Genomic DNA, 115,343 nt, shown 5'->3' on the forward strand with positions numbered 1-115,343 from the left:
TCCGGCGCGCTGGACCTGATCGTGATCGACTCGGTGGCGGCCCTGGTGCCGCGCGCGGAGATCGAGGGCGAGATGGGCGACTCCCACGTGGGTCTGCAGGCGCGGCTGATGAGCCAGGCGCTGCGCAAGATCACCGGTGCGCTCAGCCAGTCCAAGACCACCACCATCTTCATCAACCAGCTCCGCGAGAAGATCGGCGTGATGTTCGGGTCGCCGGAGACGACCACCGGTGGCCGGGCGCTGAAGTTCTACGCCTCGGTGCGGCTGGACATCCGCCGGATCGAGACGCTCAAGGACGGTACGGAGGCGGTGGGCAACCGCACCCGGGTGAAGGTGGTCAAGAACAAGGTGGCCCCGCCGTTCAAGCAGGCGGAGTTCGACATCCTCTACGGCATCGGGATCAGCCGGGAGGGCGGGCTGATCGACATGGGGGTGGAGCACGGCTTCATCCGCAAGTCGGGCGCCTGGTACACCTATGAGGGCGACCAGCTGGGGCAGGGCAAGGAGAACGCCCGCAACTTCCTGCGCGACAACCCCGATCTGGCCAACGAGATCGAGAAGAAGATCAAGGAGAAGCTCGGCATCGGCCCGAAGACCGAGGCCCCCGAGGGCGAGCCGGGCGCGGACGCGGCCGGAGCCGAGGCCGCCCCGGCCGCGGCGGCGAAGACGGTGCCCGCACCGGCGACGCGCGCCAAGGCGGTCAAGAGCACCGCAGCGGCCAAGAGCTGAGCCGTGGCGGGACGTCAGGGGGAGCCACCGGCGGATCCGGAGGAGCGGGCGCGGGCGATCTGCCTGCGCCTGCTCACCGGAACGCCGCGCACCCGCGGGCAACTCGCCGAGGCACTGCGCAAGCGGGAGATTCCCGAGGACGTCGCCGAGTCGGTGCTCTCCCGGCTGGAGGACGTCGGGCTGATCGACGACGCGGCGTTCGCCGACGCCTGGGTGGAGTCCCGCCACCACGGCCGGGGCCTCGCCCGACGGGCCCTCGCCCGGGAACTGCGGCACAAGGGCGTGGACTCCGAACTGATCGACCACGCGGTGGAGCAGCTGGATCCGGAGCGGGAGGAGCGGACCGCCCGAGCCCTGGTGGAGCGCAAACTGCGTGCCACCAAGGGGCTGGAGCGCGACAGGCGGCTGCGTCGGCTCGCCGGGATGCTGGCGCGCAAGGGCTACCCCGAGGGGCTCGCCCTCCGGGTGGTGAGGGAGGCACTGGAAGCGGAGGGGGAGGACGTGGAGGAGTACCCGCTGTACGGCGCGGACTGAGCCGTGCGGCACCGACCGGCAAGATCACGGACCCGCTGCGTCCGCCTCCTTGGCCAGGGCCCCGCGTACCGCCTCGACGCAGGCGCGCAGTTCGCCGGTCCGGGCACCGGGCAGAGCGGTCACCAGATGCCCGTCCGGGCGGATCACCAGGGCGGTATGGGCCACCGCGCCCGGATAGCTCTCGGCCACCAGCAGCTCCGCGGGCACCGGCAGCCGTTCCACCACGGCGGCCAGCTCCGGCATCAGCCCGGCCGACAGCCAGTGGCGGCTGTCCCACACATGGGTGCCTGGCGCGACCAGCAGCACCAGCAGCTCACTGCCCAGCCGCTCCCACAGACGCCCTCGCGTTCCGTCCAGGGCCGTCACCGGTACGTCCCGCACAGGTGATCCCGGCTCGGCCCCGACCGTGAGCGCTCCGGGGACGGTGTCCTGTCCCGGCGCCAGCGGCGAACGTCCGTAGCACGGTGACGCGCCCAGCGGCCCCCGGCCCAGATGCCCGTCCGTCAGCAGTTCCAGATGTCCTCGTGAGGCGCCGGACAGCAGGGTGCGCAGTCCTCCGCCCCCGCGCACCAGTGGCAGAGCCTGGTCCAGGGCGCGCAGCCGGGCCCCCACCGCGCCGCGCCGTTCGGCCTCGTAGCTGTCGAGCAGTCCCCCGGGTGCCCGGCCGTGGAGGCACAGCGCCAGCTTCCAGGCCAGATTGACCGCGTCCCGCAGTCCCTCGTCGACCGGCTGGGTGCCCAGCGCCCCCAGCAGGTGCGCCGCGTCCCCGGCCAGGAAGGCCCGGTCCGAGCGCCAGTGCCGCGCCAGCCGCTGATGGGCGATGTGCACGCCGGTGTCCAGCAGTTCGTACGGAGGGGCCTCCTCGCACCATGCGGCCAGGGTGTCGCGTATCCGTGCCAGCAGCGCGTCCGGAGTGACCAGATCGCCGCGCGGCGGCAGCAGCCAGTCCAGCCGCCACACGCCGTTCGGCAGCGGGCGTGCCACCACCTCGCTCTCGCCGCCGGGCACGTCGCGGTGCAGCAGCGCCTCACCGTCCCAGGGCAGTTCCACGCGCAGGGCCGCCACCGCGTGCCGCTCGACGGAGGTGCGCCCGGGAAAGCGGATCCCCAGGAGCTTGCGCACCGTGGAACGGGCGCCGTCGCAGCCCACCAGATAACTGCCCCGCCACCAGGCGCCGGCGGAGCCGGGAGCGCCGCGGGTGTGCGCCGAGACCCCCCGCTCGTCCTGCCGCAGCTCGTCCAGGCGGGCCCCGGTGACGATCTCGGCCAGCGGCTCCCGCTCCAGCGCGGCCCGCATGCCCCGCTCCAGCGCGTACTGCTGTATGTGCAACGGCGAGGTCAGGGCGTCCAGTTCGACCCGCCGCACCGGCTGCCGCCGCCGCTCGGTGCGCCACGCCGCCCACCGGGCGCCGCCCAGGGTCGCCGCGTACGCCGCCGTGTCCGGCCGCAGGACGCAGGTGCGCGCCGTGCGCTGCTCCACCTCGCCGTCACCGCCGTCCAGCACCACCGACGGCACACCGTGACGAGCCAGAGCCAGTGCCAGCGCCAGTCCGACAGGTCCCGCGCCGACGACGATCACCGGGTCCACGACGGGCGGCCCTCGCAGTTCTCACGGTCCGGGGAGGGAAGAGGGGGTGGAGCCGATGGAGCCCGGTGCACGATCACACATCGTATGCAACCTACTGCCTGTGCCCCCGTCAAGCGACGGGGGCACAGGCAGCGGGCGCGCAACGGGCGCGGAAGGCGGGCGCGGCGCGCGGCTACTTCCGCGCGTGGGGCTCGACATGGGGTTCGTCGAAGTCCATCTCCGTGTCGGCTCCGTGCAGTACGGCGCCGGCGGAACGCTTGCCGCGCCGCAGCCGCCCCTCCAGCCAGCTCGCGAAGCTGGTGAGCAGGAAGTTCAGCGCGATGAAGATCAGCGCGACCACGGTGAGGGCCGCGATGACGTTGGCGCCGTAGTTGGCGGTGATCACCCGGACCTGGTTGAGCAGTTCGGCGTAGCCGAGCACCGCACCACCCAGGGCGGTGTCCTTGACGATCACCACGAGCTGACTGACCAGCGCCGGCAGCATCGCCGTGACCGCCTGCGGCAGCAGCACGTAGAGCATGATCTGGCTCTTGCGCATGCCGATGGCCTTGGCCGCGTCCGTCTGGCCCGAGGGCAGCGACAGGACGCCCGCCCGCACGATCTCCGCGATGACCGAGGCGTTGTAGAGCACCAGGCCGGTCACCACGGCGTACAGCGGGCGCACCTCGGAGTCGATGTCGGTGAACTGCGCGTACGCCTGGTTGGCGAAGATCATCATCAGCAGCACCGGAATGGCGCGGAAGAACTCCACCACCGTGCCGACCGGCAGGCTGACCCATCGGTGCTCCGACAGCCGGCCGATACCGAGCAGGGCGCCCAGGGGAAGGGCGATGACGATGGCCAGTGCCGCGGCCTTGAGGGTGTTGAGCAGCCCGGGGATCAGATACGTCGTCCACATCCGGGAGTCGTTGACGAACGGGCTCCACTTCTCCGCGGCGAGCTGGTTCTTGTCGGCCATCGCGTCCAGGGCCCACCACAGGAGGAGCCCGAGGAGGACGAGGAAGACCGCCGAGTAGACCAGGTTGCGGGCCTTGGCACGCGGCCCCGGCGCGTCGTAGAGAACGGACAGGTCACTCATCGCTTCACCGCCACGCGCTTGCTCACCCAGCCCAGCAGCATGCCGGTCGGGAGGGTCAGGACAACGAAACCGAAGGCGACCACCGCGAAGACCAGGAAGATGGCGTCGCTCTCGTTCTCCACCATCTCCTTCATCAGCAGCGCGGCCTCCGACACGCCGATGGCCGCCGCCACCGTGGTGTTCTTGGTCAGGGCGATCAGCACGTTCGCCAGCGGTGCCACGACCGACCGGAACGCCTGCGGGAGGACGATGAGGGTCAGTACCTGGAAGAAGCCGAGCCCCAGCGCGCGCGCCGCCTCCGACTGACCGACGGGCACCGTGTTGATGCCCGAGCGCAGCGCCTCGCACACGAAGGTGGCGTGGTAGGCGATCAGGCCGAGCACCGCCAGCCGGAAGCCGATCCCCTTGGAGTCGCCGCCGGCCAGTGTGATCCCCAGTGTCTGGTACAGGACCAGGGACGTGGCCACGATGATCACCGTCAGCGGGGTGTTCCGCACGGCGTTGACGTAGACGGTGCCGAAGGCCCGCATCAGCGGCGTCGGGCCCACCCGCATGCCGGCCAGGACCGTCCCCCAGATCAGGGAGCCGATCGCCGAGTAGAAGGTGAGCTGCACCGTCACCCAGAAGGCTCCGAGCACGTCGTACTGCCCGGAATCAAGAAAGTCGAACACGTTCTCCCGCGCTCTCGCCTCGTCGGATGGCGTCTCGTCGGACGTCGTCGGAAGGCGCGGCGCGCCGCCCGTTCGGGGGCGGCGCGCCGTCCTGCCGTCGTCAGCTCTTCTCGGTGATCTCCGGGGCGGGCTCGTAGTCGTAGCCGGCCGGACCGAAGTGCTTGTCGGCGGCCTTCACCCAGGAGCCGTCCTCGACCATCTTGGTGAGGGCGTCGTTGATCTGCTTCTGCAGCTCGGTGTCGCCCTTCTTCAGGCCGATGCCGTAGGACTCGTCGCTGAGGCTGAGGCCGGCGAGCTTGAACTTGCCCTGGTGCTCCTTCTGCGCCGCGTAGCCGGCCAGGATGGAGTCGTCGGTGGTCAGGGCGTCGACGGCCTCGTTCTCCAGGCCGGACAGGCACTCCGAGTAGCCGCCGTACTCCTGCAGGTCGGCCTTCGGCGCGAACTTGTTCTTGACGTTCTGCGCGGAGGTGGAGCCGGTGACCGAGCAGAGCTTCAGCTCCTTGGTGTTCAGCTCGTCCTGGTTCCAGGTGGAGTCGTCGCCGGCACGGACCAGGAAGTCCTGGTGGGCGATGAAGTACGGGCCGGCGAAGCTGACCCGCTCCTTGCGCTCGTCGGTGATCGAGTAGGTGCCGACGATGAACTTCACATCACCGTTGGAGATCATGTTCTCCCGCTCGCCGCTGGGAGCCTCCTTCCAGGTGATGTCCTTCTCGTCGTAGCCCAGCTCCTTGGCGACGTACCTGGCCACGTCCACGTCGAAGCCGGTGTACTCGCCGTCCTGCGTCTTCAGGCCCAGGCCCGGCTGGTCGAACTTGATGCCGATGGTGATCTTGTCGCCGTCGGAGCCGCTGTCACCGCCGCCACCGCACGCGGTGGCGGTCAGGGCGAGGACGACAGCGGTGGCGGCCGCGAGGCCGGACTTGCGGAGGGTCATGGTGAACATCCCTGGAGTCGTATCGTGCAAAGGTCCGCTGAGCCGTTGCCGGATCAGTGGTGGAGGATCTTCGACAGGAAGTCCTTGGCGCGGTCGCTGCGCGGATTGCTGAAGAACTGGTCGGGAGTGGCCTCCTCGACGATCCGCCCGTCGGCCATGAAGACCACCCGGTTCGCGGCGGAGCGGGCGAAGCCCATCTCATGGGTGACGACGATCATCGTCATGCCGCCCTGCGCGAGCTGCTGCATGACCTCCAGGACCTCGTTGATCATCTCGGGGTCGAGTGCGGAGGTCGGCTCGTCGAAGAGCATCACCTTCGGGTCCATCGCCAGCGCGCGGGCGATGGCCACGCGCTGCTGCTGGCCACCGGAGAGCTGGGCGGGGTACTTGTCGGCCTGGTTGGCCACGCCCACCCGGTCGAGCAGGGAGCGGGCCTTCTCCTCCGCCGCCCTCTTCTCGGCGCGGCGGACCTTGAGCTGGCCCAGCATGACGTTCTCCAGCACCGTCTTGTGCGCGAAGAGGTTGAACGACTGGAAGACCATGCCGACGTCGGCGCGGAGCCGGGCCAGTTCCCTGCCCTCGGCGGGCAGGGGCTTGCCGTCGATCAGGATCGTCCCGGAGTCGATCGTCTCCAGGCGGTTGATGGTGCGGCACAGCGTGGACTTCCCGGACCCCGAGGGCCCGATGACGACGACGACTTCGCCCCGCGCAATGGTCAGGTCGATGTCCTGAAGGACGTGCAGGGCACCGAAGTGCTTGTTGACATTGTCCAGGACGACCAGGTTCTCCGCCGTCGGTGCGGCGTCCTTGGTCACCGATACGTTGCTCATCGGCGTCATTCGCTCCGTCCTCGTCGGTTGAGGGGACCTTAGTGACCGCCGTTGAGCAGCGTCATCCCATCTGAGCTGAACTTGAGCATAACGATTCAGCCGCAAAGGGATTTATCGCCTGAAAGGTTCACCGGTCGGCGTATCGGCTGCTTAACGTAGGGGTTCGTGCGGGCTGCGGCCCGCCGGGTCTTGACGCGCCGGGCCGGATCGGGGTGGATGACTGCCACGCCCGGGAGGGGCCGGGGAGACACGCGGGGGAGCACCGGGGGAGAAGAGGGGCCATGAGACTGCTGCTCGTCGAGGACGACGACCGCGTGGCCGCGGCGCTGTCCGCCGTGCTCGCCCGGCACGGCTTCGACGTGGTGCACGCCCGCGGAGGCGAGGAGGCACTGCGGCGCCTGCTCCCGGACGGCGCCGCGCCGCCCTTCGACGTGGTGCTGCTCGATCTCGGCCTGCCCGACATCGACGGCTTCGAGGTGTGCGGACGCATCCGCCGGCTGACCAGCACCCCGGTGATCATGGTCACGGCGCGGGCCGATGTGCGCTCCCGTGTCCACGGCCTCAACCTCGGCGCCGACGACTACGTGGTCAAGCCGTACGACACCGCCGAACTCCTCGCCCGGATCCACGCCGTCAGCCGCCGTACCGCCCCCACCGCCCCCACCGCCGCCACCGCTCCGGCCGGCGCACCGGGCGACCCGGGCGCCGACCGCGCCGCGGGCGGGGAGACCGCGAGCGCCCGGGGCGCGGGGGTCGGGGAACTGTGCCTGGGGGCGCTGACCATCGAGACCGACACCCGCCGGGTCACGGTGCACGGCGAGGCGGTTCCCCTCACCCGCAAGGAGTTCGACCTGCTCGCGCTGCTCGCCCAGCGCCCCGGCGTCGTCTTCCGCCGCGAGCAGATCATCAGCGAGGTGTGGCGCACCAACTGGGAGGGCACCGGCCGCACCCTGGAGGTGCACATCGCCTCGCTCCGCTCCAAGCTGGCCCTGCCCGCCCTGATCGAGACGGTGCGCGGAGTCGGCTACCGGCTCGTCGCCCCCACCGGCTGAGGCCGGGGCCGGGACCAAAGAGGACCGCCCGCCGTGCGCACACGCCTCCTCGCCCTCCTCATCGCCCTGATGGCCGGCGTCCTGCTCGCCCTCGGCTTCCCGCTCGCCGCGAGCATGGCCGCCGCCGAGCAGCAGCACGTCGTCATCGACCGCATCGACGACACCGCGCGCTTCGCGTCCCTGGCCCAGTACGTCACCACCCGCCCCCCGGCCCGCAGCCCCACCACCGCCGAGGCCCGCCAGCAGGACGAGCGGCTGGCGACGCTGCGCGACGAACTCGGCCGGTACCACGACCTGTACGGCATCAGGGCCGGCGTCTTCTACCGCGACGGCAGCACGATGGCCGCGGCCCCGGCGACCTGGCGGCCCCCGCGCCGGGGGGAGGGCGCCGCGGCCTTCGCCGAGGCCCTGGCCGGGCGCCGCAGCCACGATCCGCCCCAGGTGTGGCCCTGGCAGGACGGCCGGATCGCGGTCGCCTCACCGGTCGTCCGCGACGGCGACGTCGTCGCCGTCGTCCTCACCGACTCCCCCACCGGGCCGATGCGTTCGCGCGTCCTGCACGACTGGCTGCCGCTGGCCGCCGGGGAGGCGGCGGCCATGCTCGTCGCCGTCGCCGTCGCCGTCCGGCTGACCGGCTGGGTCCTCAAACCGGTGCGTGTACTGGACAAGGCCAGCCACGACATCGCCACCGGGCGGCTGACCTCCCGGGTGGCCGCACTGAGCGGGCCGCCGGAACTCCAGCGCCTGGCCCGGTCCTTCAACGAGATGGCCGACCACGTCGAGACCGTCCTGGAGCAGCAGCGCGCCTTCGTCGCCGACGCCTCCCACCAACTGCGCAACCCGCTGGCCGCCCTGCTGCTCCGCATCGACCTGCTGGCCCTGGAACTGCCCGAGGACAACGAGGAGATCGCCTCGGTACGGGCCGAGGGCAAGCGGCTGGCCCGGGTGCTCGACGACCTCCTCGACCTCGCGCTGGCCGAGCACACGCCCGCCGACCTGCGACTGACCGACATCGCTGCGCTCGCCGCCGAACGCGTCGCCGCCTGGCGTCCGGTCGCCGACCGCGAGGGGGTGGAGCTGCGCGCGGCCGGGCAGGGCGCGGTGACAGGCTGGGCGGACCCGGTCGCGCTCTCCAGCGCGCTGGACGCGGTCGTGGACAACGCGGTGAAGTTCACCCCCGCCGGGGAGTCGGTCACCGTCACCGTCACCGCCGGCGGCGGGCGGGTGGCCGTCGAGGTCGCCGACCACGGGCCCGGCCTCACCGAGGACGAGCTGAACCGGATCGGGGACCGCTTCTGGCGCAGCGGCCGCCACCAGAACGTCTCCGGCTCCGGCCTGGGCCTGTCCATCTCCCGCGCGCTGCTCGCCGCGGGCGGGGCGGAGATCTCCTTCGCCCACAACGAACCGCACGGCCTGCGCGTGGTGATCGGCCTGCCGCGGAACGCGCCGGACGCGGGGTGATGCACCAGGACTCCGAGCGGGCCGCAGCCGTGGCGCCCCGGGCGTCCCGTGTCCGTCCCGGGCCCGTCCGGGACGGGCTCCCCGGGCGGGCCCGGGTCAGGACTTCACGGAGCGGTAGTAGCGTTCGGCGCCCCGGTGCAGCGGGAGCGGATGGGTGTAGATGGCCGTGCGCAGGTCGACCCTCTGCGCGGCGTGGACCTCGCGGCCGATGCGGTCCCGGCTGTTGATCACCGAGCGGGTGATCCCCTCGGTCAGCGCGGCGTCCGTGCCGTCCATGGTGACCAGCAGGTTCGCCACCGCGATCGTCTCCACGGCCTTGCCGTCCTGGGCGGCCGGATAGGCGTCGGAGGGCATCAGGGCCGCCCGGTAGGAGCGGGTCTGCGGCTCCTGCGCGTGCAGAACCGGTACCAGGTCGCCCAGCGGGACGAGGCGGATCTCGATGGCCTCCGCGAGCTCCTCGATCGCGCCGGTCGGCAGCCCGCCCGACCAGAAGAAGGCGTCCAGCTCCCCGCGGACCAGCAGTTCCGGCATCCGGTCGATGCCCTGGAGCACCGGCTGGACGTCCTTGTCGGGGTCCAGGCCGGCGGCCTTCAGCAGCCGGCCCGCGATCAGGTTGACCCCCGAGCGCCGCTGTCCGAGCCCGACCCGCAGCCCTTCCAGGTCCTCGGCGGCGCGCACCGGCGAGTCGGCCGGCACGACGAGCTGGATGTAGTCGTCGTACAGCCGCGCGCAGGCCCGCAGCCGGTCGGCGTCCTTTCCGCCGGAGTTGACGTAGGCGGCGACCGCGTCGGCCGCGGCGATGGTGAAGGAGGCCTCGCCGGAGACCAGCCGCTCGATGTTCTGCACCGAGCCCTGGCTGGGCACGAGGGTCACGTCCACCTCGGGCAGATCGCGGGCCAGCTGCTCCTTCAGCAACTCCCCGTAGCGTTCGTAGACCCCGCCCCGGGCGCCGGTGGTGAAGACGACCTGGCCGCCGGGCGCCGGGCCGCCGCCGGGCAGCAGCCACCACAGCAGCAGCGCGAGCACGGCAGCCGCGGCCGCGGCTGCCGCCAGCGGCCGCCGTGCCCACGGGCGCCGTACGTGCGGAGAGACCATGTCCTCGATCCTGCCAGGACCGGTGTGCGGAAGGGAGGGGCGGGGCGGGCCCGGGAGCACGTACCCTGTCGACTGAGATGAGTGCGAAGACTTACCAGGTGCGCACCTACGGGTGCCAGATGAACGTCCACGACTCCGAGCGCCTGTCGGGCCTGCTGGAGGACGCGGGCTATGTCCGGGCTCCCGGGGACGCCGACGACGCCGACGTGGTCGTCTTCAACACCTGCGCGGTGCGGGAGAACGCCGACAACAAGCTGTACGGCAACCTCGGGCACCTCGCCCCGAAGAAGGCGTCCCGGCCGGGCATGCAGATCGCGGTCGGCGGCTGTCTGGCGCAGAAGGACCGCGACACCATCGTGCGGCGCGCGCCCTGGGTCGACGTGGTCTTCGGCACCCACAACATCGGCAGTCTGCCGGTACTGCTGGAGCGCGCCCGCGTCCGGCAGGAGGCGCAGGTCGAGATCGCCGAGTCGCTGGAGGCGTTCCCCTCCACGCTGCCGACCCGGCGCGAGAGCGCGTACGCCGCCTGGGTCTCCATCTCGGTCGGCTGCAACAACACCTGCACGTTCTGCATCGTCCCCGCGCTGCGCGGCAAGGAGAAGGACCGCCGGCCCGGCGACATCCTGGCCGAGGTCGAGGCGCTGGTCGCCGAGGGCGTCACCGAGATCACCCTGCTGGGGCAGAACGTCAACGCCTACGGGTCCGACATCGGCGACCGCGAGGCGTTCTCCAAGCTGCTGCGCGCCTGCGGGAAGGTCGAGGGGCTGGAGCGGGTCCGCTTCACCTCCCCGCACCCGCGCGACTTCACCGACGACGTCATCGCCGCCATGGCCGAGACGGAGAACGTGATGCCGCAGCTGCACATGCCGCTGCAGTCCGGCTCCGACCGGGTGCTGAAGGCGATGCGCCGCTCCTACCGGCAGGAACGCTTCCTGGGCATCATCGAGAAGGTCCGGTCCGCGATCCCAGACGCCGCGATCTCCACCGACATCATCGTGGGCTTCCCCGGCGAGACCGAGGAGGACTTCGAGCAGACCCTCCACGTCGTCCGCGAGGCCCGCTTCGCGCAGGCGTTCACCTTCCAGTACTCCAAGCGCCCCGGCACCCCGGCCGCCGAGATGGACGGGCAGGTGCCCAAGGAGGCCGTGCAGGCGCGGTACGAGCGCCTGGTGGCCCTCCAGGAGGAGATCTCCTGGGCCGAGAACAAGAAGCAGGTCGGGCGGACGCTGGAGGTCATGGTCGCCGAGGGCGAGGGCCGCAAGGACGGCGCCACGCGGCGGCTGTCCGGCCGTGCCCCCGACAACCGCCTGGTCCACTTCACCCGCCCCGACGAGGACGTGCCGCGCCCGGGGGACATGGCCACCGTCGAGGTCACCTATGCCGCCCCGCACCACCTGCTGGCCGAGGGCGCGGTGCTGGGGGTCCGGCGCACCCGCGCGGGGGACGCCTGGGAGCGGCGCAACGCCGCGCCCGAGGCGAAGCCCCAGGGCGTGATGCTCGGGCTGCCGACCGTAGGGGTCCCCGAGCCGCTGCCCGCCGCGCCGGGCGGCTGCACCGCCCGCTGACGCGTCCGCCTTCCGGCGCGCTCCCGGGCGCGGGCCCGGCGTACGCGCGCCGACCGTGAGCCAGGTGTGAGCCAGGTGTGCGCCGGGTGTGCGCTGGTCAGGCGTGTGGGAGCCCTCTGTGCGCCCGACCGCGGGGAGGCCTCGGGGCGGTAGGCTGCGCGCCATGCTTGTCGCCGCAGCCGTATGCCCCTGCCCGCCGCTGCTGGTGCCCGAGGTGGCGGGGGGCGCCGCGCACGAGATGGACGACGCCCGGGCCGCCTGCTACGACGCGGTCGCCGTCCTGGCCGCCGCGCGTCCCGACCGGCTCGTCGTCGTCGGCGCCGCGGAGCCGGCGGGCCGGGGCAGGTATCCGCAGGGCGCCACCGGCTCCTTCCGCCCCTTCGGCGTCGATCTGGAGGTCCGGCTGGGCGAGGGCCCGCCCGCCGGGCATCCGCTGCCGCCGTCCCTGGCCGTCGGAGCCTGGCTGCTGGAGCGCACGCGCTGGAGCGCGGCGCCCGTGGAGGGGCTCGGCGTGGGGGAGCCGCTGCCGAGGGAGCGCTGTGCGCGGACCGGGCGTGAACTGGCCGCCTCGGCGGAGCGCGTCGCGCTGCTGGCGATGGGCGACGGCAGCGCCTGCCGGACGATCAAGGCGCCGGGGTACTTCGACGAGCGCGCCCCCGCCTTCGACGCGGACGCGGCCCGCGCCCTGGGCGCCGCCGACCCCGCCGGGCTGCTGGCCCTCGACGAGGAACTGGCCTACGAGCTGAAGGCGTCCGGCCGGGCCTGCTGGCAGGTGCTGGCCGGCGCGGCCGAGGGCGCGGGGCTTCAGGGGCGGCTGCTGTACGACCAGGCGCCCTACGGTGTCGGCTATCTGGTGGCGAGCTGGTCGTAGGCCGCACCCCGCCTCCGTCCGGGCCCGGCCCGCGGCGGGGCGGTGGCCGCTCAGGCGGCGGGGCCGGCGGTGTCTCCCTTCTCGCCCCTCTCACGGGTCATCCGCTCCCGCGCCTCCCGGATCTTCGCGTCGCGGGTACCGGTGCTGCGCCGGTGCCTGCCTCCGGTCCCGCCACCGGATGTCTCCCCGCCCTTCCCGCCGTGCCGGCCGACCATGCCCTTGACCTTGTCCATGATGCCCATGACGGTCGCTCCGTTCTCTCGCGATCTCCGGCGGCCCCCGCCCCGAGACGGAAGTCCGTGACCCGCTCCGGCTCCGCGGACGGGGCGGAAGGGGGGCGTTCTTCCGGACCGCCTCCGAATCGCGAGGAATGACGTGAATGATGCGAATGCCCCCATATACACCACAAACCTTACCCGCGCGGTCGCGATTCCGCGCCCCCGCGGAGCGGCGCACCGGGACGGGCGGCGGCCGCGGGCGAGGGGGCCGCACGGCCCGTTCGGAGCCCTCCCCGCGTGTTTGCGAGACTTGGGCCGTGAGCAGCTCACCCCCCACCCCCCGTGTCATCGCCGTGGTCGGCCCCACCGCGGCCGGAAAGTCCGACCTGGGCGTCGCCCTCGCCAGGCACCTCGGCGGCGAGGTGATCAACGCCGACTCCATGCAGCTCTACCGGGGCATGGACATCGGCACCGCCAAGCTGACGCGGGAGGAGCGCCAGGGCGTCCCGCACCACCTCCTGGACGTCTGGGACGTCACGGTCACCGCCAGCGTCGCCGAGTACCAGCGCCTGGCCCGTGCCGAGATCGACCGCCTGCTCGCCCGGGGGCGCACCCCCGTGCTCGTGGGCGGATCCGGGCTCTACGTGCGCGGCGCCGTCGACGCACTGGAGTTCCCCGGCACCGACCCGGCCGTGCGGGCCCGGCTGGAGGAAGAGCTGGCCGAGTCCGGTTCCGGGGCGCTGCACGCCCGGCTCGCCGCCGTCGATCCCGAGGCGGCCCGCGCGATCCTACCCGGCAACGGCCGCCGGATCGTCCGCGCCCTGGAGGTCATCGAGATCACCGGCCGCCCCTTCACCGCCAATCTCCCCGGCCCCGAGTCCGTCTACGACACCCTCCAGATCGGGGTCGACGTCGGGCGCCCCGAACTCGACGAGCGGATCGCCCGCCGGGTCGACCGGATGTGGGAGGCCGGGCTGGTCGAGGAGGTGCGCGAGCTGGAGCGCGCCGGACTGCGGGAGGGCCGTACGGCCTCGCGGGCCCTGGGCTACCAGCAGATCCTGGCCGCCCTGGCCGGCGAGTGCACCGAGGACGAGGCGCGCGCCGAGACCGTACGCGCCACCAAGCGCTTCGCGCGCCGCCAGGACTCCTGGTTCCGCCGCGACCCGCGCGTCCACTGGCTCAGCGGCGCGGCGGACGACCGCGGCGAACTCCCCGACCGGGCTCTGGCCCTCCTCGAACGAGCGGTCACAGCCTGATCACGTGATGGCATCGGGACGCCCAGCGGGCGCTGGACGGCCGTCCTGGCGTGCCATCATCGAGCATCGGCGAGCATCGACCGTCGATTGAGCCGCAGAGCCGGGAGTTGGGAGGGCACGTGGCGATGGAGGCCGGCCCTCGCAACAGCGACGAACCGGTCGTCGAGCAGCTCCGCGCCGACGGCGCGGCCGTCGACGGCCCGGGGGGCCTGGACGGCGTGGGCCCACCGGAGGACGGGGACGGCCTCGAGGCGCTGGGGGAGGCGTCCGCCGAGGGGGACGAGTCCTACGGCGAGCTCCGCCCGCCCCGGAAGCTGCGGCTGTGGCAGCTCGCCCCGATCGTGGGCCTGGGCGCGGCCGGCTCGCTGATGTTCGCCTTCCCGCTCGCCTTCGGGCTCGGCGAGGGCGGGGCGGTGGTCGCCATGCTCGGGCTTCTCCTCAGCTGCTGCGCCGCCGGCTGGGGCATGATGGCCGCCCGCCGCGTCGGCCTCACCTGGCCGGGGCTGCCGCCGCGCGGCTCCGACGAGCGCCCCGACTGGCGTCTGGTCGCCCTGTACGCGCTGGTCACCGCCACCCTCGTGGCGCTGGCCGTCTGGCGCGTCGCCCGGCTCCGCTAGTACGGCGCCCGTCCGGCTCCACCGGCCCGACGGCCCGTCCGGCGGCCGGGCCCGCCCCCGTACGATGGGCACCGTGAACAGCGCAGCAGGGACCGCAGGCACGCCCGTGCCGTTCCTCAAGGGGCACGGCACCGAGAACGACTTCGTGATCATCCCCGACCCGGACGGGGTGCTGGACCTGCCCGCCGGGACCGTGGCCCGGCTGTGCGACCGGCGCGCCGGGATCGGCGGGGACGGCCTGCTGCGGGTGGTGCGCTCCGCCGCCCACCCCGAGGCGCGCTCGATGGCCGGCGAGGCCGAGTGGTTCATGGACTACCGCAACGCCGACGGCAGCGTCGCGGAGATGTGCGGCAACGGCGTACGGGTCTTCGCGCGCTACCTCCAGCGCGCCGGGCTGGCCGGGGCCGACGGCCTCGCCGTCGCCACCCGGGCCGGTGTGCGCCGGGTGCGCCTCGCCGGGGACGGCGGCGTCACCGTCCACATGGGTGCCGCCAAGCTGCCCGGCGGCACGGAGACGGACGTCACCGTCACGGTGGGGGAGCGCAGCTGGCCCGCGCTCAACGTCGACATGGGCAACCCGCACGCCGTCGCCTTCGTCGACGACCTCGCCCACGCCGGCGACCTGTACACCGCCCCGGCCGTGGCTCCGGCCGCTGCCTACCCCGAGGGCGTCAACGTCGAGTTCGCCGTCGGCCGGGGGCCGCGCCACGTGGCCCTGCGGGTGTACGAGCGCGGTTCCGGCGAGACCCGCTCCTGCGGTACGGGCGCCTGCGCGGTCATGGTCGCCGCCGCCCGCCGCGACGGCGCGGACCCGGCCGCGGACGGCACTCCGGTCACCTACACCGTCGACGTCCCCGGCGGGCGGTTGGTGATCACCGAACACCCGGACGGCGGTGTCGAGATGACCGGCCCCGCCGTGATCGTGGCCGAGGGCACGATCGACCCCGGCCTGCTCACGCTCCCCGAGGGCTGACCGTTCGAACGGGTGATCCCGGCCACTGAGGGCGGGAGGCGGCACGCGGCGTGTGGGAGGCTCGGTAGGATCAAGCCCCCCGGCGCAGTGGGAGGTGCCATGAGCGCAGTACGGAGCCTTCGCAAGCTCGGTCGTGCGGCCCTCCTGGGCCCGTCGCCCCGCCACGCCCTCCCCGACGCCATCGAGCACGTGGCCAAGGCGCACCGCGCCCACCACCCCGGCGCCGACCTCGACATCCTGCGCCGCGCCTACGTCCTGGCGGAGTACTCGCACCGGGGGCAGACGCGCAAGAGCGGCGAGCCCTACATCACCCACCCGCTGGCCGTCACCCTGATCCTGGCCGAACTCGGCGCCGAGACCACGACCCTGACGGCCTCCCTGCTCCACGACACCGTCGAGGACACCGATGTGACGCTGGAACAGGTGCGGGCGGAGTTCGGCGAGGAGGTGGGCTACCTCGTCGACGGCGTCACCAAACTGGAGAAGGTCGACTACGGCGCCGCCGCCGAACCGGAGACCTTCCGCAAGATGCTGGTGGCCACCGGCAACGACGTGCGGGTGATGTCCATCAAGCTCGCCGACCGGCTGCACAACATGCGCACCCTGGGCGTGATGCGGCCCGAGAAGCAGGCGCGCATCGCCCGCGTCACCCGCGACGTGCTGATCCCGCTGGCCGAGCGGCTGGGCGTACAGGCGCTCAAGACCGAGCTGGAGGACCTGGTCTTCGCCGTCCTCCACCCCGAGGAGTACGCCCGCACCCGGGAGCTGATCCGCGACCACAACGCCGGCGCCGACCCGCTGGCCGAGATCGCCGAATCGGTGCGGGCCGTACTGCGCGAGGCGGACATCGCGGCCGAGGTCCTCATCCGGCCGCGGCACTTCCTCTCCGTCCACCGGGCCCGCGCCAAACGCGGCGAGCTGGGGCCCTGCGACTTCGGGCGGCTGCTGATCCTGGTCGCCGAGAACGCGGACTGCTACGCGGTCCTGGGGGAACTGCACACCTGCTTCACGCCGATGATGTCGGAGTTCAAGGACTTCATCGCCGTGCCGAAGTTCAACCTGTACCAGTCGCTGCACACCGCCGTCGCCGACACCGCAGGGCGGGTGGCCGAGGTCCTGGTCCGCACCCGCCGGATGCACCGGGTCGCCGAGGCCGGGGTGATCGCCCTGGGCGACCCGCACCGGACCTCCGGCGCCCCCCACGCCGACCCCGTCGGCGAGGCGGCCGCCGCGGACGACGGACGCGCCGACCCCACCCGCCCCGGCTGGCTGGAGCGGCTGCTGGAGTGGCAGAGCCACGCACCCGACCCGGACACCTTCTGGGCCGAGCTGCGCGACGACCTCGCCCAGGACCGCGAGATCACCGTCTTCTGCACCGACCCGGGCGGCCCCGGCCGGACCGCCGCCCTCCACCTGCCCGCGGGCGCCACCTGCGTGGACGCCGCCTACGCCCGCTACGGCGCGGCCGGGCACGCCCTGGTCGGCGCCCGGGTGGACGGAAGGCTCGCGGCACTGGGCACCGTGCTGCGCGATGGCGACTCGCTGCAGCTGCTGATGGCTCCCGAGGGCACGTCCGGCCCCTCCCCCCAGTGGCTGGAACACGCCCGCACCCCCACCGCGCGGATCGCCATCCGCACCTGGCTCGACGCCTGCGCGGAGGACGGCGGGCCGGCGGAGGGCGAGCGGACGGAAGGCACGGGCGGGGAGGCCCGCACGGCACCGCCGGCCGCGACCCGGGCGTCCCTTCACCCTCCTGCCGCTGCCGCTGCCGCTTCTGCCGCCGAACCCGACGCCCCCGGCCGGGCCGTGCAGCCCCGCGACAGGTCCGCGGCCGTGGTCGGGCTGCCCGGAGCCCTGGTGCGGCTGGCCCGCTGCTGCACGCCCGTGCCGCCCGACGCCGTGGTCGGCTTCGCGGTACGCGGCGGTGCGGTGACCGTCCACCGGAAGGGCTGCCCCACCGTGGCCCGGATGACCGCCGCCGGCCGCGAGACCGTGACCGTGCGGTGGCAGGACTCCGGCGCCGGCTGCCGCGTGACACTGCACGCCGAGTCGCTGAGCCGCCCGCACCTCCTCGCCGATCTGACCGAGGCCATCGCGGCGGAAGGGGCCGCCGTGGTCTCCGCCGAGGTCGAGCCGCCCAGGGAGCACCGGGTGCGGCACACCTACACCCTGTGGCTGGAGGACGCCGGCGAGCTGCCCCGGCTGATGCGGGCCATGCGGGAGGTGCCCGGCGTCTACGACGTCGTCCGGGCCACCCGGACCCAGCCCTGAGGGGCCCGTTCCGGGAGCCGTCCCGAGGGGTCCGTTCCGGGGAGCCCGGTCCGCCCGGAAGGACGGACCGCCGCGCAAACCAGGTGACGGCCGGGCCGCACCGTGCCACCATCGTCGTGTCCGGGGCGGCCCGCGTCGGCGTCCGTGCCCGTGTCAGCGGGAATGTTCCGGGCGCCGCGCACGTTGACCCGGATACCTTCACTCCATCGACGTAAGGACTCACTTGACCTTCTCTTCCTCCCTTCCGCAGAACGGCCAGCGCCTCGCCGAGACGTACCGCCGAGCCGACGCCCTGATGGAGGAGGACGTCGCTTGGAGTCACGAGATCGACGGCGAGCGCGACGGCGACCAGTACGACCGCTCCGAGCGCGCCGCCCTGCGGCGCGTCGCGGGCCTCTCAACCGAGCTCCAGGACGTCACCGAGGTCGAGTACCGGCAGCTGCGGCTGGAGCGCGTGGTGCTCGTGGGCGTGTGGACCTCCGGGACGGTGCAGGACGCCGAGAACTCCCTCGCGGAGCTCGCCGCCCTCGCCGAGACCGCCGGCGCGCTCGTCCTCGACGGTGTGATCCAGCGCCGCGACAAGCCGGACCCGGCCACCTACATCGGCTCCGGCAAGGCGCAGGAACTGCGCGACATCGTGGTCGAGACGGCGGCCGACACCGTCGTGTGCGACGGTGAGCTCAGCCCCGGCCAGCTCATCCACCTCGAGGACGTCGTCAAGGTCAAGGTGGTGGACCGCACCGCCCTGATCCTCGACATCTTCGCCCAGCACGCCAAGTCCCGGGAGGGCAAGGCGCAGGTCTCGCTCGCGCAGATGCAGTACATGCTGCCCAGGCTGCGGGGCTGGGGCCAGTCGCTGTCCCGGCAGATGGGCGGCGGCGGCTCCGGGTCCTCGGGCGGTGGCATGGCCACCCGCGGTCCCGGTGAGACCAAGATCGAGACGGACCGGCGGCGGATCCGCGAGAAGATGGCGAAGATGCGCCGGGAGATCGCGGAGATGAAGACCGGCCGCGACGTCAAGCGGCAGGAGCGGCGCCGCAACAAGGTGCCGTCGGTCGCCATCGCCGGATACACCAACGCGGGCAAGTCCTCGCTGCTCAACCGCCTCACGGGCGCGGGCGTGCTGGTGGAGAACGCGCTGTTCGCCACCCTCGACCCGACCGTGCGCCGAGCCGAGACCCCCAGCGGGCGCGCGTACACCCTGGCCGACACCGTCGGCTTCGTACGCCATCTGCCGCACCACCTCGTCGAGGCGTTCCGCTCCACGATGGAGGAGGTCGGCGACGCCGATCTGATCCTGCACGTGGTCGACGGCTCGCACCCGGCACCGGAGGAGCAGCTCGCCGCCGTGCGCGAGGTGATCCGGGACGTCGGCGCGACGGACGTGCCCGAGATCGTGGTGGTCAACAAGGCGGACGCGGCCGACCCGCTCACCCTGGCACGGCTGCTGCGCGCCGAGAAGCACGCCATCGCCGTCTCCGCCCGCACCGGGCAGGGCATCGACGAGCTGCTGGAGCTGATCGACCGGGAGCTGCCGCGCCCGGCCGTGGAGCTGACGGTGCTGGTGCCCTACACCCGCGGCGACCTGGTCTCCCGGGTCCACGCCGACGGTGAGGTCGTCTCCGAGGAGCACACCGAGGGCGGCACGCTGCTCGAGGCCCGTGTCCACGAGGAACTGGCCGCCGAACTCAGGGCGTACGTCACCGCGGGCACGGGAGCCTGAGCCTCCGCGCCGCACGCGGGTCCCGACACCGCCGAGCGGGCCCGTCCCCTTCCCAGGGGGCGGGCCCGCGGCCGTGCGGGGTCGGCCGGCGGGGGCCTTGCGGAAGCCGGGCGGGCATACTGAATTCATGATCAAAGTGCTGGTCGCCGAGGACATGCACGTGGTGCGGGCGGGACTGGCGGAGATCCTGGACGGACAACTGGGCATCGAGGTCGCCGGGCAGGCAGCCGACGGCCCGTCCGCGCTGGAGACGGCGCTGCGGCACGGGCCCGACGTCGCGGTCCTCGACATCGACCTGCCCGGCCTGGACGGCATCGCGGTGGCCGGACGGCTGCGCGAACGGCTTCCGGCGTGCCGCTGCCTGATGCTCACCGCACTGGACCGCCCCGGACTGTTACGCAGGGCCCTGGACGCGGGAGCGGCGGGCTACCTGCTGAAGACCGCCACGCCGGGCGAGCTCGCCTCGGCCGTGCGCACCGTCGCGGCCGGAGGCCGGGCCGTCGATCCCCGCCTGGCCGAGCGGAGTTCGGAGCTGGGCGAGAATCCGCTGACCGCACGCGAGGCCGAGGTGCTGCGGTTGTCCGCGAGCGGGGCGGGGGCCCGGGAGATCGCCGCGGAGCTATTCCTCGGGGTGGGGACGGTGCGCAACCGCATATCCTCCGCAGTGGGCAAACTCCATGCCCGCACCCTCGTCGACGCCGTCAGGATCGCCGAGCGCAACGGCTGGATCTAGCGGCAGCACGGCCGACAACCGGAACGAGCCGTCACCGGCGGTGAAGGTCAGGGCGCCACCGAGCGCTGCCGCCCGGGCCGCCAGGCCGGCCAGCCCCGCGCCGGCAACCGGGCGGCGGCGCGGAGCGCCGTCGTTGGCGACGCTGAGTGTCACCCGTCCGCCGTGCTCGGCCAGGACGATCTCGCAGTCCGTGGCCCGGCTGTGCCGCAGGAGGTTGCCGGTGGCCTCCCGCAGCACCGCGCCCAGGCAGTTGCCCACCGCGGGCGACAGCCGGCTGTCGGGCGGAGCGGTGACACGGGTGGTGATGCCGGCCTGGGTGAGCAGCCGCCGGGCGTGGACGAGTTCGGTCCGCAGCGACACCGACAGCCGTCCGTGCGCCACCGCCCGCACCTCGGCATGCGTACGGCGGGCCAGCGCAGCGGCCTCGGCCAGCGCGCGCCGGGCGGGATCCTCCGAAGCGGACGCGTCCTGGCCGGACGCCCCGGCACGGTGGAGCGCGGACTCGCACCGCACCGCGATCGACACCAGCGAGGACCCCAGCAGATCGTGCAGGTCCTGAGCGATCCGGTCGCGTTCTCGCTGCTCGGCCAGCCGGGCGGCCTGGGCCTGCACGGCCTGCAACCGGGAGGCGAGCAGGGCCAGGTGTGCCACACCGTAGACACTGCTGGCCGTGATCACGGTGGACACCAGTACGTTCAGGGAGCTGCGCTGGGTGTCGACCAGCGTCCCGGCCAGCAGCGGTCCGCTGGCGACGACACCGGCCGCGATCACCACGGAGGAGGGCGGGGGAACGGTCAGCAGGACCGCTCCGGCCAGGAAACCCAGCAGGCTGAGCCAGGGGCTGGGGAAGAGCAGGATCGGCAGATAGGTCAGAAGGGCCTGCGCGCCGAGCAGCCACCACCGCCAGCGGTAGGGGAGCCGGTAGGGGGGAGGCGCGTACTGGCCGAGCAGCACGGCGGGCAGGACGATCAGCAGCAGGAGACCGGTGACCACCGTGCGGCGGCTCAGCGGCTGGCTGAGCACGTCCAGCGCGACCAGGGTGAGCGACCCGGCGATCACCAGGGCGACCGTCCCGAAGGCGATCCACGAGCTCTGCGGCGCCCGGATGCGGCTCCGCTTTCCGGTGGTCATCCAACCCTCCTTGCGGCGGCGGGAGTTGAGGAGTACCCGGCACCTGTGAAGCCTGTGGGAAGTTGTACGCGGAATCGGTGAAGATCTCACTTCTTTTGCGGCCGGGCCGGTGGTCGGATCAGCGGCGACCTGTGCTGTCGAGAAGAAGGACACACCCGGTGAGAGACCACACACCCCCGCCCGAGGAGTGGGAGGGGTCCGTACTGGCGCTGCAGCGCCGCAGACGCCTGCTGCCCCGTATAGCCCTGGCCGCCGCGGCCCTGCTCACCGCCGAGACGGCGCTCGTCGTCGCCACCTCGGGGCAGGCCGTCGCGCTCCCGGCGAAGAAGACCCAGGCCCCGGCCCGGCCGGAGAGCGGGAAGGGACCGCGGAGCGCCGCGGACATCCCGTCGGCGAAGGTGGCGGCGCGGTTGTCGGGCCGGCGGGTCGAGGCGCTGTCCGAGCGGACGGAGACCTCGACGACGTGGGTGAACAAGGACGGCAGCCTGACCACCGAGCTGTCGGCCGGCCCGGTCCGCTTCCAGCGCGACGGCGAGTGGGTCGACGTGGACGTCGACCTGGTGCGGCGGTCGGACGGCTCGGTCGAGGCCGCCGCCCACCCGGCGGGGCTGAGCCTGGCGGGCAAGGGCGGCACGCTGCCCAAGTCCCTGGCGGCGGCGGAGAAGGCCCCGGCCCGCGACCTGGTGACGCTGGGGGAGGGCGAGGAGCAGATCACCCTGCAGTGGAAGGGCGGCCTGCCCGCCCCGACCCTGGAGGGCACCCGCGCCACCTACGCCGGTGCGCTGCCGGACGCCGACCTGGTCGTGGAGGCCACCCGGACCGGGTTCGAGCAGTTCGTCGAGATCGACAAGCGGCCGGCCGCGGCGGACTACTCCTACACGCTGCCGCTGAAGACCGACGGGCTGAAGGTCAAGCAGCAGAAGGACGGCAGCCTGCTGTTCACCGACGCCGCCTCGGGCAGGAAGAAGCGGGCGGTGATGCCCGCACCGGTGATGTGGGACGCCGCCGTGGACGAGGTCTCCGGCGAGCACACCAACCGGGCGAAGGTCGACTGGAAGGTCGTTGAGACCGGCGACGGCGTCGACCTGGTCATCACCCCCGACGCCGACTTCCTCGCCGATCCTGACACCAAGTACCCGGTGACGGTGGACCCCTCCACCTCGGCGCTGTCCAACGTCTTCGACACCCTGGTCAAGCGCGGTGAGACCACCGACTGGTCCACCAACACCGAGCTGCACCTGGGCAACCCGGGCACCACCAACCCGGACGGCACCACCCGGCTGTCGCGGTCGTTCATCACCTGGAACACCGCGCCGATCTCCGACGCGCTGGTCACCGGCGCGAAGCTGTCGCTGTGGAACGTCCACTCCGGCAACTCCGACTGCAAGCCGTACGAGTGGACGATCTGGGAGACCGGCGCCCCCTCCACCGCCACCCGGTGGGACAACCAGCCCTCCTGGATCGCCCAGCGCCACTCCTCCACCGAGACCAAGGGCCGCGCGGCCTGCGGCGGGGCGGGCTGGATCAACGCCGACGTCACCACACTGGTGCAGACGTGGGCGTCGGCGAAGACCTCCCGCGGCCACATGGGCCTGCGCGCCGCCACCGACGCGACGACCCACTGGAAGCAGGTCAGCTCCGCCAACGCCGCCGCCAACCCGCCGAAGCTGGTGGTGAACTACAACTACCGGCCGCGCACCGGCACCAAGCAGGAGGCCGGCCCGCCGTACTTCTCCTACAGCGGCGCCTACGTGGTCAACACCACCACGCCCACCCTGCGGGACACCTTCGTCGACGCCGACGGGGACAAGGTCAACGGCACCTTCCAGATCTACGACAACGCCACCAACACCCAGGTCGGCGACGTGATCGTCTCCAAGTACGTGCCCAGCGGCCAGGTCGCCTCCGTCACCGTCCCCGCCGGGGTACTGGCCAACGGCAAGACGTACAGGTTCCGCACCAGCCCGTACGACGGGGCGCACTACAACACCGGCTGGTCGGCGTGGAAGACCTTCACCGTCGACACCACGGCCCCCTCCGCCCCCACCAAAATCACTTCCACAGACTACCCGTCGGGTTCCTGGGTCAAGGGCGCCGGGCAGGCCGGCACCTTCACCGTCACCCCGCCCGCCGGCAGCGACCACAACTGGCTGGAGTGGACACTGGACGGCGTGACCTGGACCAAGGTCGCCACCGGCGGCGCCGGCGCGAACAAGGCCCTCTCCGTCACCCCGCCCAAGGACGGCACCCACACCCTCCAGGTGCGGGCGGTGGACAAGGCCGACAACAAGTCCGACGCGATCGAGTACACCTTCCACGCCGGGCCCGGCGGCTTCCTCCAGCCGGCCGACGGCGAGCGCACCGCGCGCCGCCTGCCGCTGGCCGCCGAGGCCGACGGCAGCAAGTACAACGCCGTGTCCTTCTCCTGGCGTCGCTCCGAGGCGGATGACTGGACGCGCATCCCGGCCGGGGACGTCACCTCGGGCGGCACGGCGCTGACCGCCTGGCCGGTGCCGCTGACGGGCGGCAGGAACGCGCGGCTGGTGTGGAACGCCACCGACACCGTCGACCCCGACGGGTCGGTGCAGATCAAGGCCGACTTCACTGGCCCGGGCAGCGCCTCCGGGGCCACCGAGCCGCTGATCGTCGTCGTCGACCGCAACGCCACCGGCGCCGCCACCAGCGAGGTCGGCCCCGGTTCGGTCAACCTCCTCACCGGCGACTACACCCTCTCCGCCACCGACGCCTCCCACTTCGACATGTCGGTGACCCGTACCGCCTCCTCCCGCACCCCTGACAAGGGCGCGGCGCAGGAGGGTCAGGCACCGATCTTCGGCAAGGAGTGGGTGACCGGCACGGCCGCGGAGCTGACGGAGTCCGACTACACCCACCTGCGCAAGGTCTCCGACACCGCCGTGGACGTGGTGCTGGAGGAGGGCGACGCGATCCACTTCACCGCCAACGCCGCGAAGACCGGCTGGATTTCGGAGCCCGGGGCGGAGGACCTGACCCTCAAGGGCAGCGTGACGGGCACGTTCACCCTCACCGACACCGAGGGCACGGTCACCACCTTCACCAAACCCGACGCGGCGGCGACCGCCTGGCAGGTCTCCTCCACCCTGCTGGACGGCCTGACCAACTCCACCACCACCGTCGTCTCCGAGACGGTGACCGTCGACGGCAAGAAGCTCGCCCGCCCCAAGCGGATCATCGCCCCGACCTCGGCCGCCACGGCCGCGGCCTGCACCGCGGACCCGGCCACCAAGGGCTGCCGGGTGCTGGAGTTCGTCTACGCCACCGCCACCACCGCCACCGCCGACGCCTTCGGCGACTACAGCGGCCAGGCGAAGGAGCTGCGGCTGTGGTCCACCGCCCCCGGTGCGGCGAACGCCACCGCCAAGGCGGTGCAGACCTACGCCTACGACGCCTCCGGCCGGTTGCGCCAGGCATGGAACCCGCTGATCACCCCGGCGCTGAAGACCGAGTACGCCTACGACGCCGCAGGGCGGGTCACCCAGCTCACCCCGCCCGGCGAGCTGCCGTGGACCTTCGCCTACGGCAAGGCCGGCAGCGCCTCCACCGCCGGTGAGGGCATGCTGCTGAAGGCCACCCGGCCGGGTCTGAAGCAGGGCACCGTCGGCACGGTCGAGGGAGAGGCGGCCACCAGCGTCGTCTACGACGTGCCCCTGACCGGCAGCACCGTCGCCCCGCACAACATGGGTGCGAATGACGTCAGGACCTGGGGCCAGCTGGACGCCCCCACCGACGCCACCGCGGTCTTCCCCGCCGACGCCGTCCCCGCCTCCCACACGGGCAGCGCGCTGGCTCCGGCAGCCTACCGGCGGGCCCAGGTGCACTACCTGGGCGTCTCCGGACGCGAGGTCAACTCCGCCGCACCCGGCGGGCACATCTCCACCACCGAGTACGACCGCTTCGGCAACACCGTCCGCGAGCTGTCGGCCGCCAACCGGGCCGTCGCCCTGGGACTGACGGCCGGGGACCGGTCCGTCCAGGCCGATCTGGGCATCGCCCAGCTCACCCCGGCCGAGCGCGCCGACCTGCTGGCGACGAAGTCGGTCTACAACGACACCGGCACCCGGGAACTGGAGGAGTTCGGGCCGCTGCGGCGCGTGGACCTGACCGCCGACCTGAAGTCGGGCACCACCACCCTGGCCCCGGCCGACACCTCGGTCACCGCCCGGAGCTGGACGGTCAACGAGTACGACGCCGGACGCCCGACCGACGGCACCGCCAAGGTCAAGGACCAGGTCACCAAGGTCACCACGGGCGCGCAGGTGCGCGAGCACCCCACCGTCCACGGCGAGACCCGGGTGACGCAGACCGTCTACGACTGGGCCAAGGGCCTGCCGGCCAAGACGATCCAGGACCCGGGTGGTCTGGCCATCACCACGGAGAAGACCTACGACACACAGGGCCGTGAAACGAAGGTCATCGCACCGGGTGCTACCGGCGCCGACGCCGCCACCCGCGTGACAACCTACTGGTCGGCCACCGGCACCGGCGCCTGCGCCGGGCGCCCGGAGTGGGCCGACCTCGTCTGCTCGACCTCGCCCGGCGGCGAGATCACCGGCGGCGGGACCAACCCCGCCCAACTGCCGACCACCACCACCGAGTACGACTGGTGGGGCAACGAGGCCAAGGTCACCGAGACCGCGAACGGTGTCACCCGCACCACCACCACGTCCCACGACGACGCGGGCCGTCCCACCACGGTGAAGACCACCGGCGGGGTCGGGCAGGCGGTGCCGGAGGCCACCACCGAGTACGACCCGGCCACCGGCCAGGAGACCAAGACCGTCTCGCCGACCGGCGGCACGATCACCAAGGTGTACGACCGGCTCGGCCGCCTCATCTCCTACACCGACGCCGACGGCGGGAAGACCATCACCGAGTACGACCTGCTCGACCGCCCGGTGAAGGCCACCGACACCGTCCCGTCCACCGTCACCTACACCTACGACCACACCACCGAGCCCCGCGGCCTGGTGACGAAGACCACCGACTCCGTCGCCGGTGCCTTCTCGGCCACCTACGACGCCGACGGCTCGGTCGTCACCGAGAAACTGCCCGGCGGCTACACCCTCACCGTCACCGAGGACACCACCGGTTCGGCCACCGAGCGCACTTACACCCGCGACAGCGACGGCACCCTGGTCTACTCCGACACCGTGACCGAGTCCGTCCACGGGCAGAACACCAGCCACGCGGGCTGGTCCGGCCAGACCTACCGCTACGACGCGGCAGGCCGCCTCACCATCGTCGAGGACACCGCCGACACGGTCTGCACCCGCCGCGCCTACACCTTCGACGCCCGGACCAACCGCAAGACCCTGACCACCGCGGTCGGCGCGCCCGGCGCCGACTGCCCCACCACCGCAGGCACCACCAAGTCCCATACCTATGACAGCGCCGACCGGATCGTCGACTCCGGCTATGCCTACGACGCGTTCGGCCGCACCACCGCCGCCCCCGGCCAGGGCACCATCGGCTACTACGCCAACGACCTGGTCCACCGGCAGACCGCCGGCGGCAAGCGCCAGACCTGGACCCTGGACGCCGCGCTGCGTTTCCGTTCCTGGACGGTGGAGACGGACAGCGGCAGCACCTGGACGCAGACCGCGTCCAAGCGCAACCACTACGACGGCGACGGCGACAACCCCCGCTGGATCGTGGAGGACGCCGCCACCGGGGCACTGACCCGCAACGTCGACTCCGCCTCCGGCGACCTGGCCGCCACCACCGGCAAGACCGGCGACACCGTCCTGCACCTGTCCGACATCCACGGCGACGTGGCCCTCCAGCTCCCACTGGACACCACCAAGGCCCCCGTCGCCCTGGACAGCGACGAGTACGGCAATCCCCGCCCGGGTCAGCCGGCCACCCGCTACAGCTGGCTCGGTGCCAAGCAGCGCTCCACCGAGACCCTCACCGGCCTCACCCTCATGGGCGTCCGCCTCTACAACCCGGCCACGGGCCGTTTCCTGTCCACCGACCCCGTTCAGGGAGGCAGCGCCAACGCCTACGAATACGCCTACGCGGATCCGCGCAACAAGTACGACCTCGACGGCAGATGGGTTCCGCTGGTCATCGGCGCGGCTCGTCTCGGCATGGCGTGCTTCAGGTACTGCGGCAAGATCTACCGGGGGGCCAAACTTGCCTATCGCGGGTGGCGGGTACGGCGAAAGATCCACAAGTACACTTACACGCGAACCGCATGGGGCCACAGGTGGAGCAGGCCGTACATGCATTCGCACCACCACCTCCGCAATATCACGAGGGGGCGGCCGGTGCGTGATCCGAGAGGCGCGCGCCACGCCATCGCCTGGCGGGCCAAGGGATCGTTCAACGGCCGCCGTGGACACTACGAACTGGTGGTCAACTACAGAACGCGGAAAATCCTGCACCACCAGTTCAGGGGACGGTAGGCTGTGATATTTCACTTCGATCGGGAGCGAACTCCTACGGCCGGGAAGCTTCTCTACCTCGAGGACGAGCAGTCCTTCTTCTTCGAGGAGAACGGCGCCTCCGCGGGACTTGCGGAGAAACAGAACCGGGCGGACATCACGGTGGGGCCGGTGGATCTGAGCATTTCCCTGGCCACCGGCGCCCTACTGTTCGCCACGGGATACGCTCCGCGCCGGTCCTGGAAGTCCGGCAAGGTGACCCCGCCCCCGTACCGAGCTGGGTCCGTCCGAGTTTCCGGGGTGGATTCCATACCCGGCATGGCCGTCCTCGTCGACGACATGCGCCATGATGTCGTCCTGGACGGGAGAACCGGCTGGGTGCTGGTGGCCGGGGCCGCACCCACCAGCGAGGCCCTCCTGTTCGCGGAGGGAACGGTGCTCGGGATCGATGACGCCGGCCACTTCAGCGGTCTGTGGATGAAACCTGAGTTCACCGGTTGATCAGCAGCAGTCATATAGGGCGGCTTCCTCTCCTGCCGGGAGGGAGCCGCCCTTCTGTAGAGCGGAGCACCCCGGCCCACCGGCAGGCCGCCGACGGCAAGCGGCAGCACCCGGACGCAGACCGCCTCCAAGCGCAACCACTACGACGGCGACGACTCCCGCTGGATCGTGGAGGACACCGCCACCGGAGTCCTGACCCGCAACGTCGACTCCGCCGTTTTCTTTCTTGATATCTGGCTGTTTGTTCTGGCTCCGGTCGGTGCCGGTGTCGTTGGTCTTGTGCTGTTCCCGACTTTTCGCCGCAGGCGGGCGGTGAGAAAGGGGAGGCGACCTGAGGGCGGCGGTTCGGCGTAGCCGGTGACGGCTGGTTCCAGGATCCGGATGGTGAGTCTTTCGTCCATCGGGTTGCAAGGGCAAGCGGTCGGGCAACCGGCACAGGTGCCGCAGCGGCCGTCCTGGACGGTTGACCGGGCAGGGGTGCCGGGGCTTCCGGCATTCCTGTTGCACCGCTCGTTGTGGGGGAGGAAGCATGAGCAGACTTCAGAAGGTCGACGGTCCGGCCGGGATCGGGCGGAACCCGGCGGCTCCGGGGAGGCTGGGATTCCGGGTGGCGGTGGTGTTCCGGAACGTGTGGTTCCTGGCCGCGGTGACCGCGGGGACGGCGGTCGCGAGGGGGGGGGGAGGGCCTCCTGTCGTTCGCGGCGGATCTTCCGGCCACGGTCCTGCTGGGTTACGTCCTTGTGGTCCTCTTCTTTCCGCCCGGCGTGAACCACCCGGACACGGCCGGACGGTGGCGTGAGAGGTTTCCGCGTGCCTCGGCCGCCGAGCGGTTCGCCTGGTTCCTGTCCTGGCTGGCCGCCGGGGTCGTGGTGGTGTTCGCAGTGGGGATCGTCTGCGGCCTGGTCTTCTTCGGGGGAGGCCTGGCCGGCCTTCTGGACGGGGCCGTCTCCCTTCTGCTCGATCCGGTCTCCGCCGTGCCAGCGGCGGTTCTGGCGGCCTGGTGCGCGCTGTCCCCGGTGGTGTGGCCGGTCAGGGGGCGTTATCTGCGGTGCTGGAGTCTGCGCCGCGGGCCACGGGAGGCGGCGGCCGGCCGACCGTGATCCGGATCACGGTCGGCCGGGTGTGCGGCCGTGTGATGGGCGGGGCAGCCCCTTCGGCACGGACATGCATGAAGGCGGCGGGGACGGGAACGGCTCGCGCGCGGGCGGCTGACCGCACGAACCGGTACGCCTCTCAGCAGGACTGCTCGATGTAGAGCAGTCTCCTTCCGTCGTCGGACTGTCCGCGAAAAGCCGCGTAGCCGGGGTGGTCCTCGCGGCCGAGGCGGTCTTCGACCTCGGCCCACGCCGCTTCCCTGTCCTGCGCCGCCGTCCCGACGCGGCGCAGGACATCGCCCGCGCCGTCACCGATGATCACCACGTCGGCCCGGCGCATGAGCCGCCTGGCCATCCGGGCGTCGAGCGGGTGCTTGGTCAGCACCCATGCGTCGCCGTCGCCGTCGACGAGAAGTCCTGCGGTCGCCGGAGACGGGACGAACTCGCCACCGGTCTCCTCCGCCGGCCCCAGCGACTGCAGCATCCGCGCGAAGCCTCCGCCGCGGCGAGATGATTTCTTCGGCATGCGGACAAGTCTCCCGCCCCCGGCCCCGGAGCACCACATCCACAAACCCGTCGGCATCATGTGCGGTATCCCGACACCCTCTGGTCCTGCGTCACTGCCGTGCGCGGTGTCACGGCCGTCGTGGCTACGCGTGGGATGTGAGAGCGGATGAGGCCGTCGCCGCGTTTGGCGTCTGGACAGCCGAGCAAAAACGCCTCTGACTATCAAGAGCGGGGATGCCGAAGTCCTTGTTCTCGCCGAAGTCGGGAGAGATGCATGAGTTTGGGGGAGTGGGGGCTCACCCTTCTGGGGGTGTTCTCCGCTGTGGCCGCCTATTCGAGGGTGGAGCAGCCTTGGAAGTTCAAGTGGATCCTGTCGGCGGGTGTTTTCGGTGTCCTGTTGACGGGGATCGCCTTCGGCGGGTCCGGGGCCGGGGTGTACGTTCCGTTCATCTCCTTGATCGTGGCCGGGGGGATCGTGGACGGCCTGTGGGTCTCCGGGGTGTGGCGTCCGGGCAGCCGGTCGGCGGCGCGGAGCCGGGGTCGCCGCTGAAGCCTGCGGCCCGGTCGCCCCTGCGGCCTCCGGATGGAACGACAGTGAGCGCAGCAGGTTCTTCGGAGACAAGCACCGTGGCCGCCAGGGCATCCTGAGCCGCAGGAACCGGGGTGTGGAACGGAGCGCCGTAGGCTTCGAGAAGACGCTCGGTGTCGAAGCCGCCCGCACCGTGTTCGGAGCGGAGTCGGGCGGAGGCAGGCACCGGGATCCACACGCGGGGAGGTTCCGTGACGGACGCGGGGAGAGGTGCGAGGCCTCCCGTGGTGGCGCGGGCGGAGGCGGCCCTGCGCGCCCTCGGGACGCCGGTCGCCGCTTTCGCCCGGCGCGATGTCGAGGGGGGCAGTTGGTTCGCCGACTGGAGCGGTGACATCTCCGGCTCCGACGTGTACATCGGGCTGATGGGAGGATCGCCGGCCGCGTCGTCGGTGCGCCTGCTTCTCGACGACTGGGTGTTCGACGATGTGGCCGGCGGGGACGTCGGGGAACTGCTCCTGGGCATTTTCTCCGGCCAGGCGACCATCACGAGACAGCGTTCCTTCCCGTTCTCCTCCATCGTGGTTCTGGAACATGCCGTCGGGGGCGTCCGCTACTCCGCCACGAGACGCCTCGGTTCGGACGAGGAACCACAGCCCTGGGAGCGGCCTTTGATCGCCGAGTGAGAGAGGAAGCGGGTGGATGGGTGCTGCGGTTTCCGGCCAGGGGGCTGCACCTGTATACGTGCAAGCTGTCTGCCCCCTTCGAGGGACACGGACGGCGACGCGCGGCCCCGGCAGATCACCGCCACGGCCGAGCACCCCTTCCACGCTTGGGGACAGGGAGGGTCAACGAGTCCGAACCGCACACCGGGGAACGTCCGGTGACCCCGGACGGGCCTATGCCCACCGTCACAGGCACCAGCCGTACTCGGGCGGTCCACATCGTCCGGTCCTCTGCCAGGGGAGCAGGTGGCGAGGTCGCGCATAGTGTGGCCTCGCCACCCTTACCGGGGGGGGAGGGAACGTGGGGGACATGACCGCCAGGGCGCGCGTGGCAGACCTCGTCGTCGCGTACGCGGTCCTGGTCGACGCGACCAACGCGTGCGACGCCCTGGACGAGGTGGTCGTGGCCGCCGACACCTGGGCCTCGGCCGCGGACCTCATCCGGGCCTGCGGCTATCTCAAGGTCCCAAGGCGGGCCACGAGCGGCGGGATCGCGGCAGAGGCGGTCGAAGCGGCCCTCGCGGCCCCCGGAACGGTCTTCCGGAAACGCTTCATGTCGGACACACCGTGGGCACCCGCCGCGAGGTGAGAGAAGGGCCCGCCTCCGCGGGGCGGTGCGACGGAAGAAGCACGCGTCCCCGCGTCCGGACGTCACATCGGCTGGAACGGCTGGAGACCACGAGCGTTCAGAGCCCTCCCGAAGACATCGTCACCGCACCGCACCGCCCGGCTTCCGTCGGCCGACCGTGATCCGGGTCACGCTCCACCGGGCGGCCGGGGGCGCGGCCGTACGATGGGCGGGACGGCGCGCATCCCGTCCCGGGAGCGCGACCCTACCCACCTTCGAGGAGTCGGCACCGTGCTGCGCACCATGTTCAAGTCGAAGATCCACCGTGCCACGGTCACCGAGGCGGATCTCCACTACGTGGGGTCCGTCACGATCGACGCGGACCTGATGGAGGCCGCCGACCTGCTGCCCGGAGAGCTGGTCCACATCGTCGACATCACCAACGGCGCCCGCCTGGAGACCTACGTCATCGAGGGGCGGCGTGGCTCCGGGGTGATCGGGATCAACGGCGCGGCCGCGCATCTGGTCCACCCCGGGGACCTGGTGATCCTCATCAGCTACGCGCAGATGGACGACGCCGAGGCCCGCTCCCACCGGCCCGCGGTGGTGCACGTCGACGCGGACAACCGCATCGTGGAGCTGGGCAGCGACCCGTCCGAGCCGGTGCCCGGCAGCGACACGGTGCGCAGCCCGATGGCCATGGTCTGAGCCACCCGGCGCTCCGCTCCCGCACCCGCGTACAGGACAGAGCGAGGGCCCCGCCGCTCCCCGGAGGGAGCAGTGGGGCCCTCGACACGTCACGCTTGGCGCCCTCAGTTCTTGCCGGCGAACTTCTCACTGACGCCCTCCAGGACGCCCTCGGCCTCCTCGCCCAGCCGTGGACCGGCCAGCCAGGTGTGGTCGATCGTGCCGATGGAGGTGACCGACACCAGCGTCTGCTCACCGGAGGCCCCCTCGGCGAACCAGCCGCCGCCCGAGGAGCCGCCGGTCATGGTGCAGCCGATGCGGTACATCGTGGACTCCGACTCGCTCAGGGTCAGCCGGCCCGGACGGTCGGTGCAGGTGTGCATGGTGAGTCCGTCGAAGGGCGGGGCGGCGGGGTAGCCGTAGGCCCGCACCGAGGAGAGCGAGGCCACCGACGGCTTGCCGAAGTCGACCGGCACGGCGGTGCCGACGGTCTCCTCCAGCGACTTGCCGCCCTTGTCCTCGGCCTCCACCCGCAGCACGGCGAAGTCCTGCGAGGCGCCCAGACCGCCCGTCTCGGCGCCGTTGGAGATCCAGTGCTCGGTCGTCTGCGCCCAGGTCGCCCAGAACACGCCGTGCGGCGCGACCTCGGCCGGGGACGCCTGCTCCAACCGGGACGCCTTCAGCGCCGAGTCGTTGTACGCGGGCACGAAGACGACGTTGCGGAACCAGCCGCCGGCGGAGCCCGCGTGCACGCAGTGCCCGGCGGTGGCCACCAGGTCGGACTTCCCCGGGTTGCGGGGGTCCTCGACGACGGTGCCGGAGCAGACCATGGGGCCCTTGGGGGTGTCCATGAACACCTTGCCCACCGCCGGGGAGTTCTCGCGGTACGGCGCCGTGACCGGCCGGGCCTTCCTCGGCGCGGGATCGGGGTCGGTGACGCCCTCGTCCCCCTCACCGCCCGCGCTCCCGTCGCCGGCGTCGGGGTCGACCCTGCGGTCGTTCTCCTCGGCGTCCTTCATCCGGTCCGGGTCCCACAGGCCCTCGATGATCGGGTTGACGAAGTCCCTGGCCTCACGCAGCCAGTCGTCCTCGTCCCAGTTCCGCCACTCCCCGTTCTTCCACTTCTCGGGATCGAAGTCCTTCAGGGCGGCGGGCAGTTCCTTCGGCAGGCGGAGACCGTCGATGCCGGGTCCGCCCTCCCCGTCCGGCGCGGTGGCGCTGGGACCGGCCTGCGCACCGGACCCGTCCTCGGCGGGGCCGCACGCGGTGGCCGTGACGGCCAGGGCCGCGGCTATCGCCGCTGCGGCCAGCGCGGACCGCCTCCTGCTCGTAGCTGACATGGACTGACAATCCCCCTGAGACGGAACGCTCGCTGCACATACCGGTCTGCCATGGGCCCCGCCGAACGAGGCGGGCCCCACTATGCCGGTGCTGCGGGGGACGGCGCGCGGCGGGTCCGCGGTTCCGACTCGCCCCCGGAGGAAACGATCTCGCCCCGGACCGTGATCCGGCGGGGGCGGCGTCGTTGGTACGGGCGGAGATGCGGCGCCGCTCGTAACGGCGACGCCGTGCCACGGGAACCGGACGACCACGCACCGGTGCGGTGCCCTCACCCCCAGGGAGACTTCCGTGAACGCATGTCCCGCTCCGGACGGGAGGACGACGCAGGAGGCGGCGGCCCCGGCGGGAGGACGGCCCGTCGTGGTCGCGGAACCCGCCGTGGTCGCGGATCCCGCGGACCCCGTCGTACCCCGGCAGTCGAGCCGTGCCGTGCCACAGGCGCACACCGGAGAGCGGAAGGCGGACGACCCGCTGGAGCACCCCGACCCGGTCGCGGCCGCCGACGCCGCGGCCGCCGAGAACCTGCTGCGCTGCTGGGTGAGGGAGAACGACCTGCCCCGGCCCGGCGGCTCCGGCGGATCAGGCGGCCCCGGTGGCGGGAGCGTCCTCCGCGTCGCCCTGGCCTCCTGCGGCCTGGTACTGCGGGTACCGGTCCGCCACTGGTCCGCCACCGGCTGGCACCGCTTCGGCCCGCCGGCCCTGGAGGGCGCCGCGCCCGGCACCGCCCCCGTCGACGCGGTGACGCTGGCCGCCCTGCTGGCGCGGGAGGCCGCGCACCGCGGCCCCGCGGTGCCGGGGCCCGTCGCGGGGGAGGGCGCGGAACTGGTCGGCCGGGTCGCCGACTCCGTACGCCGTACCGCCGTCTTCCTCGCCGACCGCCGTGCCCGCCCCGAAGCGCCGTCCGCCGCCGACCCGTTCCTGGACGGCGAGCAGTCCCTGGTCCTCGGGCACCCGCTGCACCCGGTGCCCAAGAGCCGTGAAGGGCTCACCGACGCGGAGGCGCGCGCCTGGTCCCCCGAGCTGCGCGGATCCTTCCCCCTGCACTGGATGGCCGTCGACCGCTCCGTCCTGGCCTCCGACTCGGCCTGGACCGACCGCGGCCGGACCGTGCCCGCCGAACGGATCGCCGCCGAGCTGGCCGGGCCCGGGCTGCGCCTGCCCGAGGGGACGGTCCCCCTTCCGCTGCACCCCTGGCAGGCCCGCGAGGTGCGGCACCGACCCGCCGTCGCGGCGCTGCTGGAGGCAGGTCTGCTGCACGACCTCGGCCCGCACGGCGACCCCTGGCACCCGACCTCCTCCGTGCGCACCGTCCACCGGCCCGGCGTACCGGCGATGCTCAAGCTCTCGCTGGGTCTGCGGATCACCAACTCCCGCCGGGAGAACCTCCGCAAGGAGCTGCACCGGGGAGTGGAGGTGCACCGGCTGCTGCGCACCGGCCTGGGCGCGCGCTGGCGGGCCGCCTTCCCCGGCCGCCCGGGCTTCGACATCGTGCGCGACCCCGCCTGGCTCGCCGTCGACGACGGCGACGGCGACGGGGAGCCGGTGGCAGGGCTGGACACCGTCATCCGGCACAACCCCTTCGGGCCCGGCGACGACGCCGTGTGCCTGGCCGGGCTGACCTCCCCCCGGCCCTGGCCCGGCGATCCCCGCGGCGCGCTCCGCTCCCGGCTGGCCGACGCCGTCACCCGGCTCGCGGCCCGTACGGGGCGGCCGGTGGCCACCGTCGCAGCCGAGTGGTTCCTGCGCTACCTCCACACCGTCGTGCGCCCCGTGCTGTGGCTGGACGCCGAGGCGGGCGTCGCCCTGGAGGCGCACCAGCAGAACACCGTGGTCCTGCTCGACGGCGACGGCTGGCCGGTGGGCGGCCGCTACCGCGACAACCAGGGGTACTACTTCCGCGAGTCCCACCGCGAGGCGCTCCGGCGGCGCCTGCCGGGCATCGGGGCCGACAGCGACACCTTCGTCGCCGACGAGGTCGTCGACGAGCGCTTCGCCTACTACCTGGGCGTCAACAACGTGCTGGGCCTGATCGGGGCGTTCGGCTCCCAGGGCCTGGCCGACGAGAGGCTGCTGCTCGCCGCGCTGCGCCGCTTCCTCACCGACGCCGACCGCCCCGCCGACGGCTCCGGCGAGGGTGCCGGCCGTTCACCGCTGCCCGCCCTGCTGCTGCACTCCCCGGTCCTGCGGTGCAAGGCCAACCTCCTCACCCGGCTGCACGGACTGGACGAGCTGGTCGGACCGGTGGACACCCAGTCCGTCTACGTCACCGTCACCAACCCCCTGGTGAAGCCCTGAACCGCACAGGAGGCACCGCCATGACCACCGGTGTTCCACCGGCCTGCCCCGCACCCGCCGCACCCGCCGCACCCGCCGCACCCGCCGTGTCCGCCGTATCCGCTGCCGCGCGCGTCGCGGCAGCGGACACGGCGGTCCCGGTGACCCCGTACGCCCCGTCGGCCGCCGGCACCGACGACACCCTCGACCTGCGGCTGCCCACCGGTCCGGCGAGTGGCCCGTCCACCGGCCCGTACCGTGCGCCGTACGGGCCGGTGCCGGAGCCCGCGGCGCGGCCGGACCTGCTGGACACCGTCGCCGACTGGGGGCCGGTCACCACGGCCGCCGGAGTCTTCCGGCTCGTCCCCGTCCGCATCGAACGCGATCTGCGGCTGGTCACCGCCTGGATGAACGACCCCGCGGTGGCGGCCTTCTGGCACCTGGCCGGCCCCGCCGAGACCACCGCCGCGCATCTGCGGGCCCAGGTGGACGGCGACGGGCGCAGCGTGCCGTGCCTGGGAGTCCTCTCGGGCGTCCCCATGAGCTACTGGGAGGTCTACCGCGCCGATCTCGACCCGCTCGCCCGGTACCACCCGGTGCGCCCGCACGACACCGGGCTGCACCTGCTGATCGGCGCGGCGGCGGACCGGGGGCGCGGTGTCGGCACGGTGCTGCTGCGGGCGGTCTCCGACCTCGTCCTGGACCGGCGGCCGGCGTGCGGCCGCGTCATCGCCGAACCCGACATCCGCAACGTCCCGTCCGTCGCGGCCTTCCTGCGGGCGGGCTTCCGGCTGGCGGCCGAGGCCGAACTCCCGGGCAAACGGGCCGCCGTGGTGGTCCGCGACCGGGCGCTGCGCCATGCCCTGTGACTGCCCCGGGTGAGCTGTGGGCCGTACCGGCCACGGCTGTCGGCGGCGCCGCGTAAGGTGGCGGTCCTATGACCAAGCCCGCCCTCACCGACCTCCTCCACGCCGCGGTCACCGCCGTCGGAGGCACCGAGCGACCCGGCCAGGTCGCCATGGCCGAAGCCGTGGCCGAGGCCATCGACAGCAACGTCCACCTGCTGGTCCAGGCGGGCACCGGGACCGGCAAGTCGCTGGGCTACCTGGTGCCCGCCCTGGCGCACGGCGAGCGCACGGTCATCGCGACCGCGACGCTCGCCCTGCAGCGGCAGCTGGTCGAACGCGACCTGCCGCGCACGGTGGAGGCACTCCATCCGCTGCTGCGCCGCCGACCCGAGTACGCCATGCTCAAGGGACGCTCCAACTACCTGTGCCTGCACCGCCTCCACGAGGGGGTGCCGCAGGACGACGAGGACGGCCTCTTCGACCCCTTCGAGGCCGCGGCCCCCACCAGCCGGCTGGGCAAGGACCTGCTGAGGCTGCGGGACTGGGCGGACGAGACCGAGACCGGCGACCGCGACGACCTCACCCCGGGCGTCTCCGACCGTGCCTGGTCCCAGGTGTCGGTCTCCTCGCGGGAGTGCCTGGGCGCCACCCGCTGCGCCTACGGGGCGGAGTGCTTCGCGGAGGCGGCGCGCGAGCGGGCCAAGCTCGCCGAGGTGATCGTCACCAACCACGCGCTGCTGGCCATCGACGCCATCGAGGGTGCGCCGGTGCTCCCCGGCCACGAGGTCCTGATCGTCGACGAGGCGCACGAACTGGTCTCCCGGGTCACCGGGGTGGCCACCGGCGAACTGACGCCCGGCGGGGTCAACCGGGCGGTGCGCCGTGCGGCCAAGCTGGTCGACGAGAAGGAAGCCGACCGGCTCCAGACGGCCGCGGAGGGCTTCGAGCGGCTGATGGAGCTGGCGCTGCCGGGCCGGCTTGAGGAGATCCCCGAGGACCTCGGATACGCCCTGACGGCGCTGCGCGACGCGGCCCGCGCGGTCATCACCGCGCTGGGCAACACCCGCGACCGGTCCGTCCAGGACGAGGATGCCGTCCGCCGCCAGGCCCTGGCGTCGGTGGAGAACGTCCACGCGGTCGCCGAGCGCATCGTGCAGGGTTCGGAGTACGACGTCGTCTGGTACGAGCGCCACGACCGCTACGGGGCCTCGCTGCGGGTCGCCCCGCTGGCGGTCTCCGGGCTGCTGCGGGAGAAGCTGTTCGAGGACCGGTCGGTGGTCCTGGCCTCCGCCACGCTCAAGCTCGGCGGAGACTTCGACGGGGTGGGCGCCTCCCTGGGGCTGAGCCCGGAGGGACGGGTCACCGAGGCCGGTGGCGCGGCCGAGCGCTCCGGTGGTGCCGCGGAGACCCGGGGCGCGGGCCCCGCCGCAGGCGAGGACGGGGACGGCGAGGACGGGGACGGCCCAGCGGAGGCGGACGCCGGGGTTCCGCAGTGGCGGGGGCTGGACGTCGGCTCGCCCTTCGACTACCGCAGGCAGGGCATCCTCTACGTCGCCCAGCACCTGTCACCGCCCGGCCGGGAGGGCAGCCGCGGCGACATGCTGGACGAGCTGACCGAGCTGGTCCAGGCGGCCGGGGGACGCACGCTCGGGCTGTTCTCCTCGATGCGGGCCGCCCAGGCGGCCGCGGAGGAACTGCGCGGACGGCTGGACGTACCCGTACTGCTGCAGGGCGAGGAGACCCTGGGCGAGCTGATCCGCCGCTTCGCCGCGGACGCCGAGACCTGCCTGTTCGGGACGCTGTCGCTGTGGCAGGGGGTGGACGTGCCGGGCCCGAACTGCCAGCTGGTGGTGATGGACCGCATCCCGTTCCCGCGCCCCGACGATCCGCTGATGAGCGCCCGGCAGAAGGCGGTGGAGGAGGCGGGCGGCAACGGCTTCATGGCGGTGGCCGCCACTCACGCCGCGCTGCTGATGGCGCAGGGGGCGGGCCGTCTGGTGCGGGCGACGGGGGACCGGGGCGTGGTGGCGGTGCTGGATCCGCGGCTGGCCCGGGCCCGGTACGGGAGCTTCCTGCGGGCCTCGATGCCGGACTTCTGGTACACCACCGACCGCAACCAGGTGCGTCGTTCACTGGCGGCCATCGACGCCGCGGCCAGGGAGGGCGCGTAGGAGCGCGTAGGGCAGAGCAGCCGGGCAGGGCAGGCGGGGGTGGGTGGGCAAGATCCCGGCGGGGGCCCGGAGCCTTGAGCTCCCGCCGGGGTGCGGCCGGGCCCCGGGACCGGCGCAGTGGTCCCGGGGCGGTCTGTTCCGGCCTCCGTGAGGCCGTCTCGTGAGGCCGACGTGCGGTCGGCGCGTCAGACGCGCCGCAGCACCGCGACGACCTTGCCGAGGATGGTGGCCTCGTCGCCGGGGATCGGCTGGTAGGCGGAGTTGTGGGGGATCAGCCACACATGCCCGTCCTCGCGCTTGAAGCGCTTGACGGTCGCCTCGCCGTCCAGCATGGCGGCGACGATGTCGCCGTTCTCCGCGACCGGCTGGCGGCGCACCGTGACCCAGTCGCCGTCGCAGATCGCCGCGTCGACCATGGAGTCACCCACGACCTTGAGCACGAACAGCTCGCCGTCGCCGACGAGCTGGCGGGGCAGGGGGAAGACGTCCTCCACCGACTCCTCGGCCAGGATCGGGCCTCCGGCGGCGATCCGGCCGACCAGGGGGACGTAGGAGGCGGCGGGCTTGCCGGTGGTGTCGGTGGTCTGGCTGGTGGGCGCGTCCGAGGCGCGCACCTCGTAGGCGCGGGGCCGGTGCGGGTCGCGCCGCAGGAAGCCCTTGCGTTCCAGTGCCATCAGCTGGTGGGCCACGGAGGAGGTGGAGGACAGGCCGACGGCCTGGCCGATCTCCCGCATCGACGGCGGGTAGCCGCGGCGCTGCACCGAGTCGCGGATCACCTCGATCACCCGGCGCTGCCGGTCCGTCAGCCCGGAGCTGTCGGCGCGGATCCCCGGTGGGCGGCCGGGCAGCGAGCGGGTGGGCTTGGGGGCCCCCGCGCCGTTCGCGTCGCCGGATGCGCCGGGAACGGCGTTTGCTTCCTGCACATGATCGGCCCGGCCCCGGGAACTGTCCCGTGGGGTGATGGTGGCGCTCTCTGCGGTGGTGGTCACGTCGGCCCCTCTCAAGCGGTTCTCCCTGGTTGGACAACGGTAGGTGCTTTCGAAAGGTTGCGCCAAACACACGTTCGAGTGAAATTTCGCAGATTAGCTGACGTGATCGATGAGGGCGGTGTATGAGCCGCAGATCGCCTCCGATCACTACGGTAGCCTCTCGTACGTTTGCCGTTCCGGCGTTTCCGACACGCAAGGCGTGTTCGTCGAGCAGCCACCAGATGTAGTGGTTAGATGTTCGGCAGCCACCCAGAAGTTGTGGTCCCCGGTCCTGAAGGACGGCGGGCATCACCTATGCTGGTGGCCGCTTCGGGGCCCGCCCACCGGGTACTCGAACGCGTGTCCAATGCTGTTCTGCTGCGCCGCTCATGCTGCGCCACCGAGGGTGAAGGAGGGTGGGAAGCGATGCACTGCCCCTTCTGCCGGCACCCCGACAGCCGCGTCGTCGACAGCCGCACCACCGACGACGGCACCGCGATCCGCCGACGCCGTCAGTGTCCGCACTGCTCCCGCCGCTTCACGACGGTGGAGAACGCGTCGTTGATGGTCATCAAGCGGAGCGGGGTCACCGAGCCCTTCAGCCGGGACAAGGTGATCGCCGGGGTGCGCAAGGCGTGCCAGGGACGTCCGGTCACCGAGGACGCGCTCGCCAAGCTGGGCCAGCGGGTCGAGGAGGCGGTACGCGCCACCGGGAGCGCCGAGCTGTCCACGCACGACGTCGGGCTGGCCATACTCGGCCCGCTGCGCGAGCTGGACCTCGTGGCGTACCTGCGCTTCGCCTCCGTCTACCGGGCGTTCGACTCGCTGGAGGACTTCGAGGCCGCGATCGCCGAGCTGCGCGGGGAGCGGACGCCGGCGGACGGCGGCTCGGGTGGAGGCGACGGCGCCCCGGGCGGAACCACGGCCGCGGGAGCCGGAGACCGCGGCGGAGCCGGGGAGACCGGAGACGGAAGTGACGGCGGGGGCGGATGTGACGGCGGGGGCGGCGAGAACCCCGCCGCCCCGCCCGCGCCACTGGCCGCCGGAAGCTGAGCGGCCCCGCACGGACCTGACCGGAGCGCGACGCGCTCCGGCCATCGAAACGAACACCACACCCCGGGAAGTGCGGGGTGTGTCAGGGCGTTATGCCTGTACAGGGAGGCGGAATGACAGAGACGACGAGCGACCCGGCACGAGGGGCCCGGTCCAAGGGGACCAAGGCCGGCAAGGGTCTGCGGATCGAGCGCATCCACACCACCCCGGGGGTGCACCCGTACGACGAGGTGGTCTGGGAGCGCCGTGACGTCGTCATGACCAACTGGCGCGACGGCTCGGTCAACTTCGAGCAGCGCGGCGTGGAGTTCCCCGACTTCTGGTCGGTGAACGCGGTCAACATCGTCACCAGCAAGTACTTCCGCGGTGCCGTCGGCACGCCCCAGCGCGAGACCAGCCTCAAGCAGCTGATCGACCGCGTGGTGAAGGCCTACCGCGCCGCCGGCGAGAAGCACGGCTACTTCGCCTCCCCGGCCGACGCCGAGATCTTCGAGCACGAGCTGGCCTACGCCGTGCTCCACCAGGTGTTCTCGTTCAACTCCCCGGTGTGGTTCAACGTCGGCACCGCCCAGCCCCAGCAGGTCTCAGCCTGCTTCATCCTCTCCGTGGACGACTCCATGGAGTCGATCCTGGAGTGGTACAAGGAAGAGGGGATGATCTTCAAGGGCGGTTCCGGCGCGGGCCTGAACCTTTCGCGCATCCGCTCCTCCAAGGAACTGCTCTCCTCCGGCGGCAACGCGTCGGGCCCGGTGTCCTTCATGCGCGGCGCCGACGCCTCCGCCGGGACGATCAAGTCCGGCGGCGCCACCCGCCGCGCGGCCAAGATGGTCGTCCTGGACGTGGACCACCCCGACGTCGAGGCGTTCATCGAGACCAAGGTCAAGGAGGAGGAGAAGATCCGCGCCCTGCGCGACGCGGGCTTCGACATGGACCTGGGCGGCGACGACATCACCTCCGTCCAGTACCAGAACGCCAACAACTCCGTCCGAGTCAACGACGCCTTCATGAAGGCCGTCGAGGGCGGGCGGAAGTTCGGCCTGCGCGCCCGGATGACCGGCGAGACCATCGAGGAGGTCGACGCCAAGGCGCTGTTCCGCAAGATGGCCGAGGCCGCCTGGGCCTGCGCCGACCCCGGCATCCAGTACGACGACACCATCAACCACTGGCACACCTCGCCGGAGTCGGGCCGCATCACCGCCTCCAACCCGTGCAGCGAGTACATGCACCTGGACAACTCCTCGTGCAACCTGGCCTCGCTGAACCTGATGAAGTTCCTGCGCGACGACGACGCCGGCAACCAGTCCTTCGACGCCGAGCGCTTCGCCAAGGTGGTCGAGCTGGTCATCACCGCGATGGACATCTCCATCTGCTTCGCCGACTTCCCCACCGAGAAGATCGGCGAGACCACCCGCGCCTTCCGCCAGCTCGGCATCGGCTACGCCAACCTCGGCGCCCTGCTGATGGCCACCGGCCACGCCTACGACTCCGACGGCGGCCGCGCCCTGGCCGGTGCGATCACTTCCCTGATGACCGGCACCTCCTACCGCCGCTCCGCCGAACTGGCCGCGATCGTCGGCCCGTACGAGGGCTACGCCCGCAACGCCGACGCCCACCAGCGCGTCATGAGGCAGCACGCCGACGCCAACGCCGACGCCAAGCGCATGGACGACCTGGACACCCCGGTGTGGGCCGCGGCCACCGAGGCGTGGCAGGACGTGCTCCGGCTGGGCAAGAAGAACGGGTTCCGCAACGCCCAGGCGTCCGTGCTGGCCCCCACCGGCACCATCGGCCTGATGATGGACTGCGACACCACCGGCATCGAACCCGACCTGGCCCTGGTCAAGTTCAAGAAGCTGGTCGGCGGCGGCTCGATGCAGATCGTCAACAACACCGTGCCCAAGGCGCTCAAGCGGCTCGGCTACCAGCCCGAGCAGGTCGAGGCGATCGTCGAGCACATCGCCGAGCACGGCAACGTCATCGACGCCCCGGGCCTGCGCCACGAGCACTACGAGGTCTTCGACTGCGCCATGGGCGAGCGCTCCATCTCCCCGATGGGGCACGTGCGGATGATGGCCGCGGCCCAGCCGTTCCTGTCCGGTGCGATCTCCAAGACGGTCAACATGCCCGAGTCGGCCACCGTCGAGGAGGTCGAGGAGATCTACTTCGAGGGCTGGAAGCTCGGTCTGAAGGCGCTGGCGATCTACCGCGACAACTGCAAGGTCGGCCAGCCGCTCTCCGCCAAGAAGAAGGAGGGGAAGGCCGAGGAGCGGCAGTCCGAGGCCGAGAAGGTCGTCGAGTACCGCCCGGTGCGCAAGCGCCTGCCCAAGGGCCGGCCCGGCATCACCACCTCCTTCACCGTCGGCGGCGCCGAGGGCTACATGACCGCCAACTCCTACCCGGACGACGGCCTGGGCGAGGTCTTCCTGAAGATGTCCAAGCAGGGCTCGACCCTCGCGGGCATGATGGACGCCTTCTCGATCGCCGTCTCGGTGGGCCTGCAGTACGGCGTGCCGCTGGAGACCTACGTCTCGAAGTTCACCAACATGCGGTTCGAGCCGGCGGGCATGACCGACGACCCGGACGTGCGGATGGCGCAGTCGATCGTCGACTACATCTTCCGCCGCCTGGCGCTGGACTTCCTGCCCTTCGAGACCCGCTCGGCCCTCGGCATCCACTCCGCCGAGGAGCGCCAGCGCCACCTGGAGACCGGTTCCTACGAGCCGGCCGACGACGAGCTGGACGTCGAGAGCCTGGCCCAGTCGGCCCCGCGCCAGGTGGAGCCGCCCAAGGCGGTGAGCGGCACCTCCGAGCCGCAGGCCCCGGTCCCGGCGCCGAAGGAGGCGCACAGCTCCACCGAGCTGGTGGAGATGCAGCTCGGCCTCAACGCCGACGCGCCGCTGTGCTTCTCCTGCGGCACCAAGATGCGCCGCGCGGGAAGCTGCTACCTGTGCGAGGGCTGCGGCTCCACCAGCGGCTGCAGCTGACCTGTGGTGCGGCGGCGGGGGTCCTCCGCCGCGCCGCGGGACGACCGGAGGGCGCCGACCGAAGCGGTCGGCGCCCTCCGCGCCGTCCGGCGCCTCCTGTGGCGGCCCGCCGCGCGGCGGGCCGGGACGGGCCGGTGCGTCAGACGGGGGCGCCGCCCATCAGACGGGTGAACGACTCCGGGTCGGCGTCGAACCCGTGCAGGTGCTCGCGGAACTCCCAGGCACCCGTGCCGTTGCGGGTGAACTCCGCGACGGTGGCGGCCGTCGCCCCGGACACGTCCGAGAAGTCGTGCTCGGCCAGCTCGACGTACCCCTCCCTGATGCGCACACCCGTGCGCGCTATGTCACCGAACGTCCGGCGTCCGCTGTGCTGCTGGACCGCCACGCCCACGACCACCCGGGCGTAGGAGGAGGCCAGCCGGCCGAGCTCCAGGGTCATGACCTCGTCGTAGCCGAGCCCCAGACCGGTCCGGCTGTCCCTGCTGAGGCTGATGGTGCCGTCGGGCGAGCGGCTGTCGAAGTGCACGATGTACGCGGGCTCGCCGTGCGGGTCCTCCGCGGTGTAGGTCGCGGCGATGATGTCGAGGTCGTGGGGCGAGGACTCGGAGGGGCTGGGATCCCACCTGATCGCCACCTCGACCTTCTCCACCCCCTTGTTGGGACTGCTCACCAGGCTCCCCTTCCTAGGAACTGAGCTGCTGCGGGACGCGACCGCCCCCGGATCGGGGACCGACGCGTGCGGCCGTCATGGCAGCACATCAACTCTCCTTGCTACCAGGCGGTTTGTCCACGGCACCCGGTCTCCGGTCCCGGTGGGTGTTGGGGCGGACGGGCGAGAAGCCGCGTCCACGGGTGCCCGTCCGTCCCGGGGGGGAAGGGACGTCACGGGCGTCGTGGACGGCGCCGACGTCGCTGACGGCGGGAACGGCAGGGAAGGCGGACGAGTGGTGGAACCCGTGGACCCCGTGGAGTCCGGAACGGATGCGGAACCCCTCGTACTGGTGACCGGCGGCACCGGCACACTCGGCCGTGCCGTGGTGCGCGGGCTGTTGGCGCGGGGGCGCGCGGTGCGGCTGCTCAGCCGCCGCCCGCGTCCGGCGGGCGATCGCGGACCCTGCCGGTGGGCGACCGGCGACCTGACCACGGGCGAGGGCGTCGGCGCGGCGGTGTCGGGCGCCGGTGTGATCGTGCACTGCGCGACCACGCTCGGACGCGGTGACGTGGCCGCGACCCGGCGCCTGGCCGACGCGGCGCACCGCGCGGGGAGCCGTCCGCACCTGGTGTACATCTCCATCGTCGGAGTGGACCGGGTGCCGCTGCCCTACTACCGCGCCAAGCTGGCGGCCGAGCGGGTCGTGGCGGAGTCGGGCCTGCCCTGGACCGTCCTGCGGGCCACCCAGTTCCACGACCTGATCGCCAGGGTCACCGACGCGCAGCGCCTGTCGCCGGTGGCACTGGCGCTGGCAGGGGTGCGCTTCCAGCCCGTCGACGCCGAGGAGGTGGCCGAGCGGCTGGCGGACCTGGCCGTCGGCGAACCCGCCGGACGGGTGCCCGACATGGGCGGGCCCCAGGTACGCGACCACGCCGAGCTGACCCGGGCGACGCTCAGGGCGCGCGGCCGCCGCCGCCCGGTGCTGCCGCTATGGCTGCCGGGAGCGGCCTTCCGCGGTTACCGGGCGGGCGGCCATCTGGCGCCGGACCACGCGGTGGGCCGGATCACGTACGAGGAGTACCTGGCGGGCGCGGTGCGGTGAACCGGGAGGCCGCCGGGGCCGCCCGGGCCGCCGGGAGCCCGGCCGCGGCGCCATCGCCTCCCGGCCGGACGGAGAGGGGTCGAAGCCATGCGATCAGTCACCGATATGGCCGTACGATGGCGCGGTGCTGGTCAAGTGGATGCGCTGCACGGTGGTCGACCGACGCGGCTTCGAGAGGGGGCAGCGGAAGTGGGCCGGCCTGCTGGGCGAGCCGGGCTTCCGCGCGCAGGGCGGCGGCTGGAGCCGGTCCCGGCCGGGCGTCGCGCACCTCTTCGGCTTCTGGGAGAGCCGGGCCTTCTACGACTCGTTCATGGCACGTTCCCACGACCGGCTGGCGGCATCGCAGAACGGCACCTACAAGGACGCCCAGGTCCGGCTGTTCGAGTACCGCTTCGATGTGAAGGTGGGGTTCCGGCCGCAGTTCACGGACGCGGACCTGCTGCGCGTCGCCCACTGCCGGGTGCGCCGCGAGCGCATCGAGCACTACACCCTGATGCAGGAGAAGGTGTGGAACCCGGCGATGGCCGGGTCGCCCGGGATGCTGCGAGGGGTCTTCGCGCAGGCGCAGGCCGAGGACGAGTTCCTGGTGCTGTCGATGTGGGACTCGGCGGCGGAGCACGGCAAGTACCGCACGGAGCGGATCGAGCGGCTGGCGCTCCGTGCCCAGCTGGGGGCGGATGTCACGGCGGTCGGCGGGGACGTGATCGACCTCGAGCCGTCCTGGACGGTCTGACGCCCGCGCCCGCGCCCGCGCCCGCGCCCGCGCCCGCGCCGGAGCCGTTCCGGCACCGCCGCGCCGGCTGTGGTTGGGCTGTGGAGCCGCCGCGCGCCTAGGGTGGGTGCATGGCACGACCCCGGCGCATCGTCCTGGTCCGGCACGGCGAGTCGGAGGGGAACTTCGACGACTCGGTCTACGAGCGGGTGCCCGACCACGCCCTGAGCCTGACCGAACGCGGATTCCGGCAGGCCGAGGCGGCTGGGGAGCGGCTGCGGGCGCTCTTCGGCGACGAGCGGATCTCGGCCTACGTCTCGCCGTACCGCCGCACCCACCAGACCTTCCGCGCGCTGCGCCTGGACCCGACGCGGGTGCGGATGCGCGAGGAGCCCCGGCTGCGCGAGCAGGACTGGGGCAACTGGCAGGACCGCGAGGACGTACGGCGGCAGAAGGCGGCGCGCGACGCGTACGGGCACTTCTTCTACCGGTTCGCGCAGGGCGAGTCGGGTGCGGACGTCTACGACCGGGTGGGGGCCTTCCTGGAGAGCCTGTGGCGCAGTTTCGAGTTCCCCGACCATCCTCCGAACGTGCTGCTGGTGACGCACGGGCTGACCATGCGGCTGTTCTGCATGAGGTGGCTGCACTGGACGGTCGCGGAGTTCGAGTCGCTGTCCAACCCGGGCAACGGGGAGATGCGGGCCCTGGAGCTGGGAACGGACGGGCGGTACCACCTTGACCGGCCGTTCGAGCGCTGGTGCACCCCCGAGTCGTACGCCGGGCCCTACGAGGGGGAGTCCGGGGAGACGTACGGGATGTCCGGGGTGCGCGGGCGTCCCGGCAGGTTCCGGTGAGGCGCTGACGCAGCGGCGGGCGGACACGGCGTCTCCGGCCGGTCGCCGGGCGCGCGCCGGGTGCGTTCCTTGCCGCCGCCCTTGCCACCACCCTTGTCACCGCTCTGTCACAGAGCGGCGCTCGGGGCGGAGGTGCGCGCCGGAGGCGCACTACGGTGGCGCCCGAGTCATCGCGTTGATCACCGCAGGGCGGTGGGGGGAAAGGCGCGGTGGGGGAGGGGGACCCATGTCCGATCAGCCGTCCGGCGTGCCCGCGGAGAACGAGGCGGACGGCACCCTGCGGAAGGCTGCCGTACGGCAGGAGGGCGGGCACGAGGACGCCCCGCGCCGGGAGGCCGCCCCCGGCGACGCCGGGCCGCCGCGGAGTTCCGCCCGCATGACGAAGCAGGCCGCCGCCCCGGGCGGACGGCGGTCCGACGCGTCCCATGGCGCCTCCCACGGCGCGTCGTCCTGGGCCGCGTACGAGCCTCCGCCCCCGCCCGCCTGGGTGACGGCCGCGAAGCCGGAGGAACCCCCGCCGATCGGCGGGGCCGCCCTCTGGGCCGTGCTGGCCACCGGAACGCTGGCCGGGCTGCTGCTCGGTGACGGGCTGGGTCTCAACGTGCTGCTGGCCGCCCTGCCGGCCGCCCTGGCCGCGTACTTCGCCGGGCGGGCGGCGGGACGCGGGATCCACCCGTGGTCGCTGGTGTGGGCCGCGGGCGGGACGGCGCTGCTGCTGGTGCCCGCGCTGCGGGACGCGGGATGGCCGACCTTCCTGGCGCTGGCGGCCGCCCTGGCGACGGGATCGCTGGCACTGCACGGCACGCGCACCTGGCGCGGGACGCTGATCGGATGCGTCGGTGTGTTCGGCGAGGTCCTGCCGGGCGTCCTCTGGGCCTGGCACGGGCTGCGCGAGCGGGCGGACGGCTCGCGCGACCGCTGGTGGCCCGTCGTCCGGACGGCCGGCGTCGCGGTCGTGCTGCTGGCCGTCTTCGGCGCGCTGTTCGCGGGGGCGGACGCGGCCTTCGCGGACCTGCTGGCCGGGCTGGTGCCCGAGGTGTCGGTGTCGGACGGGCCGGCGCACGCCCTCCTGTTCGTCCTGGGGGCGGCGGCCGCGCTGGGAGCGGCCCGCACCGCCGCGGCCCCCTGGCGCTGGGACCGCGTCGAGGGCGGCCGCGGCCGGCCCCGGGGGCGCATGGAGTGGGCGCTTCCCCTGGTCGTGCTGAACGCCCTGTTCGCCGTCTTCATCGCCATCCAGCTCGCCGTCCTCTTCGGCGGTTACGACAAGGTGCTCAGCGAGACCGGGCTGACCTACTCGGAGTACGCCCGCCAGGGCTTCTGGCAGCTGCTGACCGTCACCCTCCTGACCCTCGTCGTGATCGCGCTGGCCCTGCGCTGGGCGCCGCGCGGCGCGGCCCGCGACCGCACACTGGTCCGCGCCGTCCTGGGCGTCCTGTGCGCGCTGACCCTCGTCGTGGTGCTCTCGGCGCTGCGCCGCATGGAGTTGTACGTCGACGCGTACGGCCTGACCAGGCTGAGGGTGTCCGTGGCCGGGATCGAGCTGTGGTTCGGCATCGTCATCGTCCTGATCATGGCGGCCGGGGTGTTCGGCGGACGCTGGCTGCCGCGCGCGGTGGTGGCGAGCGCGGCGGCCGCCGTGCTGTGCTTCGGGCTGGTCTCGCCGGACGGGCTGGTGGCCGAGCAGAACGTGCGGCGCTTCGAGCGCACCGGGCAGATCGACCTGGCGTACCTGAGAGGGCTCTCCGCGGACGCCGTACCGGCCCTGGACACCCTGCCCGAGCCCCAGCGATCCTGCGCCCTGCGGGACATCGCCCGGGACGTCCTCGACGGGGACAAGCCCTGGTACGCGACCAGTTACGGCGAGACGCGGGCCCGTGCCGTGCTCACCGACCGCCCCGCCGACCGGATGGAGTTCCCCTGCTGGGAGCTGGACAGGGAGGGGCGGACTCCGGAGTCCCGCTGAACCGCGCCGGGCCGTGCCGGGCCGGGCTGTGCCGTGCCGTGCCGTGCCGGAGGGGGCGGTCCCCTCCGGCCCCGGGAACGCCCGCCGGGCGGAGGGGCGTACCCTGGCTGACGCCATGCCGTACGAGCCTCCCACCCACCGCGTCGAACGTTCCCTGCGGGCCACCACGGGGGCGAAGGTCGTCGCCGGGATCGACGAGGTCGGCCGGGGCGCCTGGGCGGGGCCCGTCACCGTCTGCGCGGCGGTCACCGGGCTGCGCAGGCCGCCCGAAGGACTGACGGACTCCAAGCTCATCGGGCCCGTCCGCCGCACCGAACTCGCCGGAACGCTCACCGACTGGGTCACCGCCCACGCGCTCGGGCACTCCTCCCCGGAGGAGATCGACGAACTGGGCATGACGGCCGCCCTCCGGCTCGCCGCCGTACGTGCGCTGGAGGCGCTGCCGGTCCGTCCCGACGCGGTGATCCTCGACGGCGGGCACGACTACCTGGGGGCGCCCTGGAGGGTCCGCACGGTGGTCAAGGGCGACCGGTCGTGTGTCCCGGTCGCCGCGGCGTCCGTGATCGCCAAGGTGCACCGGGACGCGCGTATGGCCGAACTGGGCGCCGATCACGCCGAGTTCGGCTTCGACCGCAACGCCGGTTATCCCTCGCCCGTCCACCGTGCCGCCCTCGAGGAGTTGGGGCCCACGCCCCACCACCGGCTGTCGTGGTCGTACCTGGACGCGCTGCCGCGCTGGCGGCACCTGAAACGGGCACGTGCCGAACGGATCGAGCAGATCGGCCTCTTCTGAGCCGAAACCGAATCTTTTTCCGAACCCGCTGGCGCGTTCCGCACCGGCGTTTGATAGACAACACCCCATGCCGCACAGCTCCGAGGAGCCCAAGATCCACCCGAATGTCCCCGGCCCCCGCAACACGACGGGTACCGCCCGGGCCCCACAGATTCCCCGCCCCTCCGCACCCGTTCCCGGTCCCCGGCCCGGCCCCCGGCCGACGCCGCAGCGGGCCGACCGCGGCCGTCCCGCTCCCGGCAGGCCGGTGCCGACGCGCACCGCCGGGCCCTCGCACCCCGCAGCGGAGGCGAAGACGACCCCGGGAAACGCCGCTCCGGGGAAGGCCGCACCGCAGATCCAGCTCGTCGATGCCACCGAGGCCACCGCGGTCGAGGTCGCGGACGAGACCGTCGACAGGCTGCTCGACGAGGGCCGCTCGCCCGCCGACGTCCTGGTGTTCACCACCGGTGAGCAGCACCCCTGGGCGCAGCACGAGCTCACCTTCGGCGAGGACGCCTACTGGCGCCAACAGGCCGAGGGCGAAGACGTCTTCTACGCCCACGCGTCGGCCGCGGACCGTACCACCGGCCGTCCGGTCGTCGTGCTCGCGGTCAACGGCGGGACGGACGAACAGGCTGCCCGGGCGCTGCCCGCCGCCCTCGCCAGGACGGGGTCGCGGCTGATCGTCTGCGGCGATCCGGGACGGCTGCGCACCCTGCTCTGAACCGGTGCTCCGGCCCGCGGCCCGCCGCCCGGCGGGTCAGCGGGCCGTCGTGTCCCGCCGCGCCCCGGACGGCTTCCGGGCCCTGTCCCCCCGGCCGCCTTCCTCCGGGACCCCGTCTCCCGGGACCCCGTCCGGCCGTGTGTCCCAGGCGGCGGGGCCACCGACGTACGGCCGTCGTCCGCCGCGGTCCTCGCCGAGCACCTGCCAGCCGTCACGGGTCAGTGTGATGTACGCCCCGCACCGCAGGCCGTGCAGGATGCAGGCGTCGCGCAGTCCCCACATCCACGCGCCGTCCTCGTCCCTCCAGCCCGGGCCGTCCCCCCGGCAGCACAGCAGGACGGCGGTCCGCGAGGGCCTGCGGCGGCGCAGATCGTGCGGGACGATCCTGCGCAGCTGGGACAGCAGGACGTTGCGGCACTCCCAGCCGTCCGGAGTGGAGTTGGCACGGGAGAACGACGCGCTGGCGATGATCCGCTCATCCGGGTCGAGCACCGCGACAACGGAGGTGGCCGGTCCGGGCCGGTGGCGGGTGTGCAGGCCGGCGACCAGTTCGCGCGGACTGCGCAGCAGAGGGATCCCGGCGGCGGCCCACTCGGCGGGTTCGAGAGTGCGTCCGGCGCGGGACGGGGTCTCGGTGGGCGGCGGTGAGACGAAGCCGACGGTCATGGTCCTCCCTCCGTGGCACCGCATCGATTCTCGCGGGTGAACACGGTTGCGGCAATGGAACAAAGAGTCGCTCCGGTCACGCCGGAGCCTCACGCGGCGGTGGGCGTGCGTACCGGCGGGCGGCTCAACCCCGTACGGCCAGCACCAGCGGCATCACCCCCTGGGCTCCGGCCCGGCGCAGCAGCCGCGCGGCCACGGCCAGGGTCCAGCCGGTCTCCGTGACGTCGTCCACCAGCAGTACCGGGCCACCGGCCGCCGCGACCGCCTCCGCCAGTGGCTCGGACACGGTCAGCGCACCGTGCAGGGCCCGGAGGCGCTGCGCGCTGTTGCTGCGCGGAACACGGGTGTCCGACGCCTCGTCGGCGTACTCCACGGTGCCCAGCAGCGGTATCCGGCCGACCGCCGCGATCCGCTCCCCGAGAGACCTGATCAGCTGCGGCCGGGTCCGCGAGCCGATCGTCACCACCCCGACCGGGCGGGCCGGCGCACCTTCCTCTCCGGAGGCCCAGCCGCCCGGTCCCCGCGCCCAGTCGGCGAGTACGGAGACCACGGCGGCGGCCACGTCGTCGGGTACCGGCCCGTCCTGCGAAGGCTGCTCCAGCAGCGGACGCAGCCGGTTGCCCCATCCGATGTCGGACAGCCGGCCCAGTGCCCTGCCGGGAGCCGCCTGTTCGCCCGGAGGGACACGGCCCTTGAGGTCCAGCCCGATCGCGGGCAGCCCCGTCGGCCACATCCTGCGGGGCTCCACCTCCACGCCGGGACGCCCCAGTTCCCCCCGGGCGGCCTCCAGCGCGGCCGGATCGACATCGGTGCCGAACCGCGGGCCCGCGCAGTTGTCGCACCGCCCGCAGGGTGCCGCCTCCGTGTCGTCCAGTTGCCGTCGCAGGAACTCCATCCGGCATCCGGAGGTGGCGGCGTACTCCTTCATCGCACGCTGCTCGGTCTCCCGCTGCCGCGCCACCCAGGCGTACCGCTCGGCGTCGTAGGACCAGGGTTCTCCCGTGGAGACCCAGCCGCCGCGCACCCGCCGCACAGCCCCGTCCACGTCGAGCACCTTGAGCATCATCTCCAGCCGCGAGCGGCGCAGTTCCACCAGCGGTTCCAGAGCCGGCAGCGACAGCGGCCGGTCGGCCGACGCCAGCACGTCCAGGGTGCGGCGCACCTGCTCCTCCGGAGGAAAGGCCAGGGAGGAGAAGTACCGCCAGATCGCCTCGTCCTCAGGGCCGGGCAGCAGCAGCACCTCGGCGTGCTCCACACCGCGCCCGGCCCGGCCCACCTGCTGGTAGTAGGCGATGGGGGAGGAGGGGGAACCGAGGTGGACGACGAAGCCCAGGTCCGGCTTGTCGAAGCCCATGCCCAGCGCGGAGGTGGCCACCAGCGCCTTGACCCTGTTGCCGAGCAGGTCCGCCTCGGCCGCCTCCCGGTCGGCGTTCTCCGTCCGCCCGGTGTAGGAGGCCACCGTGTGCCCACGCTGCCGCAGGAACGCCGCCACCTCCTCGGCCGCCGAGACCGTCAGCGTGTAGACGATGCCGGAGCCCGGCAGCTCGTGGAGGTGACCGTCGAGCCAGGCCAGCCGGTGTGCCGCGTCCGGCAGGCGCAGCACCCCCAGGCTGAGGCTCTCCCGTTCCAGCGGGCCGCGCAGCACCAGCGCGTCCGTCCCCGTCCCGCCGGTGCCCAGCTGCTCGGCCACGTCGGCCGTCACGCGGGCGTTGGCCGTCGCGGTGGTGGCCAGCACCGGGACACCGGGGGGGAGTTCGGCGAGCATCGTCCGCAGCCGCCGGTAGTCGGGCCGGAAGTCATGGCCCCAGTCGGAGATGCAGTGCGCCTCGTCGACCACCAGCAGTCCGGTCGTGGCGGCCAGTTTCGGCAGGACCTGATCACGGAAGTCGGGGTTGTTCAGGCGCTCCGGACTGACGAGCAGCACATCGACCTCGCCCGCGGCCACCTCGGCGTGGACGGTGTCCCACTCCTCGGTGTTCGCGGAGTTGATCGTCCGGGCACGCACGCCCGCCCGCTCCGCGGCCTCGACCTGGTTGCGCATCAGGGCCAGGAGCGGGGAGACGATCACGGTCGGCCCCTCACCGCGCTCGCGCAGCAGTGCCGTCGCCACGAAGTACACCGCCGACTTGCCCCAGCCCGTGCGCTGGACCACCAGGGCCCGCCGGCGCTCCACCACCAGAGCCTCGACGGCCCGCCACTGGTCGGTGCGCAGCCTCGCAGTACCGGTGGTGTCGCCGGTCAGGCGGGCCAGTACGGCGTCGGCCGCGGCACGCAGATTCTCCTCGCTCATGCGTCCATGCAACCCGATGACACCGACACCGTGCGAACCGCCTGTGGACAACCGGACGTCCATACAGCCGATGTGATCACCGGTATATCGGCACATATGCCTGTTGAGGCCGCCTGTGGACGGAACCGCACGGCGCCCCGCCCGTCCGCGCCAATGTCGGGGCATGACACAGCACAGCGAATCCACCCGGCAGCCGTCCGCCACCACCCAGGTCACCCTGCGCGGTCCGGCCGAGCTGATCGACTCCCTTCCCTACCTGCTCGGCTACCACCCCGACGACTCCATCGTCCTGGTCGGCCTCCACGGTCCGAGCGGCCGCTTCGGCGGCCGGCTCCGCGTGGGCATTCCCGCGCGGGAGGAGGGGTGGCCCGGACTGGCCGAGCAGCTCGCCGACTGCCTGCGCGGCAGCGGCGTCCCGCGCGGCGACCGCCCCGACGCGGCACTCGTCTTCCTGTGCCAGGATCCCGCGGACGGCGAGAGCGGCCGGGCCGTCATGGAACGGCTCCGTCCTCTCGCCCAGCGGCTGCGGACCGCCTGCGGAGCGCTGGACATGCCGGTGTACGAGGCACTGTGCGTCTCCGGCGGCCGCTACTGGTCCTACTGCTGCCCCGACACCCGGTGCTGCCCCGCCGAGGGCACACCGCTGGGCGTTCCCGGCACATCCGCCATGGCGGCCGCGGCGGCGTACGCCGGGCTGCGGGTGGAGGGCACGCTGAAGGAGATGACGGCCAGGCTCGCGCCGCTGGGACCACCGGTCGCCGGACCGCAGGAGCAGGCCCTCGACATCGCGGGCACGGCCCTGGTGCCCCGGATGCTGGGCGAGGCCGACCGCGCGACGGTGCGTGCCGAGACCCTGGCGCTCGCCGGGCGGCTGCTCGACCGCTACCGGGACGCGGCGACGGCGGGCCGGAGGGAGGGGGCGGCCGGGGCCGACGCCAGGGACGACCGCCTCCTCTCCCACGAGGAGGCCGCCACCGTGATCCTCGGCCTCCAGGACCGGATCACCCGGGACTGGGCCGCGGAGTGGATGGAGGGCGAGGACGCCGCCCCCGCGCTGCGGCTGTGGCGGGCGCTGGCCCGGCGGTGCGTCGGGGCCTACGCCGAGCACGCGGCGGCCCCGCTCGCCCTGGCCGGCTGGGTCGCCTGGTCCGGTGGGGACGAGCCCGGTGCGCGTGTGGCGCTGGGCCGGGCACTGGAGCTGGATCCGGGGTACGTCTTCGCGCGGCTGCTCCACGGTGCGTGCAACAGCGGGCTCGACCCCGAACCGCTGAGGCGGTGCCTGCGGAGGCAGCGGGCCGCGCGCGGCCTCGGGACCGCGGCGGTCCAGGGCTGACGGCGGAGCGGCGTGAGCCTCTGTTTATCGTCAGGCAGACGACTATGATCACGTCATGCCCTACGACCCGTCGGCCTTTCCCCCCTTCGCCGTCACCGTCGATCTGGTCGTGCTCACCGTGCGAAGGCACGCCCTGTGCGCGCTGGTCGTACGCCGGGGCGAACCTCCGTACCAGGGACGGTGGGCACTGCCCGGAGGCTTCGTGCGCATCGAGGAGGACCTCGGGGCCGCGGCCGCCCGCGAACTCACCGAGGAGACCGGGCTGCGCGTCCAGGGGCCGGACGACCTGCACACCGGCGCCCATCTCGAACAGCTCGCCACCTATGGTGATCCGGGGCGGGACCCGCGGATGCGGGTGGTCAGCGTCGCCCATCTGGTACTGGCCCCCGACCTGCCCACCCCCACGGCCGGCGGCGACGCCGACAGCGTCCGCTGGGCGCCGGTGGACGCCCTGCTGCCTTCCGGGGGCGGCCCGGACCGAAGCGGAGAGCAGCCCGCTCTGCTGGCCTTCGACCACTCCAGGATCCTCGCGGACGGGGTGGAGCGGGCCCGGTCGAAGATCGAGTACTCCTCGCTCGCCACCGCCTTCTGCCCGCCGGAGTTCACCGTGGGGGAACTGCGGCGGGTCTACGAAGCGGTGTGGGGCGTCGCACTCGACCCGAGGAACTTCCACCGCAAGGTCACCGGCACCCCGGGCTTCCTGGTGCCCACCGGCGGTACGACGACCCGTCAGGGCGGCCGGCCCGCACAGTTGTTCCGGGCCGGTGGCGCCACGGTGCTGAACCCGCCGATGCTGCGCCCGGAAGTCTGAGGGAGGAAGGGGTCGAATCTCCGTCTTTCCCCGGAGCGGCGCTCGGCCCGCGGACCTTCCGGCCGACGAGCCGGCACGCCTCTCACCAGCGGATCCGGGGCCATCAGCGGTCCCGCGCCGCCACAGGTGCGCGCCGTCTGCCGCATATGCCCGATCGGAAGACCGTTTCTTTCCGATAAGGCGTCAATCGCGAGGAGACCACTGATCACCCTTTCGTGTGCTTTTCACCAAAGCCCTCAAGGCCGTCCGGAGCACCGCCGACAAAGGATGCGTGACTACCCTTGCGCACACCATGATGACCTCGGCTCGCTCCGCCGACTCCGGCCTCACGGGTTCGGGCGAGCCGGACCGTTACGCCTATGCCGAGTCGACCGGCTCGACCCGTGCCACCACCGTCCCCGCGTGGGACGGCGGCGAAGCGGACATGGCCCGGGCCGGACGACGTGCCGCCGGAAGCCGGGGGCGCGGGCTGCACGGCCAACTCGTACAGCAACTGGGACAGATGATCGTCTCCGGAGACCTCGGCGCCGACCGTCCCCTCGTACCCGAGGAGATCGGCCAGCGCTTCGAGGTGTCGCGCACCGTCGTCCGCGAGTCGCTCCGGGTCCTCGAGGCCAAGGGCCTGGTCAGTGCCCGCCCCAATGTCGGAACGCGGGTCCGGCCGGTCAGCGACTGGAATCTCCTCGACCCCGACATCATCGAGTGGCGCGCCTTCGGCCCGCAGCGCGACGACCAGCGCCGCGAGCTGTGCGAGCTGCGCTGGGCCATCGAGCCGCTGGCCGCCCGCCTCGCCGCGGACCGCAGCGGTGACGAGGTGCAGCAGCGGCTCGCGGACATGGTCGAGATCATGGGCCACACGCTCGCCCAGGGAGACAGTCTGACCTTCTCCCGGGCCGACGCCGAGTTCCACGCCCTGCTCCTGCAGGCCGCCGGCAACCGGATGCTGGAGCACCTCTCCGGCATCGTCGGCGCGGCTCTCCAGGTCTCCGGGGCGCCCGCCGCCGGATGTGAGCGTCCCACCGAGGCATCCCTGGCGCACCACCGCAGGATCGCCGAAGCCGTAGCCTCCGGGGAGGCGGTCGCCGCGGAGAACGCGGTGCGCCAGCTGCTCGCGGTCTCCTCCGAGGTGGCCGTCCCCGCGGCGCCCGGTGCGCCCACTCCGGCCGCCCCCGCGCCCTCCGAGGCCCAGGCCTCCGCTGCGGCTCCGGCCGCGGGCGGCGGCTCCGACCACGTGGTGCCGGCGCCCCGCGAGCACTGACGTCCGGTACCGGCCGCACCGGCGCGGTGTCGCCGGATCCCGCCCGGCGGGATCCGGCGACGTCCTTCCGGCCGGTTCGCCCGCTTCCGCGGTGCCGACCCGCGGCGCCGACCACTCCGGACCGCGGCCGGTGATAAGTCACCGTATGGGGATCTCTGTCCTTCTATGTCATGTGACCCGGGACACTCCGGTTGGGCGTAACGCTTCGCGTGGCAGCGCGATGACTCAAGAGGTGGCAGCTACCGGGGGAATACGGACGCCGCATCCGGCGCTGTAGTCTCCCCTGTCGCTCCGCCCGAGCCGCCGGTCATCCCCGCCGGGGCTTGCAGGTCCCGGATCCCTCGCGGGCGGGGCCGAAGCCGTTTCCATCGTTCCGAGAGGTTGTTCGTGTCGGCCAGCACATCCCGTACGCTCCCTGCGGAGATCGCCGAGTCCGCGTCTGTGATGGCGCTCATTGAGCGGGGAAAGGCCGAGGGGCAGATCGCCGGCGACGATGTGCGTCGGGCCTTCGAGGCCGACCAGATTCCGCCGACCCAGTGGAAGAACGTCCTGCGCAGTCTCAACCAGATCCTCGATGAGGAGGGTGTGACGCTGATGGTGAGTGCCGCGGAGGCCCCCAAGCGCACCCGGAAGAGCGTCGCAGCGAAGGCCCCGGCCAAACGCACCGCGACCAAGACGGTCGCCGCCAAGAAGACCGCTGTCAGGAAGGCCGCTCCGGCCGCCGCCCCCGAGGATCCCGCCGAGGACGCGGAGGGGACCGCCGAGGAGGCCGCGGCCAAGCCCGCCAAGAAGGCCGCCGCCAAGAAGGCGCCCGCGAAGAAGACCGCGGCCAGGAAGACCGCGGCCAAGAAGGCGCCCGCGAAGAAGACCGCCGCCAAGAAGACGGACGTCGACGAGCTGCTCGAGGGCGACGAGGACGTCGTCGACGAGCCTCCGATCAAGGGCGGCAAGGTGGCCGAGGACCCTGCGGCGGAGCCCAAGAGCGAGAACGAGGGCTTCGTCCTGTCCGACGAGGACGAGGACGACGCCCCCGCCCAGCAGGTCGCCGCGGCGGGCGCCACCGCCGACCCGGTCAAGGACTACCTCAAGCAGATCGGCAAGGTCCCCCTGCTCAACGCCGAGCAGGAGGTCGAGCTGGCCAAGCGCATCGAGGCCGGTCTCTTCGCCGAGGACAAGCTCGCCAACAGCGACAAGATCGCCCCCAAGCTCAAGCGCGAGCTGGAGATCATCGCCGAGGACGGCCGCCGGGCCAAGAACCACCTCCTGGAGGCCAACCTCCGTCTGGTGGTCTCGCTGGCCAAGCGCTACACCGGCCGGGGCATGCTCTTCCTGGACCTGATCCAGGAGGGCAACCTGGGCCTGATCCGCGCGGTCGAGAAGTTCGACTACACCAAGGGCTACAAGTTCTCCACCTACGCGACCTGGTGGATCCGCCAGGCCATCACCCGCGCCATGGCCGACCAGGCGCGCACCATCCGCATTCCGGTGCACATGGTCGAGGTGATCAACAAGCTCGCGCGCGTCCAGCGCCAGATGCTCCAGGACCTGGGCCGCGAGCCCACTCCGGAGGAGCTGGCCAAGGAGCTCGACATGACCCCGGAGAAGGTCGTCGAGGTCCAGAAGTACGGTCGCGAGCCGATCTCCCTGCACACCCCGCTGGGCGAGGACGGCGACAGCGAGTTCGGTGACCTCATCGAGGACTCCGAGGCGGTCGTCCCGGCCGACGCGGTCAGCTTCACGCTCCTGCAGGAGCAGCTCCACTCCGTGCTCGACACCCTCAGCGAGCGCGAGGCAGGCGTGGTCTCGATGCGCTTCGGCCTCACCGACGGCCAGCCCAAGACGCTGGACGAGATCGGCAAGGTCTACGGCGTGACCCGTGAGCGGATCCGCCAGATCGAGTCCAAGACGATGTCGAAGCTGCGCCACCCCTCCCGTTCGCAGGTTCTGCGGGACTACCTCGACTGACCCGTCGGGTCCGTCCACGGATGCCGAAGGGCCCGGAACCCCCGCATCGGGGGTTCCGGGCCCTTCGGCATCCGCACCGTGGCGCGCGGGTGCGGGCGGTTCTCCGGATGCGGAAGTAGCCCGCATGGCTCACTCTGGGGTGAGGCGGGGACGAGCGCAGGCTCAGGGAGGTCCCATGCGCCCTTCTCCCGGCGTGCGGGAGCCCTCGCGCCCTCCCCGTCACGTCGCCGCCCGCCGCGCCCGCCTGTGCCCGGATACGGCAAACGGGCGGCCGCCCCGCGAGGGGGCGACCGCCCGTGGCGTCCGGCCCTGGGCCGGTCCGAGCTCGTCGGATGGGGACGCGTTCGCCGTCGGCCGGCAGGTCAGTGCTCGCCGTCACCCGCCGTCGCGGGGGTGGCGTTGAGCCGTTCGGTCTCGTCCTGTATCTCCGCAGCGATCTTCTTGAGTTCCGGCTCGAACTTGCGGCCGTGGTGGGCGCAGAACAGCAGCTCTCCACCGCTGACGAGCACAACACGCAGGTATGCCTGGGCGCCGCAGCGGTCGCAGCGGTCAGCGGCCGTCAGCGGGCTCGCGGGGGTCAGAACAGTAGTCACGTCGCCTCTTCTCTAGCTCGACGAGCTGTCGTACCAGGGTCAACATCCAACCAGGCCGAAAACGTTCCCGCTCGTGGCTTTTCCTCGAAAATCTCTGTGTGAGGTGGCTGACATGTTGCCGGTTGGCGGCGAATGAGCCGTTTACAGAGATGTGTTGATCTTTGCCGTCTTCATGTTGTGTGTTCGGTTGTCTCCTCCGGCGCCGGTCTCGCCGGTGTCGTTCCAGAGGACGTGCCCGGAGCCTAGATGGTTCATGCCCGGAAGGGAACGTGATGTACACGTCACCCGGACGAGTTATCGAACGTTTGGTCGACGCTGGTTTAGCATGGGCCTTCTCCTGGGTGGCTTCACCTTGGCTCTCCATGGCCTCGGTACCCTCTGACCCGCAAGACAGCCATCCCCAGCGAAATTCAGCGAGGAGCGAACCGCGTGACCGCCGAGACTCCCCTGGCCTCCGGCAGGGGAAACCCCATGCCGTCCACCGCCCTGCTCACGGGCGCGGACCGTGACGGTTCCAACTACACCGCGCGGCACCTGCTCGTCCTCGAGGGGCTGGAGGCGGTGCGCAAGCGGCCCGGCATGTACATCGGCTCCACCGACAGCCGCGGCCTCATGCACTGCCTCTGGGAGATCATCGACAACTCGGTCGACGAGGCCCTCGGAGGGCACTGCGACCACATCGAGGTCATCCTCCGGGAGGACGGCTCCGTCGAGGTGCAGGACAACGGCCGCGGCATCCCCGTCGACATCGAGCCCAAGACGGGACTGTCGGGCGTCGAGGTCGTGATGACCAAACTGCACGCCGGCGGAAAGTTCGGAGGCGGCTCGTACGCGGCCTCCGGCGGTCTGCACGGCGTCGGCGCGTCCGTCGTCAACGCCCTGTCCGCCCGCCTCGACGTCGAGGTGGACCGCGACGGCCGCACGCACTCCGTCAGCTTCCGGCGCGGCGTCCCGGGCATCTTCACCGAGTCCGGTCCGGACGCCCCCTTCGACCCGACGAGCGGCCTGCGCAAGGGCAAGAAGATCCCCAAGACCCGTACCGGCACCCGTGTGCGGTACTGGGCCGACCGCCAGATCTTCCTCAAGGACGCCCGGCTCTCCTTGGAGAACCTGCACGCACGTGCCCGCCAGACCGCCTTCCTGGTGCCCGGCCTGACGATCGTCGTCCGCGACGAGCGCGGGCTCGACGGCGCGTCGCCCGGGAAGCCCGAGGAGGAGGTCTTCCACTACGACGGCGGCATCAGCGAGTTCTGCGAGTACCTCGCCCCGGACCGGCCGCTGTGCGACGTGCTGCGCCTGACGGGCCAGGGCACCTTCAAGGAGACCGTCCCCGTCCTGGACGAGCGCGGCCACATGATCCCCACCGAGGTCACCCGCGAGCTGGGCGTGGACGTCGCGCTGCGCTGGGGGACGGGGTACGACACCACGGTCAGGTCGTTCGTCAACATCATCGCCACACCCAAGGGCGGCACCCATGTCGCGGGCTTCGAGCGCGCGGTCACCCGCACGGTGAACGAGGTGCTGCGCTCCGCCAAGCTGCTGCGCGTCGCCGAGGACGACATCGTCAAGGACGACGCCCTGGAGGGCATGACGGCGGTCGTCACCGTGCGGCTGGCCGAGCCGCAGTTCGAGGGGCAGACCAAGGAGGTGCTGGGCACCTCGGCCGCCTCCCGGATCGTCGCCCAGGTGGTCTCCAAGGAGCTCAAGGCCTTTCTGACCTCCACCAAGCGCGACGCCAGGCAGCAGGCCCGCTCGGTGCTGGAGAAGGCCGTGGCCGCGGCCCGCACCCGCATCGCCGCACGCCAGCACAAGGAGGCCCAGCGCCGCAAGACCGCGCTGGAGTCCTCCGCCCTGCCGGCCAAGCTCGCCGACTGCCGCAGCGACGACGTCGAGCGCAGCGAGCTGTTCATCGTCGAGGGGGACTCGGCGCTCGGCACCGCCAAACTCGCCCGGAACTCCGAGTTCCAGGCACTGCTGCCGATCCGCGGCAAGATCCTCAACGTCCAGAAGTCGTCCGTCTCCGACATGCTGAAGAACGCCGAGTGCGGCGCGATCATCCAGGTCATAGGGGCGGGCTCCGGCCGGACGTTCGACATCGACCAGGCCCGCTACGGCAAGGTCATCTTCCTGGCCGACGCCGACGTCGACGGCGCGCACATCCGCTGCCTGCTGCTGACGCTCTTCCAGCGCTACATGAGGCCGATGGTCGAGCAGGGCCGGGTCTTCTCGGCGGTGCCGCCGCTGCACCGGATCGAGCTGATCAACCCCCGGCGGGGCCAGGCGAAGTACATCTACACCTACTCCGACAACGAGCTGCGCCAGACCCTGCTGGAGCTGCAGGGCAAGGGGATCCGCTTCAAGGACTCCATCCAGCGCTACAAGGGTCTGGGCGAGATGGACGCCGACCAGCTCGCGGAGACGACGATGGATCCGCGCCACCGCACCCTGCGGCGCATCAACATCAGCGACCTGGAGGCCGCCGAGAAGACCTTCGACCTGCTGATGGGCAACGAGGTCGCGCCGCGCAAGGAGTTCATCACCACTTCCGCGGCCACGCTGGACCGCTCCCGGATCGACGTCTGACCCGCGGAGTCCCAGGCCCTCCGCCGCCTTCGCCGCGCCTCCGCCCCCGGCCCGTCCGGGGGCGGAGGCGCGGCTCTTTCGGCCCAGGTCACGGCCCGGCGGCCCGCCGGGCCGCGGGAGCGGCTCGGTGAATCCTCCCCTGAAAGGGTGAAGAGTCCGGATTGGTCTCCCGTGAGGCCCGGAGCCCTGCCCATCCTGGGACATGCGGATCGACGACCCCTGGCACGACACCCTCGCCTCCGGCTGGGGGGAGGAGCACGGCGCCACCGCGGCGCCCTTCCCCCGGCGGGCCGCTCCCGGCACGGCGGCCGCCACCGCCGCCCGCCTCACCCGCCCCCGCGGAGCCGCCCTCCGCGGGACGCGCGGTCGCCACCGCCGCCTCGTCCTGTCCGCCGGCGCCGCCCTCCTCGCCTGCCACCTGGCGTACCTGGTCGCGGTCACCGCCGTGCCCGCCGCTGCGGGCCGGACACTGGGCGGCGGACCCGTCACGGCGGGCACGGCCGCCGGGCTCGCGCAGTTCGCCGCCGTCTGCCTGCTGGTTTGGGCGTACGCCCGCCACACGCGTCCGCGCAGGGACGGGCGCGTGGAGGCCTCCGAGCCGTGCCGGTGCGGACACGAACCGTTCGGCGCGGCGGGCACGGCGGCCCAGGGGAGGGGAGACCGGGCCCGGTGACCGGCGCGCGACCGGGCCACGCCCCGCCCCGGCCCCGGGGGAAGGTGGGTCAGAGCGGGGTCACGTCCACGGCCGTCATGCGGGGCTGTACGGCGGGGACGGCGCCGCAGCTCGCGGCCACGGGCGGGACGTCGGTGTCCTCGGTGACCGTGACACGCCAGGAACGGCCGTCGGTGTGGGCCACCGTGACGCTCCACCGCGGGGCGGCGCCCGCGGTGCCGGTGACCGCCAGGGCGTCGGCGCCCGCCTCGCCCGTCAGCTCGCGCACCGCCAGATCGGCGGCCTGGCCCGGCCGGTCCCAGGCGGACCGGCCCCGGCACCCGTCGGTGGCGATCCGGCCGCGCCGCAACTCGTCCAGCACGCCCTTGACGGCGTGGCCCCCCAGCCTGCCGTACACGTAGCCGTACGGCAGGACCAGCAGGGTGGGGGCGAAGCGATGGCCGCCGATGTGGGTGGTCTCCCACACCTCGCAGGCCTCCGAGGCCGCCAGTTCGGCCGCCAGCGGGCGGCCCAGGGCGGCGCAGCAGCGGTCGCGCCTGCCGTTGGTGCACACCAGGGCCAGGGGATCGCCGCCGTACGGCTCCCACAGCCCGCCGTGGTCGCCCGCGCCCAGCGAGGCCATGGCGGTCGCGTCGAGGCCGTACAACTCGTCCGGGCCGGTGAGCAGGGCGGTACGCACCCAGGACCGGCCGGGGAGGGTGTGGGCGAGGTAGACGCGGCGGAGGGCGGGTCCGTGGCGGTCCGGATGGCGGCCGGGGCGGCGGATCAGCGCGACCCGTACGCCGGTGCCGTCGGCGGCCCGCTCCAGCGCACGGCCGAGCACCGGGTCGAGACGGCTGTCGGTGAGGGCCTTGGCCCCCCACGGCCCGGGCTGCTCGACCAGCAGCCACGTCCGGGCGGTCGCGGCGGTGGCGGCCGGCGGTTCGGCCAGCGCCCGGGAGGCGGTCGAACAGGTACTCACACAGGGGAGCCTAACCGCTCGCGCCCGGGGAGTCCTCCCGGTGGAACGGGGCGGGCCCGGCCGGGTCCCCGCAGAGCCGTGCGGGCGCGGGTGCGGGTGTGGGGCGGGGGGCGGGTGGGATCGGGGACGGGAGGGGCCGTCGGCTACCATCGGCAGCCGTTCCGGTACGGCTGCCACCCGCACGATGGAGGCGCGAGCTTGGTCAGGAAGCGGATCCCGGTCGTCGTGCTCGCCGGTTTCCTCGGGTCCGGGAAGACCACCCTTCTCAACCACCTCCTCGCCCACAGCGGGGGCACCCGCATCGGTGTGGTCGTCAACGACTTCGGCAGCATCGAGATCGACGCCATGTCGGTGGCCGGGCAGGTCGACTCGATGATCTCCCTGGGCAACGGCTGCCTGTGCTGCGCCGTCGACACCAGCGACCTGGACGCCATGCTGGAGCGCCTCGCGCGCCCCTCGGCCCGCATCGACGTCATCGTGGTGGAGGCCAGCGGCCTCGCGGAGCCGCAGACCCTGATCCGCATGATCCTTTCCAGCGCCGAGGAGAACATCGTCTACGGCGGGCTGGTGGAGGTCGTCGACGCCGCGGAGTTCGAGGGCACCCGGGCCAGGCACCCGGAACTCGAACGGCATGTGGCGATGGCCGATCTGGTGGTGCTCAACAAGGCGGACCGGGCCGGTGAGCAGGAGCTGTCCGCCCTGACCGGTGAGCTGCGGAGGATCGGCCGGGGCGTGCCCGTCGTCCGCGCCTCCCACGGGCGCGTCGACCCGGAGCTGCTCTTCGACCCGCGCCCCCGCGACGACGGCGCGCAGGGGATGCGGCAGCTCTCCTTCGAGGACGTGTGGGCCGAGATCCGCGAGGCCGGGCGCGGATGCGGCGAAGGGCACGACGGGCACCTCCACGCCGCCTACCAGAGCGTGGAGTTCACCACCGACGAGCCGGTGGACCCGCGCAGGCTCATGGAGTTCCTGGACGGCAGGCCCGACGGCCTGTACCGGATCAAGGGCTTCGTCCACTTCGGCGTGCCCGGCCACCGGGAGAAGTACGGGCTGCACGCGGTCGGCCGCTTCCTGCGCTTCAGTCCCGGGGCGTGGGGGAGCGGCGAGCCGCGTCTGACCCAGCTCGTGCTGATCGGCTCCGGTATCGACGCCGACGCGGTGCGCGAGGAGCTGGCCTCCTGCGCGGCCTCAGGCTCGCCGGAGGAGGCGAGCCCCGACAGCATGTGGGGCGTCCTGCGCTACGTGCGGCCCTGAGCGCGCCGCTTCGCGGGGCGGTGCGGTGCGGCGGCCCGGCCCGTGGCCGCCGCACCGGGAGTCACACCGGGACGTCACACCGGCCCGGCGACCACCGAGACCGGCTTGGCCAGCGGAGTGCCCGAGCCGTCGCGCCGCGGGTCCGGTTCCGGCAGGTCCACCGGCGAGCCCTTGGCGTCCGCCGCGCGAGCGGGCGCGGCACCGGCCCAGGCGAAGGTCAGATGGTCCTCGCCCTTGAGGAAGCGCTGGCAGCGCACCCCGCCCGTGGCCCGGCCCTTGCGCGGATACTGGTCGAACGGCGTCAGCTTGGCCGTGCCCACCTCGCCGACCAGCGTGTCGTGCGAGCCCGCGACCGTGAAGACCACCGCGTCGGCGGCCGGGTCGACGGCGGTGAAGGAGATCACCTTCGCCCCCTGGCCCAGCTTGACGCCCGCCACACCGCCGGCCGGGCGCCCCTGCGGCCTGACCTGCCCGGCGGGGAAGCGGAGCAGCTGCGCCTCGTCGGTGATGAAGACCAGGTCCTCCTCGCCGGTGCGCAGTTCCACCGCGCCGACGATCCGGTCGCCCTCCCTGAGGGTGATGACCTCCAACTCGCCCTTGTTGGAGGGGTAGTCGGGCACCACCCGTTTGACCACGCCCTGTTCCGTGCCCAGCGCCAGCCCCGGTGAGGACTCGTCCAGAGTGGTGAGGCACACCAGTTCCTCGCCATCCCGCAGGGACAGGAACTCCGTGAACCGGGCACCGCCCGCCAGGTTCGGCGCGGAGTTCTCCGGGAGCTGCGGCAGGTCGATGACCGAGATCCGCAGCAGGCGCCCGGCGGAGGTCACCGCCCCCACCTCGCCCCGGGCCGTCGCGGGGACGGCCGAGACCACCACGTCGTGCTTGCGGCGCTTGGCGGAGGAGTCGAAGGCCGGCTCGCCTCCCGCGGTGCGGGCCAGCAGCCCGGTGGAGGACAGCAGCACCCGGCACGGATCGTCCGCCACCTGGAGCGGGACGGCCGCCGCCGGAACGTCCGCCGAGGACAGCAGTTCGGTGCGGCGCGGGGTGCCGTACTTCCTGGCGACCGCGGACAGCTCCGAGGAGACCAGCTTGCGCAGCTCCGCGTCGGACTCCAGGATGCGGGTCAGCTCCTCGATCTCGGCTTTCAGCCGGTCGCGCTCGGCCTCCAGCTCGATGCGGTCGAACTTCGTCAGCCTGCGCAGCGGGGTGTCCAGGATGTACTGCGTCTGCACCTCGGACAGGCCGAACCGGGCGATCAGCGACTCCTTGGCCTGTGCGGCGTTCTCGCTGGAGCGGATGATCCGGATGACCTCGTCGATGTCGACCAGCGCCACCAGCAGGCCCTCGACCAGGTGCAGCCGGTCGCGCCGCTTGCCGCGCCGGAACTCGCTGCGCCGCCGCACCACGGTGAAGCGGTGGTCGACGTAGACCTCCAGCAGCTCCTTCAGCCCCAGCGTCAGCGGCTGGCCGTCGACCAGGGCCACGTTGTTGATGCCGAAGGACTCCTCCATCGGCGTCAGCTTGTAGAGCTGCTCCAGCACGGCCTCGGGGTTGAAGCCGTTCTTGATCTCGATGACCAGCCGCAGCCCGTGCTCGCGGTCGGTGAGGTCCTTGACGTCGGCGATGCCCTGGATCTTCTTGCCGTTGACCAGGTCCTTGATCTTGGAGATGACCTTCTCGGGGCCGACGTTGAAGGGCAGTTCGGTGACGACCAGGCCCTTGCGCCGCGCGGTGACGTTCTCCACGGAGACCGTGGCGCGGATCTTGAAGGTGCCGCGCCCCTTGGCGTAGGCGTCCTTGATGCCCTCCAGCCCGACGATCCGGCCGCCGGTGGGCAGGTCCGGGCCCGGCACGAAACGCATCAGCGTCTCCAGGTCCGCGCCGGGGTGCCTGATCAGGTGCCGGGCGGCGGCGATCACCTCGCCCAGGTTGTGCGGGGGCATGTTGGTGGCCATGCCGACGGCGATGCCGGAGGCACCGTTGACCAGCAGGTTCGGGTAGGCCGAGGGCAGTACGGACGGCTCGGACTCGCTGCCGTCGTAGTTGGGCGCGAAGTCGACGGTGTCCTCGTCGATCGACTCGACCATCAGCCCGGCCGCCGGGGCCGAGCGGCACTCGGTGTACCGCATGGCGGCGGGCGGGTCGTCGTTGCCCAGCGAGCCGAAGTTCCCGTGCCCGTCCACCAGCGGCAGCCGCATGGAGAAGGGCTGGGCCAGGCGCACCAGCGCGTCGTAGATGGCGCTGTCGCCGTGCGGATGGAGCTTGCCCATCACCTCGCCGACGACGCGCGCGCACTTGACGTAGCCGCGCTCCGGCCGCAGCCCCATCTCGTGCATCTGGTAGAGGATCCGCCGGTGGACCGGCTTGAGTCCGTCGCGCGCGTCGGGCAGGGCGCGAGAGTAGATGACCGAGTAGGCGTACTCCAGGAAGGAGCCCTGCATCTCGTCGACGACGTCGATGTCGAGGACGCGCTCCTCGAACTCTCCCCCGGGCGGCGGGGTCTTCGTGCTGCGGCGGGCCATCGCGGCTGCGACTCCTTCTTGCGTACTGCGGACTGTGTGTCCCCGTACCGGGGCAGGGGACGGACGGGCACCATTGTGGACCTCGGCACCGACAGTCCGGCCCCCGCCCCGAACCGTACGGGAACTTCGCGCTTTGTCCGGTCGCTTGCATACAGTGACCACACACGCGTTGTGAGAACGCGGTCCGCGATCGCGATCGAAGGGACTCCCTGCCCATGGCTCACACGGCCTCCCCTCCGCCCACCGCCGGCGGCCTGACGGCGACCGAGCACCGGCTGGCCAACGGCCTGCGCGTGGTGCTCTCCGAGGACCACCAGACGCCGGTCGCCGCGGTCTGCCTCTGGTACGACGTCGGATCGCGCCACGAGGTCGCCGGGCGCACGGGTCTGGCACACCTCTTCGAGCACCTGATGTTCCAGGGATCGGCACAGGTGAAGGGGAACGGCCACTTCGAGCTGGTGCAGGGGGCGGGCGGCTCGCTCAACGGCACCACCAGCTTCGAGCGCACCAACTACTTCGAGACGATGCCCGCCCACCAGCTGGAGCTGGCGCTGTGGCTGGAGGCCGACCGCATGGGGTCGCTGCTGGCCGCCCTGGACGAGGAGTCCATGGAGAACCAGCGCGACGTGGTGAAGAACGAGCGCCGCCAGCGGTACGACAACGTGCCCTACGGCACGGCGTTCGAGAGGCTGACGGCGATGGTCTACCCAGAGGGCCACCCGTACCACCACACCCCCATCGGCTCCATGGCCGACCTGGACGCCGCCTCCCTGGAGGACGCGCGGGACTTCTTCCGCACCTACTACGCGCCGAACAACGCCGTACTGGCGGTCGTCGGAGACATCGACCCGCAGCGGACGCTCGCCTGGGTCGAGAAGTACTTCGGCTCCATCCCCTCCCACGAGGGCAAGCGGCCGCCGCGCGACGGCTCCCTGCCGGAGGTCATCGGCGAGGAGGTCAAGCAGATCCTCCACGAGGAGGTGCCCTCCCGCGCGATGATGGCCGCCTACCGGCTGCCGCACGACGGCACCCGTGAGGCGGACGCCGCCGACCTGGCGCTGACGGTGCTCGGCGGTGGCGACTCCTCCCGCCTGCAGACCCGCCTGGTCCGCCGCGACCGCACCGCCGTCACCGCCGGTTTCGGCATGCTGCGGCTGGCGGGGGCGCCCTCGATGGGGTGGCTGGACGTGAAGGCCTCCGGCGACGCCGAGATCGCCGACATCGAGCGGGCGGTCGACGAGGAGCTGGCCCGCTTCGCCGAGGAGGGGCCGACCCCGGCGGAGATGGAGCGCGCCCAGGCGCTGCTGGAGCGCGAGTGGCTGGACCGGCTGGCCACGGTCGGCGGCCGCGCCGACGAGCTGTGCCGCTACGCGGTGCTGTTCGGCGACCCCCAGCTCGCCCTGACCGCTGTGGAGCGCGTGCTCCAGGTCACCGCCGACGAGGTGCGCGAGGTGGCCGCGGCCCGGCTGCGCCCCGACAACCGCGCGGTGCTGATCTACGAGCCCACCCAGGTGACCGCCCCCGACACCGGGGCCGACGTCTCCGAGGGCGCCACCGTCTCCGAGACCGGCGCCGCCGCCGACACCCACGACCAGGAGGCCGCTCAGTGAGCGACGCCACGGCCCAGAACGGAATGTCGATGGAGTTCCACCCCCAGCCCCGCGGCGGCGAGCCCCGGCCGTGGGCGTTCCCCGCCCCCGAGCGCGGCGAACTGCCCAACGGGCTGACCGTGCTGCGCTGCCACCGCCCCGGCCAGAAGGTCGTGGCCGTCGAGGTCAACCTCGTCGCGCCGCTGGAGGCCGAGCCCCGCGACCTGGAGGGTGTGGCCGGGATCATGGCCCGGGCGCTGAGCGAGGGCACCGACCGGCACAGCGCCGAGGAGTTCGCCGCCGAGCTGGAGCGGTGCGGCGCCACCCTGGACGCGCACGCCGACCACCCCGGTGTACGGGTCTCCCTGGAGGTCCCCGCCTCCCGGCTGACCAGGGCGCTGGGTCTGCTCGCCGACGCACTGCGCGCCCCCGCCTTCCCCGAGGGCGAGGTCGAGAGGCTGGTGCGCAACCGCCTGGACGAGATCCCGCACGAGCTGGCCAATCCCGCCCGCCGGGCGGCCATCGCACTGTCGAAGGAGCTGTTCCCGGCCGACTCCCGGCTCTCGCGTCCCCGCCAGGGAGCCGAGGAGACCATCAGGAACATCGACGCCGCGGCGGTGCGCGCCTTCTACGCGGAGCATGTGCGGCCCTCGACGGCCACGGCCGTGGTGGTCGGCGACTTCACCGGGGTGGACCTGGACAAGGCGCTGGCCGAGACCCTCGGGGACTGGAAGGGCGCGGCCGCCGGGCCCCGCCCGGTCCCGCCGATCACCGCGGACGACACCGGCCGGGTGGTCGTCGTGGACCGGCCCGGAGCGGTGCAGACCCAGCTCCTCATCGGCCGGATCGGCCCCGACCGGCACGACCGGGTCTGGCCCGCCCAGGTGCTCGGCACGTACTGCCTGGGCGGCACGCTCACCTCCCGCCTGGACCGGGTGCTGCGCGAGGAGAAGGGCTACACCTACGGCGTACGGGCCTTCGCCCAGGTGCTGCGCTCCTCGCCCGAGGGCACCGGCGCCTCGATGCTGGCGATCAACGGCTCGGTGGCCACCGATGTGACGGGTCCCGCGCTGGAGGACCTGTGGCGCGTGCTGCGCACCCTGGCGGAGGAGGGCCTCACCGACGCCGAGCGCGACACGGCCGTGCAGAACCTGGTGGGGGTCGCCCCGCTGCGTTACGAGACGGCGGCGGCCGTGGCCGGCACCCTCGCCGACCAGGTGGAGCAGCACCTTCCCGACGACTACCAGGCGAAGCTGTACGCCCGCCTGGCCGAGACCGGCACCGTGGAGGCGACGGCGGCGGCCGTGGCCGCCTTCCCCGCGGACCGCCTGGTGACGGTGCTGGTGGGAGACGCGTCACAGATCGCCGACACGGTGCGCGACCTGGGCATCGGAGAGGTGACGGTCGTCACGGACCAGTGATCCCCGGCCGCACCGCGGCGGCTGTGCGACGGAAGGCCCTTGGTGGGGTTGCCACACCAAGGGCCTTCCGTATGTCCGGTTTTGGGCTGTTCCGGTGGGTGGCCTGTGTGGTGTGGCCTACAAAAGACGCTATTTGCTTGCTCGCTCAAATTTGTCCGTTTAGCGTCGATCCCGCTGCCCGTCAGAAGTGACCGCGACCGCGGCCGACGGCAGTGATCGCCGAGTCCCCCGAGCGGGGGAGCCGGGGACCCACCCTCCCGCCCTTCTGCGCGGGAGCGGTCCTCCTCCGAGGCACCTGGGGTGAATCGGGCCGTGCGCCCGTAGGAGACCTTCCTGCTCCGAACCCGACAGCTAACCCGGTAGGCGAGAAGGAAGGAAAGGAGTACGCCTCCCATGGCGTTCACCCGTGCCACCGCGCAGCTCGCCGAGAAGCTGACCGAGAAGCTCACCGGGCTCACCGAGAGCCTCACCGAGAAGCACCACCTCTCCAGCCGCTCCGTGCGCACCCGCGCCGGTCTGGTCGGAGCCGCCGCCGTCGCCGTCACCGGCGTGGTCGGCGCCGCCGCCACCCCCGCGATCGCCACTCCGGACGAGGGCTCGCGAACCTACGCCCTGGGCTTCGTCCAGGCCATGGCCGTCGGCGACACGATCGCCGACGACGTCAGGGCCCAGGCCCAGGCCCAGCAGCGCGTCGCCGACGCCGCCGCGGAGAAGGCGGCCGAGGAGAGGGCCGCGAAGGAGAAGGCCGCGAAGGCCGCCGAGAAGCGCCGGGCCGCCAAGGAGCGCGAGGCCGCCAAGGAGCGCGAGACCGCTGAGAAGAAGCGCGCGAACGAGCGCGCCGACCGCTCCGCCGAGCGCCGCTCGGCCACCGGCTACGTCGACCCGGTCGCGGGCGTGGACACCACCACCACCTACAAGCAGGCCGGTGCCTCCTGGTCCTCCGGCAAGCACAGCGGCATCGACTTCCCCGCCAACACGGGCACCCCGGTGCGGTCCGTCGGCCCGGGCACCGTGGTGACGGTCGGCTGGGGCGGCGCGTACGGCAACCAGATCGTCATCCGCCACGACGACGGCAAGTACACCCAGTACGCCCACCTGTCCGCCACGAAGGTCTCGGCCGGCCAGAAGGTCGACGGCGGCCAGCAGATCGGCGCGGTCGGCTCCACCGGCAACAGCACCGGTCCGCACCTGCACTTCGAGGCCCGCAACGGCGCCTACTACGGCTCGGACTTCAACCCGATCACCTATCTGGCCGGCAAGGGCGTCGACGTCTGACGGACCCGGTCCGCAGGGCACCCGGAAATCACGCACCGGCATCCGCCGCGCGGCCCGCGAGGTCGCGCGGCGGATGTTTTCACGTCTGTTTTCCGGCGGGCATCGGAAAACGCGTGGCAGTGGAATACAGTTCGTCTCTGCGGTACTTCGGGAAACATGGAGACGGCGGCGGAGGTCGGCCCATGCGCATTTCCGCGCACATGGTGTGCAGCGCGGTCCGTGACGACATCGTCTCCGGTGTGTTCCCGCCCGGGGCCCGGCTCACCGAGGAACTCCTCGCCAGGCGCTACGGCGTCTCGCGCGTCCCGGTGCGAGAGGCCCTGCGGACCCTGGAGTCGGAGGGCTTCGTCGTCTCCCGCCGCCACGCGGGCGCCTGCGTCGCCCAGCCCACCGAGCAGGAGGCCGCCGACCTGCTCGACATCCGCGCCCTGCTGGAGCCGCTGGGTACCGCGCGGGCCGCCCGGCGCCGCACCGAGGCGCAGCTGAGGGTGCTGCGCGGGCTGGTCCGCCTGGGCCTGCAGCGCGCGGAGAGCGGCCGGCTGTCCGATCTGGGGGCCCTGGAGGACTGGTACCACGAGACGCTGGCCCGGGCGTCGGGCAGTCCCAGCCTGGCCGCGCTGCTCACACAGCTGCGCCGCAAGATCAACTGGGTGTACGCCGCGGAACCGCCGCTGCGCGCGGTCGCCGTGTGGCGGGAGCACGGAGCCGTCGTGGACGCCGTCGCGCGCGGCGACGCGGAGCGGGCGCGCGCCCTGGCGAGCGAGCACGTGGAACGCTCCGTCGCGGTGCGCCGCGAGCAGCGGCCGGTGGCCGCGCGCGACGGCCGCCGGAAAGGCCCGGTGAGAAGAACGAAACACACCGTAAACACGCCGTGTGACAATTCGTAACAGGAATTGTGTACACAGGACGGGAATGCAAGGGGAATGCGCGCCCGAAATTCTTCGGGTGCGGAAAAAGGCTGCGGGGCGTCGCCCCGCAGCCTTTGCCGGTGTCTTCCTCCGGTGATTTCCGCCGCGTTTCCACACCGGGTCCGTATCCAGTGCCGTGTACGGGCCCGGTCCGGCGCGGCCGGGCGCCGGACCGGGTGGCTCAGACGGCTCCGGGCAGCTCGTCCAGCCCCTCGGAGACCAGCTTCGCCAGCCGGTCCAGGGCGGTGTCGGCGTCCTCGGCCGCGGAGGCCAGCACGATCTCCTGGCCGCCCTCCACCCCCAGCCCCAGTACCGAGAGCATCGAGGCGGCGTTGACCGGTTCGCCGTCCGGCCTGGCCACGGTGACGGGGACGCCCGAGGAGGTCACGGCGCGGACGAAGATCGCGGCGGGGCGGGCGTGCAGGCCCTCGGGCCAGCCGACGGTGACACGGCGCTCTGCCATGGTGTTGCCCTTCGAGTCGAAACGGATCGGAGCGGACCGGGCCGGGTCCGGTCGGGACCGGATCGCATGTACGGGGCCCAGCCCAGCTTCGCACAGGCGGGCGCCCGGGAAGGGGAGCCGACACCTCCGCGATCTGGTGCCCGGTGACTAGGCTGACCCCCATGCGGACGCCGAGCGAGCCTGCCTACCCCGCCCACTGGGAAGCCGACGTGGTGCTGCGCGACGGCGGCACGGCCCGGGTCCGCCCCATCACGCCCGACGACGCCGAGCGCCTGGTCAGGTTCTACGAGCAGGTCTCCGACCAGTCGAAGTACTACCGCTTCTTCGCCCCCTACCCCCGGCTCTCCGACCGCGACGTACGCCGCTTCACCCACCACGACTACGTCGACCGGGTCGGCCTGGCCGCCATCGTCGGCGGCGAGTTCATCGCCACCGTCCGCTACGACCGCATCGACTCCTCCGGCCGCCCCGCCTCCCTGCCCGCCGACGAGGCCGAGGTCGCCTTCCTCGTCCGCGACGACCACCAGGGCCGCGGGGTCGGCTCCGCCCTGCTGGAGCACATCGCCGCCTGCGCCCGCGAGCGCGGGGTGCGCCGCTTCGTCGCCGAGGTGCTGCCCGCCAACACGAAGATGGTCAAGGTCTTCACGGACGCCGGCTACTCCCAGAAGCGCAGCTTCGAGGACGGCGCGGTCCACCTCACCTTCGGCATCGAACCGACCGAGCAGTCCCTGGCGGTCATGCGGGCCCGTGAGCAGCGCGCCGAGGCCCGCTCCGTGCAGCGGCTGCTGTCCCCCGGTGTGGTCGCGGTCATCGGCGCCAGCCGCAACCCGGGCGGGGCCGGGCGCACCGTCCTGGAGAGCCTGCGCACGGCCGGCTTCACCGGCCGCGTCCACGCCGTCAACCGCGCGCTGGAGGAGGGCCGCGCCGAGATCGACTCGGTGCCCGCCCACCGCTCGGTGCGCGACGTCCCCGAGCCCGTCGACCTCGCCGTCGTCGCCGTCCCCGCCCGGGAGGTGCCCGGGGTGGTCGCCGAGTGCGGGGAGCGGGGCGTGCAGGGACTGGTCGTCCTCTCCGCCGACTTCGGCCGCGACGCGCAGCGCGAACTGGTGCGGCAGGCCCGCTCCTACGGGATGCGCATCATCGGGCCCAACGCCTTCGGCCTGATCAACACCGCCCCGGACGTCCGGCTCAACGCCACCCTGTCGCCCGAGACGCCCGAACGCGGCCGCATCGGGCTGTTCACGCAGTCCGGGGCCATCGGCATCGCCGTGCTCGCCGGGCTGCACCGCCGCGGCCGGGGGGCCGGCGGCGTCTCCACCTTCGTCTCGGCCGGCAACCGCGCCGACGTCTCCGGCAACGACGTGCTCCAGTACTGGGACGACGACCCCGACACCGATGTCGTCCTGATGTACCTGGAGTCCTTCGGCAACCCCAGGAAGTTCAACCGCCTGGCCCGGCGCACCGCCGCCCGCAAGCCGATCGTCGTGGTCAAGGGCGCCCGCCACAACGCCAGCGCCCCGCCCCCCGGCCACGCCGTCCCGGCCGGCCGCACCCCCGACGCCACGGTCTCCTCGCTGCTGCGGCAGGCCGGGGTCATCCGCGTCGACACCGTCACCGAACTCGTCGACGCCGGCGTGCTGCTGGCCACCCAGCCGCTGCCCGCCGGCCCGCGCGTGGGCATCCTGGGCAACGCCGAGTCGCTGTGCCTGCTCACCTACGACGCCTGCCTGGCGCGGGGCCTGCGCCCGCAGCCCGTCACCGACCTGACCACCGAGGCCACCCCCGAGGACTTCCGGCGGGCCCTGGCCGCCACCCTCGCCGACCCGGCCACCGACGCCGTCGTGGTCACCGCCATCCCCTGGGTGGACGCCAGCCACGGCCCGAAGGACGCGGCCCTGCTGGCCGAGTCACTGGCACAGGCGCTGCGCGAGCCGGCCGGTGGCGCGAGCGGCGGTGAGGACGGCGGCCGGAACGGCGCGGGAGCCGCGGGCGCCCCGGCCAAGCCGGTGGTCGTGGTCCATCTGGCCATCGAGGGCCTGGACGCCGCCCTCGCCGAACACCGACTGCCGGCCTACCCCGCCCCCGAGCGCGCCGTGGGCGCCCTGTCGGAGGCGGTCCGCTACGCGCAGTGGCGGCGCGACGCGGCCGAACCGGGCAGGGTGCCCGAGTACGACGACATCGACGAGGCTGCCGCCGCCGCCCTGCTGACCCGGGTGCGCGAGCCGGACCGCGGCACGCTCCGCAGCACACCCCTGAGCGGTGGGGAGGCGGCCGAACTGCTGGGCCACTACGGCGTTTCGGTGCAGCCCGTCCTGCCCGCGCCCGACGCCCGCGCCGCCCGCGCCGCCGCGAAGAGGCTGGGCTACCCCGTGGCCCTGAAGACCACCGCCCCCCATCTGCGCCACCGCCCCGACCTGGGAGGCGTACGGCTGGACATCGGCAGCGAGGCCGGACTGCGGCGCGCCTACGCCAGGATGACCGAGCAACTGGGCGATCCCGCCGAGCTGCGGCCCGTCGTCCAGGCCATGGCGCCCCGCGGCGTGGACACCGCGGTGAAGGCCACCGTCGACCCGGCCATCGGCGCGGTGCTCTCCTTCGGGCTGGCCGGCCCGCCCTCGGAACTGCTGGGCGACGTCGCCCACCGGCTCGTCCCCGTCACCGACCGGGACGCGGCCGAACTTGTCCGCTCCATCCGCTCCGCGCCCGTGCTGTTCGGCTGGCGCGGCGCCCAGCCGGTGGACACCGCCGCCCTGGAGGAACTGCTGCTGCGCGTCTCCCGGCTGGTCGAGGACCATCCCGAGGTCGTCTCCGTCGACCTGGAACCGGTGGTCGTGGCCGCCCGCGGGCTGACCGTCCTGGACGCGGCCGTCCGCGTCGCCGAGCCGCCCGCCCCCTTCGGCACGGCCCATCCCGCCTGGGCCGACCTCGGCCCCCGCCGCCTGCCCGCGTACTGATCCGCCCGGTCCCCGTAGGATGGGCCGCATGGCGAAGACCGGTACGACGACCCAGGGGCTGCGCGCGGCCATCGAGCGCAGCGGCTACTACCCGGCTCTCGTGGCCGAGGCGGTCGAGTCCGCCGTGGGCGGTGAGCCCGTCTCCTCGTACGTGGTCCACCAGGAGACGACCTTCGACTCCAACGAGGTCCGCCGCCATGTCACGGTGCTGGTGCTCACCGACACCCGGTTCATCGTCAGCCACACCGACGAGCAGCCCGCCGACGGCACCTCCCCCTCGCCGTACGCCACCACCTCCACCGAGTCGGTGAAGCTGGAGCGGATCTCCTCGGTCGTCCTCAGCCGCGTCGTCGCCAACCCCGAGTCCTACACCCCCGGCACCCTGCCGCGCGAGGTCGTCCTCACCATCGGCTGGGGCGCCGTCTCCCGCCTCGACATGGAGCCCGCCAACTGCGGCGACCCCAACTGCGAGGCCGACCACGGCTACACGGGCTCCCTGACCGCCGACGACCTCTCGCTGCGCGTCAGCGAGGCGGGCGACGGACCGGACACCGTCCGCCAGGCGCTCACCTTCGCGCAGGCGCTGTCCGAGGCGACCGCGGCCACCGCCGGCACCCGCTGATGGTCCAGTCCCTCCCGCACGGCCCGGCCGCCCACGACCCCGTCCCCCTGGACCCGCGCACCGCGCCCGTGCCGCGCTACGGCGACGCGTCGCTGGCCGACCTGCTGCCCGCCGTCGCCGCCGGGCAGGGCGTGCCCGGACTCTCCTCGGGCCTGGAGCTGGAGCCCGCCGACCGCGTGTGCGTCTTCCTGGTGGACGGCATGGGCTGGGAACTGCTGGCCGCCCATCCCGGCGAGGCGCCCTTCCTGGCCTCCCTGCTGCCCACCTCGCGCGGCGGCACCGGGCGGCCCCTCACCGCGGGCTTCCCCTCCACCACCGCCACCTCGCTCGCCTCCGTGGGCACCGGCCAGGTGCCCGGCGCCCACGGGCTGCCCGGCTACACCGTGCTCGATCCGGCCACCGGCGAGCTGATGAACCAGCTGCGCTGGCAGCCGTGGACCGACCCGCACCTGTGGCAGCCGTACCCCACCGTCTTCCAGCTCGCCGACGCCGCCGGCGTCGCCGCCTGCCAGGTCACCGCCCCCCACTTCGAGCACACCCCGCTCACGAAGATCGCGCTGTCGGGCGGCTCCTTCCTCGGCCGCCTGCCGGCCGAGGAGCGCATGGACCTGGCCGCCGAGCGGCTGGGCTCGGCCGACCGCGCGCTGGTCTACACGTACTACGCCGAACTCGACGGCAGCGGCCACCGCCACGGCGTGGACTCCGACGCCTGGCGCGGCCAGCTGATGTACGTCGACCGCCTCGCCCAGCGCCTGGCCGAGCGGCTTCCGCCGCGTTCCGCCCTCTACATCACCGCCGACCACGGCATGGTGGACATCCCGCAGGACCCGGACGCCCGCTACGACTTCGACCACGACTGGGAACTGCGCGCGGGCGTCGCACGGCTCGGCGGCGAGGGCCGGGCCCGCCATCTGTACGCGGTGCCGGGCGCCGCCGGGGACGTCCACGCCGTCTGGCGCGAGGTCCTGGCGGACCGGGCGTGGGTGGCCACCCGGGACGAGGCGATCGAACTGGGCTGGTTCGGGCCGCGCGTCGACGACCGGGTGCGCGCCCGGATCGGCGACGTGGTGGCCGCGATGACCGGCACGGTCGCGGTCGTCGCCACCGAGACCGAGCCCAACGAGTCCGAACTGATCGGCATGCACGGCTCGATGACGCCGGCCGAGCAGCTGGTCCCCCTGCTGGAAGTCCGCACGTAGCCTGGGACCGCCGGACCCGCCCGCCGCCGCGCGGGTCCGCCGCCACCGCCGTACGCCGATCGCCGAAAGGTTTCTCCTCCCCATGCCCGAACTGGTCTTCTTCGCCGGAACGATGGACTGCGGGAAGAGCACCCTCGCACTCCAGATCCAGCACAACCGCTCGGCGCGGGGACTGTCGGGGATGATCTTCACCCGCAACGACCGGGCGGGGGAGGGGCGGCTCTCCTCAAGGCTCGGCCTGGTCACCGAGGCCGTGGAGGCGGGCGAGGGCTTCGACTTCCACGCCCATCTGGTGCGGCATCTGACGTCCGGTGGCCGCACGGACTACGTGATCGCGGACGAGGCGCAGTTCCTGGACCCGGGGCAGGTCGACCAACTCGCCTGCGTCGTCGACGACCTGGGCATCGACGTCTTCGCCTTCGGCATCACCACCGACTTCCGCACCAGGCTCTTCCCGGGCTCCCGGCGGCTGATCGAGCTGGCCGACCGGATCGAGTCCCTCCAGGTCGAGGCGCTGTGCTGGTGCGGCGCACGCGCCACCCACAACGCCCGCACGGTCGGCGGCCGGATGGTCGTCGAGGGGGCGCAGGTCGTCGTCGGGGACGTCGCGGGCCCGCAGGGCACCGCGGGGGAGGACGTCGGCTACGAGGTGCTGTGCCGGCGCCACCACCGGCGCCGGCTCACCGCGGCCGCGGCCCGGGCGGGGGCCCTGTCCCCGGACGTGCTGCCCGTGGACGGTGCGGACGCCCCCGCCCTGCACCACGGCTGAACGGTCCTCAACGGGCGCTCCCCGCAGGGGATTTCACGAACCCCGGCGGCCCGTGTGGACCACCGCGAAGGGCGCGCCCTCGCGGTCGGCGACCCGAGCCGTCCGCCCGTACGGCGTGTCGTGCGGCGGGAGCAGGACGCGTCCACCCAGTTCGGCCACCCGGCGCGCCGCCGCGTCGGTGTCGTCCACCTCGACGTACATCAGCCAGTGCGAGCCGCGGTCGTGCGGCAACTCGTCCCCGACGCCGCGGACACCGCCGACGATCCGGCCGTGCGCCGTCAGGGTCAGGCGGTCCGGCTCCGCGTCCGCACCGCCCGCGCCCAGGTGCTCCCCGGAGGGCTCGCTCTCCAGGCCGAAGACCGTCTGGTAGAACTTCTCGACCGCCGACGCCCGGTGGGTGACCAGCTCGTTCCACACCACCGTGCCCGGACCGCCGCCCATGCGGGCCCCGGGCCGCGTGTCCGTCTGCCGTATCCCGAAGGAGGCCCCGGAGGGGTCCGCCGCGATCGCCACGCGCATCGTCCCCTCCATGTCCAGCGGGCCCACCCCGACCGTCCCGCCGCACAGCCGGACCAGCTCCGCGGCCTTGTCGGCGTCGTCGGCGGACAGGTACGGCAGCCAGGCGGGCAGGCACTGCCGCCCCCGCGGCATCTGGCCGATGCACGCGACCTCGCTCCCGTCGAGCAGCGCACGGAAGTGCGGGCCGGCCGACCCCGGCCCCGGGCCCTGCCGGTAGTCCCAGCCGAACAACTCGTGGTAGAACTCCTGGCTCGCCGCCGGGTCGTGGGCCAGCAGGCTCAGCCAGGAGGGGGTGCCCGGAGCGTGTCGTGCCGCTGCCTCGGTCATCTCTTCACTTCTCTCCTCGGGACCGTCGTCGATGCGGTCGTCCGGTGATCTTCCGTGCACTGTCGGTGCCCATGGTCTCATTCGACGCCCATGCCGCGCACGGGGCCGTCCCGCCCGTAAGGGGAGAGGCGGTCCTCCGGGGAGAACAGCGGACATCTCGCCCCCGGCCCCGCTCCGCACGCCGACACGGGCGGGCCGCGCCGGGCGGTGGCCAGGACATACGGGAACGGCCGCGCGAAGATACGGCCATGGCAGTCATCGTCTCCCCTACCCAACTCGCGCGCGAACTCACCGGTTCGCCTTCCCCACCGCATACCCCGCCAACGCTGCTCGATGTCCGCTGGGATCTGGCCGGCCCGTCCCGGCGCCCGGACTACGAGGCGGCGCACCTGCCCGGAGCCGTGTACGTCGACCTGGAGACCGAGCTGGCCGGGCCGGTGGGGGAGGGGACGGGCCGTCACCCGCTTCCGGACCCGGAGGCCTTCGGGGCGGCCATGCGCCGGGCCGGGGTCCGGCAGGGGCACCCGGTGGTGGTCTACGACGGCGGCCGGGGCTGGGCCGCGGCCCGTGCCTGGTGGCTGCTTCGCTGGGCGGGCCACGAGGACGTGCGGGTGCTGGACGGCGGCCTCGCGGCCTGGGAGGGCCCGCTGACCGGAGAGGTGCCGCAGCCGCCCGAGGGCGACTTCACGCCCCGGCCGGGCGCGCTGCCCGTGCTCGACGCCGACGGCGCGGCGGCCCTGGCCCGCACCGGGGTGCTGCTCGACGCCCGCTCGGGCGAGCGCTACCGCGGCGAGGTCGAGCCGATCGACCGCGTCGCCGGGCACATCCCGGGCGCGGTGTCGGCGCCCACCACCGAGAACACGGTCGAGAACACCGCCGGAGGCGTCTCCGGGAACGCCGGGAACGCCGCCGGGAGACCTCCCGGCGCCTTCCGGCCCGCCGCCGAACTGGCCGCCCGCTTCGCCGGACTGGGCATCGACGCGGACACCGAGGTCGGCGTCTACTGCGGTTCGGGAGTCTCGGCGGCCCACGAGGTCCTGGCGCTGGCGATCGCGGGCATCGACGCGGCACTGTACCCGGGCTCCTGGTCGCAGTGGTCCGCCGACCCCTCCCGCCCGGTGGCCACGGGCCCCGAACCGGGCTGAGGGCCGGGCCGGCGCACGGCCGGCACACGCGCCGGAGGGCGGCGGGGCAGGGCCCCGCCGCCCTCCGGGCCCGCTTCCCGGGCCGTGCTGCCGCCGCCCTACTCCTGCTTCTTGCGCCGCGTGCCGAAGACGATCTCGTCCCAGCTGGGGACCGCGGCACGGCGGCCCGGGCGGACGCCGTCCGCCTCGGCCTGGCGGTCGGTGCTGCCGGTGAGCCGGTCGCGGTGGCCCGCCACCGAGCGCGGCATGAGCACATCGGCGTAGGCCGCCCCCGCGCTCGCCGCGGGGGCGGGTGGTTCCACCGCCTCCGGCTCCTCGGCCTCGTCCTCCGGCGCGCCGTCGGGCGAGGAGGACTGCTCCGGCACCACCAGGTCGCCCCGGAAGCTGGGCACCGCCTCCAACAGGCTGGTCAGGGAGTCCCGTTCGACGCCGGCGTCCTGGCCCGCGGCCTCCGGCGGATCGGACTCGGAGGCGTCGGACCGCTCCGTCCGGTCGAAGCGGTCGCGCGGCAGCCGCGCGATGCGCGGCACGAACGGGAAGCTCGGCTCGGGGGTGTCGTCGCTCTCGCCGATCAGCGCCCGCGCCTCGTCGTCCACGGCCTGCACCAGCCGCCGCGGCGGATCGTACGTCCAGCTCGCCGAGTGGGGCTCGCCGGCCACCCGGTAGGCGAGCATCACCTCCCAGGTGCCGTCGTCCCGGCGCCAGGAGTCCCACTGCACCGTCTCCTTGTCGGCGCCGCGCAGCATCAGCCGCTCGGCCACGGCCTCGCCGAGCTGCGGGCCGGTGCTCTCGCCGGGGCGGCGCACCGGCGTCTTGCGGGCCCGCTCGGCCATGAACGCGCGCTCGGCGAGCACCGGCCCCTCGAACCGCCGTACGCGGTCCACGGGGATGCCGGCGAGCTGGGCGACCTCCTCGGCGGTGGCTCCGGCCCGTATGCGGGCCTGGATGTCGCGGGGGCGCAGATGGCTCTCGACCTCGATCTCGATCTGGCCGAGCCTGGCGCGGTCGTTGCGGACGGCGGCGCGCAGCCGCTCGTCGATCGGGAGTGTGTACTCCGTGTTGTCGGCAGCCTTGAGCACCAGCCGTGTGCCGTCGTTGCTGACGGCCACGACACGCAGTTCGGGCATGGGAACCTCCCGGGTGGTGCCTGCCGACGTCACGTGCGTCGCTGCTCCCGCTAGACGAGTGTGGCGTGCCCGGGCGCAGCCTGCCACAACCTTGCCGACCTGCCCGGCGTGTCGGGCCCGCGCCCTGATCCGCCACTGTGGCACGGTTGCCTGTTGACCACGGAAAGTGACCGAGGTGGTGACTGTCCGTGGTACCGGCTGACCGGGGCCAAGGTCAGGGCTCGCCACACTACTCCATTGGGGCCACGCCGTTGGATCGGCACGCCGCCCAAGTTCTCACAGTGCCGGGGAGTTGAACACCGCGCCGGCCGTAAAAAGACGGCATCGAAGGTGTGGATCTTCACGGAATCCGCCGAAACGGAACCACCACCTTGGCCGGAAACCGCCCTGCGGGGGCGGAGAGGAAGATATGTGCGACCCGGCCCGGTAGGGGGACGGGCGGGGCGGCGGGCTGACGGTGGCGAGTCGACGGTGGCGGGGCGGCGCCCGGCTCAGTCGCCCAGCACCCGCCGCAGGTGGTCGTTGCCGAACACCCGGTGCGGGTCGAGGCGGTCGCGCAGCGCGGTGAACTCCGCGAAGCGCGGATAGACCTCGGACAGGTACCCGGCGTCGCGGCTGTGCAGCTTCCCCCAGTGGGGGCGCCCGCCGTGCGCGACCATGATCTGCTCGGCGGCCGTGAAGTACCGCTCGTGCGGGGTGCCCCGGTAGACGTGCACCGCTATGTAGGCGGTGTCGCGGCCAGAGGCCGTGGACAGCGTGATGTCGTCGGCGGGTGCGACGCGCACCTCGACGGGGAAGTTCACCCGCAGTCCCGAACGGCCGACCACCGCCCGCAGTTCGCGCAGCGCCTCCACCGCGGCCGCCCGGGGCAGGGCGTACTCCATCTCCACGAAGCGCACCCGGCGCGGCGAGGTGAACACCTTGTAGGGGATGTCGGTGTAGGTGCGGGCCGACAGTGCGCGGCCGGCGACCCGCGCGATGCCGGGCACGGCGGCGGGGAAGGCCCGGCCCACCGAACAGGCCGCCTGGAAGACGCCGTTGGAGAGGAACTCGTCCTCCAGCCAGCCGCCCAGGCGCGGCAGCGGGTCGGCCGGGCCGTCGCTGCGGTTGTTGCGCTTGGTGACGCAGCGGTCGGTGTGCGGGAACCAGTAGAACTCGAAGTGCTCGTTGTCGCGCACCAGATGGTCGAAGTCCGCCAGCACCGCGTCCAGGCGCATGGGCTCCTCGCGCGCGGTCAGCAGGAACAGCGGCTCCACGGCGAAGGTGATCTCGGTGATCACCCCCAGCGCCCCCAGGCCGATGCGGGCCGCCGCGAACACCTCCGGGTTCTCGCCGGCCTCGTCCCCGGAGCACCGCAGGACCGAACCGTCGGCCAGGACCATCTCCAGGGCGCGGATCTGGGCGGCCAGGGAGCCGGAGTCGCGGCCGGTGCCGTGGGTGCCGGTGCCGACCGCGCCGGAGACGGTCTGCTCCATGATGTCGCCCATGTTGGTCAGGGACAGGCCCTCGGCCGCCAGCGCCTCGTTGAGCTGCCTCAGCGGCGTCCCGGCGGCCACCGTCACCGTCCCGGCCCCGCGGTCGATCCGGCGGATGCCGGTGAGGCGGTCGGGACGTATCAGCACCCCCTCGGTGGCGGCCACGGGCGTGAACGAATGCCCGGTGCCGGCGGCCTTGACCGTCAGCCCGTCCTCGGCGGCGCGGCGCACCACCTCCGCGAGCGCCTCGGCGGTGGAGGGGGCCGAGGTCCGCAGCGGGCGGGCGGTGGCGTTGCCCGCCCAGTTGCGCCACGTCGGCGGTGCGGGCCGCTTCGTACGCCGTGCTGTGCGCGTGCTCATCGCTGACGGCCCTCCCCATGGCTGGCGTACCGCGCGGGCGCTGGACCCGGCGGGTCGGAGGGGGATCATACTCACGCGGGCCGTTCCCGGCCCCACCGCGGGTCCGGGCGGTGTGCTCAGCGGCCGGATGGCAGGATCGAGACATGTCCGACGCAACTGACGCCCGCCCCTACGACGCCCTGCTGCTGCTGTCCTTCGGAGGACCGGAGGGCCCCGACGACGTGGTGCCGTTCCTGGAGAACGTCACCCGCGGAAGGGGGATCCCGCGGGAGAGGCTGGAGGAGGTCGGGCAGCACTACTACCTGTTCGGCGGCGTCAGTCCGATCAACGCCCAGAACCGCGAGCTGCTCGCCGCCCTGCGCGAGGACTTCGCCGCCAACGGGCTGGACCTGCCCGTCTACTGGGGCAACCGGAACTGGGCGCCGTACCTGACCGACACCCTGCGGGAGATGGCGGCCGACGGCCGCCGCCGGATCCTGGTGCTGGCCACCAGCGCGTACGCCTCGTACTCCGGCTGCCGCCAGTACCGGGAGAACCTCGCCGAGGCCCTGGCCGCCCTGGAGGCCGAGGGGCTCCCGGTGCCGCGGGTGGACAAGCTGCGGCACTACTTCAACCACCCCGGCTTCGTCCGCCCCATGACCGACGGGGTGCTGGCCTCACTCGCCGAGCTGCCCGAGGACGTCCGCGCGGGGGCGCACCTGGTCTTCACCACCCACTCCATCCCCCTCTCCCAGGCCGAGACCTCCGGGCCCGCCGGCGGCGCCTACGTCGCCCAGCACCTGGACGTGGCCCGGGTGATCGCCGACGCGGTGCGCGAGGAGACCGGGGTGGACAGGCCCTGGGAGCTGGTCTACCAGTCCCGCAGCGGCGCCCCGCACATCCCCTGGCTGGAGCCGGACGTCTGCGACCACCTGGAGACGCTGCACGGGCAGGGCGCGCCGGCCGCGGTGATGGTCCCGATCGGCTTCGTCTCGGACCACATGGAGGTCCTGTACGACCTCGACACCGAGGCGATGGCCAAGGCCGGGGAGCTGGGCCTGCCGGCGGTGCGGTCGGCCACCGTCGGGGCCGACCCGCGCTTCGCCGCGGCCGTGCGCGATCTGGTGACCGAGCGCGCCGCCGCCGAGCGCGGCGAGCACCCCGAGCGCTGCGCACTGGGCGCGCTGGGCCCCAGCCACGACGTGTGCCCGGTGGGCTGCTGCCCGGCCCGTACGCCGAAGCCCGCCGCCGCGGGCGCCGACAGCCCGTACGCCTGACAGCCGCCCGACAGCCGTCCGACGCCCGTCCGACACCGCCGAGGAGAGCCGTGACCGACGCCGCAAGCTCCGCCGGGACCCCCGCAGGCAGCCCCACCGGGACCGGAACGGAGACCGACCGCGCGACCGCCGCCGTGGCCGATCCGCTCAGGAGGGAACTCCTGGGCCTCGCGCTGGAGGCCGCCCGCCGGGCGGGCGCGCTGCTGAGCGAGGGCCGCCCCGCCGATCTGGGGGTGGCCGCGACCAAGAGCAGCCCCGTCGACGTCGTCACCGAGATGGACCTCGCCTCCGAGAAGCTGATCACCGGCTTCCTGGCCGACCACCGCCCCGAGGACGGCTTCCTGGGGGAGGAGGGGGCCTCCACCGAGGGCGGCAGCGGGGTGCGCTGGGTGATCGATCCGATCGACGGCACCGTGAACTACCTCTACGGACAGCCCGCCTGGGCCGTCTCGATCGCCGCCGAGCACCGGGGTGAGACGGTCGTCGGCGTGGTCCACGTCCCGCCGCGCGGCGAGACGTACCACGCGGTGCTGGGCGCCGGCGCCTGGCTGAACGGGGAACGCGTGCGCTGCCGCCCCTCGCCGCCGCTGGAGCAGGCGCTGATCGGCACCGGCTTCAACTACGTCGCCGGGCGGCGGCAGGCCCAGGCCGGGGTGGTCCGCCGACTGCTGCCGAGGGTCCGCGACATCCGCCGCTCCGGTTCGGCCGCCATCGACCTGTGCGACGTGGGCGGCGGGCGGCTGGACGGCTTCTACGAACGGGGGCTGCACCCCTGGGACTTCGCCGCGGGCGATCTGGTCGCCCGCGAGGCGGGCGCCCTCACCGGCGGGCGGCCCGGCTCCCCGCCGACGGGCGAACTGACGGTGGCCGCCTCGCCCGGGGTCTTCGACGTGCTCCAGCCGCTGCTGGAGGAACTGGGTGCCTGGCACGACTGAACGGCTCCAGCCGGGGCACCAGGGGCACCGGCCCCCTCTGCGCCCGGCACACGGCAGCGCCCCGGAGGGGAGAACCCTCCGGGGCGCTGCCGTGTGCTGCCGGGTCAGGCGCTGGTGACGCCGACCTCCACTCCGTACTCGGCGGCCAGACGGCGCAGATCCTCGAGCTCGGCCTGCTCGACGTCCACCAGGAAGTCGTCGCCCGACTCACGAGCGCGGATCAGGTCGGACTCCGTGGTCCGTATGCGCTGCAGAATGCCTGCGGTGAACGCGTCCATGGTGCGCCCCCTCGTCGTGGGTCGTCGGCACGGGGGTGTGCCGGGGGTGGGGCGATCACGGTGTACTCCCCGAGCGGTCGGCCGACGGCTCTTCCGGGGCTGGGAGGACTGGGAAGAGGGGTCGTGAGATGCCGCCTACAGGGCGTGATCGCGGGTGTACTGCCGTCCTCCCCACCTCAAACCTCAGAGAAACCTCAAGAGGGACGAAAATTCGGTGAACGGCTGCGACGGAAGTCCCTTACGGCCCGTTTACTGAGGTCGCGGGCACGATGGGCCACGATGGACAGGGCGGAACGGGAGGCGGCGCGCCCGGTCCGCCGGGCCGGGGCTCATCCCGTCCCCGCTCCGCACCGCTGCCGCGCCGCCCTCGAACCCCTCGGGGCGGTTCCCCCGTCCCGCGAACCCAGGAAGGACACCACCCGTGCGCGTACTCGTCGTCGAGGACGAGCGGCTGCTCGCCGATGCCGTGGCCACCGGACTGCGCCGGGAGGCCATGGCCGTCGACGTGGTCTACGACGGCGCCGCGGCCCTCGAACGCGTCGGGGTCAACGACTACGACGTGGTGGTGCTCGACCGCGACCTGCCGCTGGTCCACGGTGACGACGTGTGCCGCGAGATCATCCGGCTGGGCCTGCCCACCCGGGTGCTGATGCTCACCGCCTCCGGCGACGTCAGCGACCGGGTGGAGGGCCTGGAGCTGGGCGCGGACGACTACCTGCCCAAGCCCTTCGCCTTCAGCGAGCTGACCGCCCGGGTGCGGGCGCTGGGCCGCCGCAGCACCGCCCCCCTGCCGCCGGTGCTGGAGCGCGCCGGCATCCGGCTGGACCCCAACCGCCGCGAGGTCTTCCGGGACGGCCGGCAGGTGCAGCTGGCCCCCAAGGAGTTCGCGGTGCTGGAGGTGCTCATGCGGGGCGAGGGATCGGTGGTCTCCGCCGAGCAGCTCCTGGAGAAGGCCTGGGACGAGAACACCGACCCGTTCACCAACGTCGTACGGGTCACCGTGATGACCCTGCGCCGCAAACTCGGCGAGCCGCCGGTGATCGTCACCGTGCCCGGCTCCGGATACCGCATCTGAGCCCCTCATGACACCCAGCACGCCCGGTACCCCCGGCCCCCCGCCCCAGCCCCCGGCGACCCCGCCCAAGCCCACCTGGGACCCCTTCCAGCCGGGCCGCTCCCACCCCTGGCTGCGGCCCACCATCCGCATACGCCTGACCCTGCTGTACGGCGGGATGTTCCTGATCGCCGGGATGGTGCTGCTGGCGATCATCTACCTGCTGGCGGCCCAGGCGCTGAAGGACGGCAGCCACCTGCCCTTCCAGATCATCGGCGTGCGGGACCAGACCACCGACGCCGTGTGCAGCCTGCCCAGCCGGGCGGACGGCGGGGAGCTGACCCCCCAGGAGCTGACCGCCGCCGTCCAGCAGTGCATGGAGAACCAGCGGCAGGTGGCCCTGGAGGCCCTGCTCAACCACTCCCTGCTGGCCCTGCTGGGCCTGGCCGTGGCCGCCTTCGCCTTCGGTTACGTCATGGCCGGCCGGGTGCTCTCGCCGCTCGAGCGCATCACGCGCACCGCCCAGCGGGTCGCCGGTTCCGACCTGCACCGCCGCATCGAGCTGGACGGGCCGGACGACGAGCTCAAGGAGCTGGCCGACACCTTCGACCAGATGCTGGACCGGCTGGACCGGGCGTTCACCGCCCAGCAGCGGTTCGTCGCCAACGCCTCGCACGAGCTGCGCACCCCGCTGGCGATCAACCGCACCCTGCTGGAGGTGCAGCTCTCCGATCCCGGCGCCTCGCCGGAGCTGGTCCAGCTCGGCAAGACGCTGCTCGCCACGAACGAGCGCAGCGAGCAGCTGGTGGAGGGCCTGCTGCTGCTCGCCCGCAGCGAGAACGAGATCGTCGACCGCAAGCCCGTGGACCTGGCCGAGGTCGCCTCCCAGGCCGTGGAGCAGGCGCGCGGCGAGGCCCAGGAACGGGGCGTGGAGCTGCGGGGCGTGCGCCAGCCCGCCTATGTGCAGGGCAGCGGGGTGCTGCTGGAACGGGTCGCGCTCAACCTGGTGCAGAACGCCGTGCGCTACAACGTCCCCCGTGACGGCTGGGTCTCGGTGGACACCCGGGCCCAGCCCGGGCAGGCGGTGCTGGTGGTGGAGAACACCGGCCCGGTGGTCCCGGCGTACGAGGTGGACAACCTCTTCGAGCCCTTCCGCAGGCTGCGCACCGAGCGCACCGGCAGCGACAGGGGGGTCGGCCTGGGCCTGTCGATCGTGCGGTCGGTGGTGCGCGCCCACGGCGGGGCGGTCACGGCCAGGCCGCGCGAGGAGGGCGGACTGGTGGTCCGGGTCACGCTCCCCGTCTGACACCCGGGGTGCGGGGCGGAAAGGACGATCATGGAATATCTCCGCGGGGCCCGGTGTTATGGGGCGAAATCCGGGAATTCCTCCATGGTTCGACCCGGTTGTGATCGATCACACACACGATTTTTCGGTCACACGCGTACAGCACCCCAGGGCTTGCCGAAAAATGCCGGAAAATCCATGTTTTCGCAGGTCGGGATCGTGGAAAAGAGGGGAGGCGGTAGGCGCAAAGTGGACACGGGGGCCGTCCCGGGCCCTCGGTCGACGGCCGACTCGGTCACCCCATCAGGGGCGCGGTTGGGTGTCGATTGAGTAACAGGGCTTGATGTGAGGCAAAATCTCCGCCTCAGGTCGGGCACAAGTCCGGCCTCTCGCGCGTTACGTGCGCTGGAGACACCACAGACACCCAGAGGGGGAGAGCGACATGGCGACCGACTACGACACTCCACGCAAGACCGATGACGACGTCAACGAGGACAGCATCGAGGAACTGAAGGCCCGGCGGAACGACAAGTCGGCCTCGACCGTCGACGTCGACGAGTTCGAGCAGGCCGAGGGTCTGGAGCTGCCCGGAGCGGACCTCTCCAACGAGGAGCTGTCCGTGCGGGTGCTGCCCCGCCAGGCCGACGAGTTCACCTGCATGAGCTGCTTCCTCGTCCACCACCGCTCGCAGCTCGCGGCGGAGAAGAACGGTCACCCCATCTGCCGCGACTGCGCGGCCTGAGCCGGGGCCGGCTGATGACGGCCGAGGAAGCACGCGACGCCGAGCGGGGCCAGGACGGCAAGGCCTCGCTCGCGCCCGTACCCGCACCCCGTTCCGCGCCCGCAGCCGCTCTCGGCCGCGGGCTGCGGCGGCTCCGTCCGCGCCGGACAGGCGGCGCGGACGGAGCGGACGGAGACAGAGCCCGGGAGCCGCGCGAGCGCGGAACGGTCAGGGCGTTCCTGGGCGTGGTGGCCGACCGCATCGTCGACCTCGCGCCCAGGATCCCGGTGAGGGACCTGGACACGCTCCGCCGGCAGTTCCCGGGCCTGGGGCCCGAGGAGATGGCCGACAGGCTGATATCGGGCGCCATGAAGGGCAGCGCGACCGTCGGCGCCGGAGTGGGCGCCTCGGCGATGCTGCCCGTACCGCCGGCGATGCCCGCCGAGCTGGCCGCCGAGGTCGTCGGGGTGGCCGCGGTCGAGCTCAAGCTCATCGCCGAACTGCACGAGGTCTACGGACTGCGCCCGCCCGGCAACGTCCGTGAGCGGGCCGCCGCCTACCTCGCCGAGTGGACCCAGGAGCGCGGGATAGAACTGGCCGCGCCCGCGACGTTCGGCGCGGCGTTCGGCAACCACATGAGACGCCAGCTGCGCCAGACCCTCCTCAAGCGCACCATGCGCAACCTCCCCAATCTCACGCCGTTCATGATCGGCGCGGCGGTGGGCGCGCTGATGAACCGGCGCGACACCAGGAAGCTGGCGGAGACGATCCGCGACGACCTGAGAAGACGGCAGATCCCCTGGGACGCCGTCCCCCTGGAGGACCGCCCGGGGAAGGTCATCCCCTCGCGGCTCACGCACGCCCCGGACGAGGACGGCTGACGCCCGCCGCCCCCTCGTCCCCGGCCCGCCGTCCCCTCGCTCCCGCCGGACCCCGCGGCCGCCCGTACGGCCGGCCGGCCGCGCTACCGGCGCGCCGCCTCCAGGGCGTCGGCCAGCGCCCGCGGGCGCCGTGTGGACAGGTACAGGTACGGCGTGGGGTCCCCGGGATCGGTGACCTCGACGCGCAGCGCCGTCGGCACGTAGCCGCGCAGCAGCATGTAGGCGCGCGGATCGGCGCGGTGGGTGCGCCAGGCGCGGGCCTCCTCCTCGTCCAGGACGTGCGCCTCGCCCAGCGCGGAGACCGGCACCCGGGCCTCCCCCGCGACCAGCGAGTCAGCGACCACGCGGATGCGGGCCGAGCCGTAGGCGCTCACCGCCACCGCGCCCAGCGCCGTCCCCACCACCAGACCGCCCAGCAGGGGCATCAGGCCCAGGGGGAACAGGATCAGGCCCAGACAGACCCCGGACAGGGCGGCGATCAGCCACCAGGGGCGGGGCGCGGTCAGCCGCTCGTCGTACAGCACGCCGGGAGGAAGCATGTCCCCAGCTTGGCACGCCCGCGACCGGCTCACTGACCCGGCGGTAAGGTCAGCATCCGTGAGTGCCACCAAGACATCCCTGACCCCGCCGGACGACGCCGTTCCCCCGGTGCGTCACCCCGACGCCCCCGCTCCCGGAGAGCCGCTGGGCGCCCACTACGCGCAGTGCTTCGGCTGCGGCACCGAGCAGCCCCACGGACTGCACCTCGATGCCCGGGCGGGCGAGGGGGTCAGCGTCACCGCCGAGTTCACCGTCCGCCCCGAGCACCAGGGCGCCCCGGGCCTCGCCCACGGCGGACTGCTGGCCACCGCCATGGACGAGATCCTGGGCTCCCTGAACTGGCTGATGCACACCATCTCGGTCACCGGGCGGCTGGAGACCGACTTCCTCCAGCCCGTCCCCGTGGACTCCGTGCTGCACCTGACGGCGCGGGCCACGGCCCGGCACGGACGCAAGATCTACTGCACCGCCACCGGACGCGTCGGCGGCCCCGACGGCCCCCTGGCGGTGCGCGCCGACGCCCTCTTCGTCGAGGTCAAGGTCGAGCACTTCGTCGACCACGGCCGCAAGGACGAGATCGAGGCCGCGATGGCCGACCCCGACACCGTCCGCCGGGCCCGCGCCTTCGAGGTGAACCCGTGAGCCGCGCCGGCCTGCCCGGGCGCGACCCCGTCGAGGTGCTGATCCGCCGCCTCGACCCCCAGGTGCCGCTGCCCGCCTACGCCCACCCCGGCGACGCGGGCTGCGATCTGGTCACCACCGAGGCGGCCGAACTGGCCCCCGGGGAACGGGCCGTTCTGCCCACGGGGGTTTCCATCGCACTGCCCGACGGGTACGCCGCCTTCGTGCATCCGCGCTCCGGTCTGGCGGCCCGCTGCGGGGTCTGCCTCGTGAATGCCCCCGGAACCGTCGATGCCGGGTACCGTGGGGAGATCAGGGTGATCGTGGCCAACTTGGATCCGCGCGAGAGCGTGCGGTTCGAGCGGTTCGACCGCATCGCCCAGCTCGTCGTCCAGCAAGTCGAGAAGGTGCGCTTCCACGAGGTGGAGGAACTGCCGGGATCGGCACGAGCGGCGGGGGGCTTCGGCTCCACGGGCGGCCACGCCGCACAGGACGGCGCCGCACAGGACCACGCTGCACAGCACAACCATTACGCTGCGGTCGCGGCCGACGAGGCCGCCGACCTGAAGGGACAGTGACGTGTTCGGACGTCGTCGCAAGAAGAAGGTAGGGCCCGAGGGCGCCTCGGACGAGTTCGAGACGGAACGATCCGACGAGGGCACCGACGCGTCGGACGGGTCCGCCGACGGCACCGGTGGCGAGCAGTCCAGGGTCAAGCTCCCCCCGGCCCCCCGGCCGGACGGCCCCTGGGACGTGAGCGAGCTGCACGCCCCGGGCGAGGGCCGGGTCGACCTGGGCGGCATGTTCGTGCCCGGAGTGCCGGGCATGGAGCTGCGGGTGGAGGTCGCCGGGGACGCCATCGTCGCCGCGACGATCGTGCTCAAGGACAGCGCCGTCCAGCTCCAGGCCTTCGCCGCACCCAAGCGCGAGGGCATCTGGGACGAGGTGCGCGAGGAGATCGCCTCGGGCATCACCCAGAAGGGCGGGATCATCGACGAGGTCGAGGGACCGCTGGGCTGGGAGCTGCGTGCGCAGGTGCCGGTCAGGCTGCCCGACGGCAACAGCGGCATGCAGGTCGTGCGCTTCGTCGGCGTGGACGGCCCCCGCTGGTTCCTGCGCGGTGTCATCTCCGGCCAGGGCGCGGTGCAGCCGCAGGCCGCCGGACTGCTGGAGCAGATCTTCCGCGACACGGTCGTGGTGCGCGGCGACGCCCCGATGGCGCCCCGCGACCCGATCGTCCTCAAGCTCCCCGACGACGCGCAGATGGTGCCCGACGGCGTCCAGCAGGAGCAGGCGCAGGAGGGCTCCCGCTTCGCCGGCGGCATCGACAAGCTCCAGCGCGGCCCGGAGATCACCGAGGTCCGCTGACCGGGACGCCGCCCGGAGCCCTGCCGCCGTACGGGGCGGCAGGGCCGGAGCCCCCTCGCGGTCCTGCGGTCCGGTGACGGCTGCGGACGGCGCGTGCCGTCTACGTCGTCGGAGTCGTCGCAACGGCGGCGCCGGCGGTCGTGGGGATCCTCACCGCCCAGCGGACCGTCGGCGGCGGCAGCGACAACTGCGGCGGCGGGGCGGTCTGCGGCGACGGGGGCGACGTCCTCGGTGACGGAACCGCCGGGAAGGCACGGGAGGACACCTCCTTCCGCGCACGCACCGCCGAGGGCCGGAACGCCTTCGTCCGGTCGGGGGAGAAGACCGGGGCCGGCTGCGCGGCCGAGGTCACCGTCCGGAAGAAGTGGCACCGTTCCGCCCGGCCGGAACGGCCCGCGGGGGCGCTAGGCTCGGCACCGTCCGGAGCCGTCCGGAAGGGGAGGCCGTATGGGCGCCGTGGTCGTCGTCGAGGACCTGCACCACTCCCACGGTCACGCATCCGCAGCGGTCCCCGTACTGCGCGGCCTGTCGCTCACCGTCCGGCGCGGCGAGCTGGTCGCGGTCACCGGGCGCCCCGGCGCGGGCCGCACGACACTCCTGGGCCTCGTCGGCGGACTCGACATCCCCGTCTCGGGCCGGATCACCGTCGACGGCGTGCGGCTGGACGGAATGGGGGAGCAGGAGCGGCTGAGGCTGCGCCGCGACCGCATCGGCATCGTCTTCCCCTCCCCGGGACTGCTGCCGGTCCTCACCGTCGCCGAGAACGTCGGCGTTCCGCTGCGGCTGCGCAACGTCCCCGCGCACGAACGCGAGGAGCGCGTCTCCCGGCTGCTGGCCGAGGCCGGCCTCGGCGAGCTGGCCGGACGGCGGCCCGACGAGATCGGCGGCGCCCAGCGCCAGCGCGTCGCCGTCGCCCGCGCGCTGGCCATCCGGCCGGCGCTGCTCGTCGCCGACGAGCCCACCGCACTGCTCGGCCCCGGTGAGGCCGCAGGGGTGCTGGAGCTGCTGTACACCGCAGTCCGAGCCCGCGGCGCCACCGCACTGGTCGCCACCCGCGACCCCTGGCTGCTCTCCCGCTCCGACCGCGTCCTGGAGCTGCGCGACGGGCGGCTGCGCGAGGCCGGCCCGGAGCTCCGCCCGCTGCCGGCCCGGCCCTGAGCCGTGAGCCGTGAGTCCCGAGCCCGGTGTGCACCGCGGGGCGCCGGAGACGCCGGGGACTCCCGGGGCGCCGGGGGAGAGCCTTCGGTCACATCCGCTTCCGGGGCCCTCAGGGGCATTACGGGGGGTGACGGGCGCGGGTAGGCTGGCCGCATGAGTGGCGTTACCCGACTCGAGAGGCAGGGCGGCCGGCTGCGGCGCCTCCTCGGGCGTCTGGCCTCCTCCCAGGAGGATCTGCTCTCCGCCGAACTCCGGCAGGACACCGAGGAGAGTGGCTGCACCCGCATCTGCGACTGCGGCGACCGGCAGATCGTCACGGTGACCGGTACGCTGCGCACGGTGACGCAGCGCCCCAGGGCGGGCGTGCCCGCGCTGGAGGCGGAGCTGTTCGACGGGTCCGCCCCGCTGGACGTCGTGTGGCTCGGCCGCCGGTCCATCGCGGGCATAGAACCGGGCCGCAGGCTGATCGCCCACGGGCGGATCGCGATGAACCGCGGCCGACCGGTGCTGTTCAACCCCAAGTACGAGCTGCGACCCATCGGACAGGACAGCGGACAGGAGTAGTGGGTGACCTCTCTCGACAAGCCGGCCGCCGGCGTGGACGGAACCGGGTCCGGGGCCGAGGCCGGCGCGTCCGGTCCGACGGTCACGGACAAGGCGCTGATGGAGGCGTTCGGCGGAGTGCGGGGCATGGTGGACACCACCGTGCCCGGGCTGGTCTTCGTACTGGTCTACACGATCAAGCGGGACATCCACCTCGCTGCCGTCGCCGCCCTGGGCCTGAGCGTCCTGCTCGCGCTGGCCCGCCTGGTGCGGCGCGAGACCCTCAAGCACGCCTTCAGCGGCGTCTTCGGGGTCGGGATCGGCGCGGTCTTCGCGATGATGTCGGGCGACGCCAAGAACTTCTACCTGCCGGGCATGCTCTACACCCTGGGGCTGGCGGTCGCGTACTGCGTCTCGGCGATGGTGCGCTTCCCGCTGATCGGGGTGCTGCTCGGACCGCTGATGCGCGAGAACCTCTCCTGGCGCACCCGCAATCCCGGCCGCCTGGCGGCCTACACCAAGGCGACCTGGGCCTGGGGCATCGTCCTGCTGGCCAAGTCGGCCATCCTCTTCCCGATCTACTTCTGGGGCGACGCCACCCAGCTCGGCTGGGTGAAGGTGGCGCTCGGCATCCCGCCGCTGCTGCTGTGCGTCTACCTGACCTACGTCTTCCTGGCCAAGGCCCCGCCGCCGATCGACGTGATCGCGGAGATGGAGGCGGAGGAGGCCGCCGAGGCGGAGAGGAAGCGGGAACGCGAGCGCGTGGCGGGCGAGGCGCGGACGGACCCCTGAGCCCGGTACGGCCCCGCGGCGGCCGTACGGCACACGACGAGGGCGGTGGCCCCGGTCGACCGACCGGGGCCACCGCCCTCGTACGTACGGAGCGCCGCTACCGGGACTCCCCCTCCGGCTCCCGCCGCACCGACAGCAGCTCCTCCAACTGCTCCTCGCGGGACTGGGCGGCGACGAACAGCAGCTCGTCGCCCGGCTCCAGGGAGTCCTCGGGGCCCGGGGTGAGGACCCTGCTGCCGCGGATTATCGTCACCAGCGCGGTGTCCTCGGGCCACTGCACATCGCCCACCCGCGTGCCGGACAGCGCCGACTCGGGGGGCAGGGTCAGCTCGACCAGGTTGGCGTCACCCTGGCTGAAGCGCAGCAGCCGCACCAGATCGCCGACGCTGACCGCCTCCTCGACCAGCGCGGACATCAGCCGCGGGGTCGAGACGGCCACGTCGATCCCCCAGGACTCGTTGAACAGCCACTCGTTCTTGGGGTGGTTCACCCGCGCCACGACCCGCGGCACGGCGTACTCCGTCTTGGCCAGCAGGGAGACCACGAGGTTGACCTTGTCGTCGCCCGTCGCGGCGATCACGACGTTGCAGCGCTGGAGCGCGGCCTCGTCCAGCGAGGTGATCTCGCAGGCGTCGGCCAGCAGCCACTCGGCCTGCGGCACCTGCTCCACCGAGATGGCGCCGGGCGTCTTGTCGATCAGCAGCACCTCGTGGCCGTTCTCCAGCAGCTCTCCGGCGATGGAACGCCCCACCGCGCCGGCCCCGGCGATCGCGACCCTCATCGTGTCTCTCCCTCGGGACCGCGCGAGAACGCGGCCTCCACGTCGCCGACCCGGTCGCAGCGCATCATCACGTGCACCAGATCACCCTCCTGGATCACCGTTTCGGAGGTCGGCAGCATCGCCTCGCCCAGCCTGGTGATGAAGGCGACCCGGGTGCCCGTCTCCTGCTGGAGGCGGCTCACCCGGTGCCCGACCCAGGCGGTGGAGGCGTGCACCTCGGCGAGCTGTACGCCTCCGGTCGGGTCCAGCCACAGCGGCTCCGCGCCCGAGGGCAGGAGCCGCCGCAGCATCTGGTCGGCCGTCCAGCGGACCGTGGCGACGGTCGGGATCCCCAGCCGCTGGTAGACCTCGGCGCGGCGGGGGTCGTAGATGCGGGCGGCCACGTTCTCCACGCCGAACATCTCGCGCGCCACGCGGGCCGCGATGATGTTGGAGTTGTCGCCGCTGCTGACGGCGGCGAACGCCCCGGCCTCCTCTATGCCCGCCTCGCGCAGGGTGTCGCGGTCGAAGCCGATCCCCTCCACCCGGCGCCCGCCGAAGGACGAGCCCAGACGGCGGAAGGCCGCCTCGTCCCGGTCGATGATCGCAACCGTGTGACCCCGTTGCTCCAGGGTCCGGGCGAGCGCGGCGCCCACGCGCCCGCATCCCATGATGACGATGTGCATGAGGCCGCTACCCCGTGCCTTCCTGTGCCGTGACGACCCGGGCCCGCATCGCGCGTCATCCTTCCCGCCCCGACCGGGGCACCTGCCGATCTGTCCTGCGCCGTAACGCTACCCGGCATCCGGCGCGGGGCGCCCCTCCCGGTCCCCTCCGGGCCGTGTCTCCTCACCGCGGCGGCTCAGCGCGCTGGGCCACCACACGGCCGGTCCGATGTCCCTGGCGAGGGCCGGGACGAGCAGGGAGCGTACGAGGACGGTGTCCATGAGCACGCCGAAGGCGACGATGAAGGCGATCTGCACCAGGAAGGACAGCGGGATCACCACCAGTGCCGCGAAGGTGGCGGCCAGCACCACCCCGGCCGAGGTGATCACCCCGCCGGTGGCGGTCAGGCCCTTGAGCACGCCCATCCGGTTGCCGTGCAGCAGGGTCTCCTCGCGGACCCGGGTCATCAGGAAGATGTTGTAGTCCACCCCCAGGGCCACCAGGAACACGAAGCCGTACAGCGGGATGGAGGGGTCGGTGCCGCTGTAGCCGAGGAGGCCCTCGAAGACCAGGGCGGCGATGCCCAGGGTGGCCAGGAAGTTCAGGGCCACGGTCGCCACCAGCAGCACGGGCATCACCACCGACCGCAGCAGCCCGATCAGGATGACCAGGATGATCACCAGGACGACGGGGATGATCAGCGCGCGGTCCTCCCGGGCGGTGTCGCGGCTGTCGAGCTGCTGGGCGGTGTAGCCGCCGACCAGGGCGTCCGCGCCGTCCACCGCGTGCACCGACTCCCGCAGCCGCTCGACGGCCCGCAGGGCCTCGTCGGAGTCGGCCCCGGCCGACAGGGTGGCCTGGACGCTCACCCGGCCGTCGACGACCAGCGGCTCGCCCCCGCCGGGGCGGCCGGAGGAGGTGACCGGGGCGGCCGAGGCGACCCCCTCGGTGCCCTGCGCGGCCGCGGTGACCTCCCGTACCCGGTCGGCGTCCGCGATGATCACGGCAGGGTTGCCGGAGCCGCCGGGGAAGTGCTCGTTGAGCTTCTCCTGGGCGGTGACGGACTGGGCCCCGCCGACGAAGATCTCCTTGGTCGGCACGCCGGTGGACGACAGGGTCGGGAAGAACGCGGCGGCGACGGCCAGGCCCGCCAGCGACACCGCCCACACCCGGCGCGGAGAGCGGTCCACCAGGGCCGCCACCCGGCCCCACACGCCCCGGGCGGCGGACGGGTCGGACGGGTCCGCGGGAGGCTTGGGGCGGGCGGGCCAGTACGCGGACCGGCCGAGCACCGCCAGCACCGCGGGCAGGAAGGTCAGGGCGCTGAGCATCGCGCAGGCGATGCCGATGGCGCCGACCGGGCCCAGGGCGCGGTTGTTGCGCAGATCGCTCAGCAGCAGGGCCAGCAGGCCCAGGGCGACGGTGGAGCCGCTGGCGACGATGGCGCCCAGGGAGCGGCGCAGCGCGGTCCGGGCGGAGCCCAGTCGGTCGCCGCTGTGGGCGAGTTCCTCGCGGAAGCGGGCCGACAGCAGCAGTCCGTAGTCGGTGGCGGCGCCGATGACCAGGATGAACAGGATGCCCTGCACCTGGCCGTCCACCCGTACCACGTCCCGTTCGGCCAGGAGGTAGACGATCGCGGTGGCCAGCGCGAGGGCGAAGACCGAGCCGAGGATGATCGCCAGTGGCAGCAGCACGCTGCGGTAGACCAGCAGCAGGATCAGCAGCACCACGCTGAGCGCCACGCCCAGCAGCAGCCCGTCGATCCCGGCGAACGCCTCGGACAGGTCGGCCTGGGTGGCGGCCGGGCCCGCGACGTGGGCCTCGGCGCCCTCCACCTGCCCGGCGGTCTCCAGGATGGCGTCGATGACGTCGCCCATCCCCTCGTCGAGGTCGGAGGAGAGCGGGATGACGGCCTGCAGGGCCTCGCCGTCCTCCGAGGGCTGCACGGGGGAGGGCCGGCCGGCGACGCCGGGGGCCTGGGCCAGTTCGGTCAGCGCCTGCTCGGCCTGCTGCCGCTGGCCGGCGCCGATGTCACCCTCCTCGGCCTCCCAGACGACGATGGCGGGCACGGTCTCGGAGGTCCGGAAGTCCTCCTGCGCCTCGATCACCCTGGTCGACTCGGCGTTCTCGGGCAGGAAGGAGGCCTGGTCGTTGGTCGAGACCTCGCTGATCTTCCCGGCGTACGGGCCGAAGGCGCCGCCGACCGCCAGCCAGACGACGATCAGCGCGGCGGGCACCAGCCACCTGAGGACACGTGGTGTGGGTTTCATCGACTCCCCTGGAACGAAGGACGTGGGCACCGTCTGCGCGGGCATAAATCTTTGTCATTGAGAAGCTTGGCGATCGAGATTGTATATCGTGGGGGAGTGCGCGACTCAGACGACCCCACCGGCGGCCCCACCGGCGAACCGGCCGACGCCCCCGCCGAGCCCTCCGACGCCCCCGGCGGCGACCCGACCGGGCTCCAGGCGTTCGCCGTGCTGCTCCGTCGCATGAACGGCGAGTTCAGCCGGACCGCGCACGACTTCGCCCACTCCCACGGCCTGCACCCCACCGACGTCCAGGCCCTGGTGGAGATCCTGGACAGCGAGCGGGACGGGCCCGTCACACCCGGGCTGCTGCGCGAACGCCTCCAGCTCACCTCGGGCGCCGTCACCGCCTGCCTGGACCGCCTGGAGCGCGCGGGCCACATCCGGCGCACCCGGGACTCGGCCGACCGCAGGATCGTCCACCTCCACTACGCCCCTCGGGGCCGGGAGGTGGCCCGCGAGTACTTCCGTCCCCTCGCGCGCGCCACCGACAGCGTGCGGCAGCGCTTCAGCGACGCGGAACTCCGCGCCGTCGTGCGTTTCCTGGCAGCCATGAACGAGGAGCTGGCCGCGCTGCGCCACCGCCCCGACGGGGACCCGGCCCGGAGGTGACCGCGCGCCGCCGCCCGACACCCGCGGCGCCCGCCTCGGCCGCCGAGGCGATGTTGCGGGCCATCCCGCCGAACACCACCGCGTGGAACGGCGAGACGCCCCACCAGTACGCCTGCCCCAGCAGGCCGTGCGGATGGAACAGCGCCCGCTGCCGGTAGACGGTCTCCCCCTCCGCTCCCCGGCCCACCATCAGCTCCAGCCAGGCCAGGCCCGGCAGCCGCATCTCCGCCCGCAGCCGCAGCAGCCGCCCCGGCTCGATCTCCTCCACCCGCCAGAAGTCCAGCGAATCGCCCGCCCGCAGCCGCTCTGCGTCCCGCCGCCCCCGCTGCAGCCCGATCCCGCCCACCAGCCGGTCCAGCCAGCCGCGCACCGCCCAGGCCAGCGGCGCGGAGTACCAGCCGTTCTCGCCGCCGATGCCCTCGATCACCCGCCACAGAGCCTCCGGCGAGGCGGTCACGGTGCGCTCGCGCTCGTCGGTGTAGAGGCTGCCGCCCGCCCAGTTCGGGTCGGTGGGCAGCGGGTCGCTGGGCGCGCCGGGGACGGAGGCCGAGGACCAGCGGGTGACCACGTCCGCGTCCTTGATCCGCTTCAGCGCCAGCCGCAGCGCCCGGTCCAGGCCCAGCAGACCGCCCGGCGGGTCGGGGACGTGGCGGGCGATGTCGTGCTCGGCGCAGACCACCTCGTGCCGCAGCGACTCGGCCAGCGGCCGGGCCAGTGCGCGCGGGACGGGGGTGATCAGGCCGATCCAGTGACTGGACAGGGTGGGGGAGAGCACCGGCACCGGGACGATGATCCGCCGGGGCAGCCCGGCCACCGCGGCGTAGCGCTGCATCATGTCGTGGTAGGCGAGGACCTCCGGGCCGCCGATGTCGAAGGTCCGGTTCACCTCGGGCGGCAGCCAGGAGCAGCCGACCAGGTAGCGCAGCGCGTCGCGCACCGCGATCGGCTGGAGCCGGGTGCGCACCCAGCTCGGGGTGACCATCACCGGCAGCCGTTCGGTCAGATAGCGCAGCATCTCGAACGACGCCGAACCCGAGCCGATGATCACCGCCGCCCGCAGCACGGCCGTCGGCACGCCGGAGGCCAGCAGCAGCCGTCCCACCTCGGCGCGGGAGCGCAGGTGCGGCGACAGCTCCTCCTCGGGCACCCCGGCAGGGGTCAGCCCGCCCAGGTAGACGATCCGGCCCACCCCGGCCGCCCGTGCCTGCTCACCGAAGATCCTCGCGGCCTCGCGGTCGGTGCTCTCGAAGCGGGAGCCGCCGCCCATGGAGTGCACCAGGTAGTAGGCGACGTCCACGCCCTCCATCGCCGCGCGCACCGACGCGGCGTCGGTGACGTCGCCGCGCACCACCTCCACCCGTCCGGCCCAGGGGTGGTCGCGCAGCTTGGCCGGGGTGCGGGCCAGGCAGCGCACGGTGTGGCCGACCGCCAGCAGCTCGGGCACCAGCCGGCCGCCGATGTAGCCGGTGGCCCCGGTGACCAGGCAGCGCAGCGGCCTGCCCGTCCGCCCTGCCCCCTCCACGCCCGTGCTCCCGCTCTCCTTCCCGGAAGCGCCCGTACCTCCCGTACCGCCGGCGCCGCCGGTGCCGCCGCTGCCGTCGTCCATGTGCCGGCCCGTCCTCTCCGCCATACGGCCATGCTTGGCCCCGCCCTCATCGGCCGCAACTCGCGGGGACGGGTGCCGAGGTTGCGCCTTCCCGCCGTGACCTGCCGCACTCCGGCCCGGCGGCGGTTGGGTGGGCCGGGCAGGGGAGGCTTACGATCCTCTGCGTGTCCAAGCTGACCGACGTGTCCAAACGGATCCTGATCGGCAGTGCGCTGCGCAGTGACCGGCTCACCCAGACGCTCCTGCCCAAGCGCATCGCCCTCCCGGTCTTCGCCTCCGACCCCCTGTCGTCGGTCGCGTACGCCCCGGGCGAGGTCCTGATGGTGCTGTCCATCGCCGGGTTCTCCGCCTACCGCTACGGGCCGTGGATCACCCTCGCCGTCGTCGTGCTCCTGTTCGCGGTGGTGGCGTCGTACCGGCAGAACGTCCGCGCCTACCCCTCCGGCGGCGGCGACTACGAGGTCGCCACCGTCAACCTCGGTCCCCGGGCCGGACTCACCGTCGCGGGCGCCCTGCTGGTGGACTACGTCCTGACGGTGGCGGTGTCGGTCGCCGCCGGGGTGGAGAACCTCGGTTCCGCCATCCCCTTCGTCTCCGAGAACAAGACCGGCACGGCGGTGGCGATCATCGCGCTGCTGGCCGTGCTGAACCTGCGCGGCGTACGCGAGTCCGGCACGATATTCGCCGCCCCCACCTACCTCTTCGTCGCCTGCGTACTGGCCACCATCGCCTGGGGCGCCTTCCGCGGCCTGGTCCTGGGCGACGAGATGTCGGCCCCCAGCGCCGGATACGAGGTCAGCGCCGAGACCGCCGAACTGACCGGCTTCGCCCTGCTCTTCCTGCTCCTGCGGGCCTTCTCCTCCGGCTGCGCCGCCCTCACCGGCGTCGGCGCCATCAGCAACGGAGTCCCCGCCTTCCGCCGGCCCAAGAGCCGCAACGCCGCCACCACCCTGGCCCTGATGGGCGGCCTGGCCGCCACCATGTTCGGGGGCATCATCGCCCTGGCCCTGGCCACCGGCGTGAAGATGTCCGAGACGCCCGCCACCGACATCCTCATCGACGGCCGTCCCGCCGGGCCCGACTACCACCAGGACCCGGTCATCGCCCAGGTCTCCGCGGCCGTCTTCGGCCACGGATCCCTGCCCTTCCTCCTGGTCGCCGCGGCCACCGCGCTCATCCTCTTCCTGGCCGCCAACACCGCCTACAACGGCTTCCCGGTCCTCGGCTCGATCCTCGCCCAGGACCGCTACCTGCCCCGCCAGCTGCACACCCGCGGCGACCGGCTGGCCTTCTCCAACGGCATCGTGCTGCTGGCCGTCTTCGCGGGCGTGCTCGTCTACGCCTACGACGCCGACTCCACCCGGCTGATCCAGCTCTACATCGTCGGCGTCTTCGTCTCCTTCACCTTCAGCCAGACCGGCATGGTCCGGCACTGGAACCGCCACCTCGCCCAGGAGAGCGAGCCGGCCGCCCGCCGCCGGATGAAGCGCTCACGCGCCATCAACGCCTTCGGAGCCTTCTTCACCGGCCTGGTCCTGGTCGTGGTGCTGGTCACCAAGTTCAGCCACGGGGCCTGGGTCGCCCTGATCGGCATGGCGCTCTTCTACGCGATGATGACCGCCACCCGCCGCCACTACGACCGGGTCGCCGAGGAGCTGGCGCTGCCGGCGGAGGCCGGGCGGGAGGAGATGGCCAAGCCCTCGCGGGTGCACTCCATCGTCCTGGTCTCCAAGGTCCACCGGCCGACGCTGCGGGCGCTGGCGTACGCCAAGATGATGCGCTCCGACGTCCTGGAGGCCCTCAGCGTCAACGTCGACCCCGAGGAGACCCGCGCCCTGTTCGAGGAGTGGAACCGGCGCGGCATCGACATCCCGCTCAAGACCCTGGACTCCCCCTACCGCGAGGTCACCCGGCCGGTCGTGGAGTACGTCAAGGGCCTGCGCCGCAGCAACCCGCGCACCGTGGTCAGCGTCTACATCCCCGAGTACGTCGTCGGCCACTGGTACGAGCAGCTGCTGCACAACCAGAGCGCCCTGCGCCTCAAGGGCCGCCTGCTGTTCACCCCCGGCGTGATGGTCACCTCCGTGCCCTACCAGCTGGAATCCTCCGAGCGCGCCCGGCTGAGGGCGCGCAGGCGCTCCGAGTGGAGCGCGCCCGGCGCGGTGCGCCGCGGCCCCGCCGGGCCCGCGGGCCGGGGGGAGGGCGACGGGCGGGAGGAGTGACCCGGACGGACCGGTAGGCTGGAGGACTGCCGTCCATGCGCCCCGCCGTCCGTTGGAGCCGCTCCCCATGCCCCCCGCAACACCCCCCGCCGCGTCCCCCGGAACCGCACCGTCGCTGGTGGGCCGGGAGTACGAGGTCGAGATCGGCCCCGTCGCGCACGGCGGCCACTGCATCGCCCGCACCGAGGAGGGGCGGGTGCTGTTCGTGCGCCACGCCCTGCCCGGCGAGCGGGTCGTCGCGAAGGTGACCGAGGGCCGGGAGGACTCCCGCTTCCTGCGCGCCGACGCGGTCGAGATCCTGGAGCCCTCCAAGGACCGCGTCGAGGCCCCCTGCCCGTTCGCCGGCCCCGGACTGTGCGGCGGCTGCGACTGGCAGCACGCCGCCCCCGGAGCCCAGCGGCGGCTGAAGGCCTCCGTCATCGCCGAGCAACTGGCGCGGCTGGCCGGGCTCACGGCCGAGGACGCCGGCTGGGACGGCACCGTCGAGCCCGCCCCCGGCGACAAGGTGCCCAAGGGCGAGGTCCCGGCCTGGCGCACCCGCGTCCACTACAGCGTGGACGACGAGGGCCGCGCGGGGCTGCTGCGCCACCGCTCCCACGAGGTGCAGCCGATCGACCGCTGCCTGATCGCCGCGCCGGGGGTGAGCGAACTGGGCGTCGAGAAGCGCCGGTGGCCGCAGATCGCCATCGTCGACGCGACCGCCGCCACCGGCTCCGGAGACCGCCAGGTCGTGCTCACCCCCCGCCCCGGCGGGCGCCTGCCCCTGGTGGAGCTGGACCGGCCGGTGTCGGTGCTGCGGGGCGAGGAGCCCCGCGGCCGCGGCGCGGAGCGCGGCGGCGAGCGGACCGTGCACCGGGTGCACGGCCGCCCCTTCGTCCGCGAGCGCGCCGTCGGCCGCACCTGGAGGATCAGCGCGGGAGGTTTCTGGCAGGTCCACCCCAAGGCAGCCGACCTGCTGGTCGAGGCCGTGATGACCGGCCTGACGCCGCGCAGGGGCGAGATGGCCCTCGACCTGTACTGCGGCGCCGGGCTGTTCGCCGGAGCCCTGGCCGAGCGCGTCGGGGAGAAGGGCGCGGTGCTCGGCATCGAGTCCTCCAAGCGCGCGGTGGAGGACGCCCGCCACAACCTCGCCGACCTCGACCGCGTCCGCATCGAGCGCGGCAACGTCGAGCAGGTCCTGCCGCGCACCGGCATCACCGAGGCCGACATCGTCGTCCTCGACCCGCCCCGCTCCGGCGCCGGGCGCAAGACGGTGCGGCAGGTGGCCTCCCTCGGCCCGCGCAGGATCGCCTACGTCGCCTGCGACCCGGCCGCCCTCGCCCGCGACCTGGCCTACTTCCGCGAGGAGGGCTACGTCCCGCACTTCCTGCGGGCCTTCGACCTGTTCCCGATGACCCACCACGTGGAGTGCGTCGCCGTCCTCAAGCCCGCGCCGAAGCGCTCCTGACCTGCGACTTTCTTGGGTTTTTCAGGTGTGGCCAGTGGTGCTCGACCTGTTTCCCGAAGTCCACCGCGTGGAGCATGTTGTAGGTTCCCGCCACGTGCCTCACCTGCGGGTTCGCAGCGGAGGCGTGGGTCCAGAACGTTCTGCCTCAACTCTGTAAGAGACGGGTTCGGGAAGGGTCTTGACGCTCGTTCGACGCTGTTTCCGACGGAGCGTGAGGTGGTCGTCCTGAATCAGATAGCGCGGGTCAATTGGCTTGTCGGGCTTATCTTCACCGACAGGCGGGACAGCGCGTACTGGACTTGACCGCGGGTGGGGTTCTCGGGACGGGCCTTGAGCGCATCGGCGAGGTCGACCGGGTGCGCGAGGGTGGCGAAGACCGGGCCGATGGGCTGTTCCCAGGCGATCAGGTCACCGTTGCTGATGGGCCGGTACCGCACGGCCGCGACGTTGTCGGATGGCTGCCAGTCGACGGTCCTGTGCTTCGCCTGGCCGTTCGCCGCCTCGTACGCCTCACGGACCGGTTCGACTTCCCGGCCGAGGAAGGGCTTTGCCACCAGCTTCTTGGCGATGTGCCACTTCACCGCCTCATAGGCCCGGCTTTCCGGACTGGCGGGCTTGCCGTCTTCCTCCTGGAGGATGTTCTTGGCCAGGAGTTTCAGCCTCTCCGGCGAACAAGGCCGGCAGAGCGCGCAACTGAAGAAATGCCGCAGTGAGTTCCTCCGGGGTCGACTGGTCCGCCCAGTCGCACACCCTGGCGCCGTTCGCGGCGGGCATGCCGGTCAGGGCCCGTTCACCCCGGGCGATCACATTCGGGGCGCGCCGGCGTCCCGGATACGGAGGTGCGCGGGACGGAGCACGGGTGGCGGGCACCGCCGCGCGGCACACAGTAAGGACTTCAAGCGTCCATGCTTTGTCACGGGAGAGGAGAAAGTTCGTGCCGTGGGCGCGGCGGGACGCGAAGTGAGGGGCGGTCAGGGGTCTTCGGGTGGGATGGCGGGCAGACGAGTCGCCCTCTCGGGCGGCGGGATTTCCGTGCCGCGGGCATTGCGGACGGCGAGCCTGCCCGACCGTAGGTTCTCAGGCCCCGCCTCTCATCCCTCCCCTGCCCCCGACTCTCGAGGCAGCGCCCCCGAACAGGTGGCCCGCCCGAACTCCCCCGCCGCGGTGGCACCCTGTACGTGCCTGCCGCGTACGGCGACCGCGCAGCGGGCCTTGCCGCCCTGCTCGCCGAGGGTGATGGAGACGACCGCCTGCCGGCCCAGCGGCACCGCGACGGTCTTGCGCCACGGCAGGGTGGCGGCCTCGACGACCACCGCCTTCCCGGACTCGCTGCGGGCCTGGTACGTGATGTCGGCGGTGCCGCTGCCGGTGACTTCGTAGGTCACCGCGGCGGTGGGGACCTTGCGCTCCGGCTTGTCGTCGTCCCCGCCGCTTCCGGCCGTGATCCCGTAGCCGACGAGCGCCGCGCACGCGGCGAGTATCCCTCCGGCGATGAGCAGCCCGGAACGGTCCGGCCGCCGGGACGGGGCCGGGGAGGCGGACATCGGCTCATCAGCCCCGGGCCCGGGCCCGGGCCCCGGCTCCGGCTCCGACTTCAGCTCCGACCCCAACTCCTGCTCCGCCGCCGCCCCCGTCTCTTCCGTGCCCTTCACGGCGATTCCCCCTCCGCACCACGATTTCACCCCGTCCCCGGGCGATGACCGGGGCTTTATACCCGACCCCCACCCCCGTCCGCCACTGTGCGGACAATTCAGACAGCGCAGCGCCAATTTGCCACCAACTGCCCTAACTGTCTAATCAGTTGACACCGCTTCAACCGCCTGAATAAAAATCTCGGCGCCATTCCCTCGGCTTTGTCCGGACACCCCGGAAACACCTTGGGGGCGGCGTTTTCAGCCAGGTTCTATCAGGAAGGTTTGGCGTGAGACCCAGACTGGGAAGGGCAACGGCCTGCCTGGTGGCGGCAGCGGTGATGAGCACCGCGCTGCCCCAGCTCGCCTACGCCGCACCGGCGTCCGACGGTGACGACGGCAGCGGAGTCGTCGACGCCGTCAAGGGCTGGTTCGGGGACGACGGCGAGGACGGCGGCGAAGACGCCGAACCGCCCTCGCACAACGAGGCCGGGATAGCCGACCGGCAGAAACTGCCCCAGGGCAAGAACGCACCGAAGGTGAAGCGCGTCAAGGAACTGGCCGGGCGGCGCACCGCGAACGCCCGGTTCTGGCAGCTTTCCGACGGACGCGTACAGGCGGAGGTTTCGGCCACCCCCACCGCTTACCGTTCCGGGAAATCGTGGAAGGACATCGACCCCACGGTCGAGGAAAGCGGCCGCAAGGGATTCGAGTTCGCCAACACCAGCAACGCGACGCGGAGCTGGTTCGGCTCGGACGCGGAGCGCCTGCTGCGGGTGGAGTCCGCGGACGGGCACGCCGTGACGGTCGGTCTGCCCGGGGCCGCGGAGTTGGCGCCGGTGGCCGAGGGCGACACCGTCACCTACCGCGACGCGCTCCACGGCGCCGATCTGTCGTACCAGGTCGGTCCGGGCCGGGTGAAGGAGAACATCGTCCTGGCCGAGGCTCCGGACGGGCCGGTGACCTTCACTTTCACGCTGGACACCGACGGTCTGACGCCGAAGGCGCGCAAGGACGGCTCGATCGCCTTCTACGGTGAGTCGGCCGATCCGGTGCTGGTGATGCCCGCGGCGTTCATGACGGACGCGGCGAAGGACCGCGAGTCGCCCTACGGCACCGGCTACAGCACCAAGGTCGCCCAGAAGCTCACCAGGGACGGCTCGTCCTGGAAGCTGGCCGTGACGCCGGACGCCAAGTGGCTGGCGGCCAAGGAGCGGCGGTATCCGGTCACCATCGACCCGACGATCTCCATCGCCCCGACGCCGTCCACGGCGCAGGACGTGATGATCTCGTCGGACGGTCCGGCGTCGAACTACGACGACAACTGGCGCCTGTCGGTCGGCAACACCTCCACGGGCAGCTCCCGCGCCCTGCTGCGCTTTCCCATCGGCAGCATCCCGGCCGGGACGAAGCTGGACTCGGCCGATCTGCGGCTGTACTACGACCAGACCCACACCACCGGCACCACCGAGGTGCAGCTGGAGGCGCACCGCGCCACCGGCGCCTGGTCGGAGTCCAGCGCGACCTGGAACAACGCCAGCGGTCTGACCGGTGAGCTGTCGGGCACGTCGGTGCTGGTCGACGACGGTGACCTGGGCACCACGGCCGCGAAGGGCTCCTGGCCCGTCTCGGGGAACACGGCGTACACGCAGTACGCGACCAACCAGGACTACCGCTACAACAAGGACACCGTCGCCGCCGACACCTACACCTGGCAGCCCAGCCTGCCGGAGGACGGCGAGTACCAGGTCGAGGCGCACTACGTGCCCGCCGCCGACCGTGCCACCAGCGCCCCCTACACGGTCACCTACGACGGCGGCTCCAAGACGTACACCGTCGACCAGTCGGCGGGTACCGCTGGCGTGTGGAAGACCCTGGGCACGCACCGCTTCAAGGCGGGCACCGTGGGCAAGGTCGTCCTCGGTGACGGACCGGCGTCCGCCAGCACCGCGGTGATCGCGGACTCGGTGCGGTTCACCAAGGGCGGGGTGGTCACCAAGCAGCCCTCGCAGGTGAACACCTGGCACTCGTTCCCGGTGACGAGGACGGTCCAGCAGTGGATCGACGGCACCCACGACAACCACGGGTTCGTGGTCAAGGCGGGCGACGAGTCCGCCGACGGCCCCAAGGGCGGCCCCCGCTACGAGGGCAGCGAGTTCGCCTACAACGGGGAGACGGCCAACTACCCGCGCCTGGTCCTCACCTACGGCCGGCCCGGCGTCGAGCTGGACCCGCCGACGACGATCCACGACACCGGCGCGGAGCTGAAGTGGTCGGCCTACACCGACCCGTCCACGGCCACCACCGCTGACGACATCGTCGAGTACCAGGTCCACCGCTCGGTGTTCCAGACGTTCACCCCGTCCGCCGCGACCCTGGTCGCGCCCGTGGCCTCGAACACCACCTCCTACACGGACACCTCCGCCACCCCGACCGCGGCCGACAGCTCGGACCCGTTCGGGCGGGCGTACTACTACATGGTCGCCGTCAAGACCAAGGACGGCCGGGTCACCGCGGCGCCGACCCGGCTGGTGCGGCTGCCGAAGGCGGGCCGTACCACAAAGGTCTTCGAGGCGGCGCAGGACACCACGCTGTCCTCGACGGAGTCGACCATCCCGCACGACACGCTCACCGACGGCGTGCCGCAGAACTGGCTCGCGGTCGGCAACAACTCCCCCACCTACGGCACCACCCGGGCGGCGCTGAAGTTCCCCGACCTCGGCCTGCCGACGTCCGCGCGGGTCCTGGACGCCACCTTGCGGCTGTGGGGCACGCAGACCACCACCGGGGCCTCCGGCGCGGTGTACGAGATGCGTCCGCTGACCCGTGACTTCGACGAGGCCACGGCCACCTGGACCAAGGCCAACGCCACCACCAACTGGACCACCCCCGGTGGTGACGCCGGCGCCGCGCTCGCCGACACCGTCCCGGCGATGAGCAACGACCCCTCCCGCCGCGACTGGAACGCCACCAGCCTGGTCCAGGACTGGGTGCGCAACCCCGGCACCGGGCAGGGCGTGCTGGTGAAGATGCGGGACGAGTCGGTCCAGCAGGAGCGGACCGTCTTCCTCTCCTCCGAGGCGGGCGAGAAGCGGCTGCGCCCGCGCATGGTGGTCACCTACGTCGACGCGACCACCGCCTCCACCTACCACGCGCCGAAGACCCCGGCGCGGATGACCCCGAACTCGGAGTACTCGGTCGAGTTCACCCTCACCAACACCACCGACACCACCTGGAAGGCCGCCGACCGGGCGCTGTCCTACACCTGGGCGCTGCCCGACGGCACCGACGCCACCACCGGCGGCAACCAGGTCCGCACGGCCCTGCCCAAGGACGTCGTCCCCGGTGACACCGTCACCCTCCAGGCGCGGGTGAAGACCCCGATCAACAGCGACTCGGGCAACAAGCGCAACGACTACGTCCTGACCTGGGACCTCCTCAACACCACCACCGGCGCCTGGCTCTCCGCCGGGACCGGCGGCATCCCCGGCCTGAAGCAGAACATCGCGGTCGAGGACCCCACCTCCAACACGCTGGGCCTGGAGAAGTTCTACGCCTACACCGGCAAGAACACCGGCGCCGGGTCCACGGTGATGAACAACCTGGCCGCGGGCAACAGCGTCTGGTCCTACAACGCGTTCTCCAACCCCGGTCGCGGTCTGACGACGTTCGCCAGGTTCGCGTACAACTCGCTCGACACCTCCGACACGGTGACCGGAGCGGGCTGGTCCGCCCAGTTCGCCGGACCCATCCGGCTCGGCGCGCCGCTGGACTTCCACCCCAACCCGCACCCGACCGAGGTCCGCCTGCCGGACGGTGACGGCACCACGCACGTCTTCCGCAAGCGGGACGACGGCACCTGGAAGGCGCCCGCGGGCGTCCACTACCGCCTCACCGCCAAGCCGGGCCTGGACTGCACCCCGGACAAGGACCCGATCCCGGACGCCTGGACGCTGCTGCGTCCGGACGGCACCCGCTTCCTCTTCGGCTGCGACGGCTATCTGACGTCGGTCGTCGACAAGAACGGCAACACGCAGACGTACACGTACGAGGAGCGCAAGTCCAACAACAAGCCGACGAAGTTCCTCACCTACATCACGGACCCGGCAGGCCGTCAGTCGCTGACCGTCGACTACTACCGCAAGGGCGACGCGTCGTACGACTACATCGACGACACCGGCGCCAGGGTCACCGGCTCCAACCTGACCAACTCCAAGATCTACGACCACGTCAAGTCCATCAAGGACATCTCGGGCCGGAAGATCTCCTTCTACTACACCGACAAGGGCCTGCTCGGGCAGTTCACCGACGGTGACGGCTCCGCGCAGCCCAAGGTCTTCAAGTTCACCTACGACGCCACCCAGGGCAACAAGAACGTCAAGCTGGTCAAGGCCACCGACCCGCGCGGCAACGCCACCCGGCTGACGCACTACTCCCCGCAGGCCGGCGACGACCCGAAGTACCACTGGTGGACGAAGACGATCAACGACCGGCTCGGCGGTGACACTGGGTTCGCGTACGCGGCGAACACGGCGAACACCAAGTTCACGGACACCACCGTCACCGACGCCGAGGCGCACGCGACGAAGTACGTCACCGACGACTTCGCCCGGCCGGTGCGGACGGTCAACGCCAAGTCGCAGAAGATCGACCTGAGCTGGGACGCGGACAACAACGTCACTCTCCTGACGGAGGACAACGGCGCCAAGACCGCGTTCTGCTACGACCAGAAGACCGGCTACCCGCTGTGGAAGCTGGACGCGGAGTCCATCAAGGAGAACGGCAACACACCCCCGGACCCGGCGACCACCTGCGGCACCGGCACCGGCTCGTACCCGGCGCACGCGGCGAAGTTCGAGTACGCCACCCGCGCCGACGGTTTCGCCGCGGACCTGTTCCGCAAGACGTCCCCGCTGGGCCACTCCTGGCAGTTCGGGTACGACACTTTCGGCAACCTGAAGACGGTCACCGACCCCAAGGGCGTCGCCACCGCGACCGCCGGGGACTACACCACGTCGTACGAGTACGACGGGTACGGCCAGCTGACCCGGGCGACCGACGCCAACGGCAACCCGACGACCAACAGCGAGTTCGGTCCGACCGGTTACCCGGCGAAGATCACCGACGCGCTCGACAAGACCACGTCGTACGTGTACGACGAGCGCGGCCAGGTCACCGAGGTCGTCGACGCCCTGGGCAAGAAGACCACGCAGACCTACGACACCTACGGGCGTCCGCTGGTCAGCACGGTGCCCAAGGACCAGGACGCCGGGATTCTGATCACCACTCCGGCGCCGAAGTACGACCCGAACGACAACGTCCTGGAGACCACCGCGCCGCACGGGGCGGTGTCGAAGGCGTCGTACGACGCCGCGGACCAGGTCACCTCGGCCACGGCTCCCGCCAACAACCAGTCGGTGCCGCGGGTGACGACGTACACCTACGACAAGGTCGGCAACCTCAAGACGACGACCGAGCCGAAGGGCAACGTCGCCGGTGCGGTGGCGGGCTCGTACACCACGACCAACCACTACAACGAGATTTACCAGCTCACCTCCGTGGTCAACGCGGGCGGGGACCGGATCTCGTACGTCTACGACAGCGTCGGCAACGTCGTCACGGTCATCGACCCGAAGAAGAACGCGACCGCGGACCCCGGCGACTTCACCTCCAAGACGGCGTACGACTGGAACCACCGCATCACCACGGTGACCGACGCGGCGGGGAAGTCCACGAAGCGGTCCTACGACAAGGACTCGCGGGTCGTCTCCTCCACGGACGCGGAGAACAACACCTCCACCGTCACCTACGACGAGCGCGGCAAGACCACCGAGGTCAAGATCCCGCACTCGGGCACCTCGCCGATCACGTACCGGATCACGAAGTACGAGTACGACGAGGTCGGCAACACCACCAAGGTGCTGACCCCGCGGGCCACCGCGGCCGGGACGTCGGAGGCGTTCGCCCAGCGCACCGAGTACGACGCGCTGAACCGCCCGGTCAAGCAGTACCAGCCCTACGATCCGGCGGACGCCCGCTACAACGACCCCAACGTCTACACCGAAACGGTCTACGACGCGGTCGGCCAGGTCAAGAAGACCTCCATGCCCCCGTCCGAGGGGCAGACGGTCCGCAATGACACCACGTTCACCTACTTCGACAACGGGTGGGCGAAGTCGGCCACCGATCCCTGGGACATCGTCACCACCTACGACTACAACGACCTCGGCCAGCAGACCAAGCGCACGCTGACGTCCGCCGGTGGCGACGCCGACCGCACCATGACGTGGGCCTACTACCCCAACGGGGCGCTCAAGTCGAAGTCGGACGACGGTGTCCCGGTCGGCAAGCACGTCGTGCTCGTCGACAACTCCGACACCCAGAACACCGCCGCCACCGGCACCTGGACGAAGGGGGACAGCACCGGTCAGCAGGGCTACGACCACCGCACCCACGCGGCGGGCACCGGCACCGACGCCTTCACCTGGAAGCTCAACATCCCCCAGGACGGCACGTACACCGCGTACGTGAAGTACCCGAAGGTGACGGGCGCGGCCACCGCGGCGAAGTACACGCTGACCCACGGCACCACCACCGAGCCGTCGGTGACCCGGGACCAGTCCGCGAACCCCGGCACCTGGGTGTCGCTGGGCTCCTACAGCCTCAAGCAGGGCGCGGACGCGGAGCTGAAGCTGGAGCAGAGCGGTGGCGGCGTCGTGGTCGCCGACGCGGTGAAGCTGGTCCGCGACACCCGCGGCGAGACCGACAACGAGAAGCACACCTTCACCTACGGCTATGACGTCAACGGCAATCTGACGTCGATCGACGACACCTCGCCAGACGCCAAGGCGGTCACGTACTCCGTGGCCCACGACGCGCTCAACCAGGTGAAGTCGGTCACCGAGGCGCTGACCGACCAGCGGACGAAGACCACGGCGTTCACCTATGACGCCAACGGCCGGCTGGAGACGGTCACGCACCCCGACCAGTTCTCCAAGTACACCTACGACCTGCGGGAACTGGTCAAGACGGTCTCCGTCGGCAAGTCGGCGACGGACACCGACCCGAAGGTGTCGTCGTACACCTACACCGACCGCGGTCTGAAGCTGAGGGAGACCAAGGCCAACGGCAACACCGTCGACTACACGTACTACCTCGACGGCGCCGTGAAGAGCACGGTGGAGAAGAAGGCGGACGGCAACACGCTGGTCGCCTCGCACACCTACGCCTACGACCCGAACGGCAACAAGGCGCGGGACACCGCGAAGAAGATGAACGCCGACAACCACGCGGCGTACCTCGAATCCACCACGGACTACACCTACGACCCGGCCGACCGGCTGGCGAAGTCGGTGAAGACCGGCAACGGCGCGGGCACCGAGACCTACGTCCACGACGACAACTCCAACGTCGTCAGCCAGTCGGTCCGGGGCACGTCGACGACGTTCGTCTACGACCGCAACCGGCTGCTGACCTCGACCACGGGCGGGGCGACCTCCCGGTTCAACTACGACCCGTTCGGGCGCCAGGAGTCGGTCCTCGCCGGTGGCGAGATCGTCTCGCGGAACGTGTACGACGGCTTCGACCACGTCGTGGAGTCCCAGCAGCGGGGCGCCGACGGCGCGATGAAGTCGACCACGTACGCCTTCGACCCGCTGGACCGCACCACCTCGAAGACGGTGGACGGCAAGACCACCGACTTCTCCTACCTGGGGCTGTCCGGTGAGGTACTGGACGAGCGGGTCGCAGGTGAGCTGACCAAGTCGTACCAGTACAGCCCGTGGGGCGAGCGGCTGTCGCAGGTCAAGCACCACTCCAACGGCACGACCGAGGACGGCTTCTACGGCTACAACGGCCACACCGACGTCGAGACCGTCACCGACAGCGACGGCGACACCAAGGCGACGTACGGCTACACGGCCTACGGCAAGGACGACGAGTCCGAGTTCACCGGCATCGACAAGCCCGACGCCACCGACCCGACGAAGGAGGAGTACAACCCCTACCGCTTCAACGCCAAGCGGTGGGACGCCCAGTCCGGCACCTACGACATGGGCTTCCGCAACTACGACCCGGGGCTGAACCGCTTCACCACGCGGGACATGTACAACGGCGCCCTCGCCGACATGTCCCTGGGCGCGGACCCGTACACCGGCAACCGGTACGCCTTCACCGGCGGCAACCCGGTCAGCAGCGTCGAGCTGGACGGTCACTTCGCCATCGCGATCCCCATCGCGGCGGTCGTGGTCGTCGCGGTGGTGGCGGCGGTCGCCACCGACGAGGTGGTGTCCGAGGTGCAGGGGCGGCCCAGCTTCCTGGACAGCCTCGGTGACGCCCTCACCTCCACGGCCGAGGGCATCCGCGACGCCGTGAACCGCACGAGGCAGGAGGAGCCCGAGCCCACTCCCACTCCGAGGCCCGCGCCCCGGCCGACACCTGACAACGGCAGCCGGGGCAAGTGCGGGGGCGGCTGGGTCGAGCACGGTGACCTGGACGCGGCGAACGGCAACCGGGCCACGGGCGTACGGGCCTGTCTCACGGAGGGCTATCTGGCGGCGAACCCGGGGACGAAGACGAACGTCTCCGTCGTCGCGCCTCCCGGCTACCGGTGGGCGCAGCGCACCGCGGGCTGGCTCGGTGCCCACCCGGTGGACCAGAACATCAACGCCTGTCACCTCCTCGGCAAGCAGCTGTCCGGTTCCGGCACCCAGCTGGAGAACCTGGCCACCTGCGCGCGGGGGGCGAACGCCCCGCAGGACGGCGCCCAGCAGGGCACCAACAACATGCAGAACTACGAGAACCAGGTCAGGGAA

General features: G+C 72.6%; 89 protein-coding genes, 1 pseudogene and 1 riboswitch (1 of these 91 running past the window's edge). Of the genes and pseudogenes, 61 read left to right on the top strand and 29 right to left on the bottom strand.

Annotated elements, in window-relative coordinates:
* Nucleotides 1-729, top strand: a 729-nt coding sequence (gene recA, locus BMY40_RS22745; RefSeq protein ID WP_093662613.1) for a recombinase RecA, incomplete at its 5' end; no start/stop codon positions are given.
* A pseudogene (recX, locus tag BMY40_RS22750) lies at nucleotides 729-1,263 on the top strand (recombination regulator RecX); the annotation flags it as partial. The gene recA and the pseudogene recX, both read left to right, overlap by 1 nt.
* Nucleotides 1,264-1,287: 24 nt before the next feature.
* On the opposite strand, the gene BMY40_RS22755 reads toward recX, so the two are convergent.
* The 5 genes from BMY40_RS22755 to BMY40_RS22775 form a co-directional block, all read right to left on the bottom strand.
* Nucleotides 1,288-2,850 carry an FAD-dependent monooxygenase gene (locus BMY40_RS22755; protein WP_093662617.1) on the bottom strand — a complete coding sequence of 521 codons (1,563 nt, stop codon included), beginning with the start codon at nucleotides 2,848-2,850 and terminating at the stop codon, nucleotides 1,288-1,290.
* 172 nt (nucleotides 2,851-3,022) lie between these two features.
* A complete protein-coding gene (locus BMY40_RS22760; protein WP_093662619.1) occupies nucleotides 3,023-3,928 on the bottom strand; it encodes an amino acid ABC transporter permease in 906 nt (301 codons plus the stop codon).
* A complete protein-coding gene (locus tag BMY40_RS22765) occupies nucleotides 3,925-4,599 on the bottom strand; it encodes an amino acid ABC transporter permease (RefSeq protein WP_093662621.1) in 675 nt (224 codons plus the stop codon). Before BMY40_RS22765 ends, BMY40_RS22760 begins: the two co-directional genes overlap by 4 nt.
* Before the next feature lie 100 nt (nucleotides 4,600-4,699).
* Nucleotides 4,700-5,533: a glutamate ABC transporter substrate-binding protein gene (locus tag BMY40_RS22770; RefSeq protein WP_177214103.1), complete on the bottom strand. Its 834-nt coding sequence runs from the start codon at nucleotides 5,531-5,533 to the stop codon at nucleotides 4,700-4,702.
* Nucleotides 5,534-5,586: 53 nt separating this feature from the next.
* Nucleotides 5,587-6,363 carry an amino acid ABC transporter ATP-binding protein gene (locus tag BMY40_RS22775; protein ID WP_093662625.1) on the bottom strand — a complete coding sequence of 259 codons (777 nt, stop codon included), beginning with the start codon at nucleotides 6,361-6,363 and terminating at the stop codon, nucleotides 5,587-5,589.
* 281 nt (nucleotides 6,364-6,644) lie between these two features.
* On the opposite strand from BMY40_RS22775, the gene BMY40_RS22780 reads away from it, so the two are divergent.
* Both BMY40_RS22780 and BMY40_RS22785 read left to right on the top strand, forming a co-directional pair.
* Complete coding sequence (locus tag BMY40_RS22780) at nucleotides 6,645-7,415, top strand: response regulator transcription factor (RefSeq protein WP_093662627.1); 771 nt, start codon at nucleotides 6,645-6,647, stop codon at nucleotides 7,413-7,415.
* 33 nt (nucleotides 7,416-7,448) lie between these two features.
* On the top strand, nucleotides 7,449-8,876 hold the full coding sequence (locus tag BMY40_RS22785; RefSeq protein ID WP_093662629.1) for a sensor histidine kinase: 1,428 nt from the start codon (nucleotides 7,449-7,451) through the stop codon (nucleotides 8,874-8,876).
* A gap of 96 nt (nucleotides 8,877-8,972) precedes the next feature.
* On the opposite strand, the gene BMY40_RS22790 is transcribed toward BMY40_RS22785, so the two are convergent.
* Entirely contained in the window at nucleotides 8,973-9,971 is a 999-nt protein-coding gene (locus tag BMY40_RS22790) for a TAXI family TRAP transporter solute-binding subunit (RefSeq protein WP_093662631.1), read from the bottom strand.
* Between the two features lie 77 nt (nucleotides 9,972-10,048).
* On the opposite strand from BMY40_RS22790, the gene miaB reads away from it, so the two are divergent.
* Together miaB and BMY40_RS22800 are read left to right on the top strand one after the other, a co-directional pair.
* Nucleotides 10,049-11,536 (top strand): tRNA (N6-isopentenyl adenosine(37)-C2)-methylthiotransferase MiaB, encoded by a 1,488-nt coding sequence (gene miaB / locus BMY40_RS22795; RefSeq protein ID WP_093662633.1) that lies wholly within the window; start codon nucleotides 10,049-10,051, stop codon nucleotides 11,534-11,536.
* A gap of 163 nt (nucleotides 11,537-11,699) precedes the next feature.
* Entirely contained in the window at nucleotides 11,700-12,407 is a 708-nt protein-coding gene (locus BMY40_RS22800) for a class III extradiol dioxygenase subunit B-like domain-containing protein (protein ID WP_093662635.1), read from the top strand.
* Nucleotides 12,408-12,457: 50 nt separating this feature from the next.
* Here BMY40_RS22800 and BMY40_RS22805 read toward each other — a convergent pair whose 3' ends face one another.
* Complete coding sequence (locus BMY40_RS22805; RefSeq protein WP_093662637.1) at nucleotides 12,458-12,649, bottom strand: hypothetical protein; 192 nt, start codon at nucleotides 12,647-12,649, stop codon at nucleotides 12,458-12,460.
* Nucleotides 12,650-12,942: 293 nt separating this feature from the next.
* On the opposite strand from BMY40_RS22805, the gene miaA reads away from it, so the two are divergent.
* The 6 genes from miaA (at nucleotide 12,943) to BMY40_RS22835 (ending at nucleotide 20,198) form a co-directional block, all read left to right on the top strand.
* On the top strand, nucleotides 12,943-13,881 hold the full coding sequence (miaA, locus tag BMY40_RS22810; protein WP_093662639.1) for a tRNA (adenosine(37)-N6)-dimethylallyltransferase MiaA: 939 nt from the start codon (nucleotides 12,943-12,945) through the stop codon (nucleotides 13,879-13,881).
* A gap of 125 nt (nucleotides 13,882-14,006) precedes the next feature.
* Entirely contained in the window at nucleotides 14,007-14,498 is a 492-nt protein-coding gene (locus BMY40_RS22815) for a hypothetical protein (protein WP_093662641.1), read from the top strand.
* A 73-nt stretch (nucleotides 14,499-14,571) separates the two neighbouring features.
* Nucleotides 14,572-15,471 (top strand): diaminopimelate epimerase, encoded by a 900-nt coding sequence (dapF, locus tag BMY40_RS22820; RefSeq protein WP_245770259.1) that lies wholly within the window; start codon nucleotides 14,572-14,574, stop codon nucleotides 15,469-15,471.
* Between the two features lie 99 nt (nucleotides 15,472-15,570).
* Complete coding sequence (locus BMY40_RS22825; RefSeq protein WP_093662645.1) at nucleotides 15,571-17,742, top strand: RelA/SpoT family protein; 2,172 nt, start codon at nucleotides 15,571-15,573, stop codon at nucleotides 17,740-17,742.
* Between the two features lie 223 nt (nucleotides 17,743-17,965).
* The gene (hflX, locus tag BMY40_RS22830) at nucleotides 17,966-19,465 is read left to right on the top strand and encodes a GTPase HflX (RefSeq protein ID WP_093662647.1); all 1,500 of its coding nucleotides are present in this window, start codon (nucleotides 17,966-17,968) and stop codon (nucleotides 19,463-19,465) included.
* 127 nt (nucleotides 19,466-19,592) lie between these two features.
* A complete protein-coding gene (locus BMY40_RS22835; RefSeq protein WP_093662649.1) occupies nucleotides 19,593-20,198 on the top strand; it encodes a response regulator transcription factor in 606 nt (201 codons plus the stop codon).
* On the opposite strand, the gene BMY40_RS22840 is transcribed toward BMY40_RS22835, so the two are convergent.
* Nucleotides 20,085-21,329: a sensor histidine kinase gene (locus tag BMY40_RS22840; protein ID WP_093662651.1), complete on the bottom strand. Its 1,245-nt coding sequence runs from the start codon at nucleotides 21,327-21,329 to the stop codon at nucleotides 20,085-20,087. The two genes, BMY40_RS22835 and BMY40_RS22840, sit on opposite strands and share 114 nt — an antisense overlap.
* Before the next feature lie 227 nt (nucleotides 21,330-21,556).
* Between BMY40_RS22840 and BMY40_RS22845 the strand changes: the two genes are divergently transcribed.
* From BMY40_RS22845 to BMY40_RS22855, 3 genes are all read left to right on the top strand, one after another.
* Nucleotides 21,557-27,775 (top strand): DNRLRE domain-containing protein, encoded by a 6,219-nt coding sequence (locus BMY40_RS22845; RefSeq protein ID WP_425443163.1) that lies wholly within the window; start codon nucleotides 21,557-21,559, stop codon nucleotides 27,773-27,775.
* Between the two features lie 297 nt (nucleotides 27,776-28,072).
* On the top strand, nucleotides 28,073-28,255 hold the full coding sequence (locus BMY40_RS27790) for a hypothetical protein (RefSeq protein ID WP_143071802.1): 183 nt from the start codon (nucleotides 28,073-28,075) through the stop codon (nucleotides 28,253-28,255).
* A 764-nt stretch (nucleotides 28,256-29,019) separates the two neighbouring features.
* The gene (locus tag BMY40_RS22855) at nucleotides 29,020-29,355 is read left to right on the top strand and encodes a hypothetical protein (protein WP_143071803.1); all 336 of its coding nucleotides are present in this window, start codon (nucleotides 29,020-29,022) and stop codon (nucleotides 29,353-29,355) included.
* A gap of 133 nt (nucleotides 29,356-29,488) precedes the next feature.
* Here the strand turns inward: BMY40_RS22855 and BMY40_RS22860 are convergent, their stop codons facing one another.
* Nucleotides 29,489-29,875 carry a hypothetical protein gene (locus tag BMY40_RS22860; RefSeq protein ID WP_143071804.1) on the bottom strand — a complete coding sequence of 129 codons (387 nt, stop codon included), beginning with the start codon at nucleotides 29,873-29,875 and terminating at the stop codon, nucleotides 29,489-29,491.
* A 794-nt stretch (nucleotides 29,876-30,669) separates the two neighbouring features.
* Between BMY40_RS22860 and BMY40_RS22870 the strand changes: the two genes are divergently transcribed.
* The 3 genes from BMY40_RS22870 (at nucleotide 30,670) to panD (ending at nucleotide 32,383) form a co-directional block, all read left to right on the top strand.
* The gene (locus BMY40_RS22870) at nucleotides 30,670-31,068 is read left to right on the top strand and encodes a hypothetical protein (protein ID WP_093662661.1); all 399 of its coding nucleotides are present in this window, start codon (nucleotides 30,670-30,672) and stop codon (nucleotides 31,066-31,068) included.
* 349 nt (nucleotides 31,069-31,417) lie between these two features.
* Nucleotides 31,418-31,696, top strand: coding sequence for a hypothetical protein (locus BMY40_RS22875; RefSeq protein ID WP_093662663.1), 279 nt, complete (start codon nucleotides 31,418-31,420; stop codon nucleotides 31,694-31,696).
* A 270-nt stretch (nucleotides 31,697-31,966) separates the two neighbouring features.
* Complete coding sequence (gene panD, locus BMY40_RS22880) at nucleotides 31,967-32,383, top strand: aspartate 1-decarboxylase (RefSeq protein WP_093662665.1); 417 nt, start codon at nucleotides 31,967-31,969, stop codon at nucleotides 32,381-32,383.
* Between the two features lie 104 nt (nucleotides 32,384-32,487).
* Here panD and BMY40_RS22885 read toward each other — a convergent pair whose 3' ends face one another.
* Nucleotides 32,488-33,702, bottom strand: coding sequence for a trypsin-like serine peptidase (locus tag BMY40_RS22885; protein ID WP_093662667.1), 1,215 nt, complete (start codon nucleotides 33,700-33,702; stop codon nucleotides 32,488-32,490).
* A gap of 289 nt (nucleotides 33,703-33,991) precedes the next feature.
* Here BMY40_RS22885 and BMY40_RS22890 point away from each other — a divergent pair, with 289 nt between their 5' ends.
* From BMY40_RS22890 to BMY40_RS22900, 3 genes are all read left to right on the top strand, one after another.
* Entirely contained in the window at nucleotides 33,992-35,998 is a 2,007-nt protein-coding gene (locus tag BMY40_RS22890; protein ID WP_093662669.1) for an IucA/IucC family protein, read from the top strand.
* A gap of 140 nt (nucleotides 35,999-36,138) precedes the next feature.
* The gene (locus tag BMY40_RS22895; protein ID WP_245770261.1) at nucleotides 36,139-36,846 is read left to right on the top strand and encodes a GNAT family N-acetyltransferase; all 708 of its coding nucleotides are present in this window, start codon (nucleotides 36,139-36,141) and stop codon (nucleotides 36,844-36,846) included.
* Between the two features lie 68 nt (nucleotides 36,847-36,914).
* Nucleotides 36,915-38,996, top strand: coding sequence for an ATP-dependent DNA helicase (locus tag BMY40_RS22900; protein ID WP_093662673.1), 2,082 nt, complete (start codon nucleotides 36,915-36,917; stop codon nucleotides 38,994-38,996).
* Nucleotides 38,997-39,181: 185 nt separating this feature from the next.
* Here BMY40_RS22900 and lexA read toward each other — a convergent pair whose 3' ends face one another.
* Nucleotides 39,182-39,919, bottom strand: coding sequence for a transcriptional repressor LexA (gene lexA, locus BMY40_RS22905; RefSeq protein ID WP_412711518.1), 738 nt, complete (start codon nucleotides 39,917-39,919; stop codon nucleotides 39,182-39,184).
* Nucleotides 39,920-40,390: 471 nt separating this feature from the next.
* On the opposite strand from lexA, the gene nrdR reads away from it, so the two are divergent.
* Both nrdR and BMY40_RS22915 read left to right on the top strand, forming a co-directional pair.
* Nucleotides 40,391-41,017: a transcriptional regulator NrdR gene (nrdR, locus tag BMY40_RS22910; RefSeq protein WP_093662676.1), complete on the top strand. Its 627-nt coding sequence runs from the start codon at nucleotides 40,391-40,393 to the stop codon at nucleotides 41,015-41,017.
* 113 nt (nucleotides 41,018-41,130) lie between these two features.
* On the top strand, nucleotides 41,131-44,001 hold the full coding sequence (locus BMY40_RS22915; protein WP_093662678.1) for a vitamin B12-dependent ribonucleotide reductase: 2,871 nt from the start codon (nucleotides 41,131-41,133) through the stop codon (nucleotides 43,999-44,001).
* A gap of 139 nt (nucleotides 44,002-44,140) precedes the next feature.
* On the opposite strand, the gene BMY40_RS22920 is transcribed toward BMY40_RS22915, so the two are convergent.
* The gene (locus BMY40_RS22920) at nucleotides 44,141-44,671 is read right to left on the bottom strand and encodes a TerD family protein (RefSeq protein ID WP_093662680.1); all 531 of its coding nucleotides are present in this window, start codon (nucleotides 44,669-44,671) and stop codon (nucleotides 44,141-44,143) included.
* A 274-nt stretch (nucleotides 44,672-44,945) separates the two neighbouring features.
* Here BMY40_RS22920 and BMY40_RS22925 point away from each other — a divergent pair, with 274 nt between their 5' ends.
* From BMY40_RS22925 to BMY40_RS22950, 6 genes are all read left to right on the top strand, one after another.
* On the top strand, nucleotides 44,946-45,755 hold the full coding sequence (locus BMY40_RS22925; RefSeq protein WP_245770262.1) for an SDR family oxidoreductase: 810 nt from the start codon (nucleotides 44,946-44,948) through the stop codon (nucleotides 45,753-45,755).
* A gap of 124 nt (nucleotides 45,756-45,879) precedes the next feature.
* The gene (locus BMY40_RS22930; protein ID WP_093662682.1) at nucleotides 45,880-46,488 is read left to right on the top strand and encodes a YdbC family protein; all 609 of its coding nucleotides are present in this window, start codon (nucleotides 45,880-45,882) and stop codon (nucleotides 46,486-46,488) included.
* Between the two features lie 110 nt (nucleotides 46,489-46,598).
* Nucleotides 46,599-47,321: a histidine phosphatase family protein gene (locus tag BMY40_RS22935; RefSeq protein WP_093662684.1), complete on the top strand. Its 723-nt coding sequence runs from the start codon at nucleotides 46,599-46,601 to the stop codon at nucleotides 47,319-47,321.
* A 226-nt stretch (nucleotides 47,322-47,547) separates the two neighbouring features.
* Nucleotides 47,548-49,284, top strand: a complete 1,737-nt coding sequence (locus BMY40_RS22940) for a DUF4153 domain-containing protein (protein WP_093662686.1) — start codon at nucleotides 47,548-47,550, stop codon at nucleotides 49,282-49,284.
* Between the two features lie 115 nt (nucleotides 49,285-49,399).
* On the top strand, nucleotides 49,400-50,077 hold the full coding sequence (locus BMY40_RS22945) for a ribonuclease HII (protein ID WP_093662687.1): 678 nt from the start codon (nucleotides 49,400-49,402) through the stop codon (nucleotides 50,075-50,077).
* A gap of 247 nt (nucleotides 50,078-50,324) precedes the next feature.
* Nucleotides 50,325-50,783 carry a hypothetical protein gene (locus BMY40_RS22950; protein ID WP_342745086.1) on the top strand — a complete coding sequence of 153 codons (459 nt, stop codon included), beginning with the start codon at nucleotides 50,325-50,327 and terminating at the stop codon, nucleotides 50,781-50,783.
* Nucleotides 50,784-50,819: 36 nt separating this feature from the next.
* Here BMY40_RS22950 and BMY40_RS22955 read toward each other — a convergent pair whose 3' ends face one another.
* Both BMY40_RS22955 and BMY40_RS22960 read right to left on the bottom strand, forming a co-directional pair.
* Nucleotides 50,820-51,449 (bottom strand): hypothetical protein, encoded by a 630-nt coding sequence (locus BMY40_RS22955; RefSeq protein WP_245770263.1) that lies wholly within the window; start codon nucleotides 51,447-51,449, stop codon nucleotides 50,820-50,822.
* A gap of 124 nt (nucleotides 51,450-51,573) precedes the next feature.
* Entirely contained in the window at nucleotides 51,574-53,739 is a 2,166-nt protein-coding gene (locus BMY40_RS22960) for a RecQ family ATP-dependent DNA helicase (protein WP_093662691.1), read from the bottom strand.
* 163 nt (nucleotides 53,740-53,902) lie between these two features.
* Between BMY40_RS22960 and BMY40_RS22965 the strand changes: the two genes are divergently transcribed.
* The 4 genes from BMY40_RS22965 (at nucleotide 53,903) to BMY40_RS22980 (ending at nucleotide 59,106) form a co-directional block, all read left to right on the top strand.
* Nucleotides 53,903-55,072: a DUF4192 domain-containing protein gene (locus tag BMY40_RS22965; RefSeq protein WP_093662692.1), complete on the top strand. Its 1,170-nt coding sequence runs from the start codon at nucleotides 53,903-53,905 to the stop codon at nucleotides 55,070-55,072.
* Between the two features lie 55 nt (nucleotides 55,073-55,127).
* Nucleotides 55,128-55,883 (top strand): NUDIX hydrolase, encoded by a 756-nt coding sequence (locus tag BMY40_RS22970; RefSeq protein ID WP_093662693.1) that lies wholly within the window; start codon nucleotides 55,128-55,130, stop codon nucleotides 55,881-55,883.
* Nucleotides 55,884-56,100: 217 nt separating this feature from the next.
* Nucleotides 56,101-57,141, top strand: a complete 1,041-nt coding sequence (locus BMY40_RS22975) for a FadR/GntR family transcriptional regulator (RefSeq protein WP_093662694.1) — start codon at nucleotides 56,101-56,103, stop codon at nucleotides 57,139-57,141.
* Nucleotides 57,142-57,528: 387 nt separating this feature from the next.
* Nucleotides 57,529-59,106, top strand: coding sequence for an RNA polymerase sigma factor (locus BMY40_RS22980; RefSeq protein WP_177214099.1), 1,578 nt, complete (start codon nucleotides 57,529-57,531; stop codon nucleotides 59,104-59,106).
* A 362-nt stretch (nucleotides 59,107-59,468) separates the two neighbouring features.
* On the opposite strand, the gene BMY40_RS22985 is transcribed toward BMY40_RS22980, so the two are convergent.
* Nucleotides 59,469-59,699: a DUF7455 domain-containing protein gene (locus BMY40_RS22985; RefSeq protein ID WP_093662696.1), complete on the bottom strand. Its 231-nt coding sequence runs from the start codon at nucleotides 59,697-59,699 to the stop codon at nucleotides 59,469-59,471.
* Nucleotides 59,700-60,170: 471 nt separating this feature from the next.
* Here BMY40_RS22985 and BMY40_RS22990 point away from each other — a divergent pair, with 471 nt between their 5' ends.
* Nucleotides 60,171-62,282: a DNA gyrase/topoisomerase IV subunit B gene (locus BMY40_RS22990; RefSeq protein ID WP_093662749.1), complete on the top strand. Its 2,112-nt coding sequence runs from the start codon at nucleotides 60,171-60,173 to the stop codon at nucleotides 62,280-62,282.
* 202 nt (nucleotides 62,283-62,484) lie between these two features.
* Complete coding sequence (locus BMY40_RS23000; protein ID WP_093662697.1) at nucleotides 62,485-62,955, top strand: DUF485 domain-containing protein; 471 nt, start codon at nucleotides 62,485-62,487, stop codon at nucleotides 62,953-62,955.
* Nucleotides 62,956-63,004: 49 nt separating this feature from the next.
* On the opposite strand, the gene BMY40_RS23005 is transcribed toward BMY40_RS23000, so the two are convergent.
* Nucleotides 63,005-63,916: a ferredoxin family protein gene (locus BMY40_RS23005; RefSeq protein ID WP_093662698.1), complete on the bottom strand. Its 912-nt coding sequence runs from the start codon at nucleotides 63,914-63,916 to the stop codon at nucleotides 63,005-63,007.
* A gap of 198 nt (nucleotides 63,917-64,114) precedes the next feature.
* On the opposite strand from BMY40_RS23005, the gene BMY40_RS23010 reads away from it, so the two are divergent.
* On the top strand, nucleotides 64,115-65,170 hold the full coding sequence (locus tag BMY40_RS23010; RefSeq protein ID WP_093662699.1) for a CobW family GTP-binding protein: 1,056 nt from the start codon (nucleotides 64,115-64,117) through the stop codon (nucleotides 65,168-65,170).
* A gap of 74 nt (nucleotides 65,171-65,244) precedes the next feature.
* Here BMY40_RS23010 and BMY40_RS23015 read toward each other — a convergent pair whose 3' ends face one another.
* Entirely contained in the window at nucleotides 65,245-67,692 is a 2,448-nt protein-coding gene (locus BMY40_RS23015; RefSeq protein WP_093662700.1) for a DNA gyrase/topoisomerase IV subunit A, read from the bottom strand.
* 215 nt (nucleotides 67,693-67,907) lie between these two features.
* Between BMY40_RS23015 and BMY40_RS23020 the strand changes: the two genes are divergently transcribed.
* The 4 genes from BMY40_RS23020 to BMY40_RS23035 all read left to right on the top strand — a co-directional run bounded on the left by BMY40_RS23020 (nucleotide 67,908) and on the right by BMY40_RS23035 (nucleotide 72,864).
* A complete protein-coding gene (locus tag BMY40_RS23020) occupies nucleotides 67,908-69,302 on the top strand; it encodes a M16 family metallopeptidase (protein WP_093662701.1) in 1,395 nt (464 codons plus the stop codon).
* A 23-nt stretch (nucleotides 69,303-69,325) separates the two neighbouring features.
* Nucleotides 69,326-70,702 carry a M16 family metallopeptidase gene (locus BMY40_RS23025; RefSeq protein ID WP_093662750.1) on the top strand — a complete coding sequence of 459 codons (1,377 nt, stop codon included), beginning with the start codon at nucleotides 69,326-69,328 and terminating at the stop codon, nucleotides 70,700-70,702.
* 207 nt (nucleotides 70,703-70,909) lie between these two features.
* A riboswitch (cyclic di-AMP (ydaO/yuaA leader) is annotated at nucleotides 70,910-71,082 on the top strand.
* A gap of 13 nt (nucleotides 71,083-71,095) precedes the next feature.
* The gene (locus tag BMY40_RS23030; protein WP_093662702.1) at nucleotides 71,096-71,977 is read left to right on the top strand and encodes a M23 family metallopeptidase; all 882 of its coding nucleotides are present in this window, start codon (nucleotides 71,096-71,098) and stop codon (nucleotides 71,975-71,977) included.
* Nucleotides 71,978-72,159: 182 nt separating this feature from the next.
* Nucleotides 72,160-72,864 (top strand): GntR family transcriptional regulator, encoded by a 705-nt coding sequence (locus BMY40_RS23035; protein ID WP_093662703.1) that lies wholly within the window; start codon nucleotides 72,160-72,162, stop codon nucleotides 72,862-72,864.
* A gap of 202 nt (nucleotides 72,865-73,066) precedes the next feature.
* Here BMY40_RS23035 and BMY40_RS23040 read toward each other — a convergent pair whose 3' ends face one another.
* Nucleotides 73,067-73,348, bottom strand: a complete 282-nt coding sequence (locus BMY40_RS23040) for an HPr family phosphocarrier protein (RefSeq protein ID WP_093662704.1) — start codon at nucleotides 73,346-73,348, stop codon at nucleotides 73,067-73,069.
* A 161-nt stretch (nucleotides 73,349-73,509) separates the two neighbouring features.
* Between BMY40_RS23040 and BMY40_RS23045 the strand changes: the two genes are divergently transcribed.
* From BMY40_RS23045 to BMY40_RS23060, 4 genes are all read left to right on the top strand, one after another.
* A complete protein-coding gene (locus BMY40_RS23045) occupies nucleotides 73,510-76,302 on the top strand; it encodes a bifunctional acetate--CoA ligase family protein/GNAT family N-acetyltransferase (RefSeq protein WP_093662705.1) in 2,793 nt (930 codons plus the stop codon).
* A 28-nt stretch (nucleotides 76,303-76,330) separates the two neighbouring features.
* Nucleotides 76,331-76,924 carry a DUF5998 family protein gene (locus tag BMY40_RS23050; protein WP_093662706.1) on the top strand — a complete coding sequence of 198 codons (594 nt, stop codon included), beginning with the start codon at nucleotides 76,331-76,333 and terminating at the stop codon, nucleotides 76,922-76,924.
* Complete coding sequence (locus BMY40_RS23055) at nucleotides 76,924-78,123, top strand: alkaline phosphatase family protein (protein ID WP_093662707.1); 1,200 nt, start codon at nucleotides 76,924-76,926, stop codon at nucleotides 78,121-78,123. The genes BMY40_RS23050 and BMY40_RS23055 overlap by 1 nt, the downstream gene beginning before the upstream one ends.
* Before the next feature lie 82 nt (nucleotides 78,124-78,205).
* Nucleotides 78,206-78,892 (top strand): thymidine kinase, encoded by a 687-nt coding sequence (locus BMY40_RS23060; RefSeq protein ID WP_093662708.1) that lies wholly within the window; start codon nucleotides 78,206-78,208, stop codon nucleotides 78,890-78,892.
* 33 nt (nucleotides 78,893-78,925) lie between these two features.
* Here the strand turns inward: BMY40_RS23060 and BMY40_RS23065 are convergent, their stop codons facing one another.
* Nucleotides 78,926-79,738: a VOC family protein gene (locus BMY40_RS23065; RefSeq protein ID WP_093662709.1), complete on the bottom strand. Its 813-nt coding sequence runs from the start codon at nucleotides 79,736-79,738 to the stop codon at nucleotides 78,926-78,928.
* 248 nt (nucleotides 79,739-79,986) lie between these two features.
* Here BMY40_RS23065 and BMY40_RS23070 point away from each other — a divergent pair, with 248 nt between their 5' ends.
* Complete coding sequence (locus BMY40_RS23070; RefSeq protein ID WP_093662710.1) at nucleotides 79,987-80,883, top strand: sulfurtransferase; 897 nt, start codon at nucleotides 79,987-79,989, stop codon at nucleotides 80,881-80,883.
* 98 nt (nucleotides 80,884-80,981) lie between these two features.
* Here the strand turns inward: BMY40_RS23070 and sepH are convergent, their stop codons facing one another.
* Complete coding sequence (gene sepH, locus BMY40_RS23075) at nucleotides 80,982-82,043, bottom strand: septation protein SepH (RefSeq protein ID WP_093662711.1); 1,062 nt, start codon at nucleotides 82,041-82,043, stop codon at nucleotides 80,982-80,984.
* 458 nt (nucleotides 82,044-82,501) lie between these two features.
* Entirely contained in the window at nucleotides 82,502-83,845 is a 1,344-nt protein-coding gene (locus tag BMY40_RS23080) for a D-arabinono-1,4-lactone oxidase (RefSeq protein ID WP_093662712.1), read from the bottom strand.
* Between the two features lie 143 nt (nucleotides 83,846-83,988).
* On the opposite strand from BMY40_RS23080, the gene BMY40_RS23085 reads away from it, so the two are divergent.
* Both BMY40_RS23085 and BMY40_RS23090 read left to right on the top strand, forming a co-directional pair.
* Nucleotides 83,989-85,101 carry a ferrochelatase gene (locus BMY40_RS23085; protein ID WP_093662713.1) on the top strand — a complete coding sequence of 371 codons (1,113 nt, stop codon included), beginning with the start codon at nucleotides 83,989-83,991 and terminating at the stop codon, nucleotides 85,099-85,101.
* A gap of 134 nt (nucleotides 85,102-85,235) precedes the next feature.
* The gene (locus BMY40_RS23090) at nucleotides 85,236-86,036 is read left to right on the top strand and encodes an inositol monophosphatase family protein (protein WP_093662751.1); all 801 of its coding nucleotides are present in this window, start codon (nucleotides 85,236-85,238) and stop codon (nucleotides 86,034-86,036) included.
* Between the two features lie 104 nt (nucleotides 86,037-86,140).
* On the opposite strand, the gene BMY40_RS28105 is transcribed toward BMY40_RS23090, so the two are convergent.
* Complete coding sequence (locus BMY40_RS28105) at nucleotides 86,141-86,314, bottom strand: hypothetical protein (protein ID WP_165869606.1); 174 nt, start codon at nucleotides 86,312-86,314, stop codon at nucleotides 86,141-86,143.
* Nucleotides 86,315-86,735: 421 nt separating this feature from the next.
* Between BMY40_RS28105 and BMY40_RS23095 the strand changes: the two genes are divergently transcribed.
* The 4 genes from BMY40_RS23095 (at nucleotide 86,736) to BMY40_RS23110 (ending at nucleotide 90,255) form a co-directional block, all read left to right on the top strand.
* Entirely contained in the window at nucleotides 86,736-87,389 is a 654-nt protein-coding gene (locus tag BMY40_RS23095; RefSeq protein ID WP_093662714.1) for a response regulator transcription factor, read from the top strand.
* Nucleotides 87,390-87,396: 7 nt separating this feature from the next.
* The gene (locus BMY40_RS23100; protein WP_093662715.1) at nucleotides 87,397-88,674 is read left to right on the top strand and encodes a sensor histidine kinase; all 1,278 of its coding nucleotides are present in this window, start codon (nucleotides 87,397-87,399) and stop codon (nucleotides 88,672-88,674) included.
* Nucleotides 88,675-89,095: 421 nt separating this feature from the next.
* On the top strand, nucleotides 89,096-89,395 hold the full coding sequence (locus tag BMY40_RS23105; RefSeq protein WP_093662716.1) for a DUF4193 domain-containing protein: 300 nt from the start codon (nucleotides 89,096-89,098) through the stop codon (nucleotides 89,393-89,395).
* A gap of 14 nt (nucleotides 89,396-89,409) precedes the next feature.
* A complete protein-coding gene (locus BMY40_RS23110) occupies nucleotides 89,410-90,255 on the top strand; it encodes an EcsC family protein (RefSeq protein ID WP_245770265.1) in 846 nt (281 codons plus the stop codon).
* Between the two features lie 83 nt (nucleotides 90,256-90,338).
* On the opposite strand, the gene BMY40_RS23115 is transcribed toward BMY40_RS23110, so the two are convergent.
* Nucleotides 90,339-90,794, bottom strand: a complete 456-nt coding sequence (locus BMY40_RS23115) for a DUF3093 domain-containing protein (RefSeq protein ID WP_093662717.1) — start codon at nucleotides 90,792-90,794, stop codon at nucleotides 90,339-90,341.
* A 79-nt stretch (nucleotides 90,795-90,873) separates the two neighbouring features.
* Here BMY40_RS23115 and BMY40_RS23120 point away from each other — a divergent pair, with 79 nt between their 5' ends.
* The 6 genes from BMY40_RS23120 (at nucleotide 90,874) to BMY40_RS23145 (ending at nucleotide 95,277) form a co-directional block, all read left to right on the top strand.
* A complete protein-coding gene (locus BMY40_RS23120; protein WP_412694512.1) occupies nucleotides 90,874-91,437 on the top strand; it encodes a PaaI family thioesterase in 564 nt (187 codons plus the stop codon).
* Entirely contained in the window at nucleotides 91,434-91,994 is a 561-nt protein-coding gene (dut, locus tag BMY40_RS23125) for a dUTP diphosphatase (protein WP_245770266.1), read from the top strand. The genes BMY40_RS23120 and dut overlap by 4 nt, the downstream gene beginning before the upstream one ends.
* Before the next feature lies 1 nt (nucleotide 91,995).
* On the top strand, nucleotides 91,996-92,784 hold the full coding sequence (locus BMY40_RS23130) for a DUF3710 domain-containing protein (RefSeq protein ID WP_093662719.1): 789 nt from the start codon (nucleotides 91,996-91,998) through the stop codon (nucleotides 92,782-92,784).
* A gap of 447 nt (nucleotides 92,785-93,231) precedes the next feature.
* Nucleotides 93,232-93,942 (top strand): ABC transporter ATP-binding protein, encoded by a 711-nt coding sequence (locus BMY40_RS23135; protein ID WP_093662720.1) that lies wholly within the window; start codon nucleotides 93,232-93,234, stop codon nucleotides 93,940-93,942.
* 153 nt (nucleotides 93,943-94,095) lie between these two features.
* Complete coding sequence (locus tag BMY40_RS23140; RefSeq protein ID WP_093662721.1) at nucleotides 94,096-94,506, top strand: OB-fold nucleic acid binding domain-containing protein; 411 nt, start codon at nucleotides 94,096-94,098, stop codon at nucleotides 94,504-94,506.
* 3 nt (nucleotides 94,507-94,509) lie between these two features.
* Nucleotides 94,510-95,277 (top strand): DUF3159 domain-containing protein, encoded by a 768-nt coding sequence (locus BMY40_RS23145; protein ID WP_425443161.1) that lies wholly within the window; start codon nucleotides 94,510-94,512, stop codon nucleotides 95,275-95,277.
* 97 nt (nucleotides 95,278-95,374) lie between these two features.
* On the opposite strand, the gene BMY40_RS23150 is transcribed toward BMY40_RS23145, so the two are convergent.
* The 3 genes from BMY40_RS23150 to BMY40_RS23160 form a co-directional block, all read right to left on the bottom strand.
* Entirely contained in the window at nucleotides 95,375-96,058 is a 684-nt protein-coding gene (locus BMY40_RS23150) for a potassium channel family protein (protein WP_093662722.1), read from the bottom strand.
* Complete coding sequence (locus tag BMY40_RS23155; protein ID WP_093662723.1) at nucleotides 96,055-96,723, bottom strand: potassium channel family protein; 669 nt, start codon at nucleotides 96,721-96,723, stop codon at nucleotides 96,055-96,057. The genes BMY40_RS23150 and BMY40_RS23155 overlap by 4 nt, the downstream gene beginning before the upstream one ends.
* A 108-nt stretch (nucleotides 96,724-96,831) precedes the next feature.
* A complete protein-coding gene (locus BMY40_RS23160; RefSeq protein ID WP_093662724.1) occupies nucleotides 96,832-98,973 on the bottom strand; it encodes an MMPL family transporter in 2,142 nt (713 codons plus the stop codon).
* A gap of 96 nt (nucleotides 98,974-99,069) precedes the next feature.
* On the opposite strand from BMY40_RS23160, the gene BMY40_RS23165 reads away from it, so the two are divergent.
* Nucleotides 99,070-99,624, top strand: a complete 555-nt coding sequence (locus BMY40_RS23165; RefSeq protein WP_425443162.1) for a MarR family transcriptional regulator — start codon at nucleotides 99,070-99,072, stop codon at nucleotides 99,622-99,624.
* Here the strand turns inward: BMY40_RS23165 and BMY40_RS23170 are convergent.
* Nucleotides 99,521-101,254 carry an SDR family oxidoreductase gene (locus BMY40_RS23170; RefSeq protein WP_245770267.1) on the bottom strand — a complete coding sequence of 578 codons (1,734 nt, stop codon included), beginning with the start codon at nucleotides 101,252-101,254 and terminating at the stop codon, nucleotides 99,521-99,523. The two genes, BMY40_RS23165 and BMY40_RS23170, sit on opposite strands and share 104 nt — an antisense overlap.
* 140 nt (nucleotides 101,255-101,394) lie before the next feature.
* On the opposite strand from BMY40_RS23170, the gene BMY40_RS23175 reads away from it, so the two are divergent.
* On the top strand, nucleotides 101,395-103,452 hold the full coding sequence (locus tag BMY40_RS23175; protein WP_093662726.1) for an APC family permease: 2,058 nt from the start codon (nucleotides 101,395-101,397) through the stop codon (nucleotides 103,450-103,452).
* A 67-nt stretch (nucleotides 103,453-103,519) separates the two neighbouring features.
* A complete protein-coding gene (locus BMY40_RS23180) occupies nucleotides 103,520-104,899 on the top strand; it encodes a class I SAM-dependent RNA methyltransferase (RefSeq protein ID WP_093662727.1) in 1,380 nt (459 codons plus the stop codon).
* A gap of 230 nt (nucleotides 104,900-105,129) precedes the next feature.
* On the opposite strand, the gene BMY40_RS23185 is transcribed toward BMY40_RS23180, so the two are convergent.
* A complete protein-coding gene (locus BMY40_RS23185) occupies nucleotides 105,130-105,480 on the bottom strand; it encodes a hypothetical protein (RefSeq protein WP_177214100.1) in 351 nt (116 codons plus the stop codon).
* Between the two features lie 510 nt (nucleotides 105,481-105,990).
* Complete coding sequence (locus tag BMY40_RS23190; protein ID WP_245770268.1) at nucleotides 105,991-106,551, bottom strand: hypothetical protein; 561 nt, start codon at nucleotides 106,549-106,551, stop codon at nucleotides 105,991-105,993.
* 320 nt (nucleotides 106,552-106,871) lie between these two features.
* On the opposite strand from BMY40_RS23190, the gene BMY40_RS23195 reads away from it, so the two are divergent.
* Nucleotides 106,872-115,343 carry the 5' portion of a golvesin C-terminal-like domain-containing protein gene (locus BMY40_RS23195; RefSeq protein ID WP_093662728.1) on the top strand. 228 nt of this gene lie beyond the right edge of the window, so only the first 8,472 of its 8,700 coding nucleotides appear in the window; the start codon lies at nucleotides 106,872-106,874; its stop codon lies off the right edge, out of view.

Source organism: Streptomyces radiopugnans (assembly GCF_900110735.1).
GTDB lineage: Bacteria > Actinomycetota > Actinomycetes > Streptomycetales > Streptomycetaceae > Streptomyces > Streptomyces radiopugnans.

What these genes read in the sequence shown, in the direction of transcription:
- BMY40_RS22990 (WP_093662749.1), top strand. Translation starts at nt 60,171, where the DNA reads ATGCCGTCCACCGCCCTGCTCACGGGCGCGGACCGTGACGGTTCCAAC.
- BMY40_RS23000 (WP_093662697.1), top strand. Translation starts at nt 62,485, where the DNA reads ATGCGGATCGACGACCCCTGGCACGACACCCTCGCCTCCGGCTGGGGG.
- BMY40_RS22970 (WP_093662693.1), top strand. Translation starts at nt 55,128, where the DNA reads ATGCCCTACGACCCGTCGGCCTTTCCCCCCTTCGCCGTCACCGTCGAT.
- BMY40_RS23025 (WP_093662750.1), top strand. Translation starts at nt 69,326, where the DNA reads ATGTCGATGGAGTTCCACCCCCAGCCCCGCGGCGGCGAGCCCCGGCCG.
- nrdR (WP_093662676.1), top strand. Translation starts at nt 40,391, where the DNA reads ATGCACTGCCCCTTCTGCCGGCACCCCGACAGCCGCGTCGTCGACAGC.
- BMY40_RS23160 (WP_093662724.1), bottom strand. Translation starts at nt 98,973, where the DNA reads ATGAAACCCACACCACGTGTCCTCAGGTGGCTGGTGCCCGCCGCGCTG.
- BMY40_RS22805 (WP_093662637.1), bottom strand. Translation starts at nt 12,649, where the DNA reads ATGGGCATCATGGACAAGGTCAAGGGCATGGTCGGCCGGCACGGCGGG.
- BMY40_RS23080 (WP_093662712.1), bottom strand. Translation starts at nt 83,845, where the DNA reads ATGAGCACGCGCACAGCACGGCGTACGAAGCGGCCCGCACCGCCGACG.
- BMY40_RS22790 (WP_093662631.1), bottom strand. Translation starts at nt 9,971, where the DNA reads ATGGTCTCTCCGCACGTACGGCGCCCGTGGGCACGGCGGCCGCTGGCG.
- BMY40_RS23105 (WP_093662716.1), top strand. Translation starts at nt 89,096, where the DNA reads ATGGCGACCGACTACGACACTCCACGCAAGACCGATGACGACGTCAAC.
- BMY40_RS23065 (WP_093662709.1), bottom strand. Translation starts at nt 79,738, where the DNA reads ATGACCGAGGCAGCGGCACGACACGCTCCGGGCACCCCCTCCTGGCTG.
- miaB (WP_093662633.1), top strand. Translation starts at nt 10,049, where the DNA reads ATGAGTGCGAAGACTTACCAGGTGCGCACCTACGGGTGCCAGATGAAC.
- BMY40_RS23180 (WP_093662727.1), top strand. Translation starts at nt 103,520, where the DNA reads ATGCCCCCCGCAACACCCCCCGCCGCGTCCCCCGGAACCGCACCGTCG.
- BMY40_RS23050 (WP_093662706.1), top strand. Translation starts at nt 76,331, where the DNA reads ATGGCGAAGACCGGTACGACGACCCAGGGGCTGCGCGCGGCCATCGAG.
- BMY40_RS22875 (WP_093662663.1), top strand. Translation starts at nt 31,418, where the DNA reads ATGACCGCCAGGGCGCGCGTGGCAGACCTCGTCGTCGCGTACGCGGTC.
- BMY40_RS22860 (WP_143071804.1), bottom strand. Translation starts at nt 29,875, where the DNA reads ATGCCGAAGAAATCATCTCGCCGCGGCGGAGGCTTCGCGCGGATGCTG.
- BMY40_RS22800 (WP_093662635.1), top strand. Translation starts at nt 11,700, where the DNA reads ATGCTTGTCGCCGCAGCCGTATGCCCCTGCCCGCCGCTGCTGGTGCCC.
- BMY40_RS27790 (WP_143071802.1), top strand. Translation starts at nt 28,073, where the DNA reads ATGGCCGTCCTCGTCGACGACATGCGCCATGATGTCGTCCTGGACGGG.
- BMY40_RS22760 (WP_093662619.1), bottom strand. Translation starts at nt 3,928, where the DNA reads ATGAGTGACCTGTCCGTTCTCTACGACGCGCCGGGGCCGCGTGCCAAG.
- BMY40_RS22885 (WP_093662667.1), bottom strand. Translation starts at nt 33,702, where the DNA reads ATGTCAGCTACGAGCAGGAGGCGGTCCGCGCTGGCCGCAGCGGCGATA.
- BMY40_RS23150 (WP_093662722.1), bottom strand. Translation starts at nt 96,058, where the DNA reads ATGAGGGTCGCGATCGCCGGGGCCGGCGCGGTGGGGCGTTCCATCGCC.
- BMY40_RS22815 (WP_093662641.1), top strand. Translation starts at nt 14,007, where the DNA reads ATGGAGGCCGGCCCTCGCAACAGCGACGAACCGGTCGTCGAGCAGCTC.
- BMY40_RS23020 (WP_093662701.1), top strand. Translation starts at nt 67,908, where the DNA reads ATGGCTCACACGGCCTCCCCTCCGCCCACCGCCGGCGGCCTGACGGCG.
- BMY40_RS23030 (WP_093662702.1), top strand. Translation starts at nt 71,096, where the DNA reads ATGGCGTTCACCCGTGCCACCGCGCAGCTCGCCGAGAAGCTGACCGAG.
- BMY40_RS22940 (WP_093662686.1), top strand. Translation starts at nt 47,548, where the DNA reads ATGTCCGATCAGCCGTCCGGCGTGCCCGCGGAGAACGAGGCGGACGGC.
- BMY40_RS23035 (WP_093662703.1), top strand. Translation starts at nt 72,160, where the DNA reads ATGCGCATTTCCGCGCACATGGTGTGCAGCGCGGTCCGTGACGACATC.
- BMY40_RS23060 (WP_093662708.1), top strand. Translation starts at nt 78,206, where the DNA reads ATGCCCGAACTGGTCTTCTTCGCCGGAACGATGGACTGCGGGAAGAGC.
- BMY40_RS22955 (WP_245770263.1), bottom strand. Translation starts at nt 51,449, where the DNA reads ATGACCGTCGGCTTCGTCTCACCGCCGCCCACCGAGACCCCGTCCCGC.
- BMY40_RS23070 (WP_093662710.1), top strand. Translation starts at nt 79,987, where the DNA reads ATGGCAGTCATCGTCTCCCCTACCCAACTCGCGCGCGAACTCACCGGT.
- BMY40_RS22780 (WP_093662627.1), top strand. Translation starts at nt 6,645, where the DNA reads ATGAGACTGCTGCTCGTCGAGGACGACGACCGCGTGGCCGCGGCGCTG.
- BMY40_RS23110 (WP_245770265.1), top strand. Translation starts at nt 89,410, where the DNA reads ATGACGGCCGAGGAAGCACGCGACGCCGAGCGGGGCCAGGACGGCAAG.
- BMY40_RS23115 (WP_093662717.1), bottom strand. Translation starts at nt 90,794, where the DNA reads ATGCTTCCTCCCGGCGTGCTGTACGACGAGCGGCTGACCGCGCCCCGC.
- BMY40_RS22770 (WP_177214103.1), bottom strand. Translation starts at nt 5,533, where the DNA reads ATGACCCTCCGCAAGTCCGGCCTCGCGGCCGCCACCGCTGTCGTCCTC.
- BMY40_RS22840 (WP_093662651.1), bottom strand. Translation starts at nt 21,329, where the DNA reads ATGACCACCGGAAAGCGGAGCCGCATCCGGGCGCCGCAGAGCTCGTGG.
- BMY40_RS22775 (WP_093662625.1), bottom strand. Translation starts at nt 6,363, where the DNA reads ATGAGCAACGTATCGGTGACCAAGGACGCCGCACCGACGGCGGAGAAC.
- BMY40_RS22915 (WP_093662678.1), top strand. Translation starts at nt 41,131, where the DNA reads ATGACAGAGACGACGAGCGACCCGGCACGAGGGGCCCGGTCCAAGGGG.
- BMY40_RS23155 (WP_093662723.1), bottom strand. Translation starts at nt 96,723, where the DNA reads ATGCACATCGTCATCATGGGATGCGGGCGCGTGGGCGCCGCGCTCGCC.
- BMY40_RS23040 (WP_093662704.1), bottom strand. Translation starts at nt 73,348, where the DNA reads ATGGCAGAGCGCCGTGTCACCGTCGGCTGGCCCGAGGGCCTGCACGCC.
- BMY40_RS22945 (WP_093662687.1), top strand. Translation starts at nt 49,400, where the DNA reads ATGCCGTACGAGCCTCCCACCCACCGCGTCGAACGTTCCCTGCGGGCC.
- BMY40_RS22965 (WP_093662692.1), top strand. Translation starts at nt 53,903, where the DNA reads ATGACACAGCACAGCGAATCCACCCGGCAGCCGTCCGCCACCACCCAG.
- BMY40_RS22900 (WP_093662673.1), top strand. Translation starts at nt 36,915, where the DNA reads ATGACCAAGCCCGCCCTCACCGACCTCCTCCACGCCGCGGTCACCGCC.
- BMY40_RS23170 (WP_245770267.1), bottom strand. Translation starts at nt 101,254, where the DNA reads ATGGCGGAGAGGACGGGCCGGCACATGGACGACGGCAGCGGCGGCACC.
- BMY40_RS22825 (WP_093662645.1), top strand. Translation starts at nt 15,571, where the DNA reads ATGAGCGCAGTACGGAGCCTTCGCAAGCTCGGTCGTGCGGCCCTCCTG.
- BMY40_RS22935 (WP_093662684.1), top strand. Translation starts at nt 46,599, where the DNA reads ATGGCACGACCCCGGCGCATCGTCCTGGTCCGGCACGGCGAGTCGGAG.
- BMY40_RS22835 (WP_093662649.1), top strand. Translation starts at nt 19,593, where the DNA reads ATGATCAAAGTGCTGGTCGCCGAGGACATGCACGTGGTGCGGGCGGGA.
- BMY40_RS23100 (WP_093662715.1), top strand. Translation starts at nt 87,397, where the DNA reads ATGACACCCAGCACGCCCGGTACCCCCGGCCCCCCGCCCCAGCCCCCG.
- BMY40_RS23045 (WP_093662705.1), top strand. Translation starts at nt 73,510, where the DNA reads ATGCGGACGCCGAGCGAGCCTGCCTACCCCGCCCACTGGGAAGCCGAC.
- BMY40_RS23135 (WP_093662720.1), top strand. Translation starts at nt 93,232, where the DNA reads ATGGGCGCCGTGGTCGTCGTCGAGGACCTGCACCACTCCCACGGTCAC.
- BMY40_RS22960 (WP_093662691.1), bottom strand. Translation starts at nt 53,739, where the DNA reads ATGAGCGAGGAGAATCTGCGTGCCGCGGCCGACGCCGTACTGGCCCGC.
- BMY40_RS23055 (WP_093662707.1), top strand. Translation starts at nt 76,924, where the DNA reads ATGGTCCAGTCCCTCCCGCACGGCCCGGCCGCCCACGACCCCGTCCCC.
- BMY40_RS23085 (WP_093662713.1), top strand. Translation starts at nt 83,989, where the DNA reads ATGTCCGACGCAACTGACGCCCGCCCCTACGACGCCCTGCTGCTGCTG.
- BMY40_RS28105 (WP_165869606.1), bottom strand. Translation starts at nt 86,314, where the DNA reads ATGGACGCGTTCACCGCAGGCATTCTGCAGCGCATACGGACCACGGAG.
- BMY40_RS23015 (WP_093662700.1), bottom strand. Translation starts at nt 67,692, where the DNA reads ATGGCCCGCCGCAGCACGAAGACCCCGCCGCCCGGGGGAGAGTTCGAG.
- BMY40_RS23140 (WP_093662721.1), top strand. Translation starts at nt 94,096, where the DNA reads ATGAGTGGCGTTACCCGACTCGAGAGGCAGGGCGGCCGGCTGCGGCGC.